This window comes from Brevibacillus schisleri (assembly GCF_055685845.1).
The window spans coordinates 3,519,979-3,635,321 of record NZ_JBVNDM010000001.1 but is presented as its reverse complement, the minus strand read 5'-3'; the positions used below and the strand labels follow the sequence as shown (position 1 = coordinate 3,635,321).

At 46.0% G+C, this 115,343-nt stretch carries 109 protein-coding genes, 1 tRNA gene, 6 pseudogenes and 3 riboswitches; of the genes and pseudogenes, 95 read left to right on the top strand and 21 right to left on the bottom strand.

What is annotated here, in order from left to right; translation table 11 throughout:
* Nucleotides 1–3 precede the first annotated feature (3 nt).
* From edeA to ACUUHJ_RS17005, 6 genes and pseudogenes are all read left to right on the top strand, one after another.
* Entirely contained in the window at nt 4–3,063 is a 3,060-nt protein-coding gene (edeA, locus tag ACUUHJ_RS17030; protein ID WP_472299448.1) for a cyclic peptide edeine export ABC transporter EdeA, read from the top strand.
* Between the two features lie 152 nt (nt 3,064–3,215).
* Nucleotides 3,216–3,289 (top strand) — tRNA-Gly (locus tag ACUUHJ_RS17025).
* A gap of 131 nt (nt 3,290–3,420) precedes the next feature.
* Complete coding sequence (locus ACUUHJ_RS17020) at nt 3,421–4,407, top strand: phosphotransferase (protein ID WP_472299447.1); 987 nt, start codon at nt 3,421–3,423, stop codon at nt 4,405–4,407.
* A 467-nt stretch (nt 4,408–4,874) separates the two neighbouring features.
* The gene (locus ACUUHJ_RS17015) at nt 4,875–5,342 is read left to right on the top strand and encodes a MarR family winged helix-turn-helix transcriptional regulator (protein ID WP_289673160.1); all 468 of its coding nucleotides are present in this window, start codon (nt 4,875–4,877) and stop codon (nt 5,340–5,342) included.
* 16 nt (nt 5,343–5,358) lie between these two features.
* The gene (locus ACUUHJ_RS17010) at nt 5,359–6,330 is read left to right on the top strand and encodes an acetyl-CoA carboxylase carboxyltransferase subunit alpha (RefSeq protein WP_472299446.1); all 972 of its coding nucleotides are present in this window, start codon (nt 5,359–5,361) and stop codon (nt 6,328–6,330) included.
* A gap of 288 nt (nt 6,331–6,618) precedes the next feature.
* A pseudogene (locus ACUUHJ_RS17005) lies at nt 6,619–7,535 on the top strand (aldo/keto reductase).
* Nucleotides 7,536–7,657: 122 nt separating this feature from the next.
* On the opposite strand, the gene ACUUHJ_RS17000 reads toward ACUUHJ_RS17005, so the two are convergent.
* The 4 genes from ACUUHJ_RS17000 to ACUUHJ_RS16985 form a co-directional block, all read right to left on the bottom strand.
* On the bottom strand, nt 7,658–8,050 hold the full coding sequence (locus ACUUHJ_RS17000) for a YkvA family protein (protein WP_289673156.1): 393 nt from the start codon (nt 8,048–8,050) through the stop codon (nt 7,658–7,660).
* Nucleotides 8,051–8,181: 131 nt separating this feature from the next.
* Complete coding sequence (locus ACUUHJ_RS16995) at nt 8,182–9,165, bottom strand: zinc-dependent alcohol dehydrogenase family protein (RefSeq protein ID WP_472299445.1); 984 nt, start codon at nt 9,163–9,165, stop codon at nt 8,182–8,184.
* A 250-nt stretch (nt 9,166–9,415) separates the two neighbouring features.
* Nucleotides 9,416–9,625 (bottom strand): CDGSH iron-sulfur domain-containing protein, encoded by a 210-nt coding sequence (locus tag ACUUHJ_RS16990; RefSeq protein ID WP_017249053.1) that lies wholly within the window; start codon nt 9,623–9,625, stop codon nt 9,416–9,418.
* A gap of 325 nt (nt 9,626–9,950) precedes the next feature.
* A complete protein-coding gene (locus ACUUHJ_RS16985) occupies nt 9,951–10,310 on the bottom strand; it encodes a DoxX family protein (RefSeq protein ID WP_472299444.1) in 360 nt (119 codons plus the stop codon).
* A gap of 233 nt (nt 10,311–10,543) precedes the next feature.
* Here ACUUHJ_RS16985 and ACUUHJ_RS16980 point away from each other — a divergent pair, with 233 nt between their 5' ends.
* The gene (locus ACUUHJ_RS16980) at nt 10,544–10,873 is read left to right on the top strand and encodes a winged helix-turn-helix transcriptional regulator (protein ID WP_015891469.1); all 330 of its coding nucleotides are present in this window, start codon (nt 10,544–10,546) and stop codon (nt 10,871–10,873) included.
* Between the two features lie 84 nt (nt 10,874–10,957).
* Here the strand turns inward: ACUUHJ_RS16980 and ACUUHJ_RS16975 are convergent, their stop codons facing one another.
* A complete protein-coding gene (locus tag ACUUHJ_RS16975; RefSeq protein WP_472299443.1) occupies nt 10,958–11,485 on the bottom strand; it encodes an isochorismatase family protein in 528 nt (175 codons plus the stop codon).
* A gap of 380 nt (nt 11,486–11,865) precedes the next feature.
* Here ACUUHJ_RS16975 and ACUUHJ_RS16970 point away from each other — a divergent pair, with 380 nt between their 5' ends.
* The 16 genes from ACUUHJ_RS16970 (at nt 11,866) to ACUUHJ_RS16895 (ending at nt 27,315) form a co-directional block, all read left to right on the top strand.
* Complete coding sequence (locus ACUUHJ_RS16970; protein WP_289673149.1) at nt 11,866–12,567, top strand: YjjG family noncanonical pyrimidine nucleotidase; 702 nt, start codon at nt 11,866–11,868, stop codon at nt 12,565–12,567.
* A gap of 73 nt (nt 12,568–12,640) precedes the next feature.
* On the top strand, nt 12,641–14,470 hold the full coding sequence (locus ACUUHJ_RS16965; protein WP_472299442.1) for a UbiD family decarboxylase: 1,830 nt from the start codon (nt 12,641–12,643) through the stop codon (nt 14,468–14,470).
* Between the two features lie 604 nt (nt 14,471–15,074).
* Complete coding sequence (ltrA, locus tag ACUUHJ_RS16960) at nt 15,075–16,337, top strand: group II intron reverse transcriptase/maturase (RefSeq protein WP_106834678.1); 1,263 nt, start codon at nt 15,075–15,077, stop codon at nt 16,335–16,337.
* 174 nt (nt 16,338–16,511) lie between these two features.
* Nucleotides 16,512–17,561, top strand: coding sequence for a hypothetical protein (locus tag ACUUHJ_RS16955; RefSeq protein WP_472299441.1), 1,050 nt, complete (start codon nt 16,512–16,514; stop codon nt 17,559–17,561).
* A gap of 184 nt (nt 17,562–17,745) precedes the next feature.
* Entirely contained in the window at nt 17,746–19,701 is a 1,956-nt protein-coding gene (locus ACUUHJ_RS16950; RefSeq protein WP_289673141.1) for a BglG family transcription antiterminator, read from the top strand.
* Nucleotides 19,676–20,821 carry an amidohydrolase/deacetylase family metallohydrolase gene (locus ACUUHJ_RS16945; RefSeq protein WP_472299440.1) on the top strand — a complete coding sequence of 382 codons (1,146 nt, stop codon included), beginning with the start codon at nt 19,676–19,678 and terminating at the stop codon, nt 20,819–20,821. Before ACUUHJ_RS16950 ends, ACUUHJ_RS16945 begins: the two co-directional genes overlap by 26 nt.
* Nucleotides 20,812–21,183: a hypothetical protein gene (locus tag ACUUHJ_RS16940; protein WP_289673137.1), complete on the top strand. Its 372-nt coding sequence runs from the start codon at nt 20,812–20,814 to the stop codon at nt 21,181–21,183. The genes ACUUHJ_RS16945 and ACUUHJ_RS16940 overlap by 10 nt, the downstream gene beginning before the upstream one ends.
* A gap of 32 nt (nt 21,184–21,215) precedes the next feature.
* Complete coding sequence (locus ACUUHJ_RS16935; RefSeq protein ID WP_016743569.1) at nt 21,216–21,578, top strand: glycine-rich SFCGS family protein; 363 nt, start codon at nt 21,216–21,218, stop codon at nt 21,576–21,578.
* A gap of 3 nt (nt 21,579–21,581) precedes the next feature.
* On the top strand, nt 21,582–21,920 hold the full coding sequence (locus ACUUHJ_RS16930) for a DUF4312 family protein (RefSeq protein ID WP_472299439.1): 339 nt from the start codon (nt 21,582–21,584) through the stop codon (nt 21,918–21,920).
* A 21-nt stretch (nt 21,921–21,941) separates the two neighbouring features.
* A complete protein-coding gene (locus ACUUHJ_RS16925; protein WP_472299438.1) occupies nt 21,942–22,730 on the top strand; it encodes a DUF4311 domain-containing protein in 789 nt (262 codons plus the stop codon).
* A complete protein-coding gene (locus tag ACUUHJ_RS16920) occupies nt 22,730–23,380 on the top strand; it encodes a DUF4310 family protein (RefSeq protein ID WP_172142457.1) in 651 nt (216 codons plus the stop codon). Before ACUUHJ_RS16925 ends, ACUUHJ_RS16920 begins: the two co-directional genes overlap by 1 nt.
* A 47-nt stretch (nt 23,381–23,427) precedes the next feature.
* The gene (locus ACUUHJ_RS16915; RefSeq protein ID WP_289673129.1) at nt 23,428–24,543 is read left to right on the top strand and encodes a DgaE family pyridoxal phosphate-dependent ammonia lyase; all 1,116 of its coding nucleotides are present in this window, start codon (nt 23,428–23,430) and stop codon (nt 24,541–24,543) included.
* Nucleotides 24,544–24,548: 5 nt separating this feature from the next.
* The gene (locus ACUUHJ_RS16910) at nt 24,549–25,271 is read left to right on the top strand and encodes a KDGP aldolase (protein WP_472299437.1); all 723 of its coding nucleotides are present in this window, start codon (nt 24,549–24,551) and stop codon (nt 25,269–25,271) included.
* Nucleotides 25,272–25,304: 33 nt separating this feature from the next.
* Entirely contained in the window at nt 25,305–25,562 is a 258-nt protein-coding gene (locus ACUUHJ_RS16905) for an HPr family phosphocarrier protein (RefSeq protein WP_472299436.1), read from the top strand.
* 314 nt (nt 25,563–25,876) lie between these two features.
* Nucleotides 25,877–26,881 (top strand): aldo/keto reductase, encoded by a 1,005-nt coding sequence (locus ACUUHJ_RS16900; protein WP_472299435.1) that lies wholly within the window; start codon nt 25,877–25,879, stop codon nt 26,879–26,881.
* Nucleotides 26,882–26,901: 20 nt separating this feature from the next.
* Entirely contained in the window at nt 26,902–27,315 is a 414-nt protein-coding gene (locus ACUUHJ_RS16895) for an SRPBCC family protein (protein WP_015891452.1), read from the top strand.
* A 123-nt stretch (nt 27,316–27,438) separates the two neighbouring features.
* On the opposite strand, the gene ACUUHJ_RS16890 is transcribed toward ACUUHJ_RS16895, so the two are convergent.
* From ACUUHJ_RS16890 to ACUUHJ_RS16870, 5 genes and pseudogenes are all read right to left on the bottom strand, one after another.
* Nucleotides 27,439–28,143, bottom strand: coding sequence for a DUF4386 domain-containing protein (locus tag ACUUHJ_RS16890; RefSeq protein ID WP_472299434.1), 705 nt, complete (start codon nt 28,141–28,143; stop codon nt 27,439–27,441).
* 163 nt (nt 28,144–28,306) lie between these two features.
* Complete coding sequence (locus tag ACUUHJ_RS16885) at nt 28,307–28,651, bottom strand: YkgJ family cysteine cluster protein (RefSeq protein WP_289673119.1); 345 nt, start codon at nt 28,649–28,651, stop codon at nt 28,307–28,309.
* A gap of 288 nt (nt 28,652–28,939) precedes the next feature.
* A pseudogene (locus ACUUHJ_RS16880) lies at nt 28,940–29,176 on the bottom strand (GNAT family N-acetyltransferase); the annotation flags it as partial.
* A 196-nt stretch (nt 29,177–29,372) separates the two neighbouring features.
* The gene (locus ACUUHJ_RS16875; protein WP_472299433.1) at nt 29,373–29,864 is read right to left on the bottom strand and encodes a GNAT family N-acetyltransferase; all 492 of its coding nucleotides are present in this window, start codon (nt 29,862–29,864) and stop codon (nt 29,373–29,375) included.
* A 173-nt stretch (nt 29,865–30,037) separates the two neighbouring features.
* Complete coding sequence (locus ACUUHJ_RS16870) at nt 30,038–30,712, bottom strand: O-methyltransferase (protein ID WP_472299432.1); 675 nt, start codon at nt 30,710–30,712, stop codon at nt 30,038–30,040.
* Nucleotides 30,713–31,322: 610 nt separating this feature from the next.
* On the opposite strand from ACUUHJ_RS16870, the gene ACUUHJ_RS16865 reads away from it, so the two are divergent.
* A complete protein-coding gene (locus ACUUHJ_RS16865) occupies nt 31,323–31,796 on the top strand; it encodes a YhcN/YlaJ family sporulation lipoprotein (protein WP_472299431.1) in 474 nt (157 codons plus the stop codon).
* A gap of 136 nt (nt 31,797–31,932) precedes the next feature.
* On the opposite strand, the gene ACUUHJ_RS16860 is transcribed toward ACUUHJ_RS16865, so the two are convergent.
* On the bottom strand, nt 31,933–32,169 hold the full coding sequence (locus ACUUHJ_RS16860) for a hypothetical protein (RefSeq protein WP_472299430.1): 237 nt from the start codon (nt 32,167–32,169) through the stop codon (nt 31,933–31,935).
* 179 nt (nt 32,170–32,348) lie between these two features.
* On the opposite strand from ACUUHJ_RS16860, the gene ACUUHJ_RS16855 reads away from it, so the two are divergent.
* On the top strand, nt 32,349–33,323 hold the full coding sequence (locus tag ACUUHJ_RS16855) for a bile acid:sodium symporter family protein (RefSeq protein WP_472299429.1): 975 nt from the start codon (nt 32,349–32,351) through the stop codon (nt 33,321–33,323).
* A gap of 198 nt (nt 33,324–33,521) precedes the next feature.
* Nucleotides 33,522–33,773 (top strand): YolD-like family protein, encoded by a 252-nt coding sequence (locus ACUUHJ_RS16850; RefSeq protein ID WP_472299428.1) that lies wholly within the window; start codon nt 33,522–33,524, stop codon nt 33,771–33,773.
* Nucleotides 33,774–33,857: 84 nt separating this feature from the next.
* Here the strand turns inward: ACUUHJ_RS16850 and ACUUHJ_RS16845 are convergent, their stop codons facing one another.
* Nucleotides 33,858–34,091: a hypothetical protein gene (locus ACUUHJ_RS16845; RefSeq protein WP_289673107.1), complete on the bottom strand. Its 234-nt coding sequence runs from the start codon at nt 34,089–34,091 to the stop codon at nt 33,858–33,860.
* Nucleotides 34,092–34,267: 176 nt separating this feature from the next.
* Here ACUUHJ_RS16845 and ACUUHJ_RS16840 point away from each other — a divergent pair, with 176 nt between their 5' ends.
* On the top strand, nt 34,268–34,828 hold the full coding sequence (locus tag ACUUHJ_RS16840; protein ID WP_472301208.1) for a GNAT family N-acetyltransferase: 561 nt from the start codon (nt 34,268–34,270) through the stop codon (nt 34,826–34,828).
* Between the two features lie 62 nt (nt 34,829–34,890).
* Here the strand turns inward: ACUUHJ_RS16840 and ACUUHJ_RS16835 are convergent, their stop codons facing one another.
* Entirely contained in the window at nt 34,891–35,076 is a 186-nt protein-coding gene (locus tag ACUUHJ_RS16835; RefSeq protein WP_472299427.1) for a hypothetical protein, read from the bottom strand.
* 72 nt (nt 35,077–35,148) lie between these two features.
* The gene (locus tag ACUUHJ_RS16830) at nt 35,149–36,156 is read right to left on the bottom strand and encodes a glycerophosphodiester phosphodiesterase family protein (RefSeq protein ID WP_472299426.1); all 1,008 of its coding nucleotides are present in this window, start codon (nt 36,154–36,156) and stop codon (nt 35,149–35,151) included.
* 163 nt (nt 36,157–36,319) lie between these two features.
* Here ACUUHJ_RS16830 and ACUUHJ_RS16825 point away from each other — a divergent pair, with 163 nt between their 5' ends.
* Together ACUUHJ_RS16825 and ACUUHJ_RS16820 are read left to right on the top strand one after the other, a co-directional pair.
* A complete protein-coding gene (locus tag ACUUHJ_RS16825) occupies nt 36,320–36,565 on the top strand; it encodes a hypothetical protein (protein ID WP_289673101.1) in 246 nt (81 codons plus the stop codon).
* 19 nt (nt 36,566–36,584) lie between these two features.
* Nucleotides 36,585–36,935, top strand: a complete 351-nt coding sequence (locus ACUUHJ_RS16820; protein ID WP_289673099.1) for a DUF952 domain-containing protein — start codon at nt 36,585–36,587, stop codon at nt 36,933–36,935.
* 3 nt (nt 36,936–36,938) lie between these two features.
* Here the strand turns inward: ACUUHJ_RS16820 and ACUUHJ_RS16815 are convergent, their stop codons facing one another.
* Nucleotides 36,939–37,154 carry a hypothetical protein gene (locus ACUUHJ_RS16815; protein ID WP_016743595.1) on the bottom strand — a complete coding sequence of 72 codons (216 nt, stop codon included), beginning with the start codon at nt 37,152–37,154 and terminating at the stop codon, nt 36,939–36,941.
* 124 nt (nt 37,155–37,278) lie between these two features.
* On the opposite strand from ACUUHJ_RS16815, the gene tlp reads away from it, so the two are divergent.
* The 4 genes from tlp (at nt 37,279) to ACUUHJ_RS16795 (ending at nt 39,652) form a co-directional block, all read left to right on the top strand.
* The gene (tlp, locus tag ACUUHJ_RS16810; protein ID WP_142496798.1) at nt 37,279–37,497 is read left to right on the top strand and encodes a small acid-soluble spore protein Tlp; all 219 of its coding nucleotides are present in this window, start codon (nt 37,279–37,281) and stop codon (nt 37,495–37,497) included.
* 139 nt (nt 37,498–37,636) lie between these two features.
* Nucleotides 37,637–38,749 carry a tRNA 2-thiouridine(34) synthase MnmA gene (gene mnmA, locus ACUUHJ_RS16805; RefSeq protein ID WP_472299425.1) on the top strand — a complete coding sequence of 371 codons (1,113 nt, stop codon included), beginning with the start codon at nt 37,637–37,639 and terminating at the stop codon, nt 38,747–38,749.
* Nucleotides 38,750–38,770: 21 nt separating this feature from the next.
* On the top strand, nt 38,771–39,100 hold the full coding sequence (locus tag ACUUHJ_RS16800) for a hypothetical protein (protein ID WP_289673097.1): 330 nt from the start codon (nt 38,771–38,773) through the stop codon (nt 39,098–39,100).
* Nucleotides 39,101–39,139: 39 nt separating this feature from the next.
* Nucleotides 39,140–39,652, top strand: coding sequence for an ACT domain-containing protein (locus ACUUHJ_RS16795; protein WP_188068474.1), 513 nt, complete (start codon nt 39,140–39,142; stop codon nt 39,650–39,652).
* 31 nt (nt 39,653–39,683) lie between these two features.
* Here the strand turns inward: ACUUHJ_RS16795 and ACUUHJ_RS16790 are convergent, their stop codons facing one another.
* Nucleotides 39,684–40,508: an alpha/beta hydrolase gene (locus ACUUHJ_RS16790; protein ID WP_289673096.1), complete on the bottom strand. Its 825-nt coding sequence runs from the start codon at nt 40,506–40,508 to the stop codon at nt 39,684–39,686.
* Nucleotides 40,509–40,678: 170 nt separating this feature from the next.
* Nucleotides 40,679–40,878, top strand: a riboswitch (cobalamin riboswitch).
* A gap of 162 nt (nt 40,879–41,040) precedes the next feature.
* On the opposite strand from ACUUHJ_RS16790, the gene nrdI reads away from it, so the two are divergent.
* From nrdI to ACUUHJ_RS16740, 10 genes and pseudogenes are all read left to right on the top strand, one after another.
* Nucleotides 41,041–41,400 carry a class Ib ribonucleoside-diphosphate reductase assembly flavoprotein NrdI gene (gene nrdI / locus ACUUHJ_RS16785; RefSeq protein WP_015891428.1) on the top strand — a complete coding sequence of 120 codons (360 nt, stop codon included), beginning with the start codon at nt 41,041–41,043 and terminating at the stop codon, nt 41,398–41,400.
* A complete protein-coding gene (gene nrdE, locus ACUUHJ_RS16780) occupies nt 41,387–43,471 on the top strand; it encodes a class 1b ribonucleoside-diphosphate reductase subunit alpha (protein ID WP_472299424.1) in 2,085 nt (694 codons plus the stop codon). Before nrdI ends, nrdE begins: the two co-directional genes overlap by 14 nt.
* A gap of 55 nt (nt 43,472–43,526) precedes the next feature.
* On the top strand, nt 43,527–44,477 hold the full coding sequence (gene nrdF, locus ACUUHJ_RS16775; RefSeq protein ID WP_087350004.1) for a class 1b ribonucleoside-diphosphate reductase subunit beta: 951 nt from the start codon (nt 43,527–43,529) through the stop codon (nt 44,475–44,477).
* An 86-nt stretch (nt 44,478–44,563) separates the two neighbouring features.
* A riboswitch (cobalamin riboswitch) is annotated at nt 44,564–44,762 on the top strand.
* Nucleotides 44,763–44,907: 145 nt separating this feature from the next.
* Nucleotides 44,908–47,199: a 5-methyltetrahydropteroyltriglutamate--homocysteine S-methyltransferase gene (gene metE, locus ACUUHJ_RS16770; RefSeq protein WP_472299423.1), complete on the top strand. Its 2,292-nt coding sequence runs from the start codon at nt 44,908–44,910 to the stop codon at nt 47,197–47,199.
* Between the two features lie 9 nt (nt 47,200–47,208).
* Nucleotides 47,209–47,703, top strand: a complete 495-nt coding sequence (locus ACUUHJ_RS16765) for an acyl-CoA thioesterase (protein ID WP_041749461.1) — start codon at nt 47,209–47,211, stop codon at nt 47,701–47,703.
* A gap of 349 nt (nt 47,704–48,052) precedes the next feature.
* Complete coding sequence (locus tag ACUUHJ_RS16760; RefSeq protein WP_472299422.1) at nt 48,053–48,646, top strand: heparan-alpha-glucosaminide N-acetyltransferase domain-containing protein; 594 nt, start codon at nt 48,053–48,055, stop codon at nt 48,644–48,646.
* Between the two features lie 19 nt (nt 48,647–48,665).
* A complete protein-coding gene (locus ACUUHJ_RS16755) occupies nt 48,666–48,956 on the top strand; it encodes a DUF418 domain-containing protein (RefSeq protein WP_472299421.1) in 291 nt (96 codons plus the stop codon).
* Nucleotides 48,932–49,051: pseudogene (locus ACUUHJ_RS16750) on the top strand (DUF418 domain-containing protein); the annotation flags it as partial. The gene ACUUHJ_RS16755 and the pseudogene ACUUHJ_RS16750, both read left to right, overlap by 25 nt.
* Nucleotides 49,052–49,121: 70 nt before the next feature.
* A complete protein-coding gene (locus ACUUHJ_RS16745; RefSeq protein ID WP_472299420.1) occupies nt 49,122–49,241 on the top strand; it encodes an SH3 domain-containing protein in 120 nt (39 codons plus the stop codon).
* Between the two features lie 158 nt (nt 49,242–49,399).
* Nucleotides 49,400–50,764, top strand: coding sequence for an IS1182 family transposase (locus ACUUHJ_RS16740; protein ID WP_472298067.1), 1,365 nt, complete (start codon nt 49,400–49,402; stop codon nt 50,762–50,764).
* A 114-nt stretch (nt 50,765–50,878) separates the two neighbouring features.
* Here the strand turns inward: ACUUHJ_RS16740 and ACUUHJ_RS16735 are convergent, their stop codons facing one another.
* Complete coding sequence (locus ACUUHJ_RS16735; RefSeq protein ID WP_472299419.1) at nt 50,879–52,078, bottom strand: MFS transporter; 1,200 nt, start codon at nt 52,076–52,078, stop codon at nt 50,879–50,881.
* A 335-nt stretch (nt 52,079–52,413) separates the two neighbouring features.
* Between ACUUHJ_RS16735 and ACUUHJ_RS16730 the strand changes: the two genes are divergently transcribed.
* The 20 genes from ACUUHJ_RS16730 to ACUUHJ_RS16635 all read left to right on the top strand — a co-directional run bounded on the left by ACUUHJ_RS16730 (nt 52,414) and on the right by ACUUHJ_RS16635 (nt 74,669).
* Nucleotides 52,414–53,271, top strand: coding sequence for a histidine racemase CntK family protein (locus ACUUHJ_RS16730; protein WP_472299418.1), 858 nt, complete (start codon nt 52,414–52,416; stop codon nt 53,269–53,271).
* On the top strand, nt 53,268–54,074 hold the full coding sequence (locus ACUUHJ_RS16725) for an SAM-dependent methyltransferase (protein WP_472299417.1): 807 nt from the start codon (nt 53,268–53,270) through the stop codon (nt 54,072–54,074). Before ACUUHJ_RS16730 ends, ACUUHJ_RS16725 begins: the two co-directional genes overlap by 4 nt.
* Nucleotides 54,075–54,092: 18 nt before the next feature.
* Entirely contained in the window at nt 54,093–55,409 is a 1,317-nt protein-coding gene (locus ACUUHJ_RS16720; RefSeq protein ID WP_472299416.1) for an opine metallophore biosynthesis dehydrogenase, read from the top strand.
* 24 nt (nt 55,410–55,433) lie between these two features.
* Nucleotides 55,434–57,041, top strand: a complete 1,608-nt coding sequence (gene cntA, locus ACUUHJ_RS16715; protein WP_472299415.1) for a staphylopine-dependent metal ABC transporter substrate-binding lipoprotein — start codon at nt 55,434–55,436, stop codon at nt 57,039–57,041.
* Between the two features lie 21 nt (nt 57,042–57,062).
* Nucleotides 57,063–57,995, top strand: coding sequence for a nickel/cobalt ABC transporter permease (opp1B, locus tag ACUUHJ_RS16710; RefSeq protein ID WP_289677959.1), 933 nt, complete (start codon nt 57,063–57,065; stop codon nt 57,993–57,995).
* On the top strand, nt 57,996–58,889 hold the full coding sequence (cntC, locus tag ACUUHJ_RS16705; RefSeq protein ID WP_472299414.1) for a staphylopine uptake ABC transporter permease subunit CntC: 894 nt from the start codon (nt 57,996–57,998) through the stop codon (nt 58,887–58,889). It abuts the gene before it with no gap.
* Nucleotides 58,890–58,896: 7 nt separating this feature from the next.
* On the top strand, nt 58,897–59,718 hold the full coding sequence (cntD, locus tag ACUUHJ_RS16700) for a staphylopine uptake ABC transporter ATP-binding protein CntD (RefSeq protein WP_472299413.1): 822 nt from the start codon (nt 58,897–58,899) through the stop codon (nt 59,716–59,718).
* Nucleotides 59,705–60,448, top strand: coding sequence for an ABC transporter ATP-binding protein (locus tag ACUUHJ_RS16695; RefSeq protein WP_289677962.1), 744 nt, complete (start codon nt 59,705–59,707; stop codon nt 60,446–60,448). Before cntD ends, ACUUHJ_RS16695 begins: the two co-directional genes overlap by 14 nt.
* A gap of 50 nt (nt 60,449–60,498) precedes the next feature.
* Nucleotides 60,499–61,689 (top strand): staphylopine family metallophore export MFS transporter CntE, encoded by a 1,191-nt coding sequence (gene cntE / locus ACUUHJ_RS16690; RefSeq protein ID WP_472299412.1) that lies wholly within the window; start codon nt 60,499–60,501, stop codon nt 61,687–61,689.
* A 300-nt stretch (nt 61,690–61,989) separates the two neighbouring features.
* Nucleotides 61,990–63,063, top strand: a complete 1,074-nt coding sequence (locus ACUUHJ_RS16685) for a PAS domain-containing sensor histidine kinase (protein WP_472299411.1) — start codon at nt 61,990–61,992, stop codon at nt 63,061–63,063.
* The gene (locus ACUUHJ_RS16680; RefSeq protein WP_472299410.1) at nt 63,060–63,704 is read left to right on the top strand and encodes a response regulator; all 645 of its coding nucleotides are present in this window, start codon (nt 63,060–63,062) and stop codon (nt 63,702–63,704) included. Before ACUUHJ_RS16685 ends, ACUUHJ_RS16680 begins: the two co-directional genes overlap by 4 nt.
* Before the next feature lie 124 nt (nt 63,705–63,828).
* Complete coding sequence (locus ACUUHJ_RS16675; protein ID WP_289677964.1) at nt 63,829–65,028, top strand: FAD/NAD(P)-binding oxidoreductase; 1,200 nt, start codon at nt 63,829–63,831, stop codon at nt 65,026–65,028.
* A gap of 118 nt (nt 65,029–65,146) precedes the next feature.
* Nucleotides 65,147–66,565 (top strand): MBL fold metallo-hydrolase, encoded by a 1,419-nt coding sequence (locus ACUUHJ_RS16670; RefSeq protein WP_472299409.1) that lies wholly within the window; start codon nt 65,147–65,149, stop codon nt 66,563–66,565.
* Nucleotides 66,566–66,602: 37 nt separating this feature from the next.
* Entirely contained in the window at nt 66,603–67,397 is a 795-nt protein-coding gene (locus tag ACUUHJ_RS16665; RefSeq protein ID WP_472299408.1) for a sulfite exporter TauE/SafE family protein, read from the top strand.
* Between the two features lie 121 nt (nt 67,398–67,518).
* Nucleotides 67,519–67,623: riboswitch (SAM riboswitch) on the top strand.
* Between the two features lie 109 nt (nt 67,624–67,732).
* Nucleotides 67,733–68,665, top strand: coding sequence for an ABC transporter permease (locus ACUUHJ_RS16660; protein ID WP_472299407.1), 933 nt, complete (start codon nt 67,733–67,735; stop codon nt 68,663–68,665).
* A gap of 4 nt (nt 68,666–68,669) precedes the next feature.
* Nucleotides 68,670–69,617 carry an ABC transporter permease gene (locus ACUUHJ_RS16655; RefSeq protein ID WP_472299406.1) on the top strand — a complete coding sequence of 316 codons (948 nt, stop codon included), beginning with the start codon at nt 68,670–68,672 and terminating at the stop codon, nt 69,615–69,617.
* Nucleotides 69,618–69,631: 14 nt separating this feature from the next.
* Complete coding sequence (locus ACUUHJ_RS16650; protein ID WP_472299405.1) at nt 69,632–70,654, top strand: ABC transporter ATP-binding protein; 1,023 nt, start codon at nt 69,632–69,634, stop codon at nt 70,652–70,654.
* A complete protein-coding gene (locus ACUUHJ_RS16645) occupies nt 70,647–71,603 on the top strand; it encodes an ABC transporter ATP-binding protein (RefSeq protein ID WP_472299404.1) in 957 nt (318 codons plus the stop codon). Before ACUUHJ_RS16650 ends, ACUUHJ_RS16645 begins: the two co-directional genes overlap by 8 nt.
* A 27-nt stretch (nt 71,604–71,630) precedes the next feature.
* Nucleotides 71,631–73,262, top strand: a complete 1,632-nt coding sequence (locus ACUUHJ_RS16640; protein WP_472299403.1) for a peptide ABC transporter substrate-binding protein — start codon at nt 71,631–71,633, stop codon at nt 73,260–73,262.
* Between the two features lie 144 nt (nt 73,263–73,406).
* Nucleotides 73,407–74,669 (top strand): aminopeptidase P family protein, encoded by a 1,263-nt coding sequence (locus ACUUHJ_RS16635; RefSeq protein WP_472299402.1) that lies wholly within the window; start codon nt 73,407–73,409, stop codon nt 74,667–74,669.
* An 84-nt stretch (nt 74,670–74,753) separates the two neighbouring features.
* Here ACUUHJ_RS16635 and ACUUHJ_RS16630 read toward each other — a convergent pair whose 3' ends face one another.
* Nucleotides 74,754–75,185, bottom strand: coding sequence for a VOC family protein (locus ACUUHJ_RS16630; RefSeq protein ID WP_289677973.1), 432 nt, complete (start codon nt 75,183–75,185; stop codon nt 74,754–74,756).
* A 114-nt stretch (nt 75,186–75,299) separates the two neighbouring features.
* Here ACUUHJ_RS16630 and ACUUHJ_RS16625 point away from each other — a divergent pair, with 114 nt between their 5' ends.
* The 5 genes from ACUUHJ_RS16625 to ACUUHJ_RS16605 all read left to right on the top strand — a co-directional run bounded on the left by ACUUHJ_RS16625 (nt 75,300) and on the right by ACUUHJ_RS16605 (nt 81,367).
* Complete coding sequence (locus ACUUHJ_RS16625) at nt 75,300–76,247, top strand: helix-turn-helix transcriptional regulator (protein WP_472299401.1); 948 nt, start codon at nt 75,300–75,302, stop codon at nt 76,245–76,247.
* 542 nt (nt 76,248–76,789) lie between these two features.
* Nucleotides 76,790–78,172 (top strand): helix-turn-helix domain-containing protein, encoded by a 1,383-nt coding sequence (locus tag ACUUHJ_RS16620; RefSeq protein WP_289677975.1) that lies wholly within the window; start codon nt 76,790–76,792, stop codon nt 78,170–78,172.
* 365 nt (nt 78,173–78,537) lie between these two features.
* Nucleotides 78,538–78,768, top strand: coding sequence for an aspartyl-phosphate phosphatase Spo0E family protein (locus tag ACUUHJ_RS16615; protein WP_289677976.1), 231 nt, complete (start codon nt 78,538–78,540; stop codon nt 78,766–78,768).
* 129 nt (nt 78,769–78,897) lie between these two features.
* Complete coding sequence (locus tag ACUUHJ_RS16610) at nt 78,898–80,388, top strand: aminotransferase-like domain-containing protein (protein ID WP_472299400.1); 1,491 nt, start codon at nt 78,898–78,900, stop codon at nt 80,386–80,388.
* 46 nt (nt 80,389–80,434) lie between these two features.
* A complete protein-coding gene (locus ACUUHJ_RS16605) occupies nt 80,435–81,367 on the top strand; it encodes a D-alanine--D-alanine ligase (protein WP_472299399.1) in 933 nt (310 codons plus the stop codon).
* Between the two features lie 60 nt (nt 81,368–81,427).
* On the opposite strand, the gene ACUUHJ_RS16600 is transcribed toward ACUUHJ_RS16605, so the two are convergent.
* Complete coding sequence (locus ACUUHJ_RS16600; protein ID WP_289677979.1) at nt 81,428–81,985, bottom strand: helix-turn-helix domain-containing protein; 558 nt, start codon at nt 81,983–81,985, stop codon at nt 81,428–81,430.
* A gap of 289 nt (nt 81,986–82,274) precedes the next feature.
* Between ACUUHJ_RS16600 and ACUUHJ_RS16595 the strand changes: the two genes are divergently transcribed.
* The 20 genes and pseudogenes from ACUUHJ_RS16595 (at nt 82,275) to ACUUHJ_RS16500 (ending at nt 106,287) form a co-directional block, all read left to right on the top strand.
* Nucleotides 82,275–83,297: a MerR family transcriptional regulator gene (locus ACUUHJ_RS16595; RefSeq protein ID WP_472299398.1), complete on the top strand. Its 1,023-nt coding sequence runs from the start codon at nt 82,275–82,277 to the stop codon at nt 83,295–83,297.
* 97 nt (nt 83,298–83,394) lie between these two features.
* Nucleotides 83,395–85,014 carry an ABC transporter substrate-binding protein gene (locus ACUUHJ_RS16590; RefSeq protein WP_472299397.1) on the top strand — a complete coding sequence of 540 codons (1,620 nt, stop codon included), beginning with the start codon at nt 83,395–83,397 and terminating at the stop codon, nt 85,012–85,014.
* A gap of 27 nt (nt 85,015–85,041) precedes the next feature.
* Nucleotides 85,042–86,490, top strand: coding sequence for a serine hydrolase (locus ACUUHJ_RS16585; protein ID WP_472299396.1), 1,449 nt, complete (start codon nt 85,042–85,044; stop codon nt 86,488–86,490).
* Nucleotides 86,487–87,572, top strand: a complete 1,086-nt coding sequence (locus ACUUHJ_RS16580) for a serine hydrolase domain-containing protein (RefSeq protein ID WP_472299395.1) — start codon at nt 86,487–86,489, stop codon at nt 87,570–87,572. The genes ACUUHJ_RS16585 and ACUUHJ_RS16580 overlap by 4 nt, the downstream gene beginning before the upstream one ends.
* Before the next feature lie 330 nt (nt 87,573–87,902).
* The gene (locus ACUUHJ_RS16575; RefSeq protein WP_472299394.1) at nt 87,903–90,158 is read left to right on the top strand and encodes an ATP-binding cassette domain-containing protein; all 2,256 of its coding nucleotides are present in this window, start codon (nt 87,903–87,905) and stop codon (nt 90,156–90,158) included.
* A 253-nt stretch (nt 90,159–90,411) separates the two neighbouring features.
* The gene (locus ACUUHJ_RS16570) at nt 90,412–91,074 is read left to right on the top strand and encodes a TetR/AcrR family transcriptional regulator (RefSeq protein ID WP_472299393.1); all 663 of its coding nucleotides are present in this window, start codon (nt 90,412–90,414) and stop codon (nt 91,072–91,074) included.
* Nucleotides 91,061–91,945 carry an amidohydrolase family protein gene (locus tag ACUUHJ_RS16565; protein ID WP_472299392.1) on the top strand — a complete coding sequence of 295 codons (885 nt, stop codon included), beginning with the start codon at nt 91,061–91,063 and terminating at the stop codon, nt 91,943–91,945. Before ACUUHJ_RS16570 ends, ACUUHJ_RS16565 begins: the two co-directional genes overlap by 14 nt.
* Entirely contained in the window at nt 91,932–92,702 is a 771-nt protein-coding gene (locus ACUUHJ_RS16560; RefSeq protein WP_472299391.1) for an enoyl-CoA hydratase/isomerase family protein, read from the top strand. Before ACUUHJ_RS16565 ends, ACUUHJ_RS16560 begins: the two co-directional genes overlap by 14 nt.
* Nucleotides 92,703–92,728: 26 nt before the next feature.
* Nucleotides 92,729–94,294, top strand: a complete 1,566-nt coding sequence (locus tag ACUUHJ_RS16555) for an AMP-binding protein (protein ID WP_472301207.1) — start codon at nt 92,729–92,731, stop codon at nt 94,292–94,294.
* Nucleotides 94,295–94,319: 25 nt separating this feature from the next.
* Nucleotides 94,320–95,399, top strand: a complete 1,080-nt coding sequence (locus tag ACUUHJ_RS16550; RefSeq protein WP_472299390.1) for a M42 family metallopeptidase — start codon at nt 94,320–94,322, stop codon at nt 95,397–95,399.
* 40 nt (nt 95,400–95,439) lie between these two features.
* Nucleotides 95,440–97,083 carry an ABC transporter substrate-binding protein gene (locus ACUUHJ_RS16545; protein WP_472299389.1) on the top strand — a complete coding sequence of 548 codons (1,644 nt, stop codon included), beginning with the start codon at nt 95,440–95,442 and terminating at the stop codon, nt 97,081–97,083.
* A gap of 31 nt (nt 97,084–97,114) precedes the next feature.
* Complete coding sequence (locus ACUUHJ_RS16540; RefSeq protein WP_472299388.1) at nt 97,115–98,416, top strand: serine hydrolase domain-containing protein; 1,302 nt, start codon at nt 97,115–97,117, stop codon at nt 98,414–98,416.
* Nucleotides 98,417–98,451: 35 nt separating this feature from the next.
* The gene (gene nikB, locus ACUUHJ_RS16535) at nt 98,452–99,390 is read left to right on the top strand and encodes a nickel ABC transporter permease (protein ID WP_289677992.1); all 939 of its coding nucleotides are present in this window, start codon (nt 98,452–98,454) and stop codon (nt 99,388–99,390) included.
* Between the two features lies 1 nt (nt 99,391).
* On the top strand, nt 99,392–100,285 hold the full coding sequence (locus tag ACUUHJ_RS16530) for an ABC transporter permease (protein WP_289677993.1): 894 nt from the start codon (nt 99,392–99,394) through the stop codon (nt 100,283–100,285).
* A 35-nt stretch (nt 100,286–100,320) separates the two neighbouring features.
* Nucleotides 100,321–101,316, top strand: a complete 996-nt coding sequence (locus ACUUHJ_RS16525; protein WP_472299387.1) for an ABC transporter ATP-binding protein — start codon at nt 100,321–100,323, stop codon at nt 101,314–101,316.
* The gene (locus ACUUHJ_RS16520; protein ID WP_472299386.1) at nt 101,313–102,284 is read left to right on the top strand and encodes an ABC transporter ATP-binding protein; all 972 of its coding nucleotides are present in this window, start codon (nt 101,313–101,315) and stop codon (nt 102,282–102,284) included. The genes ACUUHJ_RS16525 and ACUUHJ_RS16520 overlap by 4 nt, the downstream gene beginning before the upstream one ends.
* A gap of 81 nt (nt 102,285–102,365) precedes the next feature.
* Nucleotides 102,366–103,208, top strand: a complete 843-nt coding sequence (gene dapF, locus ACUUHJ_RS16515) for a diaminopimelate epimerase (RefSeq protein WP_472299385.1) — start codon at nt 102,366–102,368, stop codon at nt 103,206–103,208.
* Between the two features lie 144 nt (nt 103,209–103,352).
* Nucleotides 103,353–103,913 (top strand): dihydrofolate reductase family protein, encoded by a 561-nt coding sequence (locus ACUUHJ_RS16510; RefSeq protein ID WP_472299384.1) that lies wholly within the window; start codon nt 103,353–103,355, stop codon nt 103,911–103,913.
* Between the two features lie 91 nt (nt 103,914–104,004).
* A complete protein-coding gene (gene pepT / locus ACUUHJ_RS16505) occupies nt 104,005–105,237 on the top strand; it encodes a peptidase T (RefSeq protein WP_472299383.1) in 1,233 nt (410 codons plus the stop codon).
* A 42-nt stretch (nt 105,238–105,279) separates the two neighbouring features.
* A pseudogene (locus ACUUHJ_RS16500) lies at nt 105,280–106,287 on the top strand (NAD(P)/FAD-dependent oxidoreductase).
* Nucleotides 106,288–106,365: 78 nt separating this feature from the next.
* Here ACUUHJ_RS16500 and ACUUHJ_RS16495 read toward each other — a convergent pair.
* Nucleotides 106,366–106,857, bottom strand: a complete 492-nt coding sequence (locus tag ACUUHJ_RS16495) for a GNAT family N-acetyltransferase (protein WP_472301206.1) — start codon at nt 106,855–106,857, stop codon at nt 106,366–106,368.
* Nucleotides 106,858–106,990: 133 nt separating this feature from the next.
* Between ACUUHJ_RS16495 and ACUUHJ_RS16490 the strand changes: the two genes are divergently transcribed.
* The 7 genes and pseudogenes from ACUUHJ_RS16490 (at nt 106,991) to ACUUHJ_RS16460 (ending at nt 114,189) form a co-directional block, all read left to right on the top strand.
* Entirely contained in the window at nt 106,991–107,596 is a 606-nt protein-coding gene (locus ACUUHJ_RS16490) for a GNAT family N-acetyltransferase (protein ID WP_472299382.1), read from the top strand.
* Between the two features lie 397 nt (nt 107,597–107,993).
* Entirely contained in the window at nt 107,994–110,177 is a 2,184-nt protein-coding gene (gene katG / locus ACUUHJ_RS16485) for a catalase/peroxidase HPI (RefSeq protein ID WP_472299381.1), read from the top strand.
* A 261-nt stretch (nt 110,178–110,438) separates the two neighbouring features.
* Nucleotides 110,439–111,208: pseudogene (locus ACUUHJ_RS16480) on the top strand (hypothetical protein).
* Nucleotides 111,180–111,590: pseudogene (locus ACUUHJ_RS16475) on the top strand (sensor histidine kinase); the annotation flags it as partial. The pseudogenes ACUUHJ_RS16480 and ACUUHJ_RS16475, both read left to right, overlap by 29 nt.
* 153 nt (nt 111,591–111,743) lie before the next feature.
* Complete coding sequence (locus tag ACUUHJ_RS16470) at nt 111,744–112,958, top strand: IS256 family transposase (RefSeq protein ID WP_289673754.1); 1,215 nt, start codon at nt 111,744–111,746, stop codon at nt 112,956–112,958.
* Between the two features lie 230 nt (nt 112,959–113,188).
* Nucleotides 113,189–113,533: a ribosomal maturation YjgA family protein gene (locus ACUUHJ_RS16465; protein ID WP_472301205.1), complete on the top strand. Its 345-nt coding sequence runs from the start codon at nt 113,189–113,191 to the stop codon at nt 113,531–113,533.
* A 47-nt stretch (nt 113,534–113,580) separates the two neighbouring features.
* Nucleotides 113,581–114,189 (top strand): DUF4304 domain-containing protein, encoded by a 609-nt coding sequence (locus tag ACUUHJ_RS16460; protein WP_472299380.1) that lies wholly within the window; start codon nt 113,581–113,583, stop codon nt 114,187–114,189.
* A 288-nt stretch (nt 114,190–114,477) separates the two neighbouring features.
* Here the strand turns inward: ACUUHJ_RS16460 and ACUUHJ_RS16455 are convergent, their stop codons facing one another.
* Nucleotides 114,478–115,134, bottom strand: coding sequence for a TetR/AcrR family transcriptional regulator (locus ACUUHJ_RS16455; protein WP_289678004.1), 657 nt, complete (start codon nt 115,132–115,134; stop codon nt 114,478–114,480).
* Nucleotides 115,135–115,343 lie beyond the last annotated feature (209 nt).

Here is a 115,343-nt window from a genome sequence, read left to right as displayed (position 1 = left end):
TTCTTGCTGATGGGTTTGGTTCTCGTACTATCTGGCAGTATACCCGTGTATGCCGAAACAAGCGTTCGACAGGATACGGAAATCGGAACGGCAATCGAACAGCTGGTCAATCAGACCATGGAGTCGGAAAAAATCCCAGGAGCAGCCGTTGTGGTCGTCAAAGAGGGGAAAACCATTTACAAGCAATCGTTTGGTTTCTCTGACACCGAAAAGCAAGAGCCGGTTACTTCTGACACATTGTTTGAAATCGGATCGAACTCCAAAGCATTTACAGCGCTAGCCGTACACCAGCTTGTCGAGCAAAAACGACTTTCGCTGGACGACCCGGTTCAGAACTATATTCCATGGTTTCGCGTTACATATAAAGGACAACAGGAAACAATCCTGATTAAGCATTTGCTGTACCATAATAGCGGGATTCCGTTTGAAAGCATTGGTTCCATCCCTATTTCTTCTAGTGAAAATGCGATCGAAGAAACTGTGCGAGCCATCAATCATTTTGAACTGGTACGCAAACCGGGGACCGAGTATGAATACGCCACCATTAACTACGATATCCTGGGCTATATTGTTGAGAAAGTCACCGGAGAAACGTATGAGCAATATGTACAGCAACAGGTCATTGCCAAATTAGGACTAACCCAAACCTTTTTGAAGGCACAAGCACCCGTGGAGGGGATGGCAAGAGGGCATAAAATCGAGTTCTTTTCCCCAAAAGTGTATGATGCGCCTGATTATCGTGGAAATACGCCAGCGGGCTATGTCGTTTCCAATTTAAACGATATGGAACGATGGTTGCAGATTCAGCTAGGGTTGGAGGCATCTTCGTTTCCTCCCGAGTTGGTGCGTGCTTCCCATCTTCCTGATCGTTCGGTAGCTCCTGCTGCAGACGGTTTCTCGTATGCGTCAGGCTGGATGATTTATCAGGATGGTGGAGGGCAAATTTCGCACGGCGGCAATAACCCTGCCTTTTCTTCGTACATGGTATTTCGTCCAGAAGAAAAGCTGGGCGCCGTCGTTTTGACCAATCTCAATTCGTTGAACGCATCTGTTATCGCAGAAGGGGCCGTCAATCTTGTACTAGGCAAAGAAGCTCCCGTAATCGTGTCCGACACCAATCTTCAAGCGGATCGCCTGGCAAGCATTTCTCTTGTGATCCTTGGCATCCTTTTGTTGCTACTTGTTGGGGGGATCGTGCAGATTTTCGTGCAAGTTTATCGAGGCGAAAGAAAACTCGCCGCGAATGCGGGGCGAATCTGTTTTGCATCCTTTGTTGCATTTGTTGTCATGGGCAGTGTTTTGACAGCCGCCTTATACTATTTGCCCGACGTTTTTTTTATGGGCTTACCGTGGCCATTCATTGAGGTCTGGCTCCCCATCACCATTTTTTACGCCATGTACGCATTGGTGACAGGACTCGCTCTGTTTAATGTCTACATCACACTCATCCGCTTGTTCCCGAAATCGCAAGAAACATCCATGACGTCTATTGTCATACAGGGGCTTATCAGCGGATTTGGAAATGCGTTGATTATTTTTATGATCAATCTGGCACTTACTTCTACGAACAAGTTTCACGCATCCATTTTCCTGTATTTTCTCCTGGGTATCTTGTTGTATATCGTTGGGGAGAAAATGATGCGTAGCCGGCTGATTGTCATCACAAATGAAATCGTATACGAAAAAAGAATGGAACTGATCCGCAGAATTTTTCGGACCCCCTATCAAAAGTACGAGACACTTGATAACGGTGAAATATATGCGGGGTTAAATAACGATACGGAAACGATTAGTACGTTCGCTAATAGTGTCGTCGTGGCACTGACGAGTGCGGTTACACTCGTGTTTTGCTTCATTTATCTGGGCTCGCTGGATCTATACGGATTTTTGTTTTGTTTGGCGGTCATTTTTGTGGCAGTAGGCTTGTATACGCTGGCAGGTCGCTTTGCAAACAAAGTATGGGAGGAAACCCGAGACATCCAAAATGTGTTTTTCTCCTATATTACCGATATGATCGGAGGCTTCAAGGAGCTATATCTGACGCAGGCGCAACGAAAAGAATTCGAAGAAGATATGGAAAAAAGCTGCTCTGACTATCGACATAAGAAATCAGCGGGCCAATTTAAATTTGTGAACGTGTATTTGATTGGGGAATTGCTTTTCGTTGTGGTAATCGGCACGGTTGCCTTTTTATTCCCGGTCCTATTCCCTTCGCTTCAAAAAGAGATGCTGATTAGTTATGTGTTTGTCTTTCTGTATATGACAGGGCCTGTTCACGGTATTTTGAATGCAGTACCGGAGCTGATTCGGATCAAGATCAGCTGGCAGCGACTGAATGCGTTGCTTGATTCCTTATCAGTGGAAACGAGAAGAGAAGAGGAGAGCTTAGCTGAGCGGAACGCGCAAGATTTTGAGTCGTTTTCAACGGAACAGGTGCGTTTTCGATACAAAAACAAGGAGGGAGAAGAGTTTTCCGTAGGACCGCTGGACTTCTCCTGCCAAAAAGGGGAAATCGTCTTCATTGTTGGTGGTAACGGCAGCGGGAAGTCAACATTTGCCAAGCTAATCACCGGATTGTATGAGCAGGATGAGGGCGAGTTTTTCATGAATGGCCAAAAAGTGAATGCTGATCAACGCTGCGAATTCTTCTCTGCGATTTTCAGTGATTTCTACCTATTTGAGAAGATGTACGGAATCGATTACCAAGCGAAGCAAGAGGAAGTGAACAAATATTTAGAGGTGCTTCGCATCGCTGACAAAGTAGAAGTGGATGAAACGGGAACGTTTAGCACAACAAAGCTGTCTACGGGTCAGCGTAAACGCCTTGCCTTAATGCTCAGTCTGGTAAGAAACCGACCTATTTTCCTCTTTGACGAGTGGGCAGCAGACCAAGATCCTGAGTATCGCCAATTCTTTTACGAATCCTTGCTGCCAGAAATGAAAAGACAGGGGAAATGTGTCATCGCGATCACACACGACGATCGCTATTTCCATCTTGCTGACCAGGTAGTAAAAATGGAGAGTGGACGAATTATTTCGCAGCAAACGTTTGCGCATGCCTGATGGAAAAGCAAGCAGAGAAGACCGAACGGGGACGATGCCCGACGGTCTTTTCTTGTAGGACTGGCACCGCTCCCTTCGATTGGAGATACTAGACAAATAATTCAGATAGCTATATAATTGGAAGCAGTTGGAATAGAATGAGGTAACATCATGCGGGTGTAGTTCAATGGTAGAACTCCGGCTTCCCAAGCCTGTGGCGTGGGTTAGATTCCCATCACCCGCTCCATACGAAATGGTAGAAAAGCCTTTGATATCAAGGGCTTTTCTTGTTTTTGCAGCAATGTTTGCAGAAAAACACGATTGGAAGCGAAACTTTTAAGTAGTTCATACAATTAAACTGTAAGTAGAGGTGGTCAAATGGAGTCAATATTAACAGAGGAATCGATATTGGAAGACTTAATTAGAGCTTCACATCATTTTTTTGGATTGGAAGTAATTGAATCCAGTCCAATAAAACGTGGTTGGTTAAACCTGAAATGGAGAGTCACGACTGAATCAGGGCAATTCTTACTTAAACAATACAATAAAGAACGATTTAAGCTGTATAATCCTGAGGATCTAAAGTTTGCATTCTCTCAACAGGTTAGATTAAATAATCAAGGCCTTGCATGTCCTAATCTTTTATCACACGATGAAAGTATACTGCTTAAATCAGATAAAGGAGAACTCTTTATTGTCATGGAATATTGCCAGGGAAAACTAATCTCGCCAGGTAAAGCTAATGCACATCAAGTATACAATCTAGGTCGAGCAACTGGAAAAATGCATCGATTGTTAAACGACGGGACACTTGGTTCTAAAGATACTCCCCAATTTGTTCCTCCAAGCCGTGAAGAGCGTTTAGCACATTGGAAATCAGTTATGAAAAAGGCAAGGGAAGCTGGGAAGATCGAATTGCTTGATGATATAGAGACACAACTTAAAGCAACTGAAGAAATGAATATTGAAAACCTTGAAATACTTTCTACTGGGTGGGCACATCGTGACCTTTGGGTCGATAATATTTTATTTGATCATAATCGATTAACTGCAATACTAGATTTTGATCGACTGAAATATGATTATCCTCAACTTGATGTTGCACGGGCAGTTATGTCATGTGCCTTAGATGATTATTTTGACGTTTCCTTGGCTTCAGCGTTTATTGAGGGATACAGTGAGGAACGCACCGTTATGGATGGTTACTTAACAAATTCATTGCAGTTGTTGTGGTATATGGAAAGCCCATGGTGGATTAATTCTAACATGGACCAACATAGTGTACCTCCGGCTCGTTTTGCAAAGGAAATGATTTGGCTCGCTAACAATCATAAAAATATGTCCACACTTTTAGGGAATATCTAGCTAAAGAAAGTGATCATGAAAAACGAACCGACTTTTTGCCGTTTTTAGCAAATTAGCCGGGTAAATGGTTCAATAAACACAACAGTTAGCATTAATAATCTGTTGTGTTTATTTATTATCAAATACCCTACCAGTCTTTCATAAGTCAATAATGACCGCATATTATTTAGTTTTTGGATTTATTCAACTAACAGGCAGGATAATACAACAGCCGTGTTTATTGCAGGGGTTTTTCCAATGTCTACATTAATGGGTGCACTTCAACCGAAACACACTGGCTGCTTAGGCTTTTTTAGTTGCGTCTACTTGACAGGGGTAAGAGACGGTCGACTGGTAATCCAAAATGGTTTTCTTTGGATGTGAAATAAGGCGGTAACTTGTTATTACATCAATTTCATGTATAATGCAATTAATGCATTATACATATTATGCGCAAGACACTAGTTGATGGGAGTGATTAATTTCTTATGAATAGAGAAGAAGCCTTGAAACTAAGAACAGATATTAAAAAATTTATTAGAATGACTGGAATTCTCGAACCAGAAAGAATTCCAAAAGATCTGTTTGAAAAACCTTTGTCGGTTTCCCAAATGATGGCGTTAGAAGAACTAGAGCTCAAGAAATTAACTATTTGGGAATTAGCTAACAAGCTTAAATTGGAACAATCATCGGTAAGTAGATTAGTAGACAAGTTGGTAAAAAATGAGCTTATTTGCCGTGAAGTAAATGAAAATAACAGAAGGGAGGTTTATCTATATCTCACAGAAAAAGGTAAAATAACGGTTGCTTCTTTACGGGAACAATCGATTCATTTTTATCAAGGAATTCTCAATGATTTATCAGAAGCTGAACGGAAAACAGTTGTCAATGGCTTTGAACTCTTAATCAACTCGATAGCTAAATCCGCTTCCTTAAAAAGGAATGGAAAATCGTAATAGAAGGAGGCCGTGAATGAGTTTAGACTTTGAAGGGCCAATTATAGAATTAAAAGAAAAAATCGATGAATTACAGAAGTATATGGAAAAAAATGATCTCGATTTATCTTCAGAAATTCATGCATTAAAAGAACGATTAAAAGTAATGCAATCTGAAATTTATACGAATATTTCACCATTTCAACGAGTTCAAATTGCTCGGCTTCGTAACCGGCCTACAACATTGGACTATATTCCGTTATTGTTTACAGATTTTATCGAACTTCATGGCGATCGACTATATGGAGATGATAAAGCAATAATCGGTGGAATTGCGAAATATAAAGGCATGCCTGTTACGATTATTGGTCACCAAAGAGGTAGGAACACAAAGGAAAGCATAGAAAGAAATTTTGGAATGGCACACCCAGAAGGTTATAGAAAAGCTTTACGCCTTATGAAGCAAGCTGAAAAGTTTAATCGCCCTATTATTACATTCATTGATACTTCAGGTGCTTATCCGGGGAGAGAATCTGAAGAACGTGGAATTTCTGAGGCAATAGCTCGTAATTTATTTGAAATGGTAACACTTAGAGTACCGATTGTTTGTATTGTAATAGGAGAAGCATCAAGTGGTGGAGCCCTTGGGATTAGTATCGGTAATCATATTCATATGCTAGATAACTCGTGGTACTCGGTTATTTCTCCGGAAGGAGCGGCATCGATATTATGGAAAGATGCTAAGTATGCTCCAAAAGCGGCTGAATACATGAAAATTACAGCAAAAGAATTGAAGGACTTAGGAATTATTGATCAAATCATTCCTGAAGTGAAAGGTGGAGCACAAAATGATATAAAATGGCAGGCGGAAATGGTTGAATCTGCAATCGAATCATCTCTAAAAGAATTGGTACGAATGTCTCCAGAAGAGCTTACACAACAGCGATATGAAAAGTATAGAGAGATGGGGAAAATTGGAATCATAGACGGAACTGATGAGGAAAAATAGAGAAGAATGAAAGGAAAGGTAAATGCGCTTTCTGTGAGGTGAAATACTATATATTCTCTGAACAGAAGAAACAAGGGTGTACAGGGAAGTTACACCAAACAAAGTCCTTCCATGGTAATTTGGGAAGGACTTTTTATTTGTACATTCACCTTATCCATCCCGATTTCCATTCCCGCAGGATTCTCAGTCTTGTGAGTAGAATAAACCAATGAGCTCGCATGATAATCCGCTTTAACAAGCCGTCCTTTCTTGGTGATACCAGTTGAAAAATAGAATCGGAGGATTGAAATGAGAACCATACCACTCGGCACGAGCAAGTTAGAAGTCCCTGTTATCGCAATCGGTTGCATGAGAATAGGCTCACTAGACAAGCTGCAAGCGGAGCGCTTCGTACAAACGGCGCTTGAAGAAGGGCGAACTTCTTCGACCATGCAGATATTTATGGAAAAGGCAGTTGTGAGGAAGTATTTGCAGAAGCGATTCAGATGAGCCCTAGCGTTCGCGAGCGTATCCTGTTGCAATCGAAATGTGGTATTCGGCCCGGTATGTTCGACTTTTCCAAAGAGCATATTTTGAATGCAGTAGATGGTATTCTAAAGCGTCTAAAAACTGAATATTTGGATGTTTTGCTGTTGCACCGTCCTGACACGCTTGTCGAACCAGAAGAAGTAGCGGAAGCATTCGATCTTCTGGAAAGCACGGGTAAAGTACGCCACTTTGGTGTCTCCAATCAAAATCCGATGCAGATCCAGCTGTTACACAAATATGTGAAGCAACCAATCGTCGTTAACCAGTTGCAGCTCAGTATTATGAACGCGACGATGATCTCACAAGGCTTCAACGTCAATATGGTGAGCAACTCGGCTGTGAACCGCGATGGTAGTGTACTCGACTTCTGTAGGCTGCATGATATTACCATTCAGCCTTGGTCGCCGTTCCAGTATGGATTTTTCGAGGGGTCTTTTCTTGGGAACGAGAAATTTCCTGAATTGAACAAGAAAATCGATGAAATTGCAGCTAGATATGAAGTCTCCAACACGACAATCGCCATCGCTTGGCTACTACGGCACCCGGCGAACGTGCAACCTGTCATTGGCACGACGAATATCGACCGAATGAAAGCATGCGTGAAAGCTGCCCATATTCGTTTGACGCGAGAAGAGTGGTATGACATCTATCGCGCTGCCGGAAATGTCTTGCCTTAACGGATTCTAATATCCCAGCAATAAAACAATGATGGTCTAAGCATTAACGTTGGAAATGTATAGTGTAAATACTCGTGAAACGTCATCAAAGCACCCCCTCGCTCTACTAGATTGGATTTTACCTATTCCTGTAAAAATTCTTTTTGTTTCCACTCTTTGTATAGAGTAAGGTCGCTGCTCACTTGTCGAAACACCAATCCAATGATTGTCGCGTCATCTAGTAAACCAACAACGGGAATAAAATCTGTGATGGCGTCTACGGGTGAAACAAAGTACAAAATCCCGCCAATAATCATCAAGATGGATTTAACAGGGATTGTTCGGTATTTACCACTCGTCCAATCACCGAAAATACTAAAGAGAAGCTGTAAATTCTCCCAAACATCACCGATCGCTTTTTTATCAGCTTTTTTCATTGCTTTTTTTAGGAGATGAGAAGCTTTTTCTTTATCATTCAGATATTCCGAGGCTTTGGATTCATAATTTTTAAGAAATCTCTTTTCATGTTTAGCCATAAGTCCCCCTATGTTTCGTTGAAGCCAAAAAGGGCGAGAAAACGCTCATTTTTGGCTTCGGTGTTATTGACACCACTTTTAGTCCATGAGGTGCTGCATGATAGATCTTCCCCAGCGTCTTTTTCTGGTGTTTACACCAAGATGACTTTACCCGTACGATGACGGCTCTCCGCAAATTGCACGGCCTCTTTTACATTCTGCAAAGCAAATTTTTCTCCAGGCGCAGCTATAAGGAGCTTCCCATTCTGAACGAGCTCGATGACTTTCTCAAACGTCTCGTGCCAGGTAGAAACGGAAACCCGTTGATTCCAGTGGCGCAACAAAAACAATTGTGGGAGAACGCCAAGCTCTTTCGAGATGATCGACCAATCCACTTGAACTCCCGATAAAAGGCCTAATGATAAGAAAATCCCGCCAGCACGTGTAGACTTCGCCAGATTTAAACCGTCTGGCCCGCCAATGGAATCAATAGACGCATGTGCACCTTGTCCATTCGTGACACTCATGATGGCATCATAGATAGACACATGTGAACTGTCGATGACATGCCATGCCCCAAGCTGCATCAACTCCTCGGTATATCTTGCGTTTCGGACAATGGCGATTACCCGAAAACCAAAAAGAGCGGATAGCTGAATAAACAAGCGGCCAATGGCTGAGTTGGCTGCATTGATTAACAAAACCTGCTGAGAAGACAGTTGAAGGGTCTCCTTGCAGATGATCCACGCAGTAATGGGGTTGATGTACAACCGACTGGCGATATCATCTGGGATCGAATCAGGAACCTCAATGGCTAGCTCGGCTGTCGTTTTGACGTAATCTTGCCATGTACCCTCACCGCGCAAAGGCAGGACACGTTTCCCGATAAGAGAGCGGGGAGCAGAAGGACCTGTATCAATAACGGTACCAACCCCCTCATACCCAGGAATAGCGGGGAGGTTGATGCGATGCTTGTAAGCACCACGAATCGGGATGATGTCCGAAGGGTTAATAGGACGTGCGCTCATTTTCACCAAAATTTCATCTTGCTTCAGCGGTTCAATCAGCCGTTGTTCAACCTTCAATACTTTATGAGGCTCGCCAAATTGATCGTAACGTATAACTTGTGCATACATGGTTGTGTACTCCTAACTTTGTCAGCGATCAGTGACGAAGGAAAGTTCTTCCGTCGTTACGTATGGATCGGATTGTCTTTATCATAGTGATAAAAAATAAACGCCGTCATCAAAACGAGAATTTGGCATGCTGCTAAACAAAATCTTTCCAGGAATGCTTTTCAAAATTATACCAATTGTTTGGCGGGGAAACAAATTGACATAAAGTGAGATTGAAAAGAGAAAAAGAGCGCATCTGCGCTCTTTCGGATCATGCTTTTGCTCGTGGTGCACTTTCAAAGCCTACTTTTTTATGCGTGCCATCACAGAACGGTTTTTTCTCGGATTGACCGCATCGACAGAGCGAAAAAGATGAACCGATTTCATACTTGTCGCCTGCTCCATCCAGTAACTCAACTGCACCAGTAACACGAATTGATCCATTGTCGTTAATCTTGATGGTTACTTTTTCTTGATCCACATGTCATCCCTCCTTTTTTACTATCTTTACCTACTATGATTTCGGGCAGAAGGGTATGTGGTAAATAATTATTCTCTACATGGGAAGAGCCTGTCACAGCGATATTGAACTTGCTGGTGGAACAATGCAAATTCGTGTTAAAATCAAGACAAGGTACGGTTATTTTTAGGAGGGAAAGGGTTTTGTCTCATGACGATTTCAATGGATGACTTAGAGTCAGACCCTCCTACACTTTATAAAGAAGCATTTGTAAACGAGTGAGCTTGAAAAAAAGCGGGAGGCCGTCAGCTCCTCACCTGGTTACGGGTGGGAACTGGCGGCCTTTTTAGCGAGCAGCAGAAGGATCAAATCGGCGTAGACCGATCAGCAAGAAAACAAAGAGTAAGACAAGCGGAATCACTACAATAGATGTGTCACCATGTAAAAGCAGAGTGACTGTAGCACCAAGCATAATGACTGCGAGTGTATAGGCGGCGTAACGCGCATACTTTTTCATCAATAAACCCAGTCCGCCGAGCACTTCTCCCAACCCGATTACAACTTGGAACCAAGGGGGAAACCCGAATCCTTGGAAGGCGAGTGTGGCCTCTTGATGACCAATCAGCTTGTAAATACCAGAGAAAACGAACATCAAGCACAATCCTACAATGATTACCCATTTTGCAAACGTACGCAGACTTTTCACACTGAAATCCTCCAATCGTTTCGTTGTTGGATTCAGTATAAGCCGTCCATCATGACATCTTTTGTCATATAGCAATGACTGAACGTTTTGGATCGTAGGTAGGATTGTTGTTGAAGGTAATTCCTCCATTTCGGAAGCTGATTTGAGTATAATAGGATGGGGTAATAGCCGAAAAGTAGATAATTTCCGGGAACCAGGTGTGCAAAAGGCACCAAACCAATCGGGAAAAAAGCATGGAGGAATGCGATATCCAAACAAAACAATATAACGTACCCGTTGAAGCGACATTGGAAGTAATTGGTGGGAAGTGGAAGGTTGTTATTCTTTGTTTGTTAAAAGAAGGTACGAAAAGATTCGGTGAGCTGCATCGATATATGCCAAGCGCATCGAAAAAGATGCTGACCCAACAGCTACGTGAGCTCGAAGAAGATGGATTGGTCAACCGATCCGTCTATCATCAGGTTCCTTTAAAAGTGGAATATTCACTTACGGAGCAAGGAGAGAGCTTGCGGACGATCTTGAATCTGATGTGCGAGTGGGGCGAAGCGCGTATTCATAAATAAAATGATGCATAGGAAAAGCCTACCATTTCATCCGCAATGGAATATCGATGGTAAGCCCTTGTATAACAGATTATGCGCTACTCATCACTTGTATTTTTCGACGTACTCGGCGTAGTTTACTACTTCGATGACACTCGACCAACGAAGAACGGTTCCTACAAACCGTTTAATGTCTAAACCTTGCATGTCGTATGATTCGGCGGTATTTGTTGTTCCAGTTGCGTCCTTAATGAACGTCACCTTATATCCGCGATCATAGGCAGCAATGGCCGTAAACATACAACAAAATTCCGTCTCAAAACCGATTATAAAAAGATGTTCGACCCCTAAGTTTTCTAAAGTTTGTGTGAGCTCCGTTTGGAAGAAGGAACTAGGGGTTTGGTTCTCGATCAAGTAATCAGAATAGTCTTTAAATGGAGGGTGTATTTCAGAACCGATAGAGCTTCTATTCAGTGGACTTTCTTCTGCAGCATCGATATGTCTGATAAAAATGACAGGACGATTGCTCTCTTTAAAATCCTTAATTACTTGTTCCATCAAAAAAAGTTCCTCTTTGTAATCCCCACCATTCACAATTCCGCTTTGCACATCAATGACTAAGAGTGCGCTCATTGCTTCACCTTCCTTCTATCATGTAGATAGATCATTCGGTAGGAAAGCGTGTACTTCCTGCAAAGTAACTACCATAAGATAATGAAGGAAATTCAAGTACTTCATCCGTGTTTCCCAATTTAGCCACACAAGGCTCTTCTTCCACGAGTGAAATACCGGAAATGGGAACGGTTTCCGTCTTACATGTCGTCAATGAAGTGCGAATTAAGCTAGGGTATTATGGATTTTCATTGGAAACAAGCTGTTGACCAGCTCGCCTCCACGGCCTCGACTAGTACAGTTCGAGGCTTTTTGTATGCAGTTTAGCCTTCTGTTTTTGATATGATAGAAAGGTCTAGTTTGCACGAATACTTGATCAATAAAGATTTCTGGAGGTTGCCATGCGCTATCAAGTCATATTATTCGATGTAGATGATACACTTCTTGATTTCAAAAAAACAGAAGCAAATGCTTTGCAAAAGACGTTTTCCCAGTTTGGACTTGCTACGGGATCGTCTGATTATGGAGCGACCTACAAAGAGATCAGTAAAGGATTGTGGGAGGATTTAGAAAAGGGGCGGATCACTCTAGCAGAGCTGGGCGTAGAAAGATTTCGAAGACTTTTCAAAGCTGTTCAGCTAGACGTCGATGCAGAGGCGTTCGGCAGCGCCTATCTCGAATCCTTGGGCAAAGAAGTGCATTTGGTACCGGGAGCGGTTGAGTTGTGCAACAGTTTGGAGGGTTGCCGTTTGGCGATCATTACGAATGGGTTCGCCTCTGTGCAAACGGCAAGAATCGCCGCTTCACCGCTTTGCAACTCTTTTGAGCATCTGATTATTTCCGAAGAGGTCGGCTACAAAAAGCCCGATCGGGAAATTTTTGACTACGCGTTTTCCAAATTGCAATGGACGGAGAAGGCGAACGTATTGATGGTGGGAGATTCCCTGACATCTGACATACAAGGGGGAGCCCATTACGGGATTGATACGTGCTGGTTCAATCCTCAGGGCAAGGAAAATCAGACGAGCATTCAGCCGACGTACGAAATCAGAGAATGGAGCGAGCTTCAAGAAATTGTGCGGAAGGGTATCGTGAATTTGTAGGATCTTTCCTGTATGATGAGAAGGTATTGATCTACAGGTAAATCTAGAATCTAGTGATTGGAGCCCTATAGATATGTATCAGAATTTAGAAGAGTGCATCCTTGACTTGGAAAGGCACGGACATTTGGTCCGTATTCGGGAAGAAGTAGATCCCTATCTAGAAATGGCCGCGATTCACTTGAAGGTGTACGAAGCGGGCGGACCAGCATTGCTGTTTGAAAATGTAAAAGGCTCAAAATTTCGCGCGGTATCCAATCTATTTGGCACAATCGAGCGCAGCAAGTTTATTTTCAGAAGCACCTGGCAAGCCGCTGAAAATATCATCGCTATGCGCAATGATCCGATGAAAGCGCTAAAGCAGCCATTTAAAAATATCCAGAACGGCTTTGCTGCTCTGAAAGCATTGCCTGCAAAAAAGTCCACTAGCATGCCGGTAACTGCACAGGAAATCAGCATAACCGACTTGCCACTCATCCAAAGCTGGCCGATGGATGGCGGAGCTTTTGTTACGCTGCCCCAAATCTATTCGGAAGATCCGGACAAGCCTGGAATCATGAATTCCAATTTGGGTATGTACCGTGTGCAGTTGACTGGTAATGAGTATGAAGTAAACAAAGAAATTGGCTTGCACTATCAAATCCATCGTGGGATCGGTGTCCACCAAGCCAAAGCGACCAAAATGGGTATGCCGCTGAAAGTAAGTTGTTTCGTTGGCGGGCCGCCTGCACATACTTTATCGGCTGTTATGCCGTTGCCAGAAGGCTTGAGCGAAATTACTTTTGCGGGTTTGCTTTCTGGGCGCCGTTTTCACTACAGCTATATCGATGGTTACTGCATAAGCAATGATGCGGATTTTGTCATCACAGGAGATATTTATCCTGGCGATACGAAACCAGAAGGACCGTTCGGTGACCATCTGGGTTATTACAGTCTGATCCATCCATTCCCTGTGATGAAGGTAAGGAAAGTGTACGCCAAGCCGAATGCCATTTGGCCATTCACGGTTGTAGGCCGTCCGCCACAAGAAGATACATCGTTCGGTCAGTTGATTCACGAGTTAACGGGTGATGCGATCAAACAAGAAATCCCCGGTGTTAAAGAAGTTCACGCGGTAGATGCAGCCGGTGTACATCCGCTGCTGTTTGCCATCGGAAGCGAGCGCTATACGCCATATCAACAAGCCAAACAGCCGACGGAGATGCTCACCATTGCCAACCGCATTTTAGGGACGGGACAATTGAGCTTAGCCAAGTATTTATTCATTACCGCCGAAGAAAACCGACCGTTGACCACACATGATGAAGTTGATTTTATGACCTATATTTTGGAAAGAATTGATCTGCATCGCGATGTTCATTTTTATACGAACACGACCATTGACACGCTGGATTATTCGGGAACGGGCTTAAACAGCGGCAGTAAGGTTGTCCTCGCAGCTTACGGCGATCAAAAACGAGAGCTGTGCAAAGAGGTGCCGGATGAGCTGAAGGATTTGCGAGAGTTTGAGAATGCCCGCCTGATTATGCCAGGAGTGGTGTCGATCCAGGGGCCTGCTTTTACCGATTATGCAAACGCTCAGCAGCAATTACAGAATCTGTGTGACGCGATTCAAGCAAGAGGGCCGATCCCGTCTTGCCCGATGATTATCCTTTGTGACGACAGTACCTTTATGAGCGCGTCGCTACAAAACTTCCTGTGGGCAACCTTCACACGAAGCAATCCATCCCACGACATTTATGGCGTGAACAGCTACTACGAGAATAAGCATTGGGGTTGCGATAATTTGATTATTGATGCCCGAACCAAGCCCCATCAAGCACCGCCATTGGTACCAGATCCAACTGTCGAGAAAAATATCGAACGACTGTTTGTCAAAGGTGCGAGCTTGGGAGGAATCCTGTAAGCATCGCCTAAAAGTAGAGGTCCGTAACCTTTCGTTGCGGACCTTTTTCAGTGCGCCCAGCATGGGCGATAACTCTAGGGTGTAAGTCCCGAACGGGGGTTGGCTGTACCAACCGTTAGCTCAAGGCAAGGGTGTCTACCGTGAGGTGGAATCTGGAGGAAGCCAGCGGCAAAGTCCCGACCTGAGGTACACGAATCCAATTTGAGGCTGTTGTATTCGGGCGAGTCTGCTGAACAAGACGAAGCCCTATACAGCCAAGGAATACAGCAGTAAACTTGGGCAGGTACATGGGATGAAAGTTATCGCTCTTACCTGGGGAGGTCTGCATGAAGTGCCTTCAAATGTTGGTAACCGTCTCCGTAAGGAGTCGCTGAACATGCAGAAGTCAGCAGAAGCCATAGTACCCAAGTAAAGGACGCTTGAACGGGGAAGGGCTGAACATTAAGTCAACACATCCGCTAATCACTTTCGTGATCAAACTGTGAAGCAGAATTCCGTAAGGAACTACTCTTGGAGAATAAGGGTGAAGCCCTGAGGGTACAAGAGAGGGCTGAGTATTGACCGACAAGACTAGAAGGATGCGTGCGAAGGAAAGGGTATCGTCATGGAGTTGTTGGAGAAAGTCCTATCACGGGAAAATCTATTAGTGGCGCTCGAAAGAGTGGAAAGAAACAAAGGATCGGCGGGAATCGACAGTGTTTCAACCGAACAACTGCGCGATTATATCCGTGAACACTGGTTAACCATTAAAGAACAGATTATGAAAGGAACCTATAAACCTTCCCCTGTCCGCAGAGTCGAAATCCCGAAAACTGACGGAGGGGTAAGGTTATTAGGTATTCCTACCGTGATAGATCGCTTAATCCAACAAGCCATTCTCCAAGTTCTTACTCCCATATTCGATCCCCACTTTTCAGAATCCAGTTTCGGATTCCGACCGAATCGCAGTGCGCATGACGCTATGAGACAAGCACAATCTTATATTTCCGAAGGATATCGCTTTGTCGTAGATATGGACTTAGAGAAATTCTTCGACCGGGTAAATCACGATATTTTAATGAGTCGGGTTGCCCGAAAAGTAAAAGACAAAGCTTTGTTGAAACTTATTCGCGCATACTTACAAGCAGGCATCATGATCAATGGAGTCTGCCTCTCGGCAGTAGAAGGCACACCACAAGGTGGCCCGCTTAGTCCGTTATTGGCGAACATCCTGCTTGACGACTTGGATAAAGAGCTGGAAAAGAGAGGACATCGCTTTTGTAGATACGCAGACGATAGCAACATCTACGTGAAAACAAAGCGGGCGGGAGAACGGGTAAAAGAGAGTATCCAAAACTACTTGGAGAAGGTACTTAAGCTAAAAGTAAATGAGCAGAAAAGTGCAGTGGATCGACCTTGGAAACGTAAGTTCCTCGGTTTCAGTTTCACTAACGCAAAGCAAGCAAGGATTCGGCTTCATCCAAAATCACTTCTGAAGTTGAAAGAGAAAATCCGCTTCATCACAAATCCGGTATGGAGCATCTCTATGGATGAAAGGATTCGGAAGCTAAACCAGTATCTCATGGGATGGGTTGGATATTTCGCCCTTGCAGATGCAAAGAAAATTCTACAATCCATCGAAGAATGGATACGGCGCAGACTCCGACTTTGCTTGTGGTCTCAGTGGAAGCGAATAAAAACCCGATATCGAGAACTTCGTTCTCTGGGTTTATCACACGTCCAAGCAATAGAAATTGCAAACACCCGAAAGGGTGCGTGGCGTTCCACAAAGACTCCTCAAATACACAAAGCCCTCGGAGTTGCATACTGGCAACAACAAGGGCTGAAAAGTTTAGTACAACGATATTCTGTTCTTCGTCAAGCTTGATGAACCGCCGTATACCGGACGGTACGTACGGTGGTGTGAGAGGACGGGAGTTAGTCACTCCCTCCTACTCGATTGTAATGGTACGATTTGGATGGAGGTTTCACCAAAAAATGGTTAGAGGGGTACGGAATGTTTTTCATGAAGCGAAAGCAGTCTTCGAGGATTTATTTCCTCATGAGTTGGATTATTGCAGTAGCCTTGCTTGTCACATGGTCACCCGCAGTCACCTTGGCATCCGAAGAAATAGAAGAGTCGATACCGGTTGAACTAAAAATAAGTCCAGAAAAAGACAGGTATTCTCCCGGAACGAAGATACAGATGGAGGCAGTTACGAAAAAAGAGGGAAAATCATTCGAAGCGAAAATCGTGATTAAGGCAAAAATGGATAAAGAGCAGACCATAACCATTGAGCCCGAGACGAAAATAAAAGGAAAGAATTATGTGTCAAAGGCAACATTTACACCGGAGGACATCATCGGCGACAAAACGGGAAGTTTGAGTATCGAGTTTGAGATCATGATGAGCGATACGGATAAAGTATGGGTTGGAAGAGCAAATAAGGGGATCCGTGTAGACAACATGCCAGGAACGGTGCCTGTTGTAGATTCAGAATTTTTTATTTATCCTGAACAAACACTTAAAGTTGGTGAAAAAATAAAGTTCACTGTACATACTCCGTATAAGGGAATGATTCGCGAAGAAGCGAAGTTTTTATTTTTCTCGTTTAATTCAGTAGATTCGACTCAAAAGGTAGAAAAAGTAAGAACCACACTTGATCGCAAGAAGGGGATGTACGTGTACGTAACAACAGGTTACTTTACCCCACGTAAAGAGGGAACCTATACCCCTTTCTTTTTCTTGGAAATGTATGATAAAGAAAAAGATGAGGAGATAAGTGGAAGTGGAGTGGTAAAGTTTGACGTGATCGCGAATCCCAAAATCGAAGCTTCTCTTAGCCCAGAAACCGCAACAATCAAATTTGGTGATGAAATTTACTTGCTGCTAACCTATCAAGCAACCGGAATGGATTCAGCAAAATTTAGCAGAGAGTATAATTATGCTGTGGCCGAAATCACTGAAGAATATGACGAAGAAAATAAAACGTACAAAGTACTGCTAAAGTTCAAGCCGGAGCAAAAAAAGACACATAAGTTTGAGGCAACTGTGAAAAACATCGAAACGGATACAAAGGCAACTGCAAAAACGACAATCTATGTCAAATAGGTTATAAAGAGAGGATGGCTCCCAGTTTTAACCGGGGTCATCTTTTTCATTGCAGTCGAATCGAACTGATAATTGCAAAAATTGCACGATTGATGGGGAAAGGAATCGTTCTTTACCACCGAGAAAGCGTTTTCTATAATGAATCTCAAGCAAGGACACAGCTTTTTATGGAAAGGAGAAAGGAATGGTCTTTTTAACCACACGTTCCCATGCATTACTGAAGGTGATACTCGACAGCTACTATCCGCTGAAAATTAAGGACGTCGCGCGCGATTTCCAGGTAAGCGAACGCACCGTCAAGTACGATCTGGATAACGTTAGGCAATGGTTAAAGGAACGAAATGTCATCCTCCATTCTCAACCGAATAAAGGGCTGTGGATCACGGAAGAACAAGAGCATCGAAATGTTTTGAAGGAAAATTTGCAAAGGGATGACAGCAAAACACTCATTCTGCCGCAAAAGGATCGGGTCAAGCATTTTTTGTTCATTCTTCTGCTGTCGGAAGGGTATCAGCGAATGAACGATTTGGCGGACCATATGGGTGTTAGTCGCAATACCGTCGTTGCCGATGTGAAGGACGCGGAAAAGCTGCTCGATGGCTGGCGTCTCGAGCTCGTCACGAAACAAAGGTATGGTGTGCGCGTAGACGGGAGTGAGCGGCACAAGCGGTATGCCCTCGAAAACTTGATTCACGATCTGTTGGACGGAATCGACATGTATCGGATGGTACAGGGGATGTTTTTAGAAAATGGACAAGAAGCGAGAACGGGTCCGTTATTGGAGAAGTGGCTGATCAGCCGTGCAGAATTAGGGGAGATTATTTACAGTATCAAAGCATGGATGAATGCTACTGCGGAGACGCTGGCAGACCGAGCACTGATTAGTTTACTGATTCGCTTATGCATTGTCGTCCATCGTGTACAGCGGGGCCAATTGGTCACGGCAGATGATGCCGAGCTGGGGGAAGCGAGGCATTGGAGTGGGTACGAGCTGTTCTCACACGAGGTTCGAGCATTATGTCAGCGATTGCACGTCGATATTCCCGAACACGAGATTGCGTATGCGTGCCTTCCGCTGTTAGGGACCGAACAGGTGCCAAGAGAGGCGCGGGCAGGGAGGATTGTTTTGGACGTTTTCCAGGCAACCAAAGAACTGACGGAAGCGGTTAGTAACCGGATGCTGGCACCGTTGCACGAGGATCAGGAGCTGATGAGACTGCTTTTTGCTCACCTGGATGACAGTTTGAACCGTTATCGCCAGGGAGTTCTTTTTGCGAATCCACTGACAGAGGAAATTCGCCGTTCATACGCACGCATGTTTGATGCAGTCAAACGCTCCTGCGAAGAAGTGTTTTGGCAGCGCGGGGTCTATTGGCTCGATGCAGACATTGCTTACTTTGTCCTGCATTTCCAAGCGGGATATGATCGCTGGCTGGAGCAGAAAAAGGCAGATGCGCTCGTCGTTTGCGGAACAGGCAGAGGGACTTCTCGGTTTTTGAAAACGTACCTCGAAAGCGAATTGCGTTCACTTCGGGTCGTAGGCCTGTGTTCCAGCACAGAGGTAGAGAAGTATTTGGCGAGTCGTCGCGTGGATGTCATCATCAGTGTTCTGCCGATCAAAGCCGAGGTGCCTGTTGTGATTGTCAGTCCCCTTCCAACGCGCCAAGATATCAACCAGATTCAGAATTGTCTGGAAGCCTTGCAAGTGGAGGGAGGAAATCGACAACAGACTGTGAATGCTCGCAAGGAAGCTTGGTTTCCCACGATGACTGCTGATCTCAATCCGTCAGATTTGCCAGTGGTGGAGAGGTTGTCTCAGGATGTCATCTGCAAAGGGTATGAGATCAGTCAAAAAATCGTGACTGCTTTTCGTGAGTACGTAACGGAACAGACGGCAAGCGGACTGACGCTGCATCTACTGCTGATGGTGAATCGATTAGCTTTTGGCTCACCCTATCAGGAGGAGTGGGAATCGTTGGCTGAGGCAGAATCAAAAGAATGGAAGGCATGGCGTGAAAAGCTGAACCAATTGATGGCTGAGGCAAACCTCCAAGTTCCGTCTAGTGAAGTGACAGCCATCATGCGCTATTTTTCAGGAAAGGGGACGGTAGAGAGTGAAAGTGGATCTACTCATACGTAACGGACGGGTCATTGATCCTTCCCAGAACCTGAACGGGCACTACGATCTTGCCATTCGGGAAGGGCGAATCGTTGGGTTGTATGAGAAAGGGAAGACAACCGACGATCAAGGGGTGTATCTGGAAAGCAAGGAGACGATCGAGGCCGAGGGATATGTAGTAACGCCCGGTTTGATCGATCTACACGCTCACGTTTTTCCGACAAAGACGAGTTTGGGCGTAGCCGCGGATCGGGTCGGGGTCGAGCAAGGAGTGACAACCGTAGTAGATGCTGGCAGTGTCGGGCTATGGTCGTTTGATGCTTTTCTTGAAGAAGCAGTGCACCCTTCCGTTACTCGTGTTCTGGCATTTCTGAACATTTCAGGGGATGGCTTGTGTACAGGTGGTGGGGAGCTCGCAGACATGTCGCGGTTAACCCCGAGAGAAGCGGTAGCCCTTATCAGAAAACAGCCGATAATACGAGGAATAAAAGCCCGCATGAGCAGTTCTGTCGTCAAGCAAAACGGGCTTCAACCCTTGCTCGTAGCCAAGGAAGCGGCGAGGGAAGCGGGCGTACCCTTGATGGTGCACATTGGAAACGCTCCGCCAAAACTCACGGAAATATTGCCTCTGCTAGACCGAGGAGATGTGGTGACACATGCGTTTCATGGGAAAAAAGGAGGGATGTTCGACGAACGAGGCGAGTTGATTCCAGAGGCACAAGACGCATTGGAGCGGGGAGTCTTACTCGACATCGGGCACGGCGAAGCGAGCTTTAGCTTCCAAACATTGCGTCATGCGCAGGCCCAGGGTATTACGCCACATGTCATTAGCACGGATGTTCACCAGCGCAATATCGATGGTCCTGTGCACAGCTTGACGCACACACTCACGAAGTTTCTCGCAATGGGCTACGCGCTCGATGAGGTGATAGAGGAGAGTACGTATGCGCCCGCACGAATTCTCGGACTGGAAAACGAGATCGGGACGTTGAAAGTAGGGGCATGCGCGGACGTATCCATTTTGCAGCTCAAAAAAGAGCGGACAATTTTGACGGACAGTGAACAAGAAACGATGGAGACAATGCAAAGAGTGGTGGCTTATCAAGCAATTACTACAGGAAAGGTACTGACATGCAAATGATTGATGACATTCTCAAGGAACTGGCTGAGACAAAACCGGAAAATATATCTGAAATTTCTGAATGTAAACGAATTCTCCAGAAAATTGAGGAGGAGTTTCGCTTCATGGAGATTCATATACCGCGAGATCGCTGGTTGGCCATCGGTGCTCATGTACTGGCATTTGTGCGTCGGATGGCAAACGGTGAAAGGCTACCCGTAATTGAAGCGGAGTTATTCGCTGAAATTCATCCTGATATGGTTATGCTCTCGCACAAAGTCCTCGCGGAAGAAAAGGGTCCGTGGCAGGTAGATGATACAGAAGCGTTTCTATTAGCAGTTCATTTTGAAGCGATCCGTGCTATGCAGATGGGGCCAACTTAAAACATTGCTGTGAATATAGGGAGGTTTTGCATATGTCTAAGGTAAAAATCGTGATTGGTGATCGTCTCGGAAAAGGACAGAACATCGCAAAAGGAATCGAAGCTGCTGGTGGAACCGCGATCGTCATTCCAGGTGTTGGTGCGGATATGAAGGTAGGAGATGTCATGGTCAGTGAGAGTGCAGATCTCGGGCTGTCCTTTTGCGGAAGTGGTGGGGCTGGGGCACTGACTGCCAAGACAAAGTATGGTTTTCCGGTCGAGTACGGCTTGCGCTCAGTAGACGCTGGTATTACTGCCTTGCGTAGCGGCAACAAAGTGATTGGCTTTGGCTTCATGGATACAGAAGAGCTGGGCAGACGCATGGTAGAAGAATACATCAAGCTGGGAGGGAAGTAATCCATGTACACGGAGACGACGCAGACCTTGCGATTATCCGGTAGTGGCGATACGAAAGAAGGAGCCTTCAACAAGATTTTTTCCCAAATCAAGCATGTAGTGGCCAGACAAACGAATGATTTGGTCGTGCGAATCGAACCTGTAGGGGTTTCCATTGTGTCTGCGACAGAAACAGTGAGGTATGATCGATTTTTGGGTTTGTTTTTCCCCCGCAAACGGACGCGGTATGACATCACCGTAGACATTCAAGTGAGGCTGGGTCTGGTCCAGGTAGAAAAAATAACGTTTCAGCAACAGACCGAGCCAACTGCAGGTATGGGGCAGTTGGTTCGTCAGCGATAGAAGCAGACAGGGGGTAGGTTCATGGTTACTTTGATGATTGTATTGAAGTCGATCGTCATCGGGGCATTGGTCGGCTTCGGTGTTGGTGCGGGGGCAGCGAGGATGTTCCATGCACCCAATGTTCAGGGGATGGGAGCATTCCGGACTTTTGGAGAGCTGAACGCATGTGCGGGCGATCCCATTTCCCACTTTTCATTTGGTCTTGGCTTTTTGTTTAACGCATGGGCGTCTGTTGTTGGTGCTGGTGCATTGACGCAAGATGTCGATCATCGCGTCATCCCGAACTGGGCGGCGGCATTGTTGCTCTGGCGCAACAAGAATGTCGCAGAAACGTTGCACAATCCGAAACAAATGGCGATTGCCGGAGCAGCAGTCGGTGTCGTTGTGGTCACCGTGTTGAACTCCACTGCAACGGCAATTCCCGAATCGATGCAGCTCGTAGCGACGAAGGTACTGGTCCCGGCTGCGAACTGGTTGATCAACCCGATTATGCCGATTGTGTTCTGGATGGCGGCGATGGATGCAGGCAAACGGACGGGGATTTGGGGAACGGTCTTAGGTGGTTTGTCGCACTTGGTCATGGGGAATGCAGTGCCTGGAATCGTCTTGGGTATTTTGATCGGTAAAGGTTTGGATGACAGTGGTTGGAACAAAATTACCAAATTCATGTTTATTGCAGTCATTCTCTTGTTTGTATTCAGTGGCTTCTTCCGCGGTTTTGATGTCGCGCTCTTGAAGAGTATGTACGTGGAAATTCCACAGTGGTTGATAGGGCTACACGAAACATTCGGATCGGTGGTGAAAAAGTAATGGGTGAATTGCAGGCAAAAGGGTTTTGGTATTCAGAATGGGCATTTCCCCTCTTTGTGGCGTGCTTGGCTTCAGGAATCTTTGCGGGTACTCATCTTTACTATGTGTATCATGTCGGGGCCTTTAACGATATCGCCATCGTTGCGATGCTCGAGGCGGGGATCAAGGGTGGCGGATATGGTGCGGCTGCCGCGTTTGGTGCGAGCTTTTTGTTTGCTCGTATTTTGGAGGGACCGTTGGTTGGGATTCTCGATATTGGAGGCTCGTTGCAAACAGGTATTGGGATTGGCGTTCCAGCGTTGATGCTGGGAGCGGGCTTTACAGCTCCGTTGACTTCTTTTCCTTTGGCGCTCGCGACAGGTGCGCTCTTGGGCTTTATCATTGGTACCGTGATTATTTTGATTCGGAAGTATACGATCAACGCATCGAACTCCACCTTTGGTGCTGATGTCATGATGGGAGCCGGAAACGCAGCAGGTCGTTACTTAGGTCCATTGATCATCATTTCTGCGATTATGGCTTCGATTCCAGTTGGACTCGGTGCAACAGTTGGAGCAGCGATTTTCTACTATTACAACAAACCAATTGCGGGTGGTGCGATTATCGGGGCCATGATCCTCGGCGCCATTTTCCCGATCCCGACACAATGAGGGAAGAGGGAAGAGCGAAGCGTTTTTACAGGAGGGATGGGCAAACCATGGGATTCTATCAGCAGCTAGGGTTGAAGCAAGTCATTAACGCAAGCGGTAAGATGACGGCGTTGGGTGCGAGTGCCGTCCATCCTTCTATCGCACAGGCCATGGGAGAGGCCGCCATGGATTATGTGGAAATCAGCGAGCTGATGATTGTGGCAGGTCGTCATATCGCTGAGGCGACCGGGGCAGAAGACGGTTGTCCTACCTCTGGAGCAGCTGCGGGCATTGCCATTAGTGTAGCGGCAGTCATAGCTGGTTGCCATCTGAGCTTGATCGAGCGGCTTCCTTTTTCCGAAGGGATGAATAACAAGATCATCATCCAAAAAGGACACGCGGTGCATTTCGGTGCTTCTGTTCAACAGATGATTGCACTGGGCGGAGGGAAAGTCGTAGAGGTCGGGCATGCCAATCACGTAGAAGCAGACCATTTGCGAGAAGCCATTGATGATCAGACCGCAGCACTGCTCTATGTCAAATCTCACCATGCGATTCAAAAAGGGATGCAGTCGTTAGACACGATGATTCAACTCGGTCGGGAGTTTGGACTTCCTGTCATTGTAGACGCAGCGGCGGAGGAGGATTTGCGGCGCTACGTGGCGATGGGGGCCGATCTCGTCATCTACAGTGGCGGAAAAGCCATCGGCGGACCCACGTCTGGGTTTATCGCAGGTCGTGCCGATCTGGTTGCCGCATGTCGCGCGCAATACAAAGGCGTTGGTCGTGCGATGAAGGTAGGAAAGGAAGCCATTGCAGGTTTACTTGCAGCGCTTGGACAGTACGATCCCGAAAAGCAAAATGTTACCGAGCAGCGCAGGCGAGTGGAGTGGCTGGCAGGAGAACTGAACAGCTTGCCCGGTGTGAAAGCAGGGATCGCACAGGATGAGGCAGGCAGGGAGATCTATCGTGTGCAAGTTCAGCTTGACGAACGAGTGACGGGAATGACGGCTCGCGAGCTTACACGACAACTGGAGCAAGGAAATCCAGCTATTTTTACCCGTAACCATTATGTCAATACGGGTGTGATCGCCTTTGATCCACGACCGTTTCATGAAGGGCAAGAACACATCATTGCAGAACGAATGAAGGAACTGCTGCAAAAACAGGGAGAAGGAGAATAACAAAAGTGGGCACACAAAAAATTCGTTTAAACGTTTTGGCACGGGATGTAGAAAACGCAAAACAAATATGTGCCGTGGCTGATGGCTGCGCTCTGATCGGGATACTGGTCAAAGGATTTGCGTCCGTAGAAGCAGCAATAACCGCTGTTGAACAATACCAGCAAGCAGGTGTACCCGTATCTATAGGACTGGGTGCAGGTGATCCTACGCAATGGAAAAAGGTCGCTGAAGTCGCGGTGCAGACTCAACCGGATCATGTCAATCAGGTATTTCCGGCAGCAGGCTATACGCTCGGGGGGCTACAGGCAGTCGGCAACTCACATACCATCGTGAATGCATTGATTGCCCCCGGTGGGCAACTAGGAAAGGTTCAAGTCACAACGGGACCAATGAGCAACAAAGTGGCAGAATTGCTCTCTTGCGATGCAGCCGCCGCGATGCTGGCGGAGATTGGCGTACACTCGGTCAAATTTTATCCAGTCGACGGATTGGAAAGGCTGAATGAAATCAAGGCGATGGCAGAAGCAGCCGTACGTTACGGGATTCCCGTTTTTGAGCCGACTGGCGGGATCGATGCTGCTTCGATTCGGCCGATTGTGGAGGTATGCCTCGCAGCTGGTGCCAAGCAGGTCATTCCACACATTTATACATCGATCGTTGACAAGGAAACGGGATTGACTCGTTTGGATCAGGTAGAAGAACTGCTAACGGCTATAGAAGGCCTGTAGGTATTTTACGAGAAAGGGATAGGAGTGAATCAGATGAGAGAGAGACAGGTCATCGTCCAGTTGGCACAGGGATTACACGCGCGTCCGGCTAGTTTGTTTGTGAAAGTAGCAGCATCTTTTTTCAGTGAAATCGGATTGAACAAGGAGGAGAAGAAGGTGAATGCCAAGAGTATCATCGGCGTCATGTCCCTCGCTGTTTCGAAAGGACAATCGGTCGTCTTGACTGCGGATGGTGCCGATGCAGAACAGGCGTTGGATGCTTTGGAGCGCGTTTTGGTAAGTGTGGAGTAAAGGGGAACGACAATAGGTAATGCAATCAGCGTCAGTGTAAGACTTTATTAGGTCTTACACTGACGCTTTTTCTTTAATTGGATCAGACTAAAACATTGTTATCATCAGGGATTTCGTCTCACTCTAACCTCAACCACCGTAGAAAATGGTTACTTCTAGGTTCCTACTGTACTAAAAAGTGCGTTCTTTTCTTTGGTGAGGCTATACCACATAATGAGTCTCAAGATGATCATCACCTTTGAAGAAGACGATTGTATCGTTCAAAGGATGTCGTCGATACGAAATATACTCACTTCTTTAGGAGGAATTCATATATGAAGAACATTTTGCAAAAGAAACAACTCGGTTTTGGTACGGCTCCGCTGGGCAATATGTTCCGCAACATCCCGGAAGAAGAAGCACTGGCTACCGTCGATGCTGCTTGGGAGAATGGCGTCCGTTACTTAGATTCTGCCCCATTCTATGGAGCAGGCTTGGCTGAGCTTCGCCTGGGGGAAGCCCTCGCGAAACGTCCGCGTGACGAGTATGTGTTAAGTACGAAAGTTGGGCGTATCATCCTGGATGAACTGGAAGATCCAACCTTGCGTGACTTGGGTGAAAAAGGCGGACTGTTTGAATATGGTCGCAAAAATAAAATCCACGTGGACTACAGTGAAGACGGTACGCTTCGCTCGATCGAGGACAGCCTGAAACGGTTGCAGACCGATCGCCTGGACATCGTCTACGTGCATGATATCGCACAGGACTTCTATGGCGACGAGTGGCTCTCTCACTTTGAAAGTGCGCGAAAAGGTGCCTTTCGTGCCCTGACTCGTTTGCGTGAGGAAGGTGTGATTACATCGTGGGGCCTCGGGGTAAACCGTGTAGAGCCAATCGAGATCGCGATGGCATTGGATGAAGTACAGCCGGATGCCTTCTTGATGGCTGGTCGCTACTCCCTGTTGGATCATGACCGAGCTTTGCAACGCGTGATGCCAAACGCCGCAAAAATGAATGCCAAGATTATTGCTGGAGGGCCGTACAGCTCAGGTGTATTGGCCGGAGGTACCCACTTCGAGTATCAGAAAGCATCGCCTGAAATCATGGCAAAAGTCGATCGCATCAAAGCGATTGCCAATCGTCACAACATTAGCGTCAAGGCTGCTGCGCTGCAATTTGTGCTTGCGAATCCAGCGGTTGCTGCCGTCATCCCTGGTGCGAGTCGCCCGGATCGAATCACGGAGGACGTAGCTGCGATGAACGAAGTGATTCCTGCAGCCTTCTGGCAAGAAATGCGTGAACAGAAACTGGTGGCGCAAGACGCTCCACTTCCAATCTAACGATAAAAGGGGTAATCAACATGGCAAACACAATGGCAACGATTGAAATCTCTGCTTCTCCTGATCAAGTATGGAAATTGATCGGTGGATTTAACTCACTACCGGACTGGCTTCCTTATATCCCAAGCAGTGAAATGAGCGAAGGGGGACGGGTGCGTCGGTTGGAAAACCCGGATGGTGATGTGATTATTGAGCGCCTGGTAGGCTTTAATGAAAAAGAGCGCCATTACACCTACTCCATTATGCAAGCACCCTTTCCAGTTACCAATTATGAATCGACGATCCACGTTCGTGAGAATGGTGACAAAGGAACGCTGGTGGAATGGTCTGGCGAATTTACACCGGTAGGAGTTAGCGACGATGAGGCTATCAAGCTGTTCCACGGAATCTATTCAGATGGTCTGGAAGCATTGAAAAAAGCATTTCAAGCTTAATCAGTTGACCAAAAACAGATAAGGCAGCCGCGGTGTAGAACATAGTAACCTGTTCTATGCTGCGGTTGCCTTTTATGTGTATTGAGGCCTTGGATCAACGTAGGTTGATGAATCTAGCGCTTTTCATTTTAATAGAGATACAGGATCTTGTTCGATTGGGTTGAATCCTTTCATGATAAGCCATATAGCCAAAACCAATTGTTGAAAGGCTATTGGAATGTTCAACATCATATAGGTTGCATCCAGACCGATGAAGCGAATCATAAATAATAAGCTAGCCAATATGGACAATGTAGATCCGATAAGACCCCAAACTGACAACCAACGTGGAACTAATTGTGTTTGATAAAATACGCAGGTGAACAAGAGCGTGGCCAACGCGAATGCCAGTGTCGTTGCCACATGGTTCACCAAATCACGTCCTTCCCGCAACAATCCACCCAGAGTCTGAAAATACGATACATGCAAAGTTCCGATTTTTGCAAACTCGTGGCTTACTGTCAATAGCAACAGAAGAATGATTACACCAAGGATAATAAACACACCCGCAATGATGCCAAAAGCAACAGATCCTAGAGCTAACCCTTTATGGTGCTTACTTAACAACGGATACATCAAAAGAGGAATACCAACATAGGTAACAATCATTAACAATTGGAAAAGCGCTCCTAGTAGTACCTGGTTCTCATTTGGAGAAGCCATGACAAGGTAGTCTGCTCCATCTATTACAGGTACAACACTATATATACCCGTAATCAATCCGGCTATTAATAACACCCCAGTCACTATTGCAGACCTTCTACCTGCATTTGTTCTCTTCCTCAACATAATTAGCCTCCTTCTCATACACTACCTCTGGCGGATGAAGGGATGCTGCCTTCCTCGGCATTTTTTATCGCGTATCAAGTGTAGAGGGTAAAGAGGAATATAGTTCAATGAGGCAGTCTATAACATTATTATTCAGTTGAGATCCATGATTTGCTCCATATCTTTAAAAATGCTTCCAAGTAAAATCAATACTCAAGTACCCAATCGGTTTCTCCTTGAAGGTCAGTGCTGCTTTCGTCGCCAATTCCGGTTTGCGAAAACAGACAAGGTCTTTGTGATATCCAAAAGCGCGACACACTTCCGGTCGAACGCTATGAATGCCACACTGATCTTTTTGCATGTCGTAGAAGATACAAGTCCCAAACATTCTCGGTTGATTTTTTAGATCGTCACGGAGTTTATTTGGAAGCGCTTTCAATTTCTTGTGTATCATTTTCAATTCCTTTTCTGTTAGGGGAACAGGCCCACAGCACAATCCTTTACAGCCTTGACAAGGCAAAGTATTCATATCATCTACAACCTTTCGTCATGTGATGTTTGCTAGAAAAAACAAAAAAGATGATCCTCATTAATTCAGGAGATCATCTTAGGAACTACCGCATTCAATTGTGTGGATGATTCAAAAATTCGGTAAGAAAAAAACTGTACTTCTATTATAGCACATGTAGGAAGATTTTGACGAATGCTTTTCGAAACAGTCGAGTTGGTTTCGAACTGTACGATGCTCCGGACGGGTCCATCACCGCTCATCCAAGTTCGGGGAAGTCATTGACGGAACAAGCCCCATTTTTCTTGTTTATTTCGTCAAAACATACAACCACTCACCATTGCACTCTTCATCGTCCCCAGTCAAGCCTTCTAAGACGCGTTCAAACGAGAAACCGAGCCTCTCGATGATGCGAACCGATGCTTTATTGTCTGGGTGTGCTTTTGCGTACAATCGATCCAATCCGATTACATCAAATGCGTACGTAGTAAGAGCGGAGGCAGCTTCAAAAGCGTAGCCGTTCCCCCAATAATCCCGTCCGATTAAATAATAGAGTTCTTTTTACGGAGCCAGAAAATCGAGAACGCCAACACCACACCATCCAATGAACCTGCCAGTAGCCTTTTCGTGTATGGCCACAGAATATTTAAAAGGCTGGTCAAAAGGGTAGGATGTCCCTTTCGATTTTGAAATGATCGCTGGATAGAAAGAGGGGAAGCGCTCACGGGAAGCGCTTCGGACCTCATGTGTGTTTGATCAGAATGAGTTCTTCCACTTCTTCGCTTCGTGCTTCCGAAAATGCCCGATCGACACCGAAAGGCTGAAAACCGTTTTTTTCTAACACACGAATGGATCCGATGTTGTCATGGGCGACACGCGCATATACAGGAGGTAGTCCGAGGTCCTCTAAAAAGAGAGTAAGTGCATTTGTCGCGATTCCTTTGCCCCAAAAGCTTTTGTCTATCCAGTATCCAATCGTAGGTAAGCCAAACAGCTCAAAGCACGAAATATTACCAACAATCTGCTCATTCACGACAATGGTTCTTTTCACAATCGAATCATTGTTCAAAATCCTCGTCCAATGAGCAATGAATCCGTCTCTATCTTCAGGGTCCTTGACAGTAAAAGCAGCCATCTCATGTGCGGATTTGTCCAATTGCTGGGTGAAAAATATAGGGAGATCTGCCTCTGTTACTTCTCGCAAAGTAAGTGACTGATCACATAATGGCTCCAAGGAAAAGCACCTCCGAAAAATATTATCTATTCTCGCTTCACCAACACTTTGATAATCAACGACAGTACCGTGAGAACCAAAATGACATTAGCGATGAGCATAATGCTAGGTAAATCAAGCCTAAACAAGATGTACACACTCCTACTCATTACAACCTTTGAAAGTGAAAAAGACTAGTTCTCCTCAGTGACAATCATGATCGCAAAGCCATCATAGCCCTTGCTGCCAACTGTCTGTACAACGGTTCCACTGACACGCTTTTCTTCAGCTACCAAATCGGTGAATTGACGTACGCCGACAATATTGGGATCCGTGCTTGTTTCGTCCAAGACTTGACCACTTCGTACAACGTTATCCGTGATAATCACAGTACCTTTGCGAGAGAGCTTTAATGCCCATTGAAAATAGTCGGGGTTTCCTTTTTTATCTGCATCGATAAAAATAAGATCAAAAGGTCCCTGATTTTCTTTGTGTAGTTCGATGAGAGAATCAAGGGCAAGTCCGACCTTCACTTCTACGATCTGATCCACTCCTGCGCGGGTAATGTTCGCTTGTGCAACTTCTGCATGCTTTGGATCATATTCAAGAGTAATGAGACGACCGTCCGCAGGCAGTGCGCGGGCTAGCCAGATGGTACTGTATCCACCGAGAGTGCCAATTTCCAAAATCGAACGAGCGCCTTGAATCCGTGCTAACAGATGAAGGAATTTACCTTGATTGGGTGCTACATCAATAGCTGGAAGACCTGCAGCTGCGTTCTCTTGAAGAACTGTGTCTAGAACGGAATCGGCTTCCAGTAGTTTATCCGTAAAATAGTGATCGACCGCTGTCCATTGCTCTTTATTCATGATCTCAACTCCTCAAGAATTTACAGGGATATCATAACACGATTAGCAACTTCTGGTTGGTTTTTTTGTAACAATGAACACATTTCAGCGGAGGGATTCTATGGTCGATCAAGCTTTATAGGTAAGATTTTCACCTGTTACCATTATTTTCGCATAGCGTGAACGCTGAATTTTCATGATAATAGAAAAGTAATCCAAGCTAGCTAGTATAATCCAACCTTGGGGATTCTTTTTACGCGTCCGACTAATTGAGGCAGTCTAAGTCGGCGCCATTTTTTTGTTCCATCTATAGGTAAATGTACCTATTATTTCTCGTTGTCAACCGAAAACAAGTCCTATATGATTATATCATTCACGTATGACATACGCGTACTACCCCGTACGCCCCAACCACTTTTTGATGGTTGGGATTTTTTTTGCCCCGTTTCATATCCAGTTATCTCCTATCGCGTTTCGATGCGATTTTTAATATCCTTGTACATAGGACTTGAAATGTTCTTGGGGTCCGCGGTGACTCAAATTATGCAGAGGAGTCACCGCTTTTTTTTACATACTTCCTCCGTTCAAGGTCAAGCTAGTAACAGGTGATCTTGGTCAGGAGGTGTTTTGTGTGCGCGCAACTTTCGTGGTGCTGACACTGGCTTTTGCTTTAACCGTAACGGGATGTACAAAGCAATCTGGTACGGAAACGAAGAAATCTGGTACAGAAACGAAGCAAAAAGCGGAAGTGGAGCCGTTGTGCATGCCTGTTCCCGTCAGACATTATCAATGGGAAGAGCGAGCGAGATCGATTACGGCTAGCGTGAAAGGCATAGACAAAATCGTGGTTGTCCAAATCGATAAAGAGCTCGATGTGGCTATTCAAGTAACGAATTTTAATCGGTTCAAGATGGAATCGATTCAAAAAGAAGTCGGAAAGAAATTAAAAGAGGCTTTCCCAGATGCCAATATTCATGTGACAGCTGACAAGCGATTGTTAAAAGATTTGCAAAGGCTGAGTGACGAACGGTGGCCAACCGATGTAAAAGAGGCATGCCAGAAGAAGAAATCCTTAAAAGAAATGGAAAAGAAAATGAAGGGCTAGCCGATTTCCCAAACCTCACACACTGCATGGGTAGAGTGAGGTTTTTGTCGTTTGATTTGACAGAATGATGAATAGAAAATGAAGGTTCTGTGATCAATGAACAAAGAAGGACTCCCTGACTGGGAGTCTATATCAGCTAGTAGTGATCACGATCGTAATGAGGAGCGCGCTCTCGATCTCGATGGAGATCGATGCCGCGTAATTCACCCTTGGCTTTTTCCACGAGGACTTGATAATCTCTTACCACTTCCGTCAAGGTCGTAATGGATTCCTTATAGTCGGGATCATTACAGATTCCATCTATCGCTCGATGGAGGTGATACATCTTATCTTCGGTTTTTCGGATAAATTCTACCCAATCCATTCCGTTCATAAAATACCTCCTTTCCGTCATAGGCTTTACTCCCATGCGTGAAAGTATGCAAGGTGAAAATGCGAATAAAATGATGCGTATGCAATCTAATAATGAACTTTGGTCTTGTAACGATAATCTGTTCATGATAACATACCTCACATCACTAGCATCAAAGGACGAGACTTGAGGTGTATCAAATGAATGGGTTAGCCATACTGAATCGATTTCTTGAGAAAATCATGCCAATACTAACGCCGAGTAGTGTTGCTATTGGCGTAATAGCCGGGACACATTTGCAACCGTTTGCTTTTTTGTCTCCTTGGGTGTTTGCCTTCATGACATTTACCGGCAGTCTGGGTTCAGGATTTAAAGAATTTGCAAAGGTACTGACCAGACCACTCCCTTTAATTGTCAACTTGTTGATTCTTCATGCACTTATGCCGCTTGTTGCCTGGTCAATGGCTCGGTTGTTTTATCCAGATGATATCCATGTCATCACGGGCTTTTTGCTGGCGGCCTTAATTCCCACAGGGATCACGAGCTTTTTGTGGTCATCGATTTATTTCGGGAACATCGCCCTGACGCTATCCATTATATTGTTGGATACGATGCTCTCTCCATTGATTGTTCCGTTGGGAATGTCCTTGTTTTTAGGGGCAACCGTCGAGATGGATTTGGCAGAACTGATGAAGGGTTTATTTTATATGATCGTGTTGCCGTCGCTAGTTGGTATGCTGCTCAATCATTTGTCAAAAGGGAACGTCAAAAAAACGTTGGCACCAAAACTAGCGCCATTTTCGAAGATGGGAATGGGTGTAGTCGTCGCGATCAACAGCTCGATGGTTTCGTCTTACTTTCATAGGATGGACGCTAAACTGGTGGGAATGGCAGTCCTTGTACTGGTAGTAGCCATTTTGGGTTATTTGATGGGGTGGGGGATTGCAAAGCTGTTCGGGTGGGAACGTGATGTGATTGTCACGTTAACCTTTAACAGTGGAATGCGAAACATTAGTGCAGGGGCAGTGATGGCGATCACGTACTTTCCGGCGCCTGTTGCTCTTCCGGTTGTTCTCGGTATGCTTTTTCAGCAAATACTCGCTTCTACCTTCGGAAAGTTTTTGGAGCTGGTCGAGAAAAGACCGCAACCTCAACCACAGGAACTATCAAGCTAAAAGGAAGAGCCGTTTTCCAAAAACAATGGGAAAACGGCTTTTTTCTTGGGTATAACCTGAGCTACCTACTTACATGGCGATAGGAGTGGCTAAAAAAAGAGTTGCGAACTTATGTTCGCACTCACTATAATGTAAGTACAATTTCCCACACAAGATGAGGATTTGGATAAATGTTCGTAAGTAGGCGGGTGGAAAAGCGTGGCTAACAACAATCTTGAAGTAACACACGAAGAAAGAGAGGCATTTATGTACATGCTGCGAGATTCGGGTAGAGAGAATTATCCCTTACATGTGAGCTGGTGTGTGTCCTTTGAGGGGGAGCGGGGGAATACATGCAGCATGTGGGGTGTGGTCAAATGGGTAGACCCGAAGGCGAGACGTGTTCAATTAGTGAACCAAACGGGTAGTCAATGGATCAAGATGGAGAAAATTATCAATGTACATGCATAGGTGTGCGTACGGAGACCTTTCATGAAAATCGACTGCATTCTCTCCACTTCCTTTTTTGACCCAATGATTGGGTCTTTTTTTTGCTTATGTACCTTTCTTCGGATATGGCTTCCCATCCGCTTGAAACAACTTGCTCACCATTCCATAAAGACGACCTGACATGTTAGGAAAAACAAAGGAGTATTCATTCGCTCCTTGATTCAGCAAAACGATTGGTGCTTCCACGATGTAGGGGATTTTCATTAGATCGAGCATCTTCTTATATTCTTCTACCTTGGAATGGTTGACCGTATAATAAAATGATTTAGAAAAATTCATGCGAGCACGCTCCTTTTCCTTATTGTAGCATATCCACAGTTTGACGTATAAATGAACATAATAAATGTTATGTAAACACAAAGCACTTTCCTTTCTCTTTAGGAAGAGAGAAGATTCACAAAGACTTCTACCTGTGATAAAATAAAAGACCAAAATTTTACCAGTAGGAGAAAATGATGATAATCAGTCAGCAACTACTTTCTGTGAACGGGTTATCCTACACGATTCGCTCTGCAATGGAAACAGATGCACAACAGTTGTCGGACCTTCGACTGCAAATCGATGGGGAGACTGAAAATTTGGACAGAGAAAGAGGAGAGGCTTTCATCGATGTGCAAGGATTCGAAGACATCATCAAAACGGATGCAGAGAGTCCAAGAAACTTGTTTTTAGTGGCTGTTGTTCAAGATCGAATTGTCGGGTTTTCCAGATGTGCAGGTGTTTACTTAAACAGATTTGCGCACAAAGTAGAGTTTGGTGTATGCGTATCACAAGATTTCTGGGGTTATGGCATCGGGAAGAATCTCTTGCAAGAATCGGTTGCCTGGGCAGATGCCAATCACATTACCAAAATGACGTTGAATGTAATGGAGACGAATGAGAAGGCAATCGAGCTATACAAACGGTTTGGTTTTGAAATCGAAGGGGTACTCAAAAACGACAAAGTTCTTTCCGATGGCAATTACTACAACATCATTATTATGGGAAGATTCAAAAATGACAGGAAAGCAACATGAAAAAAACTCCGCTAGCGTTAACGGAGTGAGTTTTGCTGTCTACTCATTTGGTAAACAGTTGTTTAACTGCTGAAGAAGCTACGGCTGGAGCGCTTTCTTTTATAATGAGAGCTGCCGTAATGGGAATGTCCGTACCGATTGCTGGAGCTGTACTTTCTGCGATGTTTGTAATCGCTGCTGCTGTATTTCCGGTACTTATGCGAAGATGAGTGATTACCGAGTAAATTTTTTAAAAGCTTTTTGAGCATATCAATCACTCCTAGTTAGGTTGGAAGTCTACTCCGTATAAGTATATACGAATATGTCAAAGAACCGTTTCATTATTTTTCTACGTTCTCGTGAAAAGCTGGGCCGATCAGATCGATCCGGTTCGTCCATATTCCCCCTGTAAAGTTTTCAGGCACTCGTTTTAAATCATTCGGGACATCAAAGCCTTGTGACACATCTCCACTGCCTGCGACTAGGATTACGCGGGTGTCTTTTGCTTCCATTCTTGCCATGAACCGATTCGGCCAACCCCAGAGCCATGGGGCAATCTGATCAGGAATCTGTAATTGGGTTTGTGCACAGGCTTGTGGTACATATCCGGACCAACCTGCTGCAATGTACGGGATCAGGCAGCTTTTCATTGTCGCCATAGACATCACACGCAGTTGGGGCAGTTGTTGTTTCAATGTCTCGATTGGCTCGTCACCGCCATAAACAGAGAGCTGCGCCAGTCGTTTTGCAGGCAATGTCGCCAAAACATCCGCCAACGCTTTCCCCTCGAGTGGGTCATTGCTTTTGATATGGATAAGCAGCGAGCGATTAGGGAATGTTTGTAGCACATCATCGAGAGCGGGCATCATGCCAATCCCTTTTCCACGGAAGGGAAAGGTTTTCCCTTCATCCGCTGTATAATGGTAGCCAATGTCGAGCTGTTGTAATTCGGCCAAGGTATAATCTCTCGTGACACCAGTACCATTTGTCCGACAGTCAAGCGTCCAGTCATGAAACACGGCGAATCGATTGTCTTTGGTCCATTGTACATCGAGCTCAACAACGTCCGCGCCTGCATCAAAAGCCGCCTGCATGGACGGAATCGTATTTTCCAGATACGGATGCTCCGGTGGATAAATCCGTTCCGCCGTACAGGTTTCGTTGGTGATGTTCTCCATATGAAAGGTTTGCGCCATTCCCCGGTGAGCAAGTAAAAAAGGCTCGCCTTCTGGCTCTTTTGCAAGATAAGAGCTGTTACCCAGAAACAGGAAAGCGATGAAAAGAAGAGGAATCCAGATGCGTTTTCGCTGGAACCATTTCTTTCGTGGTTGATTTCGTTGTTTTGACATGATGGAATACCACCCCTTCCTTAAAATGCTCTGTTCATTGTAGCAAAACGCAAGGGAGGAAGGTACATGCTTTGGGAGTAGGGCTAGGGGCTTGGCATCATTCGAAAAGACTGGCACAATAGACGGAAGATAAGAAGTATCCTTGAAGAGCAGGGGAGGTTCCATGAAAATAGCTTTACATCAAATCGCTTATCAGATCGGCATGCACCCAACTGAGATGGCGAAGCTTGTCTACGATGGTGAAATAACGGGAGAGGTACCTGACCGCAATCCGCAAGCGAAGGATGCCTGGGTGGATTTGCACTCTCTGCGTAACTTCGTTCAATGGCGATACGATCAGGGGCAAATGGAGAAGATGTTCTATGATAAAGCTATGCGTCACCTGAACAAAGCAATGCCAAAAAAATAATCGAATGTGGGGGAGAAGCATGCAAGACTCTATCATTTACTGCTTGGTACCAAAAACATACTGGGAAAAGTGGATGGACAAAGATCACTACTTACCGCGCGATTACGAGCAAGAAGGTTTTATTCACGCGACAAAAGGGGACGAGCTGCTTGAAAAGGTAGCAAACCGCGTCTACGCACAGTTTGACGATGAGTTGTATGTACTCGTTGTCGATGAAACGAAAACGACTTCGGAAGTCAAATACGAGGCTGCGAAGGATGGATTGCTGTATCCACACATCTATGGACCGCTGAATCAAGATGCGATCGTGGATAGAAAGCAAATGAATCGGATAGACGGCCAGTGGCGTCTGGGAGCGTCCATCCGCTAATCTCTACCATTTAAACCATTTGAGTAGCGCAAGCACTTCTTGACGCTTGGCCTCAGGTAGCTTGTCGAGTCTGCGTAAGAGAAGATCAATTCGCATGCGCTGTTCCACTTCGGATTCAGGTACCTTTTGTCCCTTCACCCATTGTCGCTTCAGGCGGACGGGATCGGTATCAGAGATGATCCGAAGTAGCTTTCTTTCCAACAAATCTAAGGAAGCCATAGGTGAAACCCTCTTTTTCGTTTAATCCGTTTCTTCTATTATAACACGGGTACATAAAGAAACCATGATTGGCGCACAATGGTAAAGGTGTTGAATATAACCCTTTGTAGGAGGCGTATCGATTATGGCGAAGCCGGATGACCGTTCTGACAATGCAGAAAAGCTTCAACAGATGATTTCCAATACGGAAGAGAACATTCGTGAGTCCGAAGATTATCTGACGGCTCATGCTGGAGAGATTTCTGCAGAGGAAAAAGCAAACCTCGAAGCGAAGAATCAGCGTCGTGAAGAAAGCATCGAGGGATATCGCGCGGAAATCAAGGATGAATCTACGCAGGCATAACCTTGCTACCAAACGTCTGGCGCCAACTATGCGTCAGGCGTTTTTTCATTCTATCGGGCAAAAGTGCAACAAAACATGATTTGTTTTGCGAAACATGGTAATCTGTAATGGTACAAATTGAATAAGAGGAGAAAGACTTATGAAGCGACCAGAAGATACACGCGTCGTTGTCGGCATGTCCGGCGGAGTCGACTCCTCCGTGACGGCTTACCTGCTTAAGCAACAGGGATATGACGTCATCGGCATCTTCATGAAAAACTGGGATGATACCGATGAATTCGGCCACTGCACGGCGGAAGAAGACTTCCAGGATGTCCGGCGCGTCTGTGAACAGATCGGCATTCCATATTACACGGTAAACTTTGAAAAAGAATACATGGACAAGGTATTCCAGTATTTTTTGGATGAATATAAACGGGGACGTACACCGAATCCGGATGTCATGTGCAACCGTGAAATCAAGTTCGGTGAGCTTCTCGCCAAGGTGATGGATCTGGGGGCGGATTATATTGCTACCGGCCATTACGCGCAGGTCAAGTACATCGATGGCGAGTACAAGCTGATTCGCGGCGTTGACAACAACAAGGACCAGACTTACTTCTTGAATGTATTGGGCCAAGAACAGCTTTCCAAAACGATGTTCCCGATTGGTCATCTCCCGAAGCCGCAAGTAAGGGAGATCGCGGAAAAAGCGGGACTCTATACAGCGAAAAAGAAGGACAGTACAGGGATCTGCTTTATTGGGGAGCGCAACTTCCGCGAGTTCCTGCAAAACTATTTGCCAGCCAAACCAGGAAATATCGAGACCGTAGATGGAGCAGTCATCGGTACGCACGACGGACTGATGTACTATACATTGGGTCAACGACAAGGATTAGGGATTGGCGGAGGTCATGGTACAAGCGGACAGCCTTGGTTTGTTGTAGACAAGGATCTGGAACGGAATGCCCTGATCGTTGGCGAAGGCTCTGATCATATCCGTCTGTACTCGAAGAGTCTCTTGGCGACCAACGTGAGCTGGGTGAGTGATAAGAAACCATCCGAAACGTTTACTTGTACAGCCAAATTCCGTTATCGCCAGCCAGATCAGGGAGTAACCGTTCACCTGCTGGAGGATGGCAACGTGGAAGTTGTATTTGATCAGCCGCAAAAAGCAGTGACACCTGGTCAGGCTGTCGTCTTCTACGATGGGGAAGTGTGCTTGGGTGGGGGTACGATTGATAAGGTACGCTTAGTCGATAAAGAGAACTAAGATAGACGGGGGAAGCACTCGGTGGATGCTACGAAAAAATCAAAAGTGATTATCGTTTCATTTTTGGCGGGAGCAGTTCTCTTGGCGATCATCTCTTATTTCGGGATGGCCTCCATGGGTAAAGAGCATATGGTGACGATCCAAAACGTCATCAAGGAGAACGGCGGGGTTGTAAACGCGGGTGGAGTGACAGCTGTTCCGCTGGAGGAAAGTCCTTTTACCAACGGCGGAAAAGGCAATACCATCTACCGTATCTACTATACGAAAGATGGGCAAACGTTGACGGCTTGGTATCGTGCTGATAACGAATCCTCCATCAAGAAAGAGCCGGAAGCATGGATTCTGCCGTAAAAACAAGGATAAACCTGACTGGGAGAGTGAAGGCATCACATGACCCAATATGCTGGATTGCGTGAACTGGCTGAACTGATTCGAAGACTCGAGCCAGAGTTAGCGAGTGCACAATTAAGTATTCTTGCTCATGAAAATAAAGAGGAAATCGCAACATTGCTAGTGGAAGGACTCGGGACAAAGATTCCTGTCCAACACAGCTCTGGCGAATATGCGAATCATTTGGCGATTTTGCGTGTAGGAGCGAACAAGTACACCTTTGCGCAAGATTGGAGAGAAGTGTACATCAGTGAAATCAATTACTGCGCTTGTCGCATACCTCCAGGGGCCCACGGATTGTTGGTTCGCCATATCGATTATCCAGGCGTGATTTATGATGTCTCACGAAAACTGGCCGAGTATCAAATCAATGTTTCCAAGTTGAATGTATCCCGCGAGCAAAAAGGGAAGAATGCCCTGCTTATCTCTGTGACTGATGAAGAGATTACACCAACGATTGTATCTGCCATCGAAGAGCTGCCCCAAATCACCAAAGTGTTATCTCTACAGTAAGCGAATCATGATAAACAAAAACTGCCCGTTGCTAGTAGCGGGCAGTTTTTTTCGTGGCGAATTTGAGTCCTTGACTAATGAAGACTGGCAAAACAGACGAGTGATTTTCGTTGGCAAATTCGTTAAAGGAAGCCTTGATTTGGCCCTTACCCATGGAGGACAATCGTTCGATCATCGCCAGTGATTTTTCTTTGACCAAGAATCGCCCATCGTTTTCCAACTCGCCGATCGTCAGGAGTGCATGGACGTCGAGGTCATCTGTCAGCAGGCTCGGCAATTGACTTTCCTTTGCAAGCAGCACGCTCTCATTCCAGTGGATAGAGGGACTACCGGCAATATACCGCTGGAACGCGTGTGGTCTCGACAGAAGCACATGCAAGACAAATAAGCCGCCTAGCGAATGTCCCAAAATCGCTTGCTGCGTCCGATCGATGGGGAAGTCGTTTTCGATGCTAGGCTTGAGCTCCTCCTCTAAAAAGGTGAGGAACTGCTCCGCTCCCCCCATCTGTGGCCACTCGGCTCCTTTTGGGCTGCCAGGAAGCTCTGAGGCGGGAACTTCATACGTGTAATCATAGAAACGAGCAGGATGATATGGGTCGTCTGTTGGATAGCCAATCCCGACGACGATAGCAGGATACACGCCAGTTCGTTCAGGGCCACGTGATTGTATCCGTATCGCTTCGGTCATAGTGGCAAAAACAGAGTTGCCATCTAGCAAATATATGACGGGAAAGCCTGATTCCGGAGGGGGATCGGCAGGTATACTTACGAAAATGTGATAGTCACGCTCTTGATAAGTCATGATTCTACGGTATGAACGAGGTATGACGACAGGTTGATAGTCGGTGCTTTTCATGAGGGCGACTCTCCAATCTCTCCAAGGCTAACCAACACACACAAAATCTATTATATGAACGAGAACCAGAGATTGGAAATAGCCGAAAAAGGAGAATAGTTAGTTTTCGAAAAGAGCCCATACTGAGCTTGACTCCTACGATATATTGAGGTAAAGTAAGTTTTACCAACTACATATTGATGCGGTAAGGTGTTTACCAGCCAGATTTGGTAGACTTAATAGGGAAGTCGGTGAGAATCCGACGCGGTCCCGCCACTGTAATGAGAGAGTTCCATTTGCGAAAGAAGGCCACTGATCATGAAGGATCGGGAAGGTGAAAATGGAGCGATGATCCAAAAGCCAGGAGACCTGCCTAACCGCTTGCACTGTTTACCCTACGGGAGATAGGGAAGTGTTCGAGCGCTCAATTCGCATTGGCGAATTGCTAGATGGAAGTCATCACGCGCATTCGGCATGTAAACGTCGGATGCGCTTTTACTTTGGCTAAATAACGTACATACAGAGTAAAAATAGCAAGGATAGGATGAGGGACATGCTAATCGCTTATGATTCAAAAACAGGAAACGTCCGACGATTCGTCAACAAAATTAATTTGCCACATGTGGAAATTGATCAAGATATGGTGTTGGACGAGCCATTCATTTTGATCACATACACGACGGGATTCGGACAAGTGCCGGAGAAGGTGGCGACGTTCCTGAAGCGAAATCATGTCCATCTGCGAGGGGTATCTGCCAGCGGCAACCGCAACTGGGGAACCAGCTTTGCCAAAAGCGCGGATACGATCGCGAGCCAATATGGCGTTCCGGTGATTTCAAAATTCGAACTGTCCGGTACCGGCCGTGACGTGGAACAATTTACGAGTGGGGTGGCAGCAATTGCGGCATATTGAATTGAACAACGAACTGATGCAGCGTGGCAACGACGGATTTTATCAACTGGAAAAGGATCGGGAGGCGGTTGCGGTCTTCATGGAAGAAGTGCAGTCCAACACGATGACTTTTGGCAGTGTGAAAGAACGCATGGACTATTTGATCGAGAATGACTTCTATGAAAACGTCTATGAAACATACACTGTTGAGCAGGTCGATGAAGTTTTCCGTTTGGCCTATGACGCCGATTTTCAATTTGCTTCGTATATGGCTATCTCCAAATTTTATAAAGATTACGCTTTGAAAACGAACGATAAATCGATGTACTTGGAGCAGTATCCAGACAGGGTGGCCGTTGTGGCACTGTCCCTTGGACAAGGTGACTTTGAGCTCGCTAAGCGTTTAACAGTATCCATGATGGACCAACGCTTGCAACCAGCGACACCAACTTTCCTGAACGCAGGAAAAAGCCGCCGGGGAGAAATGGTTTCCTGCTTCTTGCTCGAAATGGATGATTCACTGAATTCCATCAACTTTATTTTGGGAACTTGTATGCAGCTATCCAAAATTGGCGGCGGTGTAGCCGTAAACCTGTCCAAGCTTCGCGGACGAGGAGAGCCGATCAAAGGCGTCGAGGGCGCGGCAAAAGGTGTCATGCCGGTTCTCAAGCTGTTGGAAGATGCGTTTTCCTACGCGGATCAAATGGGGCAACGGAAAGGCTCAGGTGCAGCGTACTACAACATCTTCGGCTGGGATATCAACGAGTTTCTCGATTGCAAAAAGATCAATGCGGATGAAAAAGCCCGCATCAAAACGTTGTCCATCGGCCTGATCGTACCAAACGTGTTCTACAAGCTGGCTGAGGAAAACAAGCCACTGACTGTGTTTGCTCCATACTCCGTGTACAAAGAATACGGTGTGCATCTGGATGATATGGACCTCGATGAGATGTACGACGAGCTCTTTGCTAACGATCGCATCAAGAAAAAGACCGTGATGAGCGCACGCGAGATGTTGACCAAAATCGCGATGATCCAAATGGAATCGGGCTATCCGTACATCATGAACAAAACGAATGCGAACAACAACCATGCACTGAAAGATCTCGGTTCGGTAAAAATGTCCAACCTGTGCACGGAAATCTTCCAACTACAGGAGACTTCGACGATTACCAATTACGGCGAGATGGATATCATTCGTCGCGATATTAGCTGCAATCTGGCATCGCTCAATATTGTCAACGTGATGGAACGCAAAATGATCCGTGAATCCGTCCACGAAGGAATCGAAGCCATTACAGCCGTGAGTGACATGACGCGCGTAGAAAACGCTCCAGGCGTTCAAAAGGCAAACCGCGAGCTGCACTCCGTAGGTCTCGGTGCAATGAACCTGAACGGTTATCTGGCAAAGAACAGAATCGCTTACGAAAGTGAAGAAGCGAAAGATTTCGCCCGTACGTTCTTCATGATGATGAACTTCTACTCCTTGGAAAAAAGTATGGAAATTGCCAAGGTAACAGGCAAGACCTTCTTGGGCTTTGAACAATCGGAATATGCAAAAGGCACTTATTTTAACAAGTACGTGACGAACGATTACAGCCCGCGGACGGAAAAAGCTAAGCTTCTCTTTGAAGGAATGCACATTCCGACGCCAGCGGATTGGGCGGATCTACAGCAAAAGGTGCAAAAGCATGGCGTTTATCATGCGTACCGTTTGGCGATTGCACCGACACAGAGCATTTCCTACATTCAGAATGCGACTTCTAGTGTGATGCCAATTGTTGAGCATATCGAAACGAGAACGTATGCCAACTCTACGACGTATTACCCGATGCCATACTTGTCGCAGGAAAACTATTTTTACTACAAATCGGCGTATGTCATCGACCAATTCAAAGTGATTGATCTGATTGCCGAAATTCAAGAGCACATCGACCAAGGAATTTCGACTGTGCTGCACGTGAACAGCAACATTTCAACCAGAGAGCTAGCTCGCTATTACATTTACGCAGCGAAAAAAGGTCTGAAGTCGCTCTACTATACGCGTACGAAGCATTTGACTGTAGAAGAGTGCATTAGCTGCGCAGTTTAGTGAACGAGATTCATAAAAGGAAAAGCATCAAGCAAAAAGAGAAGAGGAACGCCATATGAAAGCAGTCAATTGGAACAGGCCGGACGACGATTTTACGATGACGTTTTGGAATCAAAACATCATGCAGTTCTGGACGGATGATGAGATTCCGTTGTCAGATGACAAGATGGCCTGGATGGAGCTCAGTGCGACTGAACGGGATACGTATAAAAAAGTATTGGGCGGTCTCACCTTACTGGATACGGTTCAGGGTGGAGTAGGGATGCCGAAGATCATGGAGCATGTCGATGGACTGCAAAGAAAAGCGGTTCTCGCCTTTATGGGCATGATGGAGCAAATCCATGCCAAATCGTACAGCAGCATTTTTACAACGCTGGCATCGACAGAGGAGATTGACGGTATTTTTTCGTGGGTAGAAAACAATCCACACCTGCAAAAGAAAGCGGCCCTCATCTCCAAACGCTATCAGGAAATTGAGAAACCGAAAGACTTGTACATGGCGATGGTAGCGTCCGTCTTCCTGGAAAGCTATCTGTTTTACAGCGGCTTCTTCTATCCGCTATATTTGGCGGGGCAAGGAAAGATGACAAGCAGTGGGGAAATTATCGACCTGATTGTTCGTGACGAGAGCATCCACGGTCTCTATGTCGGCGTTCTCGCGCAAGAAGTCTATCAAGGCCTGAGTGTGGTCGAGCAGACCGCAGCAAAAGAGGAGCTGTATGCCCTTTTGCATGAGCTGCAAGAAAATGAAGAGGCCTATACGACTTCGTTGTATACCGAAATAGGCTTGGCTGACGAGGTTCATGCCTACGTGCGCTACAACGCGAACAAGGCATTGATGAATCTGGGGCTGGACCCGCTATTCCCGGAGGAAGAAGTGAACCCGATCGTGCTGAACGGCATTCGCACGCAGACGAAGCAGCATGACTTCTTCTCGAAAAAAGGAAATGGTTATGTCCGTACACTAAACGTAGAGCCGTTGACGGACGATGATTTTAGATTTTAGTATGACAAAAAATGGATTCTGTGTTACTGTATGAACAGTATGCTGCCCTGCTCGTTTTCTGGGGCACTTCACAGAACCATGATAATTTCATAGGAGTGGGAACAGGTTCTTTGGTTATCAAGTTCGACCAAGGATGAAAAGGGAAGTCGGTGAGAATCCGACACGGTCCCGCCACTGTATGAGGGGAGTCGGCACATTTATTAGCCACTGATCCAAACGGATTGGGAAGGCATGTGCAGATGATGATCCCAAAGTCAGGAGACCTGCCTGTTTCGACGACACTGCTTAACCTACGGGAGATAGGGAGGTGTTAGGATGCTGTGATCTCAGTGCTTATTTGGCATTTCTAACGTTCTTTTTGATCGTTGGAGATGCCTTTTTTATTGGGCGGATTCAAGTCAAGATCGAATGAAGAATGGAGAGGAAGCTCATGAAAAGCAGCAATTTGGGATATCCACGGATCGGGAAAAACCGCGAGTGGAAAAAGGCATTGGAAGCATTTTGGGCAGGCAGCATCGATGAGGCAAGCCTGATCCAGCAAATGGAGCAAATCCGTCACCAAAACCTGTTACGTCAGCAGGAAAAAGGGGTCGAGCTGATCCCTGTGGGTGATTTTACGTACTACGATCAAATGCTAGACATGGCTGTGATGTTTGGAATGGTCCCCAAGCGTTATGAATACGAGGGAGGCCCGGTTTCATTAGCCACATATTTCGCCATGGCTCGCGGTTCGAAGGAAGCTGTCGCCAGCGAAATGACGAAATGGTTTAACACGAACTACCATTACATCGTCCCGGAGTTCGGTGAAAGACAACCGGCCATAACCGAGAACAAACCTCTCCAGGCCTATTTGGAGGCCAAAGAAAAGTATGGCTTCATCGGAAAGCCTGTTATTGTAGGCCCGTATACTTTTGTCAAATTGTCTAAAGGATATGAGAAAAACGAATTTGAGATCGTCGTGGATCAACTCGTTCCGCTCTACATAGACGTTCTCCGGGAGTTAGAGCTGCACGGCGTGGAATGGGTGCAAATCGATGAGCCTGCATTTGTACTGGATGTTTCTGAGCAAGAACGCGCCATCATCAAGCGTATCTATACGCAAATCGGTCAAGCACTCCCGCATCTACAATGCATGCTGCAAACCTATTTTGAAGCGGTGGATTGGTACAAGGAGCTAGTTTCCTTACCGGTAAAAGGAATCGGTCTTGATTTTGTACACGGAGCGAAGCGCAATTTGACTCATCTAAAAACACACGGGTTTCCAGCAGACAAGATTCTCGCAGCGGGAATCATCGACGGTCGAAACATATGGCGTGCGTCCATTGAGGAGAAATGGGAGCTGGTCAATGAAATTTCCGAGATCGTTCCACTCGAAAAGCTGTGGCTGCAGCCATCTAGCAGTTTGTTGCACGTTCCTGTAACAGTTGAAGCAGAGAGCGAATTTCCAGAGGAAGTCGTGTCTGTATTGGCGTTTTCCGACGAAAAACTAGGGGAAGTACAGCTTTTAGTCCAAGGATTCCGATATGGTAAGTACGTCATTTCAAAAGAGATCGCTCAAAATGAAGCGGACTTGCTGAAGCTGGCATTATCTCCAGCAAGGAATCGTCAAGATGTGAAGAATGCTTTACGTCAAATCGCTGCTGCCAAACTTGAAAGAAGTGTTCCTTTTCTTGAACGTCGAGAGATTCAACAAAATACGTGGAAGCTGCCGCTGTTGCCAACGACCACAATCGGAAGCTTCCCGCAGACGGCAGAGGTTCGCCAAGCACGACAGCAGTTTAAAAAAGGGAACTGGACAGTGGAGCAATACGACGCTTTCATTCAGGCGCAAATCAAGGAATGGGTCAAAATACAAGAAGAGCTCGGTCTGGATGTCCTCGTCCATGGTGAGTTCGAACGAACCGATATGGTTGAGTATTTTGGCGAAAAGCTCGATGGCTTTTTGTTCACGAAAAACGGCTGGGTGCAGTCATATGGATCCCGCTGCGTGAAGCCACCTGTTATTTACGGAGATGTGGAGTTTGTGGCACCAATGACGGTCAAAGAAAGTGTGTATGCAAAATCATTGACCGCCAAACCAATGAAGGGTATGTTAACGGGCCCAGCAACTATTCTGAATTGGTCGTTTGCTCGAGACGATGTCTCCAGACAAGAAGTGTGCGAGCAAATCGCGTTGGCATTGCGAAAAGAAGTAGAAGCCTTGGAAGAAGCGGGGATTCTCATGATTCAAGTCGATGAACCAGCGCTGCGCGAAGGACTTCCGCTCAAAAAAGAAGAGCAAGCAGCTTATCTCGAGTGGGCTGTCAGAGCGTTTCGTCTAGCGACTTCCACTGTTGCGCCGAGCACCCAGATTCATACACATATGTGCTATTGCGAATTCCATGATTTCATGGATGTCATCAGCGAACTCGATGCCGATGTGATCTCGATTGAAACCTCACGCAGCCACGGAGAGCTCGTGTCTGTGTTCGAAACAGGTACGTATGATAAAAGCATCGGGCTCGGCGTATATGATATCCATAGCCCCCGAGTTCCAGCTGTTTCAGAAATGGAAGATATGGTATCACGAGGCGTACAAGTACTTCCACCGGACCAATTTTGGATAAACCCGGATTGCGGGCTGAAGACGAGAGGAAGAGAAGAAACCGTTCAGTCATTACGAAACATGGTTGCGGCAACGAAGGCGATTCGGAATCGTTTGACAGCTCAGTCGGGAAGGTGAACGCGATGTATGAGAGGAGCCACACAAATGATGACAGAAGCACGACCGATCCAACAATCGAGAACCTTTTTGACTGATCTCGTCTTTCCGCCGGATACCAATCACCACCATACCATTTTCGGTGGAAAAGTCATGGCCTATGTAGATAAAATTGCCTGCATCGCAGCTATGCGACATTGCCGTAAGCCTGTTGTCACTGCGTCCAGCGATTCATTTGATTTTCTCGCGCCAATCAAGACAGGGGAAGCGATCAACCTGGAGGCATATGTCACTTGGACCCATAAGACATCGATGGAAGTATTCGTGAGAGTGGAAGCGGAGAACTTGTTGACCGGGGAAAAGCGCATGACAGCACGCGCGTATCTGACGATGATTGCCCTCGATGATCAAGGAAAGCCGACGATCGTGCCTGGTGTCATTCCTGATACTGAGGAAGAGCGCATTCAGTATGAAAAAGCGAAGGAACGTCATGTATTGAGAAGGAAGCGGAAGGTAGAGATGTAAGGGGGAACACTTTCACCCCTATAACGAATAGATGCCTCTGATGACCTTGGTTGCAACAGGTCACCGGAGGCATTTTTGTTATGACTATTTAGAAAGTCGTTTTCTACCACTGGATTAATTCCCGCTTCCGTACGATTTACCTTTTCGTCTATGGCTAACTCCTTTAAATGGGGTGCTCTGGTAATTTTACGATTTAGTAAGATTGTATTCTGTATTGTAAGACAGCAGTCATTCAATTATTTAAAGATAACGTGTATGTTTAAGTCATGAAACCGACTTGGGGAGTTGAAAAGATAAAGGTAGGTAAGGTATTTAATCTAAATAAATATTTTCAATGAGGAGATTCTGCATGAATAAAATAAATTCGTATACAAGAATAGACATTATGGATTACTTACGAGGATTTGCCTTGATTGGGGTACTTCTTGTGAATAGTTTTCAGGTCATGAATAATGTGTCGAATTATAATGAATTACATGCTGGACTGAATTATATTTTTAACAGTAAATTTTATCCAATTCTATTTTTCTTATTTGGACTTGGAAGCTACTTTTTTATGAATCGATCCCAACAACAAATAAAGAACCGTTACCATCTGTTTTTCCGCAGAATCTGCTTCTTATTTATACTAGGACTGATCCATACATTTTATGCACCGTCAGGTATTCATGATGTGCTGATGCAGTACGCTGTACTTGGCCTATTTATAGCTCTGTTTTTTAAAACAAATCAATGGACGAACTTAGTTGTAACGATAATCCTAATCATTTTGTCTATCGTAACTGCCTTTTGTCAACCGTATTATGGGGAGAGAATTGCATGGCTAGAACTTTTCTCAGCAATTAGTAAATGGTTATCTCTGATGATGATAGGTTTTACCATGGGCCAATTTAAAATAATTGAAAATATCTATGGGAAAGTAAAGCATGTTTTGATTTTTTAAATTGGGATCATTTGTGCTTATGTCATTTTTATATTTTGTAAATATCTCAGTAGAGATTACTCCAGCAGGCATTGAAATACTAGATGATTATTTAGTTTCCTCGATGATGGTAAGCATCCTTATTATTTCTCTGCAATGGAATCAGATAAAAGCTATATTGTCTCCATTAAAATTATATGGACAAATGTCCTTAACAAATTATCTTGCACAAAGTGCCTTACTAATTGTTTTTAGCTCCATGATTAGTATTCATTCTTTGCTTACTTTCTTAATCATTCATTTCTACTCACTGGTAGCTCCATATGGTTAAAGTATTTTAAGATGGGACCGGTTGAACTGTTATTACGATCTTTCACTTATTGGAGTAAAGTTCAAATAAAAAAGACTAGGCAAGTTGAGAAATAAGCGAAATACGATATAGCTTGAGGGCTGGGTACCTGAGCAAATCATTGAAAAAGATGGGGATATTGGGATTTTGACCACCGCTTATACGGCAAAAGAGCTAAATGTGGACGCTGGTGATCGCGTAGTCTGTATGCATGAGTTGAATGGCTGGAGCTGGTGTGAATTAGAGAGTACAGGGGAATGCGGCTGAGTTCCAAATGAATGTCTCAGTACGGAATGAAAAGAGAAGAGAAGAGAAGGGGCCTTCCAACTGTGGGGCTGTTGACAAATTGCCGTAGAGATAGGGGTTTCTGGGAATCGTGTAGAAATCATTTCTATACGGTTCTTTTTATTTTGGAGGGCTATCTCATGATGGGAATCGATGGAGACAAACAGCACCAGTTTATGTTCTTAAATTTGGATGATCTTGTACCCGAGAATCATTTTTTACGTGTTGTTCGTAATAAGATTGATTTTTCTTTTATCTATGAGAAAGTGCAACACTTATACTCGCCTGTAGGTCGTCGCTCAGTTGATCCAGTTTTGTTAATGAAAATGATCCTTATCGGGTATCTTTATGGCATCCCTTCCGAAAGGAAGTTGGAACAAGAAATCCAAGTGAATTTGGCCTATCGATGGTTTTTAGGATTGGACTTAACTGACACTGTTCCCGATCATTCCACACTGAGCCAGAACCGCCGTCGTAGATTTAAAGAAAGTCATATTTTTCAGGAGATCTTCGATCACATCGTCTCGGAATGTATTCGAACTGGTTTAGTTACTGGGGAAATAATTGTTGTTGATTCTACTCACATCAAAGCGAATGCATCGATTAATAGGTCAGAAAAAGTTTTAGTGGAGAAAAAGCCTACTGAGTACCTTGAAGAGCTAGAAAAGGAAGCACGGAGAATTAAAAAAGACAGAGATAACGATCCCACTAGGAAAAAACGAGGAAGAAAACCTAAAACCTCTCCTCCTGAGAAGGAAGTAAAACAGAGCACAACAGACCCGGAGTCAGGTTTATTGAACCGTCCTAATAAACCCAAGGGATTTCACTATTTAGCGCATACCAGTGTGGACGTTAAGCATGGAATCATAACTGATATACACGTTACGGCTGCTAATGTGAATGACCACGAACCATTTATAAAGCGATTACAGATACAAAAAGAGAAATTTGGTTTACATATTGGCAAAGTAGGCGCAGATAAAGGGTATGATCGCTCTGGAGTACACCATGAATTAGAAAATTTAAAGATAACCGGTTATATCTCTCCGATAAAAGGTGTTATTGATCAGACCGAAAGGTCAGTACAATTTACATTTGATGAAATGAACGATGCCTATTATTGCTCGAATGGCAAGGCACTTCAATTTACTCATGTTAAGTGGCACAGTTGGAAACAAAGTTATAGCAAAATTTATGCTGCCCAAACAAAGGACTGTAAGTCCTGTGAGTTACGCCAACAATGTTTTGGACAAACCGCATCTCGCAAAACAATAGAAAGACCATTATTCCAAGAGGCTAAAGAACGCAACCAAGCAAGGAAGCAAAGCCAAGAGTACAGTGTTATCCAAAGGCAAAGAAGAATATGGTGCGAGGGTACCTTCGGTACAATGAAAAGGCAGCATAACTTAAAAGAAACATACAAAAGAGGCATTCGAAATGTATCCGAACACTGCCTCTTTTCTGCAATGGCAATTAACATTAAACGAATGATAAAAGCAAACTAATCACAGGTTACGAAACAAAACAATCCGACGACGTATAAGTGAAAAAACGGCAAAAGGGTTAGGGCATTGGGTCCCTAACCCTTTTTGTCAACAGCCCCATATTGAGTACCCTTTTCAACTTTTTTGCAGCTTGCGTTCAGCCATATAGGATGCGATTCCCAAAATCAGACCCAGTGCTACGAGCACGGCACCCACCCATGGCAGGGAGGTTATATCAAGATGTGTAATAACCCATCCGCCAATGAAGGCACCCGCAGCATTTCCTAGATTTCCGGCAGAATGACTGGAAGTAGAAGCAAGCGCTGGCGCATTCTGAGCGAGGTTCATCACGCGTACTTGCAGCCCTGGAAATACAGCGAAAGAAGCAGCTCCCCAAAGAAATATAGTCAATACGGCAGCGATTGGACTGTACATGGTAAACGTAAACAGCGTCAAAATGATGCATATCGTGAAGTAAAGTCCGAGAATGGAAGGCATCAGCTTCCAATCCGCAAGCTTTCCGCCCACGATATTACCGATCGTCACACCACAGCCGAAGAGGACAAGAATCCACGTTACATGATACTCAGCAAAACCGGTAATTTGCGTCAGCAGCGGCGTAATATACGTAAATACGGTGAATAGACCAGCGTTGCCTAGCGCTCCGATCAACAGGTATAGAAGAAGCTTGGGCTTGAGTAGAGCAGTAATTTGCCCAGTGATACTCCCGGTGTTTTCTTGCCGCATGTTTGGGACGAAAACGAGTATTCCGACAAGTGCTATGATTCCCATGATCGCAATCGTACCAAATGAGGCTCTCCATCCCATGTGTTGACCGATGAAAGTCCCCAGAGGCACACCAATAATATTAGCAATCGTCAGACCTGCCATCATAATAGAAACGGCCGCGGCACGTTTGTCAGGACTTACTAGACTGGAGGCTACAACCGCTCCCACCCCAAAGAATGTCCCGTGCGTCAAAGCGGTGATCAGGCGTGCTCCCATCAATATATCGTAGTTGGGAGCAAAAACAGAGATTCCGTTCCCGAGAATAAATAGAATCATAAGGAGACAGAGTAGCTTCTTTTGGGGAATCCGGTGGGTGAGGACTGTCAGTATCGGTGCACCGACAGCTACCCCTAGCGCATACATGGTAATGAGTTGTCCCGCAGATGAGATACTAACATGCAAATCCTCTGCAACATTCGGCAGTAGACCCATGATGACAAATTCCGTCATCCCAATGGCAAAGGAACCCACGGTAAGAGAGAGCAAAGAGATCGAAGACTTTTCCTTGTTGACCTGTTTCTTGGTAGTAGTTTGAGATAACGCCATGAAGTCAATACAACCTTTCTGTACGATAAAATCCGTTTGTGGTGCGGGTAAAGATTACCTGTTCCACTTTGTTAAGTCAAGGTATTCTTCTTGTATAGATGAAAAAATCCTACTAGAAAATACTAGAGCGCATATCTGGAAGTGTGATTGACTTCGAGAAAAGGAATAAAGAACGACAAGTCTACCGTTGACAGACACCCAAATTGTGGTTATGATTTACTCGATAATAATCGTAATCATTACGGTTTATTTTTTTAAGCCTTAAATCGTAATGATTACGTTTAACCTAAGATCATTCGCTTTTCATCAAAAATATGGTAAGAGGGTAGGTTGAGATGAAACGGGAAATCGATTTTATAAAGTTTAATCCCACACAAAATATGACCATTCTTGTGAAAAACAATCATCCAGCTGAAGAGTATACGCACATCGCCTCAAAAATTATGTCCTACGCTAGTGTCCATGCTGAACAAGTGGGTTTTATCGAAAAACCGAATAATTATGGAGCAGCAGCACATCTGCAAATGGCTGGGGGTGAGTTTTGCGGCAACGCATGCATGGCATTAGCGTCGCTAATCGCTCATGAAAATGGTCTACAGCATAATGATTTCACCGAAATTGTTTTGGAAGCTTCGGGAACAGATCATTTCGTTGTTTGTCAAGTAAAAAAAATTAAAGACGAATATTACTGCCAAGTTTCGATGCCTCTTCCCAAAAAGATCGAGCAGCAGTCAATCAACTATGATGGCGACGAAATAAACCTGGTGATTGTGAGGTATCAAGATTTCTTTCACATCGTGATTGAAGTAGAACAGTTCTGTGAGGCGGTAAGAAAACGTGCGCAATCTTTAGCCAAGCTGCTTGGAGTAACTGTAGGGGTGAGTTTAATCGGGGTGCTATTGTATCAGCCAGTTTTGAATGAATTGGCTCCCCTTATCTTTGTTCCGTCTTTAGATAGCATGATCTGGGAAAGCGGCTGTGGGTCAGGTACTGCTTCACTTGGGGCCTATCTGGCTTGGAAAAAGCAAGGCGATATCGCTGCTCACATCAGGCAACCGGGAGGCACGATTCATGTAACGGCCGATTGGCAAAAAGAAGAAGTAACCAGTCTCAAAATTGAGGGGGCAGTCAGAATCGTGGCACAAGGCAAAGCATTCATCGAGATTCAAGATAGCAAGGGGAGAGCGGAATGAATAGAGACGAACAATTGCATCAACAGTTGACTGCATTTCTAGAAAGTTTCACCCATTTAGCAGATCGATATGACAGTACCATCCATCACAGCTCGGAGTTAGAGAAGATCATCGATGAGTATTCTACTTTCATAACGGATGAAAGAAACAAAGAAGCCTGGGAGCAGATAGAACAGCCAATCGGAAACCAATTGAACCAGCTTGTGGAGAATGTAAGGAAATCGTCGGCGATTTGCGTTGCGATTATGGAGAAATATCGTGCGTTGAAGCTGCTAAAAGGGATTGACGATAAGACCGACTACTTTCAAAACATAGAATCTTGTATTGAAGAAGAATTTGGGAGTTTTCAAGTTACTGTTGATTCAAAGGTGTTGATGGTAGGCTCAGGTTCCTTTCCCATGACACCATTATTGATTGCGAAGCGGACTGGAGCAGAAGTAGTTGGTATCGACATTGATGAGGAGGCCATCGAACTAGGGCGGAGTGTTGTAGAAAGGCTGGGAAGTGGATTGTCTATCCGCTTGGAGAAAGAGTTTGTGGAACGACTTGATGTGACGAAGGATGCAACCCATATCATCTTTAGTTCAACGGTTGCAAATAAGTATGATCTGCTGGAACAATTACATCCATTGACAAACGACCAAGTGATCGTGGCGATGCGATATGGCAATCAAATGAAATCCCTTTTTAACTATCCCATGAGAGAGGTAGATGAGCGGAAATGGAGACTAATTGAAACCATCTTGCGTCCCGACCATGTATTTGATATCGCGTTGTACAAAAAAGCATCGGCTGCATGCTGATCTTAAAAGGAGGTTTCTATGGGTGATATGAAACGAATCTTGCTATTGGGAACAGGTCCTGCTTCCATTCAAATGGCTGTCATGTTTAAAAAACATTGGAAGTGTTGCGTCGGGGTCGTTGGACGTGAGTCTGTTCGTTCCACATCATTCTTTACTTCACTTAAGCAAAGCAGTCAGCAAATTCGCGCAGATATTCAAAATGAAAAGCATCAAAAGATGGAAGGCGAATGCCAAATCGATCATGTATTCCATGGATACGGGAGCGTTACAGGGGAATGGGATACCTTCATATTATCTGTCACAACAGATGCATATACAGAGGTTTTACAACAAATAAATGATCAGGTTTTACAACAAATAAAGTGCATGGTTTTGGTTTCCCCGACCCTTGGTTCCAACAGTTTACTACGCCATTATTTAAACAGGATTGGTTCGAATGCGGAGATTATCAGTTTTTCTACATACCTTGGCGATACACGCTGGTTCCATGATCAGCCATCAAATCGAGTGATTACGACAGGGGTTAAGAAAAAGCTTTACATCGGCTCGACGCGCGCACCCTCCCCGAGTGTAAAAAGACTTTGTGAGTTATTTGAGCAAGTAGGTATTCATTTGGAAGTCATGGACTCTCCGATCGAAGCGGAAACGCGAAACATATCACTATACGTTCATCCGCCACTGTTTATGAATGCTTTCTCCCTTCGTGTGATATTTGGAGAGGAACCAATCAAAAAGTACGTATACAAAATGTTTCCGGAGGGCCCCATCACGCAATATCTCATACGCGATATGCTGGCTCAATGGAAAGAGATTACCAAAGTGGTGGAAAAGCTCAATATAAAAGGGCTCAATTTGCTAAAGTTCATGACGGATGACAATTATCCGGTGAGGCTGGAAAGTCTATCACGTGATGATATCGAAAACTTCGTTCATTATGAAACGATTCATCAAGAGTATTTATTGTTCATTCGATATACCTCACTGTTGATTGATCCTTTTTCGGAGCCAGATTCAGATGGAAGATACTTCGATTTTTCTGCTGTCCCCATCCGGAAAATATTTATCAATAGAGAAGGGTATTGGGATATCCCGCGCATGCCAAAGGAAGATTACTATCGGATAAAAATGATTCAGGGCATTGCAAGATACATAGATATCAGTTGCCCGACGATCGATACATTCATTGAAACGTACGAGAGTAAAATTTCAGAAGCTGCGCAAACACGTAAGGGTGAACAGTTATCGGATGCGTTCGTTGTGCAAAGCTTTGCGGAAGATTTGAAAATGATATGTAGTGAGATCGAAAAGGGTGTCGGATTAAAGAAGCCACACTAACACGTATTTTCTGGAGGAAATGGTATGACAAGAAGAATGGGATCTTTATTAAGGACGTTCATGGTCTCCGTCGTTCTGCTGGTTGGCTGCAGTAACGGTGATACGGAAAAAACGGAGTCAACCAATAAAGGGAAAGAGATCGTGTATGCCACTTCGAAAGATATTAACGATATGAACCCGCATTTTTATTCCGGCTCCATGCCAGCTCAAGGGATGGTGTACGAATCGTTGGTGGAAAATACAGAAGATGGGATCAAACCTTCGTTGGCTGAATCTTGGGAAGTTTCCGAAGACGGGAAAGTGTACACGTTTCATTTGAGAAAAAACGTGACGTTTCATGATGGAGAACTGTTTAATGCGGAAGTAGTGAAAAAGAATATCGAAGCGGTGCAAAGCAATGCAAGCAAGCATTCCTGGATCAAGTTATCAACAAAGATCGTGGCCTGCAATGTACTCGATGAGTCTACGGTTGAACTGGTCTTATCCGAACCTTACTACCCGACGCTGGTCGAATTGTCGATGACAAGACCTTATGTATTCATCTCGCCAAAAAATTTTGTGAACGGGGGAACCAAAGATGGTGTTAGTGGTTATAACGGAACTGGTCCCTATAAGCTCACTGAGCATAAAGTTGATCAGTATGCCGTATTTGAAGCGAATGAAAATTATTGGGGTGGCGCGCCTAAAGTGAAGAAAATCACAGCCAAAGTACTTCCCGCAGGAGAAACTACTTTTTTGGCACTGCAAAAGGGAGAAGTCAACTTTGTATTTACGGATGATCGAGGGGCTAATAGTCTCGATGTGGCAGCCATGAATCAATTTGTTGAATCAGGAGAACACCAAATCATTCGCAGTCAACCAATGAACACAGGCATAATTGTCGCCAATAGCAGCAAAACAGAGAGCCCTGTATATGAACAGGCTGTACGCGAAGCGTTTTGGCATGCGATTGACAGAGAGACCATCAGCAAACAAATATTTGAAGGCACTGAACAACCAGCTAATACCCTTTTCTCTTCGAATGTTCATTACGCCAACGTGAAATTAGAGAAGCGGGGATACGATTTGGAAAAAGCGATGAAGATTTTGGAGGAGGCGGGCTGGGGTATCGGGAATACGGGCGAATTCAGATCGAAAAACGGAAAGCCATTAGCCATGAAGCTTTATTATGATGTAAATTCGTCCACGCAAAAAATGCAGGCTGAATTGATTCAACATACGGTAAAAAGGATTGGGGTCCAACTGGAGATTATTGGCGAGGAGTCTTCTTCGATTGCGAACAGAAGATCTACAGGTGACTATGACCTGCTTTTTAATCAAACGTGGGGACTCGCGTATGATCCGCAGAGCACAATCGCTGCTTTTACTTCCAAGTCTTCCTATTACCATACGACAAGAGGCATCGCGCAAGCTGATGAGCTCTATAAAAAATTGGAAGAAGTCATGGTGTCGACGAATGAGGAACATAGAAAATCGCTGTATGCTGATATTTTGACTATTGTCCATGAGGAAGCCGTATTTATTCCGATTACGAATGGAAGAGTCACGATCCTGGCTCCCAAAAACCTGCAGGGTATCTCGTATAAGCAAACGCAATTCGAGCTTCCATTTGAGCGGATGTACTTTGAATAAATACGGAAAAAGGAGCGTGCTATGGGTAGCTATATCATCAAAAGGTTCATGCTATCGATTCCTTTGGTCCTGATCGTATCGTTTGTAACGTTTTCTTTCATTCATCTATCTCCTATGGATCCTGCCGAAGTGGTGCTGCATTCGCAAGGCATCCCCACAATAACGGATGAGTTACTTGTTCAAACCAGAGCGAAACTTGGGATGGACCAACCCTTTTTGACCCGGTACCTAAACTGGGTTGCTTCATGCTTGCAGCTTGATTTTGGAGATTCATACATAACGGGAAAACCCGTGTGGTCTATGCTAGGACCAGCCTTTTTCCATACATTAAATCTGACGTTGGTTTCGACATTTGCCATCGTTTCGCTGTCCATCGTTTTGGGAGTGGCATGCGCATTGAACGCAGGCAAATGGGTGGACAAATCAGTCAGAGGCGTTTCATTTTTCCTGACATCGATGCCGTCCTATTGGCTCGCCGCTCTGCTGATCTGGTATTTCTCCGTCAAGTTGGATTTGCTTCCGACAAGCGGAATGCAGTCGTACAAAAGCTATGTATTGCCCGTTGTTGTGATTACAATCAGCTATGCTGGCATCTATTTTCGAATCATCAGAAGTTCCATGTTAAGCAACATGAATGAAGACTATGTGCTCTATGCAAGGGCATGCGGCTTACCGGAGAAAAAGATCACGATGCACATTCTCAGAAATTCATTGCAGGTGGCCATTTCCGTATTTTGCATGGCAATCCCCATCATTTTGGGAAGCACAGTCGTCGTGGAAAACATCTTTGCTTGGCCGGGACTCGGTACGCTAAGCGTCAAATCCATTTTAAGCAGGGATTTTCCGATCATTCAAGCCTATGTCCTTGTGTTGGCAGTCGCTTTTATTCTGTTCAACACCGTTTCCGACATCATCAATGCGGCATTGAAACCCAAAATAAGGGATGGTCTCTAGATGAATCGATTCCAACATGTGTGGAAAGACAAGGTTGCTGTCCTATCCTTATCCATTATCTCGCTTACAACTATGGCTGGAATATTTGCACCTTTCGTTGCACCGCATGATCCAGCAGAAGTACATATGGAGCTTCGATTTGCATCCGCATCATGGGAGTATCTCTTGGGCAACGACCACTTAGGGCGATGCGTTTTATCCAGACTCATTTACGCTATTCGTCCCAGCATGCTATGGGTCTTCGCTGCGCTGCTCCTATCTGTATTGATTGGGTCAATTGTAGGGGTTCTTGCGGGTTACTTTCGTGGAAAAACCGATTCCTTCTTGATGCGTGTTTGCGATGTGATCCTTTGTTTTCCGGGATATGTCATGACCCTGGCGATTATCGGCATTTTGGGAGTAGGTTTTGAAAATGTAATCATCGCCTTTGTATTGATGAAATGGGCGTGGTTTGCTCGAATCATCAGAGCGTCAGTCATGCAATATGCGGAATCCGACTATGTAAAATTCTCAAAGGCAATCGGCGCAAGCAATTTGGGAATCATGATCAGGCACATTATTCCGGTTGCATTGCCCGACATTGCTGTCATTTCAAGCAGCTCCTTCGGTTCGATGATTTTGCAAATATCAGGATTCTCTTTCCTCGGTTTAGGCATTCAAGCACCTGAAGCAGAGTGGGGCATGATGTTGAATGAAGCGAGAGAGGTCATGTTTTCCCGTCCGGAATTCATGCTAGCTCCCGGTTTGACCATCGTGATCGTCGTATCGGCCATTAACTATTTGTCTGATACGCTTCAAGTGGCTTTCGATCCCAAATTGATGACTTCTACATATAAGCAGCAAGGGTTAGTAAGAGCCTCTGCCGTGAAGCTCGAAGGAAAAGGGGTGGCATAACCGGAAGATGAACATTTTGGAGGTAAATAACCTGAAAATCTGGGACAGCCGCAATAATCGAGTGATCGTTCCAAACAGTTCATTTCATGTGAAGCAGGGAAGCTGTCTGGCCATTGTTGGAGAAAGCGGAAGCGGGAAGTCGGTTACGTGCAAGGCCATCATGAGATTGAATAAATCCGGGATTCACCAATCGGGAGACATTCTATTACGAGGAGAAAACCTCATGGAGCTCTCAGAACAGGAGATGAGGAAAAAGAGGGGAAAGCAGCTTTGCATGATTTTACAGTATGGCATGCGTGCCTTTGATCCCTCTTGCGTGGTGGGCGTTCATTTAAAGGAGACGCTAGTGGAGCATTATGGATGGAGCCGTGACGAAATCACAACCAAAATGAAAAATGCCATGGAAAGCGTCATGCTGAAAGACCCGAAAGAGGTAATGAATAAGTATCCCCACCAGCTGTCAGGTGGAACGCTGCAGCGGGTCATGATTGCGCTGGCTATCGTATTGGAGCCTGACATTCTGATTGCTGATGAACCCACGACAGCACTCGATACCATCTCGCAGTTCGAAGTGGTTGAACAGTTCCTGCAATTGCGCGATCGAATAGGCTGCTCCATGATCTTCATCTCTCACGATTTAAGGATTGTCAAATTAATGGCAGATGAGGTTCTCGTCATGAAAGAAGGAGAAATTGTTGAAAACGGGACGACCCAAGCCATCTTCTCTGAACCGCAGCATACCTATACCCGTTACTTGCTCTCCACGAAGCTGGCGATGAATCAACATTTTAAGCGGGTCATGGGAGGAGTTAGTATTGCTGAGCGTTGAGTGTGTAGAGAAATCATACAGAAAAGGCGGATTGTTCTCAAGGGAAAGAGAGCAAGTGTTGAGTAGCATTAGCTTCGAATGCAAGTCTGGGGAGTGTTTCGGCATCATCGGAGAAAGCGGAAGTGGTAAATCGACATTAGGAAGATTGCTCCTGGGGATAGAAAAGCCTGATCGAGGTACCATCTTGTTTGAGGGCAAAAAAGTAGAGGATCGAAAAGTAAGAACAGGGAATATCAGCGCTGTATTTCAAGATTACACTTCTTCGATCAATCCATTATATACGGTTGAGGACGCCATTCGGGAGCCTTTGCAAATGAAAAGACGGGGACGAAAAGATGTTCGAAGCGAGATTGATCATTTATTAAGTCAAGTAGGGTTGGATCCTTCCTATCGAAAGAAATATCCTCATGAGCTATCAGGGGGGGAGGCTCAGAGGGTATGCATAGCGAGAGCCATTTCAACGGAACCGAGATGCATTCTATTCGATGAAGCAATCAGTTCATTGGATGGGGCTGTGCAAATGCAAGTGCTTGATTTACTAAAAGACTTGAGAAAACGTTACAAGATTAGCTATATCTTCATCACCCATGATATACAGGCTGCCGCCTATATTTGCGACAGAGTCATGGTCATACGAAATGGTGAGATCGAAGAGATTGTGAGGGTTGAAGAATTAAAAGATGTTCAATCCGCCTATACGAAGAAACTGCTGCAAATGACTATTGCTTAAAGGAATTGGCAATGAGAGTGAGCAGAGGAACAGAGGAAGGAGCAAGAGCTATGAGAGGGGCTCTGTCTTGGCCATTTTTACGATTATACATATTGACTCTTTTGTATTTTAGTGCTAACTCTATTCTGAATGTCATTATTCCGTTAAAGGGTGCAGAGTTGGGTGCAACCAATACAACAATTGGAGTCGTTATGGGAGCGTATCTGTTTACAACCATGTTTTTTCGGCCGTGGGCAGGCCATATCATCCAAAAACATAGACCAATCAAAGTGCTCCGCACGATTCTTATTTTCAATGGAGCGGCTCTCATTTTATATACGTTTACTGAATTAGAGGGTTTTATTGTTGCCCGTATTCTGCAAGGGATGTGTACCGCTTTTTTCTCCATGGCCTTACAGCTAGGGATTATTGATGCGTTGCCGGACAAGGATCGTTCACAAGGGATCTCCCTGTATTCCTTATGTGCTTATTTGCCTGGTATTTTTGGCCCTCTACTCGCTTTAGGCATCTGGCAAGCGGGGGATAGCTCTTATTTTACAGTTGCCATGGTCACCATTGCGATCCTTACAGGAGTGGTGGGTTATAGCGCCAGCATCGACAAAAAAGTAGCTGAGCCTGCTCCGGATCAGACAGAACAGGGAGCAATCATGTTTGGTTCCGTGAGCCAATTAGTCAAAAACCCGTATTTATGTAAATGCAGCGTCCTGATGCTGGCGGCATCCATTATATTTGGAGCTGTGACAACCTTTATACCGCTGTACGCTGTACAAATCAACTACGGGAATGCGGGAATTTTCCTGATGCTTCAAGCGGGTACCGTCGTATTATCGCGGTTTGTGTTGAGAAAGAAAATTCCGTCAGACGGTAAGTGGCGTTCCTCTTTTATGATGGGAATTATGCTCATTCTTGCAGTAGCGGTATTAAGTGTAAGCTTTTCTAGCGTGGGTGGAGCAGCCTTTCTCTACGTAGGGGCCATATTAATGGGAATTGCTCAAGCTCTTCTCTATCCTACGTTAACGACGTATTTGACATTTGTTCTGCCAAAGAGGGATCGCAATGTGTTAATCGGGTTATTCATAGCTATGGCCGATTTGGGTGTTTCTCTGGGAGGAGTCATCATGGGGCCAGTCGCTGATCATTTCTCTTATTCCTTTATGTATATGATTTGTGCAATCTTAGGCGTAACGATGATCATTTTTGCCTATGAACGAAGCAAAAAAAGTTCTGTTGGATTACGATAAGACCGATGATGTTCATTGCTAAAGCTCAATCGTGGAAGGAAGAAAACAGTTATCCGTAGCTCGTCGTTGGACACGGAGGAAAATATTCAGGTGGCAAGCCGAGTATATGTTAGGAGATGATACCTAGCGTTTACTCGGCTTTTTCATACGCAGATGCGAATCAAAACACAGTATCTATTTGACCATCATTTAGCGTCACAAAAGATAGGGGAAGGTACCTATTTGAAAGGTGCTCCCCGTCTTTTACGATTGGGTCATAGGGGAAATGATCTCAATATCTTTCAGTATGGAGGACCTAAGATGGATCAAAGTCCGACTTATTTTGAATGCATTGGTGAAGAAGGAAAAGCGATGGATAACGGGTATCTGAAGCAAATCTTCGATCACTTGCAGGACGGGATTATTCTCATGGATCAGGAACGAAAAATTATGGTGATGAACCCATCCGCAGAGAAAATGACCGGTTGGAAACGAGGAGAAAAGGTCCCGTTCTGCTCCTACTGCCAAAACAGAGAGTTGGAACCGGGAGAAGAACGATGTTATTTGCTCGCCAAACGGGAGGTTCCCTATTTTCTCTCAGCGATGCCTACCTATGAAGGGCGGTACGTAGACATGGAGATGAGCACGGCTGTCATCTATGAAAATGGTGAACAAAACATGCAGGATGTCCTATTAGTTTTAAAAGATATGACAGTAAAGAAAAAAGAAGAGGAGGTCAGAATCTCCAAGCAGGTGCTGCAAAAAACGCTAGAAGCTCAAGAAAATGAACACAAGCGCCTGGCCCGGGAGCTGCACGACGGCGTAGGTCAATCCTTGTATTCTGTTTCAGTAGGTATTCAGGCCATTCAAGCACGCCTCAACGAGAGGGGACAATTCCGGGAATTCATGCAAGAGATTATAAATGAGCTGGAAAAAGCAATACAGGACGTCAAGCTGTATTCGCTACAGCTGCGTCCGCATAGTCTCGATCAGCTGGGGCTGATTCCTACCGTACAGCATCTTGTTTCTAGCTTGAACAAAGCACATCAGGATGTTTCCATTACCTTTTCTTACAGCAATGTCAGTGATCATTTTCAGCCAATCATGGAAATCAATCTGTACCGTGTCATCCAAGAAGCCTTACATAACGCCCTGAAATACGCGAAGGCGACACTGATTGAAGTCATCTTGTATAAGGAAGACGAACTACTGACTCTGCTGATTCAGGATAACGGAATCGGATTTGTGCGCGATCAGGTTCAGGTTGGTCTGGGCCTCAAACATATGGAAGAACGAGTGGATCAGATGGAGGGGACTCTTCAGATTCAATCCGTGCTGCACGAAGGTACATCGATCAAGGTAACGGTAGCAGGAAAAGGAGGGAGAGTAGAGTGATACGAGTGCTTTTGGTTGATGATCACACGATGATTCGGAAGGGATTGCGTGTGCTTCTCGAAAGTTACTCTCAAATTAAAATTGTCGGAGAGAGTCATACGGGCAATGATGCCATCCTGAAAGCCAATCAGCTTAAACCCGATGTGGTGCTGATGGATTTGTCATTGCCGAACGGGCTGGATGGGTTTACCGCGAGCAATGAGATTCGCAAATCGAATCCTTTGGTGAAAATCGTCATATTGACCATGCATGACGAGGAGATTTTCGTCCAGAAGGCCATCACCGTCGGAGCCCATGGGTACATTTTAAAAAACAGCCATGGAGAACTGCTGTTTCAAGCCATTATGGAGGTTTACAGAGGCAAGTGCTTTTACAAGACTTCTGTATCGCAAGAAATCATCAATCTATGGCTCAGATCGGATGCCAAGACGTTGCCTTCTGTTTTAACGCTGCGTGAAAAGGAGCTTGTCAGACTCATTGTGCTCGGCTATTCCAATAAGGAAATGGCGGATAAGCTGTTGATCAGCGTCAAAACCGTGGAGAACCACAAAACGAATATCATGCAGAAACTAGGATTGGATTCCAAGCATCAATTGATCCAATACGCCATAAAAAATAGATATCTCGATCTGGCGTTTTAATGGTTTGAATCCAAAAGTAGGGGACTTCCCCTATATGGAAAAAATGTCAGCGGAATAAACTGAATAGAGAGACTGCATCGGTCATCGTATGATTGGAAACCAAATGGTCGTCGAAGGAGGAGCTATGGCAAAACAAGTTCATTATACGGTTGTGATCGTGGGAGCAGGCTCAGCAGGTATCTCTGTTGCTGCCCGTCTCGTCCGTGCTTCCAAAAGGCTCTTGGGACAAGTCGCCATCATCGATCCTGCATCCAAGCATTATTATCAGCCTTTGTGGACATTAGTCGGAGGTGGTGCCGCGAAAAAGGAGGAATCCGAGCGTGACCTCTCCTCTCTGATTCCCACAGGCGTCGACTGGATTTGCGATGCGGTCACCATGTTTCAACCGGAACAACACATGCTTAGTACGAGGCAGGGAGCCGTCTTTTCCTATGATTACCTCGTTGTTGCTGCTGGTCTGCAACTTGATTGGGAGGGAGTAAAGGGTTTAAAGGATGCCGTTGGAAAGAACGGCGTTTGCAGCAACTACGCATACCAAACGGTAGAAAGTACATGGGAAGCCATCCGAAGTTTTAAAGGCGGGACTGCCATTTTTACCCATCCGAATTCACCTGTAAAATGCGGCGGAGCCCCTCAGAAAATCATGTATTTGGCCGATGATTACTTTCGCAAGTTAAAGGTTCGCAACGACTCAGCGATCATTTTTGCATCAGCGAAAGGAAGTATTTTTGACGTTCCCACGTATGCCAATACCCTCAATAACGTCATTCGTCGCAAGAACATCGAAACGAGATACAAGTATAACCTACTAGAGGTGCGGGCGGATACCAAAGAAGCCGTCTTCGAGAATCTGGACACCAAAGAGCAGGTAGTATGGAAGTATGACATGCTTCATGTGACCCCTCCCATGAAAGCGCCCGATTTCATTGCAAACAGCGCATTGGCAGACACAGGAGGCTGGGTCGATGTCGATCCATTTACGCTTGTGCACAAGAGATTTCCCACTATTTTCGGCATTGGCGATTGCACGAATCTTCCCACGTCCAAAACCGGAGCTGCTATTCGCAAACAGGCGCCTGTGGTCGAGAAAAACCTGCTCGCGCTGATCAATGGTGATCCATTGGCTGCCAAGTATGACGGTTATACATCCTGCCCACTCGTAACGGGGTACAACAAGCTAGTACTCGCCGAATTTGATTACAACCTGAAGCCGTGCGAAACCTTTCCTTTTGACCAATCTAAAGAAAGATTCAGTATGTACCTGATGAAAAAAGAACTGCTTCCCATCCTTTATTGGAATGGCATGCTAAAAGGATTGATGTGAGGCAGTTTTCTAGAGAAGGGACATCCATTTTGCACGATCTGGAATCATTCCGGTTTCTGCTTGAGTTACTCGCGGAAAAATCAAACAAATAATTGACAGGTTAAGGGAGGAATACACGATGTTATTGCGTTACTTTTATGATGAGAAATTGGCCCATGCATCTTATCTAGTCGGCTGCCAAAAAAACGGGGAGGCGATTGTGATCGATCCCGCCCGTAATCTGGCTCCTTATTTTCAAGTCGTCAAAGCAGAGGGAGTAACCATTGTAGCCGCCACCGAAACCCATATTCATGCTGATTTTGTATCTGGTGCCAGGGAACTGGGCGCGGTTCATCAAGCGAAGCTGTTTTTATCCAATGAGGGCGATGAAGATTGGAAATATCAATACGTGAAAGGCTTGAACCATCAGCTTGTGCACGATGGGGATCGTTTTTTTATCGGAAACTTGCTTTTTGAAGTCATGCATACCCCTGGCCATACGCCTGAGAGTATCTCCTTCCTTTTGACAGACCTTGGAGGGAATGCAGATCGTCCTATTGGGATCTTCACGGGAGATTTCGTCTTTGTCGGCGATATCGGCAGACCGGACTTGCTCGAGAAAGCGGCGGGAATGAAGGGGACGTCCGAGTTAGGTGCAAGAGCCATGTTCCAGTCCCTCCAAAAATTCAAGCAACTGCCGGATTATATGCAGGTATGGCCAGCTCATGGCGCAGGAAGTGCTTGCGGGAAAGCACTGGGGGCCGTGCCGTCTTCTACCGTCGGCTATGAAAAGCTCTTTAACTGGGCGATGTCACACACGAGTGAAGAGGAATTCGTTCAGGCACTCCTGGATGGACAACCAGAGCCTCCAACGTATTTTGCTGTGATGAAACGGGTGAATAAGGAAGGCCCTGCCTTGCTCAAGGAACTTCCTGTTGTTCAAGAGTTCAACTCGCTAGAAGCACTAAAGGAATCACTGGAAAACGGACAGATAATCGATACGCGTCCTTTCCACAAATTTGCGAAGGGGCATCTGGCGGGAACACTTCATATTCCCTTTAACAAGTCATTTGCCAACTGGGCAGGCTGGATTGTCGATTACGATCGCCCCGTTCAGATTCTGACTACCCCAGATGAGCTGGACGAGATTTTGCAAGCCTTGCGTGCTGTAGGGATTGATCATGTCACAGGCTTTATCGACAGCACCAAACTAATGGAAAGTGAAGGGTCTTCGCTCGAGACAATCGAAGAGGTAACACCGCTGGAGATTGCAGACCGGGTGGAAAAGGGAGAGGTTCACGTAGTAGATGTACGTAATTTGGCCGAGTGGAAGGAAGGACATATTCCGGATGCACAGCACATCATGCTCGGTACACTCGCCATGCGGCAAGATGAGATTCCTCACGATAAACCGCTTCTCGTACAGTGCCGTTCCGGTGCCCGATCCGCCATTGGCGCAAGCATTCTTAAAGCAAACGGATTCAAGGATGTAATGAATTTGAGCGGCGGAATCTTACAATGGCAAATAGACCGGTTGCCAGTGGTAGAACGAGGATAAAACGAGATCAAAGCGAGTTGCTGCAAAGGGTGAGCCTATGACTATCGACCTAGTGATCACACTGTTTGTTATCGGTTTCGTGGGATCGTTCATCTCTGGTCTCGTTGGAATCGGGGGCTCCATCATCAAGTATCCGATGCTTCTGTACATTCCGCCTGCCCTTGGATTCGTTGCTTACACAGCTCACGAAGTATCCGGAATAAGTGCCGTCCAAGTATTTTTTGCCACCCTAGCTGCTGTTTGGACTCTGCGCAAAGATAAGCTTATTCATTACCAGCTCGTTGTGTACATGGGAAGTGCCATTATTGTCGGGAGCTTGCTTGGAGGATATGGAGGAAAATTCCTTTCGGCAAATGCCGTCAATATCGTTTACGCCATCCTGGCCACGATTGCTGTAATCTTGATGTTCCTGCCAAAAAAGCGAGTGGACGAACGTGAACAGACAACTGAGGTTCTCTTTCATAAACCAACAGCTGTCTTATCTGCTTTGATGGTCGGAGGTGCCTCCGGAATTGTCGGGGCAGCGGGCGCTTTTATTTTGGTTCCCATCATGTTGATCATCCTCAAGATACCGACAAGAGTTGCGATTGCGTCCTCTCTTGCCATCACTTTTCTATCTTCCATTGGATCGACGATAGGGAAATGGATGGCAGGGGACATATTGCTGTGGCCATCCGTGATCATGGTAATCGCCAGCATCATGGCAGCGCCGCTCGGTACGAAGGTCAGTAAACGTTTGGGCACGCGGATTCTCCAATCCATTCTTGCCTTGTTGATCCTAGCCACCACGATTAAGATTTGGGCTGACATCCTCCTATTCATACGTGTATGAAGATTTACTTTTTTCACAAATAATATAAAGAAAAATCAATTGTCATGGAACAGCATTGACATATCCGAGTAAAATGATAAGATAAAAAGAATTTTACAATAAAATTAAATTTCATAGAACATTCTTATCGAGAGTGGTGGAGGGACTGGCCCGATGAAACCCGGCAACCTTGGTCTGATTGACCTTACGGTGCTAATTCCTGCGGAGTTATTCTGCGAGATGAGAAGGTGGGAAACGTGCAATCGCCCCTCTTCTTTTCGGAGAGGGGTTTTCTATATTTATAATCCGTAGTATTTACATCGTTTTACTTTGTATTATTTGAAGGAGGAAACAACGTGCTTTATTATGCAGTCAAGCGTGGCTTTCTCATGATCGTTACGCTGTGGATGATCGTCACGGTAACGTTCGTGACCATGCACCTGATTCCAGGTGATCCATTCGCATCAGATGCCAAAATGCTTCCAGAAGAAGTGGTGAAGAACATGCGAGCGGAGTACAACCTCGATCAGCCAATCACGGTACAATACCTGCTCTATCTAAAAGGATTGCTGCAATTTGACTTGGGGCCCTCTATCCAGTCCAAGACGAGGGATGTGAACACACTGATTGCAGAGGGATTTCCCGCATCGGCTGTTCTGGGACTCCAGTCGTTTACGGTAGCGTTGATTGGTGGAATCACACTGGGAATCGTAGCGGCACTCTATCACAATCGGACCTTGGATTTCTTGTCTATGTTTGCTGCCATCATCGGGATCTCCATCCCCAGTTTTATTCTCGCGCCACTGTTGATCAAGTATTTAGCCGTTAAATGGGAGCTTTTACCCGTCGCTGCATGGGGGAGCTGGGAGCACTCGATTCTTCCAACACTTGCTCTCGCTATCGGTCCGCTCGCCATCATCGCCCGCTTTGTACGAGCCAGCATGCTTGAGGTTTGGCAACAGGAATACATAAGCACGGCAGAGGCCAAAGGGCTTGGCACCTTTTCCATTGTCGTTAGACACGGGATGCGCAATGCCATCCTGCCTGTTCTTACCTTTATCGGTCCGCTGTTTGCCAACCTGATGACCGGAACCTTTGTGGTGGAAAAGATTTTCGCGATTCCCGGGCTCGGCAAATACTTCGTGGAAAGCATTTTTAACCGCGATTATCCCGTTATTTTAGGAACGACTGTGTTTTACAGCTTTGTGCTCATTTTTACTTTGTACATCATCGACCTGTTGTATCGGGTGATTGACCCGCGCATCAGATTAACGAGTGGAGGGAAGTAGCGTTATGGCCAATCAGGCAACACAACTGGATTCCCTGTTTCGACCAGTCGACCGAAGCCGGCTTTTAGAGGAAATTCGGGAGCGCCCGAGTCTTGGGTATTGGCAGGAGGTTTTGCAGCGGGTATCCAGTAACAAGCTGGCAATGCTCGGGTTCTTCCTGCTCGCAGCAGTGGTGACCCTCTCAATCATCGGTCCGCTGCTCGTTCCCCACAGCCCACATGAACAGTCTTTGACCAAAGGAAATCTGCCACTGTCTGGCGAGCACTGGTTTGGAACCGATGACTTGGGGCGGGACATGTGGGCACGTACCTGGGCAGGCGGACAAATTTCTTTGTTTATTGGTGTGGCGGCAGCAGCCATCGATCTCGTGATTGGTGTATGCATCGGCGGGATATCCGGTTACATGGCAGGGAGGAACAAGCTGGGCGACCGTGTAGACAACATCCTGATGCGGTTGGCCGAAATTCTTTACAGCATTCCGTATCTGCTGGTGGTAATCCTGCTGATGGTGGTTCTGGAGCCTGGACTCGCAACAATCATTATTGCCCTATCTCTGACCGGCTGGGTGGGGATGGCGCGTCTGGTCAGAGGGCAAATCATGCAGATCAAGCGGCAGGAGTTTGTGCTGGCCGCAGAAAAGCTGGGCACCTCACATACCAAAATCATCATCAAACATCTGCTGCCGAATACGATCGGCGTCATCATCGTCAACCTGACCTTTACGATCCCGCACGCGATTTTCGCCGAATCATTTCTCAGCTTTCTTGGGCTGGGTGTGCAAGCGCCAACAGCCAGCTGGGGAACCATGGCCAACGACGCGCTGGCGGTTATGCTGAGCGGACAGTGGTGGCGTCTGTTTTTTCCGGGATTCATGATTTCGCTTACGATGTTCGCTTGCAATGCACTTGGGGACGGTTTGCAGGATGCACTGGACCCACGGATCAGGAAATGAGGGGGGAGTACATTATGAAGCCTTTATTGGAAGTAGATCAGCTACGCGTCTCCTTTCGCACGTACGGTGGAGAGGTGCGGGCAGTAAGAGGGGTTTCCTTTTCTGTGAAGGAGGGAGAGACGCTGGCGATTGTGGGGGAAAGCGGCTGCGGAAAAAGTGTGACGGCTCGGGCATTGATGGGGATGATTCCACCGCGAACAGGTCAGGTAAAAGGCGGCAGCATTCGGTTTCGCGGGCGTGAACTGACTGGGCTGAGGAAGCTGGAATGGCAGCAGGTTCGCGGCTCGCAGATCGGTATGATCTTTCAGGACCCGATGACCTCGCTGAACCCCACGATGAAAATTGGTCAACAGATTGCGGAAGGGCTGATCAAACATCGAAAGCAAACGAAGACGGAAGCAAACGAAGAGACGCTGAAACTGCTGGAGAGGGTAGGTATTCCTGAGGCGGCGAGGCGATTTGAACAATATCCGCACGAGCTAAGTGGAGGAATGCGGCAGCGTGTCGGAATCGCTATGGCGCTAGCCTGCCAACCGCAGTTGGTTATCGCAGATGAACCGACGACGGCGCTCGACGTGACCATTCAGGCGCAGATCCTTCGTCTGATGAAGGAATTGCAGGAGCAGTTGCACACCTCGATCATTTTGATCACCCACGATCTGGGCGTAGTCGCAGAGGTGGCCGATCATGTAGCGGTCATGTACGCAGGTGTAGTGGTGGAGAGCGGCCCGGTGGGAGAGATTTTTGATAATCCGCGCCATCCATACACACAAGGGCTGTTGCAGTCTGTGCCACGTCTCGATGCAGGTAAAAAAGAACGATTGATTCCCATCGAAGGGACACCGCCGGATCTATTTCGTCCACCTGCCGGGTGCCCATTCGCTGACCGTTGCCGGTTTGCCATGGAAATTTGCCTGGAGCATATGCCGCAATCAAATTCGTTTTTCAATCAGCATGAGGCGAGCTGCTGGCTGAACGACCCGCGTGCCCGGGGAGCAGAAGCGTGGATGGTAGCAGGGAGGGAGACATATGGGTGACAACCTAGTAGAAGTGGAGAATCTCGCTAAATCGTTTGAGATTGGCAAAGGCCAACGGGTTAGAGCTGTTGACCGCGTCTCTTTTGAAATCAGGCGAGGGGAGACGCTCGGAATCGTTGGGGAAAGCGGCTGCGGCAAGTCTACGCTGGGCAGGACGATCGTAGGCCTGTACCCGGCTACTGCAGGGCGCATCCTGTTTCAAGGCAAAGACATCGCCAGGATGGATCGACGTGAGCGACGGGAAGCAAACCGCCACATGCAGCTGATCTTCCAGGATCCGCAGGCCTCACTCAATCCGCGGTTGCGGGTAGGCGACATCATCGCCGAAGGAATCGACTCCTATGGATTGGCAAAAGGAAAAGAACGAGAAGAACGCATCTATCGGCTGCTGGAGCTCGTAGGATTGCACCCAAGCCACGCAAAACGCTTTCCGCATGAGTTTAGCGGCGGACAGCGACAGCGTATCGGAATTGCTCGTGCGCTTGCGGTGGAGCCCAGCTTTATCGTGGCAGACGAGTCCATCTCCGCACTGGATGTGTCCATTCAGGCGCAAATCGTCAATCTTTTAGCTGATCTTCAGGCAGAGCGGTCTATCACCTATCTGTTTATCGCCCATGACCTGTCGATGGTGAAGCATATCAGCGACCGGATCGGCGTGATGTACCTGGGGCAGATGATGGAGCTGGCACCGAGCGAGGAGTTGTTTGCCACTCCGCTACATCCTTACACGCAAGCCTTGATCTCGGCTATTCCCGTCTCTCATCCAGCCCAGCGTGAAGAGCGGGAGCAGATCGTACTGACTGGAGAACCACCCAGCCCGATTCATCCGCCAAGCGGTTGTCCGTTTCGCACCAGATGTCCGGTTGCCCAAAGCGTTTGCGCTGAAACAGCACCGGATTGGAAGGAGGTGAGGCGCGGACACTGGATCGCTTGCCGTCTTGTACAGTAGACAGAGGAGAACAAGGAGGAAATCATCATGAAAAAGGGATTGCTTACTTTTGTTGCATTGCTGGCGCTCGCTGTGCCTGCGCTTTCTGCGTGCGGCAGCGATAAATCAGCTGCATCTTCCGAGCAACAGACGGGGACAGCCATTAAACAAGTCATGACCACTAATCTGCGGGGCGAACCGTACACATTAGACCCGGCATTCGCTTCCGATACCACATCGTACTGGGTGATCGATCATCTATATGAAGGATTGTACCGATATAGCCAAAATGGGGACATCAGCGAAGGTGCAGCCGAAAAGGTGGAAGTCTCCCCCGACGGCAAAACCTACACGTTTACTCTGCGCCCCGAGATGAAATGGTCGAACGGCGATCCGGTGACGGCGCATGACTACGAATACTCTTGGAAGCGTGTGTTGAATCCACAGACTGCCGCCTATGAACCATCCGCACTCTACTACATACAAGGCGCGGAGGCGTACAACACAGGCAAAGGCAGCGTGGATGACGTTCAGATCAAGGCAAAGGATGACCGAAGACTCATCGTTGGACTGAAAGACCCGATCACCTATTTCCCGAAAATCATGATGAGTCGCGCCTATCTGCCAGTGAACAAAAAAGTCGTGGATGCAGACAAAAACTGGGCGGCCGAAGCGAAAGGCATCGTGACCAATGGCCCGTACACCGTGGGGAGCTGGGACCACAATAGCCAACTGACGATTGCCAAAAGCCAGCGCTATTGGGAGAAAGAAAAAGTAACGATGGACACCGTCCACTTCAAGATGGTAAACGAAGCGACCACCTACTACCAGATGTTCAAAACAGGAGCGCTTGATCTAATTGATTCCCTGCCGATCGACGTGATTGAGCAGGAAAAAGAGAAAGAAGAGTACAAATCATTCCCGGACTACAGCATTTATACGTACACGTTTAACGTAGAGGAAAAGCCGTTTACGAATGCGAAAATTCGTCAGGCCTTTTCCTACGCGATCGACCGGGACATCCTGACGAAAAACGTGACCAAGGGAGGCCAGCTTCCAGCGTACGGCTATACGCCATTTGGGATGAAAACTCCTTCGGGTAAGGACTTCCGCGAAGAAGTAGCGCCTTACTATCAGTTTGATCCCGCCAAGGCGAAGCAGCTCCTGGCAGAAGGCTTGAAGGAGGAAGGCTGGACAGAGCTGCCGCCGATTACACTGAAATACAGCACCGCGGAAAACCACAAGAAGATCGCCGAAGCCCTGCAAGAAATGTTCAAGCAAAATTTGGGCGTGTCAGTGAAGCTGGAGAATCAGGAGTGGAAAACATACATCGATACGTTCAAGCAGAAAAACTTCCAGATTGCCCGCATGGGTTGGGGCGGCGATTACCTTGATCCGCTCGCGATGCTGGAGCTGTATACAGGGAAAAGCTCCCGCAACTTCACCAACTGGGCCAATCCGAAGTTTGACGAGCTGATCGAAAAAGCAAAGGTCGAGCAAAACGAGGAAGCACGGATGAAGCTTTTGCACGACGCTGAAACCATTTTGATGCAGGATATGCCAGTCATCCCGGTTTATTTCAATAACGAAAACTACCTCAATAGCAAAAAAATCGAAGGCATCCGTTTCAGTGTAACCGGGACACCGGACCTGCGTTGGGCGAAAAGAGTGGCAGAGTAACGTTTCATAAAATGAGGTCGTAGCCTACGATAACAAGGAGCAGTTTGCCTAGAGGAGCAACTGCTCTTTGTTGAAACTCGTTTCCCAAATGATGAAAGTATCCTACAATAAGAAGAAACTCACGAACGAGGGGGTATAAAACAAATGACAGTAACCTTACATTCAATAGAGTTCATCAATCGCCGTCAAAAACTCGCGGAAAAAATGCCTGACCACAGCGCAATTGTCCTATTTTCGGGCGTTGTCAAGACACGCAGCAATGACGATAAATACCTGTTTTCACCGAACCGCAACTTCTATTATTTAACCGGCATTGCGCGCAGCAACCTCATTCTCATGATCACGAAACGTGCTGGCATCGTGAGCGAAACGCTATTTCTTCAGCGCCCAAATGAACTGGAAGCGAAATGGACAGGGACCGTCTTATCGGATCAAGAGGCGAAAGAGCAGTCTGGTATCGAACACTTCGACTATCTCGACGAGTGGCTGGAGTCATTTGGAACCTTTATGAGACGCTGCGAAGGCAATTGTTCGCTCTATCTCGACTTGTATCGCTATCAGTGGAGCGACGAGCTGAACCCTGCAGAGACTTTTGCCGAAGACGCGCAGAAGAAATATAGGACCCTGCAGATTCACGATGCGGGCCCATGGCTAAAAGAACTGCGTATGTTGAAAAGTCCAGCAGAGATCGGAGAAATCAGACGTGCGATTGCGATCACGGATGAAGCAATCCGTCGCATGTGGTCGCATGCACGTCCTGGAATCATGGAATACGAGCTAGAGGCGTACTATGATTTCACGTTGAAATCGCATGGTGTTCGCGAGCTTCCTTATTTACCTATCATTGGAAGCGGTATCAATGCCACGATCTTGCACTATGAAGCGAATAATCAGCGTGCAGAAGATGGTGATTTGGTCCTCCTCGACCTCGGAGCAGTATCGAATTACTATGCCGCTGATATTTCACGAACGTTTCCCGTGAACGGTCGCTTTACAGAACGTCAGAAAGCGATCTATCAGCTCGTGCTCGAAGCAGAAATCAAAACTATAGAAGCAGTCAAGCCTGGTGTCACACTTACACAACTCAATGATGTGACGAAACAAGTCCTGACAGAAGGCCTGCTACGTCTCGGTCTCATCCAGGACAGCAGTGAGCTGTCTAAATACTACTATCATTCCGTGTCCCATCACCTTGGACTGGATACGCATGATGTCTCGGATTACAGTGCTGCTTTGCAACCCGGTATGGTGATCACGATTGAACCAGGTCTGTACATAGAGGAAGAAGCGATTGGCATTCGGATTGAAGATAATGTGTTAGTAACAGCAGACGGCTACGAGGTGCTCTCATCGCAGATCCCGAAGGAAATTGAGGAAGTGGAATTGTTGATTGGGAAAAAGGAGTAGCGAACGTTTAAAAGAATGGGTACGATGAACGCTATAAAGCTCCGGGGTTCCTCTCGGAGCTTTATAGCGTTCATTTTGGTATTTTCAGCTCCAACTGCTTGTTGTATCATTCATGTAGAATTGGAACGTAATGTTATATCGGTCTTTCACCATTCCAAAGCAGGGACTGAATTCAGTTTTTTGCAACGGGAACAACACTTGCCCTTTTTCGCTCAATTTCTTAAACATTTCTTCAATCTCGTTTTGTTGCGTCGCTGTTATACAAATATTCACCTGATTTCCGATCACATAAGGTTGCCCCGGAAAAAGATCAGCAACCATCATATCATTTTCTCCAGTTTGCAACACGGCATGGGCAATACGCGTTTTCCCTTCTTCAGGCAAACTATCGGCATTCTTGCCTTCCCCGTATGTAGTTTTGAACAGTAATTTCGAGTTCAACGCTTCTTGGTAAAACTCAATCGCTTCCGCAGCTTTTCTATCCAGCATAATGAACGACGTTGTGCGCATTGACATGTAATCAATCTCCTTTTTAATGAAATGGTCCAAATTTTGCTGTTTTGGACTTCATTAGCATCGTAACGTACAATAGTGACAATATTTGTCGTAATAAATAAAAAGGAGTTTATCATGGCAAAATCCAAAAGACTGATCGAGATTATGATGGCCGTCAACAAAAAGAAGTCTTTCAACGCCAAACAGCTTGCCAGTGAATTTGGAGTTTCTACGCGGACGATTATGCGGGATATGCAGGAGTTGAGCGCGCTAGGGGTTCCTTTTTATTCGGAAGTCGGACCGAATGGGGGATATAAGATGCTGAACGAGAGAATGCTGCCCCCGGTCGCTTTTACGGAAGGCGAAGCGCTTGCTGTATTTTTTGCCAGTCATGCATTGAGGCACTACGCGAATCTTCCGTTTGAGGCGGAAACAGATTCAGTGTTGCGCAAATTTTACTCTTATATGTCAGAAGATATTCGGGACCGTATCGACCGGATGCGGGAACGATTTGATCTAGTTACGCCGATGAGACATGCAAGCACGCCTTATTTGAGCTTGTTGCTGGATGCTGCGATCGATCAAAAAGTGGTGCGCATGGAGTACGAATCGAAACAGGATAAGCGGTTAAGAGATGTTCAGCCGATCGGAATATATGCCAGCAACGGGTTTTGGTATTGTCCGGCCTATTGCTTTCACCGCCGCGATTTTCGCTTGTTTCGCTGTGACCGGGTTAAATCTGTTGAACTGATCGAACGGAAAGCGGTCGATTTGACGCAAGTGCATACAGGAAACTGGGACTCTTACCTTGAAGAGGAGAGTCCCGCTATGGAACTTTATGTTGAGCTTACTGCAACAGGGGTGCAGAGATGTGAATCCGAACTGTGGCCGGCCCACAAAATGCAAATTCATGTTCGAGAAGACGGCACAGGATGGCTGGGCAATCGAATCCCCACGAGCAGCCTTCCATTTTTTGGCCATTTTTTTATTGGTTTGGGTACGGATGCAAAGGTAAAAGCGCCAGACGAGTTGATTCATGTTATGAGAGAAATGCTGGACAAACTAATGGCGCAATATCGGTAAAGACTGTCCAAGACGAAGGCTGCTTGATTGGTCACGTTTTGGGGTGATGCGGCCCGAAAGTTCCCGTTAGCGCGACAGTAAAGATTGATAGTTGAGTCTAAAACTAACTACCTTTTTTATCAAGGTCATTTATTTCTCTTTCAATCAGAAACACTGAAATTTCGAATGCAACTATCCGCCTTTTCGCTAAGGTAATTTGAGGTTTATATTTATTGGGATTTTCTTTCGCTTCGAAAGTTTTTACTGTTTGTCTTAGTTTGTGTAAAGTTGAATCAATTTGACGTTTTGCTTCAACTAATTCGGATATATGCACTTCGTCTAGCGGGCAAAATAATGTACCAGAATACTGAGGGGATTGTCAAAAATACAGCGGAAGTCTAGGACTTTATTTTCTGGTCCATGGCTATCGCTGTTTTGATTGGGAGGGTCAGTCTAAAATTTTATTATCTTCGAACAGTAAAATGATAAAGATATGTCTTAAGTATCTTCCAAAAAAACCCATTTGATTGTAAAATAAAGCAAAACTAAAAGGGTGATCCATTATGGGGGGACTGCTAGGGACATTGCACCAGTCGCTGCGGTCAGAAATCGAACAACATCGGAGAGCACGCGGTTATACATTGAGCAAACTAGGGGATTTAACTGGTATTAATCCGGGGACATTGAGCGAGATTCTAAATGGGAAGCCGCCTCGGGCTATTACGATAAGTCAATTAGACGCACTCGCTGAAGTGTTTGGCTACGAGCCAGGCTGGATGTATGAACTTTATCCCGACGAATGTTTATATGAAGGGAAAATTTCGCGCCCCCGATTGATACCTTACTTGATTCGAAGCGCTGAGAATGGGCGAAAGGATTGCATCGAAGCTGTTACCTCCCAATTACTGGAGAATCCCAAAAATATCTCCATCCTTTTTACTGTGGCTGAGCAATTATATGAGGATGGAAAACTGGGAAAGGCGGTGCCATTCTATGAGTACGTAATTGAGAACGAGAAAGATAGCTACTCTACCCAGTTTGTGATGAGTCACTACCGGTTATTTCAGGCAATTCTCGGGACAAATGCTGATGAAAATGAGAAGGCTGTTATTCGCTTTTCACCATATCGAAAGCGATTACCCGAAACGGATCAATTAGATGCTTTGTTAAATTTGTCGAAGGTTTGTTTCACGTTGCAAAAATGGAGTGAAGCAGAAACCTACGCAGATGAGCTTCGAGGGCTTTCCAAAATCATTTATCAAGATAAGCTGCAAAAATGCAGAAAAAATCGAACGACAGAGTTGATAAAAACAGAACGTCCGCTTGTCTACTACTACGGAATGGGTTATTTATATAAAGGATTAGTCCTACAGATGCAAGGCGCTTATTCCCAATCCAAAGAATATGTACAAGCATACGCCGATTTACATTGGTTTGAACTTCTGGACGATGAAGGGATTAGAATCGTTGAGCGGTTTACTGTCTTTGCGAGAGCGAATTTTTACACACTGGAAGTATTAATGGGGAATGAAAAAATTATTAAGGAATATACCGACTATCTTGCGGAGCAACCTGTTGAAATACTTCCGGGCCTCGTTACGATTATGGAAGCAGCTAATAAATATCATTTTTGTGTGGATGAGGTTTTATTACGCCTCTCTAAAGATATTGCTAGATTCCATGAACGAACAATGTTGGTGAATATGGTTCAGCACCTCCAATATCGATATCAGAAAGCAAAATATGATTTTACAAAGGGACGCATTGAAAGTGGAATCAATGAAACCCTGCACTGTTTCGTTCTATCGGATTTGATGAATCGACATTATGATGCTCTGCAATGTGTACAGTTGTTTGAAAAATATCGCCATCTTGCCTCGCCATCACAAATCCTCCAATATCAAGCCATTGTAATTGGAGAGAAGAAGGCAGAAGCTACACTATAGACGAGTTGTAGGACGATGTATCAACAATCACGAAAAAGATGATAAGAAGAGAGGATGAAAAAGAATGAAACATGTATTCCTAGCACTTCTTCTAACGTTTGGGTTTAGCAGTGGTATTGTGTACGAACCACAAAAGTCTGACACAGCACGCGTAATTAATTATCAGCATGGTGCAGATTTTTAGAAAATAGTTAATAAGACACACAAAAAAACATCCTTTCGATAGGATGTTTTTTTCTATTCCATTTTTCCTTAGTTGGTGATTTCTTGCATATTCATTTATAGTTATTAATGTCATATTTTGTAAATCATAGGAGGTGCTTAACATAAAAGCTATTTTAAGTTCATTAGAAAGGGACGTCTCTGTGCACCGAGGAACATCCCCGAAAAGCAAGTGCACGATCTGGGGCGCGGGAATAGAAGCAGGTCGCCACCACTTGGATCTAGAAACAAGCATCGAACAACTTCGACAGCAAATGATTGAATTGGCCGGAAAACATGGCCTTACAAGTGACGTAGTTTTGGGGGTAAGCCAGCAATTGGACAAATATATTGTGATGGCGCAGAACAACCATAAAACGGATAGCATCTGGTAAAAGGATTCACTAGCGGTCTATTAAAAAATGATTGCGAAAGAGGAACCACCGAAGGATGAAAAATCCAATGCGGTGGTTCTTTTTTTCTCTCGTCTATCATGCCATCATTATAGACGGGGGCGATGAAGGATGTTCCAGGATTTCAGACTTGTTGGTGACCGTCCAGTCGCGATACAAGTGAAAGAATACGTCAAACGCTTAATAATCAAGGGTGTGCTTCAAGCAGATCAAAAGCTGCCCTCCACAAGAGAAATGAGCAGTCTGCTAAAGGTGAGCCGCAATACAGTCATTGCTGCCTACGAGGGCCTAGAGGATGACGGATTTACGTATGCGATTCCAGGAAAAGGCAGCTATGTAAGCGCTATGGTGGGCCATTTGGCTGCAAATAACGGAGGTACGGAAGGCTCTGCCGCATGGCAAATCGACTGGAAGGCACGAATGAACGAATATGCTGTATCCGCTACAGAACTAGACATGATGAAACAGGGCATACGCGCCAAAAAAGCAACCATTTCATTCACAAGCATCGCGCCGGATGAGCAGTTGTTTGATCTGGGGGATGTAAGGCGGGCCTTTATGGATCGAATGGCAATCGAAGGGCAGGTGCTGCTCAACTACGGCTATGCTAAGGGCTACAAGCCACTGATCGATTACTTGATGGGCTATATGGAGAATAAGGGCGTCGATGTAAGCGGTAAGGATATGCTGATTACAAGCGGGTTTACAGAAGGTTTCGACATCGTGTTGTCGGCACTTCGTCCTTCTTCGCGCCGTGGAGCAGCCATTTGTGAAAATCCGACCCATCATACAGCGATCAAGAACTTGAAGCTGCAAGGATTTCAGATAACAGGCATTCCGATGGAGAGAGATGGTATTGATGTAGAGCAGCTTGAAGCGGTATTGCAGAAGCAGACAACCAGCTTCGATTTGGCCTATTTGACTCCTTCCTATCACAATCCGACAGGCATAGTCATGTCGCCGGCGAAGCGCAGTGCTGTTATGAAATTACTGATGCACTATCAGATTCCGGTGATTGAGGATGGATTCAATGAGGAGCTACGCTACTCGGGAGCGCATGTTGCGCCATTAATCGCAACAGCAGGGCAAGGGAACGGAGTCATCTATATTGGTAGCTTCTCCAAGGTACTGTTCCCTGGATTGCGAGTGGGCTGGGTGCTCGGTGACAAGGCATTGCTCGACCATCTGGAAAGCATGAAGCGTGCACGCACCATTCATACCTCAACCATCGATCAATCGATACTGTATCAATATTTGCTGAATGGAAATTTCGATAAATATATCAAAAAAGCACGTATGGAATATAAGCGAAAATATGAACTGACGAAGGCCTGCTGTGAAGCACATCTCCCTGAGGCGCAGCTATCTGGCGACGGGGGCTTGCATTTGTTTCTTACCTTTCCGTCAGTCGTAAATACACACCAGCTGCTAGAAGCTTGCACAGAACAGGGTGTCATTTTTACACCGGGAGACAAATTTTTTATTCAAGAAGGAACAGGGACGAATACGTTGCGACTCGGTTTTTCACGAGTAACGGATGAAAATATCGAGCGGGGTATTCAGATAATCGGCAAACAGGCGCGTCGCTTACTTGAGACATAACGATTACAGACCGCACAACCATTTGGAAGAAAAATGAGGTGTCATCATGAAGATAGGCGTTATTATGGGTGGTATTTCTTCGGAGCGTGAGGTTTCTCTGAAGACTGGTCAAGAGATGATCAATCATTTGGATCGCAGTCGCTATGAGGCAGTTCCCATTGTCGTTACGCAGCGAGCGGATTTAATCACGCAGGTTCAGCAAGCAGGCATCGATTTCGCGCTGTTGGCGTTGCATGGCCAATATGGTGAGGATGGCACAGTGCAGGGAGCGCTGGAGACACTCGGTATACCCTATACAGGAAGCGGTGTCCTGGCAAGCAGCCTATGTATGAATAAGCAACTGTCCAAGATGCTGCTGAAGACGGCAGGTATTCGAACGCCTGCAGGTCTTTACTGGAAGGACGTTTATAATCCACAGGCGGTGGAGCAATTGGGCTACCCGGTGATTGTGAAGCCAAATTTGGGGGGATCCAGCATTGGTGTCCAGCTCGTGCAAAATGAGAAGGAGCTGCTGTCGGCTGTTCAGGAAGCCAGTTATTTGGATCAGGGGATCTTGATTGAGCCCTATTTGAAAGGGATGGAGCTAACTTGCGCGATTCTGGATGGCGAGGTACTCCCGATTATCGGCATTCGTTCGGCGCATTCAGAGTGGTTCGACTACCGAGCGAAATATGAGGATGGCGGCGCGGAGGAGAAGGTGATCGAGCTTTCTCCCGTTATCCAGCAGCGAGTGCGAGAGGCGGCGCTCGCCAGCTACCAACTACTGCAGTGCAAAGTCTATGCAAGGGTCGATATGATTTTGTGTCAGGATATGCCTTACGTACTAGAAGTGAACACCTTACCGGGGATGACCGCCAACAGTCTGTTTCCAAAGAGTGCAGCAGCAGCAGGTATGACCTTTACACAGGTACTGGACCGAATTATTGCGAGCTCGCTACATGAGCGGAAGCGGGAATGGGGGAGCCCTGCAAACAGATAGCATCTATCTAGTGATCTAACGGAAGAGAAACCCTACATGTAGTGGGGTTTCTCTTTGCTTTCATTGACTGGAGTAGTGAATGATTACCGAACACTTTACGATACGATCTCCGTTGTTTTGATAAATGTGTGGCCTGTCCGCTTTAAAAATGAGCGTATCTTCTGGCTCAACGACATAAATTTGTTCATTGACAACAACCTCTAGCGTGCCTTCGTTTACGAGAATAAATTCCTCAACCCCAGTTGTATGCGGTTCTGCGATATGCTCGCATCCTGGTTCAAGGGTTACTGAAAAGATCTCAAACTGTTGTTCAGGATTATAGGGGACAAGTGGATACACACGATATTGACCGTCATTTTCAATAATGGGGTTTACTTCTTTCTTTTTTACAATCGTAACATTCGGCTTGTATTGACTAATGAGTGAAGAAAAGGATAAGCGCAACCCACTAGCTATTTTCCAAAGAGTTGTGATGGTTGGAGCAGATTTACCTCTCTCAATTTGTCCTAACATCGTTTTGCTAACCCCTGTTATTTCAGAAGTTTTATCCAAGCTCAAGTTTCTTTCCTTCCGGATACGCTTTATGTTCTCTCCAACATTTGTGTGAAACTCTTCCATAAATGCCCTCCATTGAATTCGGACGTTATCTTACACGTATATACGTTTGATTTCATGAAATAAACTGTATATGGTTCAGAACAGACACTATATAGTCCAAAATATACGAAAAGAGATGCTATGTCTACGCAAAACACGATTTTATCAGGTACATAAAACGATTGGTAATACTCCCATGGATTCAGCAACTACCTGGCTTTTTCATGTTCAAATGACACTCCTTTTTTATATTGTCTCTTGAATCTCAAGTTACATGAGGTTTTATAATTGGGTAAGGGGGTGTTGTAACGTGCACGCAAAGGCGAGGAACAGATTAGACACCACACAAAATCAACAGAATGATCTAACAACAGTGGAAGTGAAGTTCTCCATAGGACAAGTGTCGAAAATGACAGGATCTTCTGTACCCACTGTTCGTTATTATGACGAGATTGGCCTGCTTTCACCTGCCGAGATAACTCCTGGAGGTCATCGTGTGTATACGGCAGAGGAAATATGGCGGTTAAAACTGATCCTAACCCTTCGCTATTTAAACTTTGGAATTGATGAGATTAAGAGAATGTTAGCTGGGGATATTCCTGTTGATAGGGCGATAGAGTGGCAAATCGAAGCTTTGGACATCCAAATGCGTACGCTTGCCAGCATGAAGTCTATTTTGGAACAAACAAAGCAGAGTGAGGATGGCAATGATTCTCTGAGCTATATGCACGAGCTAATTGAATCCATTTCCGCAGATGCATTGGAACGAGAAAAGTTTATTTTAGAAAAAATGTTTTCGTCCGTTTTTCCTGAACAATTTCCGGTTGAATGGCGAGAGATATTTTTACTAGGGGTTAACGTTTCTTCGTTGCTGGAAGGCAATCTTTCGGCAGCGCAAACGGCTGCATTAGATGAGTTGGAGGCAATGTTTAATGATCCACAGATTGTCCGGGAAATGAAGCAGGATGTTATGTCCTTCCTGGAAGTAGTTCACCTGCCTAAAATCAGTGTGGAGATGTGGACTGCCAGAATGCTTAAAAACCATAAACAGCTGTTGAAAGCAGCTGAGCAACATGCAACTCCAGACAGCCCTGTCGTACAGGCGAATATTCAAGAGTATGTGTTGCTCTTTGCGGATGTCGACGAGCTCCCTGTCTCGCAATCGTTTTTCCGTCGATTTGCTGAATGGTTGCTTTCAAGCCAAACCGAAAATCTCGAACGCTTTAGAAGAATTTGTTTAATCCTATACCCAGGTCTTCAAACGTATATGAAAACAAATGAATTATTCTACCAAGGAGTACAGTGGAAGCTTCAACAACTGGATAACGAGTAAATGTACGCTTTGTTACAGCTTGTGAAGGAGGTGGAATCATCTGTCATCATCGGAAGTTCTTTCTAAAAGAAAAGGGTAGGGGGTGGCATGCTGACACATGAAAAAAAACAACCGAAAAGCGTACAGTGTCTTTTTAGGGGGATTTGTCACGCTATGTCTGTTCCTGGTGGTTGGTTGTAGCACGCAAACAACTGTGCCAGCCGAGCAACAGGAGAGTGCCAAACCAAAATCGGGCGGAACCATTACAGTAGCGTACCCTTATGAACCGGATACGTTAGATGCTCACATGTCTGCTGGATCCGCTGGGGTCTATACTTGGTTGCTCGGTGGGTCGCTACTATATAAGGATCCTGCCTCAAACGAATACAAGCCCTCTCTTGCTAGTGACTATAAAATTTCTGAGGATGGCAAAACGTGGACCTTTACCATTCGTTCCGGGATTACCTTTCACGATGGGACAGCGCTGACTGCAAAAAGTTTTAAGGAAACCTTTGATCGTGCTCTTAATCCGCAGACAAAAGCAAAAACAGCCGCTGAAGTAATGGCTCCAATAAAAAGTGTGAAAGCGCCAGACGATCAGACCCTCGTTCTCGAACTACACGAACCCAATACTGCCTTCCTCGATTCACTAGGGAATTATATAACACAGCCGTTATCATGGAAAGCAATTGAAAAGGCTGGGGAGGATTACGGCAGGAGTCCTGTGGGAGTAGGGCCGTGGAAGTTTGAGAGCTGGAATACGGGCGCAGGTGTCACCTATGTTAGAAATGAAGCTTTTCAGTGGGGAGAACCATATTATGAAAATCAAGGTCCTCCAAGAGCCGACAAACTTGTCATAAAAGCGATTGCTGACAGCCAACTCAGGTTGTCAGCGCTAGAGAGCGGTGCTATCGATGTAGCAACGGAAATACCTATGAAAGACGTGACTTATTATCGGAATAATTCGAAATATCAAGTGATCGAACGCTTACGTCCTGGACTAGGCTTATTGATGGAAATGAATTTGAAGAGACCACCGTTTCAAGATATTCAAGTACGCAAAGCATTTCATATGCTCGTCAATAAAGAAGCCATTGTCCAAGCTGTTACGCAGGAAGAAGGCGAAGTGGCGCATATGCCGTTATCTCCATCGACGCTAGGGTATGACAAATCCTTAGAAGGGTACGGGTACGCGTATAATGTGGCCGAAGCAAAGAAATTGTTGGACGATGCTGGTTGGAAAGTAAACGGAAGTGGTGTGAGAGAAAAGGACGGAAAACCACTGAGTCTGAATTTACTCAGTACCGCAGATTTTGACAAAGAAGCCCAATTGCTCCAAGCCATGCTGGGAGAGGCTGGTATCCACATAATGATACAGAATCTAGAAATAGGAGGGTACATGCAGGAAGTCATCAAAGGAAATTTTGATGTAACGTTGATATCGGGCGCCTATGATGATCCTGATATTTTATACTTTTATTTCCATTCAAACGGTGCCTACAACCTGTCTGGTGTAAAAGATGACAAGCTGGACGCACTCCTTTTGAAAGGGCGTGCAACCTTACAGACGAATGCCAGAAAGCAAGTGTATATGGATGTACAAAAGCAACTCATTGAGCAAGCGTATGTTGTCCCTCTCTATTACGATAAGGCCTTTACTGTCATAAATTCTCGGATAAAGGGAGTAAAGTGGACATCTGTCATGCCGACATATAATGACAGCTGGATCGAGAACTAACTACATGTCAACAAAGGAGAGAAACATATGCAAAATAACGGATGGATTGATTCTTTTGAACAATATGCCCAAAATTGGATAACCAAAAGTCAGGTTCCTGGTGTTTGTATGGGATTAGCAAAAGATGGTCAAATCTTCTATAGTAACGGATTTGGCTTCCGTGATGTGGAACGGCAGTTAGGAGTTACAATCGATACAGTATTTGGAATTGGATCGATAACAAAATCCTTTACCTGTGTGGCGGTCATGCAATTACAAGAGGCGGGTAAGTTATCCGTACATGACCCTGTTGTCAAATACTTGCCAGAATTCCGTCTGAAAAATCTTGATGTGGGGCAAATCACGATTCATCATTTTATGACGAATACGAGTGGAATTCCCCCCTTGCCCACATTTTTGGCAAGTGTGATGCGAAGCTTGGGCGCGAACGAGGTAGAAGACCTTCCATTGATGCAAAACCAGACAGATGAAACGGTCCCAATCGATACGTACGAAGACCTGATGAGTGTAATCTCTACATTAGATTTAGAGCTTCTAGGCCCACCAGGCACGGAGTTCAGTTATTCCAATGACTGTTTCGCCTTGCTGGGAGCGATCATTGAACGCGTCAGCGGGAAGTCGTATGAGGCTTATGTCAAGGAGCATATCATCGATCCAATCGGGATGGAGCACACGAGCTTTTTTCTGGAAGAGCTAAATGGCTATGAGAATATTACAAAGCTGTATATCATGCGAGACAGAGGCGTTCACAAGGAAGTGCTCTCATCTCCGAACTGGTGGGATTCTCCCGCTTCTCGGGCGGCAGGATTTATAAAATCAACGGTGCGGGATATGTTGAAATATACGGACATGTTCTGCAAAGGTGGGCTTACCGCAGGGGGCAATCGTATCCTGACCCCGGAAAGTGTACAACAAATGATGACCCCTTATTTTCCTACTGATATGGCACCTGGTCAATTTTACGGGTACGGCTTGGTCATAACAACTGACTACTACGGAAGAACGCTTGTGGAACATAGTGGTGGTATTAAAGGGGTAACGGCTCAAATGTGCTTCTTTCCCGAGACAGGACTGGCCGGAGTGGCACTGTCCAATCTAGAATTGTCGCCTGTTGTGGCGGTTATGGTGGGTGCGTTAAATAGTCTGGAAAACCGCCCCCCGGAATCCTCTCATCTGGTTAGCAAGATTGATTTCCTAACCGAGGAAGCTATGGATCAATACGCAGGGGATTATCAATCGAGTGAGTTTGGGACATTGCCGGTCCGATTGGAAAATGGTCAACTGGTGCTCTCCTTTTTGGGAGAAAACTACGTAATGAGGCCATTTGGGGAAGATATCTTTGTAGTCCGGGCTTTTGGAACCGATTTCTCCACACGGTTTATCAGGGATGGAAATAATGAGATTGTTCGAATGGCTTTTGCTGGAAGGCAATTTACGATTCAAGATAAAAAAACGAGTGGGGGAAACGAAAAATGACCCAGCGCGCCAACGTAAGTGATGCGAGATGTCGCCAGCTTGATGAGCTTTTTTCTACGATTGCCGAAAAAAACAATTGGAGCGGAAACATCTTGATTTTGGAAGAAGGGAAACCTTTTTATCAAAATTCCATAGGAATCGCCAATCTGGAAACGGCTGAGAGACTGTCACCGCATACGGTATTTGAACTCGCATCAGTTTCCAAAGCATTTACAGCCATGGGCATCATGATCTTGCAAGAGCAAGGGAAGCTCGACTATACAGATAAAGTGGATAGCTTCTTTCCAGATTTCCCGTATGCCGATATTACCGTAGAGAACCTACTTGTGCACACATCTGGTTTGCCAGATTACATGGAATTGTTTTCGAAATCTTGGGACAAAAAACAAATTGCTACAAATCAAGACATACTCGAACAGCTGATCAAGCATCGACCCGACGTGTTGTTTCAACCCAATGAAAGGTATGAGTACAGTAATACTGGCTACGCTTTATTGGCGTCTATTGTAGAACACGTAGCTGAAATACGATTTGCCGATTTCTTGCAGCAACACATTTTTCAACCACTAGGTATGCAGCACACGAAGGTGTACAACCGAAGATATTCTCCTGAGTTGACTCAGCAATACGCCTGTGGATACGTGTATTCTCCTCAATCTGAAGCAATCGTGTTACCGGATGAATCAAGTGAGCACGATTTTGTCATTTATCTGGATGGCATTCAGGGAGACGGTGCGGTCAGTTCAACACTGGATGACTTGCGTAAGTGGGACAGAGCTCTCTACACAGAAAAGCTGGTCAAAAAAGCGACACTAGAGAGAGCGTTTTCCCCAGTGCAGCTTACGGACAATAGTCTATCAAACTATGGATATGGCTGGCGGCTGTGTGAAGATCAGGTGACAGGAAAAGTCGTGCATCACGGCGGAAGCTGGCCGGGGTATCGAAGCTGGCTAAGACGATACATCCAAAAAGATAAAACAATGATTTATCTCACGAACGTGGATCAGGAACGTGAGTGGACAGAAAAAGTAATAGAGGCAGTCGAGAATATTGTTTTCGAACAACCGTATGTCTTGCCGTAACCATTTAAAAAGAGGAGCCGCCATCTGCGGTTCCTCTTTCGATTATTTTTATGTGAGCATGCGGCGCTGAACGATGTCAGCTTTTTCATGTGAACCAAAAAGTCGGATTTCCATATAAATCAAGTGATAGAAGCTTGCTGTAGCAGATGATCATTGATGGTCCTGATTACACTCATAAGTACGTTGAGACGGATCACGAGTATCATTGGATGGTGGGCAGTTTGGTGAAAGTGACGGCTGTAAATTGGGAATAATAGGTAGGGAAGATCTCCTTCTGAATGGTACAATGAAAATATAAGTAGAAATGAATCTATCGGAAGGATGATAGGCATGGGCGAATCTAATCAGGAGTATATCGTAATCTCCGGTGCGAGGGAAAACAATCTCAAAAACGTATCCTTGCGTATCCCCAAGCGAAAGATTACGATCTTCACCGGTGTATCTGGATCGGGCAAGTCTTCAATCGTCTTCGATACGATCGCCGCAGAATCCACACGTTTGCTAAATGAGAACTTCAGCATGTTCGTGCGCAATTTCCTGCCCCGCTATCCGCAGCCGGATACAGACGCGATCGAGAACCTGAGCATGGCGGTTATCGTGGATCAGAAGCGACTGGGCGGTGGTTCTCATTCCACGATGGGCACGATTACTGATATTTCTTCCATTCTCCGCTTGCTCTTCTCCCGAGTAGGTCAGCCAAATGTTGGACAAGCGAACATGTTCTCTTTTAACGATCCACAAGGTATGTGTCCCGAATGCAACGGGATCGGTCGCAAATTAGGCGTCGACCTCAGCAAGGCAGTGGACATGTCCAAGTCGTTGAAGGAAGGGGCAATCTTGCTGCCGGACTATAAGGTGGACGGCATGGAATGGAATATGCTCGTGCAGACGGGCTTCGATCCTGACAAGAAGCTGAGCGATTATTCGGATGAGGAGCTTGAGCAGCTATTGTATGCCAAGGCGAGGAAAGTAGAGATGCAATTCGCCGGGAAAGCCGTGAATATTACTGTGGAAGGCGTCCTTGAGAAGTTCACCAACAAATACATCAAGCAGGATGTAAAGACGAAGTCTGAGCGTACACAAAAAGCTGTTGCGCCATTCATCTCCGAAGGTCCTTGTTCCAGCTGTCATGGTGCGAGACTCAATCAAGCTGCACTCAACTGCAAAATCAATGGCCTCAACATTGCAGAGATGTCTTCTATGGAGGTCGGTCGGCTCATACGCATCATTGCTGAGATTGACGATTCGGTTGCCGCACCGATGGTCAAGTCGCTGACGGAACGGTTGCAGCATCTAGTCGATATCGGACTGGACTACTTGACGCTGGATCGTGAAACGGATACCTTGTCCGGCGGCGAATCACAGCGCGTCAAGATGGTGAAGCACCTGAGCGGCAGTCTGGTGGATGTCACTTACATTTTCGATGAACCCAGCGTTGGCTTGCACCCTCGTGATGTACATCGATTAAATGAATTGCTTCAAAAGCTGCGTGATAAGGGCAATACCGTCATTGTCGTCGAGCATGATCCCGATGTGATCAAGGTGGCAGATCATATCGTCGACGTCGGTCCTCACGCCGGTAACCACGGTGGCACTATCGTGTATGAAGGCAGCTTTGAAGGACTGCTGGAATCAGGGACACTGACAGGCACCCATATGAAGCGGCCGCTCCAACTGAAGCAAGATTCCAGGAAGCCTTCGGGCAAGCTGACCATCGAGGATGCAACACTGCATAATCTGCAAAACGTAACGGTTGATATACCAACTGGAGTGCTGACAGTCGTTACGGGTGTTGCAGGCTCAGGTAAGAGTACACTGATTAACGAAATATTCCTCAGCAAGCATCCGGATGCGATCGTCATCGACCAATCGGCGGTAGGTGTGTCAACACGCTCGAATCCTGCGACCTACACAGGGATTATGGATGATGTGCGCAAGGCGTTTGCTTCCGCGAACAAGGTCAACCAAGGCTTGTTCAGCTTCAACTCCAAGGGGGCTTGCGAGAACTGCCAAGGTCTTGGTGTTGTGTATACAGACCTTGCATTCCTTGAAAGTGTAAAGCTACCGTGCGAAGCATGTGGAGGGAGACGGTTCAAGGAAGAGGTACTCGCTTACAAGCTGAACGGCAAGTCCATTGCCGAAGTGCTGGAGATGACTGTGGAGCAGGCATTGGAATTTTTTGAGCAAAAAGAGGTTGTGCGCAAGCTTCAGGCGATGAGTGATGTGGGACTGAATTATATTACACTCGGACAACCGCTCAGCACGCTCTCGGGCGGGGAATGTCAGCGCATCAAGCTGGCCAGCGAGTTGCACAAGAAAGGGAGTATTTACGTGATGGACGAGCCGACAACCGGCCTGCATATGTCAGATATCGGCCACCTTCTTGAGATCATGAACCGCCTCGTGGATGCCGGCAATACGGTAATCGTCATCGAGCACAACCTCGATGTGATTAGCCAAGCAGATTGGATTATCGATATGGGACCAGATGGGGGCAGCAACGGCGGTCAAGTGATCTTCGAGGGCACACCTCCGCAGATCATTCATGCAGTGCAGTCGATCACGGGAAGATACTTGAAGCAGTAAGCTCCTATGTCATAACGGATACAGATCTCCTCATGGGAAACCGGAGGAGATTTTTGTTATGTTGATATAAGTGTCAGAAAATAAAAAATAATCTTGACATTAAATCAGGCGATTAGTAAAGTGGTGATTACAGGCAGCCTATCGATCGATCGATCGACAAAACCCAAAAAAGCAGATGATGTAACCGCGACAAGTAACTGAACATGAGAGGCTCTCGTTTCCAGCAATCTTCAGTAGAAAGGAGCGCGCTTTTTTGACGAAAGAAAAAATATTTCAAGCTGCATTACGGCTATTCGCAAGAAAAGGTTTTGAAGCAACCAGCATACGCGATATCGCTCTAGAAGCAGAGGTAACTTCCTCCACCCTTTATCATTACATGAAAACAAAAGAGGATCTGCTGGTTGCTATCATGCAAGAAGGGTTACAGACCCTTCTCGGAAATGCAAAGGAAGTACTCGCTGAGCTTGAAGCACCCGAACAACAATTGGCAGCGTTTGTCCAGCTTCATGTTACCAGCCATGCCATTGACAAGCTAACAGCGCTAGTAGTAGATACCGAGTTCCGTGCGCTGACAGGAAATACGCGCGAAGAAATAGTCGGGCTGCGCAGTGAATATGAGATGCTCTGGCTGCGTATTTTAACGAGCGGATTGGAGAGGGGCGTATTTACGATAGAAAATACCAAGCTTGCCGTCCTGGCTTTGCTTCAAATGTGCACGGGTGTCGCCCATTGGTACTCGCCCGATGGCCCAAATTCATTGGAAGAAATCAGCTTGAATTTTTCCGATATGGCGCTTGCACTCGTTCAGGCAAAGCGAAACGGTCAGCAACTGACTGTCTCCGATTTGGATCTACCTAGAACCGCTCGTTTTTTTATGAAACCATGGCTAGGGGCTGCTGCGCATGAACATTCTTGATGCCCGTGTCCGCTTGCCACAGCAGTTCCGTGAGGCACGCCTAGGTGAAATGGGAAATGAGTACGTCGCTCAATATGACGCGGTGTTACAAGTAAGATCGACAATGGCGAAAACGCTCGATGATTTGATACAAGAAATGAAAGAAGCAGGAGTCGACCACGCCATTATGCATGCAGAATACGAATTCGGCGAGGATGGGGATGCGCTGAATGAAGCATTGGCAAAAGTCATATCCGCTCACACCGAGCTCTTCTCAGGATTCGGTACGATTTCAATGGAGCATTTCAGACCGATGCGCGCTGCCCAACAAGTGAGTCGCATCAGAGAGCTTGGCTTTCTGGGAGTAAACATCCAGCCTGCATTTTTTGAGATGCCAATCGATGATCGCAAATTATATCCCGTATACGCAAAGGCTGCCGAGTTAGGCTTGGCAGTTGCCATTCATACGGGAATTAATTATTCAAGAATTCATCCCATCCGAAATGAACACCCGCTGCTGCTGGATCAAGTCGCCTGTGATTTTCCGGAATTAACATTGATCGCATGTCATGGAGGGTGGCCCTGGGTACCTGAAATGGTTGCCGTAGCGCGCAAGCACCCCAATGTTCTGATGGATTTGGGCGGGCTTTCTCCAAGATATTTGGGGGTGCAAGGAGCAGGGTGGGAGATGATGTACAGGTTGGCAAACAACCTCTTGCAAGATCAAATTCTCTTTGCAACAGACTGGCCTGTTTTTCCTCTGAAACGCGCGATTGCAGAATGGAAGGAATTAAGCATAAAGCCCGAGGTACTTGAGAAGGTGCTCGGTTCGAATGCGAGAGCATTGTTTTCCAAAATAAAGGCGGAGGTAAAAAAGAATGATAACACGTAAGGCGGTGGTAGAGTGTGAGATCCGTCAAGAGATAGGCTGGATTCACCTGAATCGTCCCGAGCGGCTAAATGCGGTGATTCCTCAATTGGTAGAGGAGCTGTATGGATCGCTCGATAAATTGGAACGGGAAGGAGTAAGGGCAGCAATACTGGCTGGCCGCGGGAATGCTTTTTGTGCAGGACATGATTTGCGTCATGAAGAAAAGCTTGAAAATGAGGCTGAGCTCCGCCTCAATTTGCAGAAGATTCAGGATATAACACGAAAGATCCAGCGTGTTCCTTTTCCAGTGATCGCTGCGGTCCACGGGTATGCATTAGGAGCAGGGTGTGAGTTTGCGCTCGGATGCGATTTGATCATCGCCGCTCAAGATGCCGAATTCGGCTTTCCGGAAGTGAGTGTGGGACTTAGTGTTACCGGAGGGATCTCGCATATCCTTCCCATCACGATCGGACTGGTCCGGGCGAAAGAATTGCTGTTCTCGGGCGAAAGGTTCGGTGCATCGCAAGCACTGCATCTAGGACTCATCAACAAGGTAGTACATCATACAGTGTTAGCTGAAGAAGCTGACAAGTGGGCGAAACGGTTAGCTGAGCTCCCGCAAGTAGCACTGGCAAAAGCCAAATTTGCGCTTAATCGCGGGGCGCAATGCGATCTGGAGGCTGCTTTTGAATTGGAGATCGAGCATGCGCTGGCAACCGTGCAAACAATCGAATCCAAGCAGGCTGCCGAAGAGTTCCGAAAAAAAGGATCGGTATAGAGAAGGAGGGCTGAAACCTTTTGGACATGCAAGAAATCAAGTCTTTGACGGCACGGGCAGCCAAACGATGGGGAGAAAAAATCGGGCTTGTCTTTGATGAATGGAATGAACAACTGTCCTTTCAGGAGATTGAAGACCGTTCCAACCAGATCGCTAACATGCTCCAAGTGCTGGGCGTAGGCTATGGGGATCGGGTAGCCGTCATGCTGAGGAACCAGCCAGAATTCCCCCTTACCTGGCTGGCGTTGGCAAAACTGGGCGCGACGATCGTGCCGATCAATGTAAATTACAAAGAGTACGATGCACAGTATATCCTCCACCACTCCGAAGCAATCGTTATCGTAACTTCACAAGAGTTTTTATCCCTGCTACAAAAGATCAGACCTTCCTTACAAACCCTCAAAACAATCCTCTCAATAGACCAATCGGACGATCCCAACGTTGTCGATTTCAGAGCGATGTGTGAAACAGCGCCCACGACTCCAACAACGCTTCCCGTTTTTCCTGAAACTTTAGTCAACATCCAATATACTTCCGGCACGACAGGCTTACCCAAGGGGTGTATGCTTTCACATGAATATTGGCTCACCATAGCAAAAAAGGTGGTGGAGCAGCATCCCCATTTGACCCATTCAGATGTACTGTTAACGGCGCAGCCCTTTTACTATATGGACCCCCAATGGAATTTGCTGGGTGCGATTGCTGTGGGGGCAAAGCTTGTGGTTCTCGATCGATTTCATCCCTCTACATTTTGGGAGAAAGTACGGCAATATGACGTTACCTTTTTCTACTGCCTGGGGATCATGCCCACGCTAATGGTCAAAGCACCACGCTCGCCATTAGACAGGGAAAATAACGTTCGCACCATCCTTTGTTCGGCCATTCCCCCGCATCTGCACCGCGAATTGGAAGAGCGATGGGGTGCGCCATGGTATGAGGTTTTTGGCATGACAGAGACTGGTGGAGATATTTCGGTAAAACCACAGGATCATGACCGATTGCTCGGAACAGGCTGCATCGGGAAACCGGATAAAGACCGGACCGTCCGTGTTGTTGATATTCACAACCGCCCCGTTTCGAGGGGCGAGGTTGGCGAGCTCCTCCTGCGGGGCTTGGGGATGATGGATGGCTATTTTAAAGATCCTGATGCGACTTGCGCTGCTTTTCAGGGCGGCTGGTTCCACACTGGAGATTTGGTGCGAATGGACGAAGACGGATACATCTACTATGTCGGCAGAAAAAAGGAGATGATTCGTCGGAGTGGGGAAAATATTTCGGCTGCTGAGGTTGAGGAAGTTATGAAAATGCATCCGGCCGTGCAATATGCTGCCTGTCTTCCAGTGAAAGACGAATTACGCGGGGAAGAAATCAAGGCATACGTGGTAGTAAAAGAAGGCCATGTGGTGCCACCTCATGAGTTGATTGCGTATTGCACCGAGCATCTTGCTTACTACAAGGTTCCACGATATTGGGAATACCGCAGTGAATTGCCTCGTACCCCATCTGAGCGTATAGCCAAGCATGTACTGGCGAACGAAAAAGCAGATCTTCGCATCGGTTCCTACGATCGCATTGACGATAGCTGGAGATAACCTGCAAATGGAGAGGAAGAGATGGATGAATAGTTGGGTAAAGATACTGAAAGAGCTGACAGAGGCTTCCGGAGTTCCCGGACAAGAACAGGAAGTGCGAGAATTAATGCACACGTATTTGGAACCGCTTACAGAAGAAGTGTTCACAGATAATCTGGGAAGCATAATCGGTCGGAAAACAGGCATGGCCAATGGCCCCAAAATCATGATGATGGGCCATATGGATGAAGTGGGTTTCATGGTAACGCGTGTCATGAAGGATGGGTTCATCGCCTTCCAGCCGCTTGGTGGCTGGTGGTCGCAGGTGATGCTGGCACAGCGTGTGAACATTAAAACACGCAAAGGGGATATTGTCGGCGTAATCGGGTCAAAACCGCCACATCTGCTGTCTTCGGAAGAACGAAAGAAAGTGGTTGAAATCGAACGGATGTACATCGATATCGGAGCATCAAATGCAGAACAGGCAAAGGAGCTGGGTATTCGCCCAGGTGATCCGGTTGTGCCGATCTGCCCTTTCACGGTGATGGCGAATGACAAGATGTATATGGCAAAAGCGCTCGATAATCGCGGCGGTTGCCTGACAGCCATTGAAGTAATGAAACAGTTGCAGGAAACGGATCACCCCAACATCGTATATAGCGGCGCTACTGCACAAGAAGAAGTGGGATGTCGCGGCGCATTCACGAGCACGTATATGGTGCAGCCAGATTTATTTATTGCATTGGAGACGGGGATAACGTTTGACACGCCGGGAAGCGCCGACTCTCCTAATTTGCCTGATATCAAGCTTGGTGGTGGGCCTACGATTGGTCTATTCGACGGCTCGCTCGTGCCTAATCGGAAATTGCGTGATCTATTATTTGATACGGCTGAAGAGGAAGGCATCCCGTATCAATATGCTGCTCTTGCAGGTGCGGGTACGGACGCAGGAGCTGCTCATATGGTTGGCAAAGGGGCTCCATCCATCGTCATTGCAATTCCTGCGCGTTACATTCACAGTCACGCTTCGATTCTCCATCATGATGATGTGGAAAATACGGTGAAATTGCTGACGGCTCTCGTCAAAAAGCTGGATCAAAAAACGGTTGATTGGCTCAAATCGTAGGAGGCGAGGATATTTCCCAAACAAGGGAGTGGTGTCATTGATGGGGATTAGAAAGCGGGAAATCGCCACGTTTGTGAGCATTGTCCTTTCCTGTTTCGTACTGCTGGCTATCGTGTCCGGCTGCGATGCGCCTGCAACGAAATCAGGTACGGATGATGGAAATAAAGATGTCAATATATCCGAGAAAAAGGGCGGAACGATCACCGTTGCGATTAGTAGTGAACCAGATACACTAGATGCCCACAAATCGACCGCGTTAAGCACAGAGGGGGTAGCGCTCAATCTAGGGGGGGCTCTCCTTTACAGAGATCCCCAAACAAATGAGGTCAAGCCCTATCTGGCCGAATCGTACTCCATTTCGGAAGATGGGAAGACATGGACATTTCGCATTCGCCAAGGCGTTACCTTTCATGATGGGACACCGCTCACTGCCCAGGCGTACAAGCGAACATTTGAGCGGGCCATGTCTCCGGAAATCGCTCCGAAAGGCGTAGGCATGGTTCTTGGCATCATCCAATCAATCAAAACACCAGATGATCAGACCCTGATTTTGGAGTTGAATGAACCGTCTGCCACGCTCCTCACCTATTTCACTTCCGCTAGCTGGATGCAGCCGCTCTCGGTGGACGCGGTGCAAAAGTTTGGGGATCAATACGGAAGGAATCCGGTCGGTGTCGGTCCATGGAAGATGGAGAGCTGGAAATCAGGAGATTCGATCACGTTAGTCCAAAATGATGCCTATCGCTGGGCACCGCCCTCCTTTCAAAATCAAGGACCAGTGAGGCCGGACAAATTAGTTCTGAAATTGATTCGAAATCCGCAAACGGCTGTCGCTGCTTTGGAAAGTGGCACCATCGACATCGCTGATCTGCCTGCGAAAGACGCGAAGAAATTCAAGAACAACAACCGTTTTACCGTACTTGAGCAGACAAAGCGCGGCTTGGGGCTGTTTGTCGAGCTGAACTTGAATAACGAGATTTTACAAGATAAAAACGTACGCAAAGCGTTGCAAATGGCAGTTAAGAAAGAGGCTATCGTGCAGTCGCATCTCCAAGGCGAAGGAATTGTTGCAGATGGTCCGCTGCCTGCCAATTTGTTCGGATACGATCCATTCATTGCTCACTATGCATACAAATACAACCCCGAGGAAGCGGTGAAGCTCCTGGAAGAAGCCGGATGGAAACTGAATGCACAAGGGATAAGGGAGAAAGCAGGAAAACCGCTTCATCTCGAATTGTTGAGTATGGAACTGTGGTCTCAACTTGCCCAATTGATGCAAGGAATGTTCAAAGCGATTGGTGTAGACGTAAAAATCATTACGCTGGAAGGCAGCGCAGTCGACCAGCTAACGGCAGCTGGCACATTTGACTTGGCGCTTGACGGATACGTCGCTGATGACCCTGATATCTTGTTTCCGTTCATGCATTCAAGTCAGATCGGTGGGATGAATCGTTCAGCAATCCATGACAAAACGATCGATTCCTTGCTGGAAAAGGGACAGGTGACGATGAAGAGCGACGATAGAGCAAAAATCTACGAAGAACTTCAGAAGCGCTCTGTGGAGGAGGCTTTTTGGATTCCCATTTACACGGAAAAACGGTTTGTCGTGGTAAACAACCGTGTTCAAGGACTCATGCTTGATCCATCCGGACTGAAATTGTATCAGGACGTGTGGGTTAAGTAAGCGCGGAAACAAAAAACAAGGAGAACAGGTCATGAACAGTCAGGAATGGATCGCGAGTTATGAGGAGTTTGTCCGAGAAACCATGATGGAAAGGAAGGTGCCTGGAGCTGCAATTGGAGTGGCCAAAGACGGACAGCTCGTTTATGCCAAAGGCTTCGGCTATCGTGATGCCGAGCAAGGTCAGGTAGCGACAGTTGATACTTTGTTCGGAATCGCTTCGATTACGAAATCGTTTACCGCTATTGCGATCATGCAGCTACAGGAAGCCGGAAAACTGACGGTTGCCGATCCTGTTTCCCGCTTTTTGCCAGAGTTTCATGTAAAAACGGGAAGTGGAACGGAGGCAATTACCATTCACAACTTTCTAACCCATTCCTCCGGTTTGCCGCCATTATCTTGCGTCGATGAAGCACTCAAGCTTGGGATGAACACCTATGAGGAATTGATGACCTATATGGCACAACTGGAATTTCCTTTATTGGGCGCACCAGGTACGGAGTTCAGCTATTCCAATGATTGCTATACGCTACTGGGAGCAATTGTTGAACGGGTAAGCGGCAAGCCATACTCGACGTATGTGAAGGAGCATATTCTCCAACCAGCGGGAATGCAGCGTAGTTGCTTTTCTTTGGCGGAGTTGGAAGGGTACGAGGATAGAACACCACTATTTGAGACACCGCCGTTTCAATCATCCGGCGGATTAAAATCAACACTCACCGACATGATGAGATACACCGAGCTGTTTCGAACGAAAGGTTTGATTGGCAAGGAGCGAATTCTTCGCACGGAAAGTGTGCAGCAGATGACCACCCCTTATTTCCGATGTGAACACAACCAATATTACGGGTATGGTATAGCGATTACACCCAATTTCTACGGTGCTGTGATGCTGGGCCATAGCGGCAGCGAGAAAGGGATCCAAGCCTACATGAGCATCATCCCCGAGAACGGATTGGCTGCTGTAGCCCTAACCAATCTCAGCGGTTCGCCAGCTGTCGCATTGGCACATGGAACGTTTCACTGCATCGAGAATCGTCCGGCGAAATCAACGCATGTCACCTATAAGGAATATGACCTCCCGCCAGATCGTCTGCTTGAATATGCGGGCGAGTACAGCTCTATGGAAGGAATTCATCTTCAGGTAAGCGTGGATGCAGGCACGCTGATTGTAACGGTCGATCATTCGGACTCATTCTCTTTAAAAGCTATTGACGAAGACGTTTTTCTCTCGAACGTTGAAGGGTCGGATCAAACCGTACGCTTTATACGAGACGGGAGTCAAACGGTTATTCGCATGATGGGCTCCTATCGCCAAATTCCCAAGCGAGTTTAGCCATACGCATTCTAGAAGAGAGGAGTGAACAAATCATGAAACAGTATTTGTTGAATCGGATGCTATCAGGAGTGATTGTCCTCCTCGGCATTTCCATCTTTTCGTTTGCGCTCGTTCATTTTATTCCTGGAGATCCGGTACGGATCATGTTAGGGGAAAAGGCTACAAAAGCACAAGTGGAACAGTTACGTGAACAAATGGGGCTAAATCAGCCCCTTCCGCATCAGTACCTGACCTACATGGAAAAAGTCATCCAAGGGGATTTCGGAAATTCCTTACAAACAGAAAGACCTGTCATCGTGGAAATATTGGAACGGTTTCCAGCAACGGTCAAGCTAGCCTTCGCTGGAATTGGCATCGCGGTCGTCATTGGCTTAACGATGGGAATGATCGCTGCGAAATACAAGAATACGCTCTTGGACTTTATGCTGATGGCGGCAGCATCGATCGGATTATCGCTGCCGAGCTTCTGGCTGGGCTTAATCGTCATCATGTTCTTTTCCGTTCAATTAGGCTGGTTTCCAATCGCGGGTGGTACGGGATGGAAGGATCTTGTTTTGCCTGCTTGTACCTTGGGCGTATTGTCTTCCGCGATGATCAGCCGACTGACTCGTTCAGGTATGGTCGAAGTGCTTTCCCACGATTACATTCGAACGGCACGGGCCAAGGGATTGAGGGAGTCGATCATCTTATTCCGACACGCTTTGTGCAATGTCATGATTCCTGTTGTTACGGTGGTAGGCTTGCAAATCGCGACTCTGCTGGGCGGAGCAGTTATCATCGAACAAGTGTTCAACTGGCCTGGAATCGGCACATTAGCTATCCGTGCGATTTCAGCCCGTGATTTTCCGATGATTCAGGGCATTGTGTTGCTGATGGGCTTTGTCTATGTGGTGGTAAATATGATGGTCGACCTCCTTTATGGTTTGATTGATCCGCGTGTCGACCTCATTACAGAGAAGGAGGGGCGGTAACTTGAATGAGGGGAGCAAAACCGTCGTAGATGGGGTGACGCATGCCAAATTCCCGATTTTCCCCAAGCTTGCCTTTTGGGGAAAAATGAAGAAACAGCGAGCAGCAAAAATAAGCTTGATGGTGCTTTTACTCATTTCTGCGATCGGAATTGTCGGGCCTTGGATTGCTCCTTATGACCCTACTGAAAGTAATTACGAAGCCTTTCTGCAAGGCCCGTCTGCCAAGCATGTTCTCGGAACGGATGCGATCGGCCGCGATTTGTTTTCCCGTATTTTATACGGAACGCGCGTTACACTTGTGGTTGCTGTCATGGCGGTCGGCATCACAGTAGTGGCAGGAACGATGATTGGGGTCATCAGTGCATATGTGGGTGGATTCATTGATCATCTGCTCATGCGGATCATGGATATTTTGCTCGCATTGCCGGGGATCATTTTGGCCTTGGCCATTGTCGCGGCGCTTGGACCGAGTCAAACCAATGCGATGATCGCAATCGGCATTTCTTCGATTCCCAGCTTTGCACGTCTGATCAGGGCAGCGACGCTCGTGATCATGTCGTCTGGATATGTGGAAGCCAGCAGATCGATCGGGACACCGAGCTGGTGGATCATTCTTTTCCAGGTTCTCCCCAATATTACGAATGTATTGTTCGTTTACATGACATTGTTCGTCGGGGGAGCGATTCTCGATACGGCTGCATTGGGCTTTATCGGCTTGGGCGCGCAGCCGCCGACTCCCGAATGGGGGACCATGTTGAATGAAGGAAAAGATTATTTGTCCGATGCCTGGTGGCTTGCGATATACCCAGGATTGGCTATCACGATTGTCGTGTTGGCAGTAAACCGGCTGGGAGATGCCTTGCGCGATATTTTTGATCCCCGTACGCAAAAGTAAAAGGACAATAAGAGGATTGGAGGGGGATTCCGTTTATGGACAATGTATTGGAAGTGACAGGGCTGACAACCCGGTTCACGAAGGAGTCGGGAACGATTACGGTGGTTGATCAGCTTGATTTACATGTAAAAAAAGGGGAGACGCTGGGAATCGTTGGAGAGTCGGGGTGTGGCAAGAGCGCCACTTCGCTCTCGCTCATGCGACTGTTGGACAATAATGCCACTTTGACTGGAAGCATTCGATTTAATGGGAAAGAAGTGCTTGCGCTGAGTGAAGCCGAGATGCGCAGTCTCAGAGGCAAGGAAATGGCGATGATTTTTCAGGAACCGATGCATTCGTTAAATCCGGTGTTGACGATCGGCCGGCAAATCAGTGAGGTACTGCACGAGCATGAGGGTGAAAGCAAGGCGGTGGTAAAGCAACGGGTACTGGATTTGCTTACCGTGGTGGGCATCTCCCGAGCAGAAGAGATTTACAGGGATTACCCGCATCGTTTGTCAGGAGGAATGAGGCAGCGGGTGATGATTGCCATGGCGATCGCATGCAATCCGTCGTTACTGATCGCTGATGAACCGACGACCGCATTGGATGTGACCATTCAAGCGCAAATCTTGAATCTGATCAAAAAAATCAGAAGGGATATCGGCATGTCAGTGATCATGATTACGCATGATTTAGGGGTGATCGCTGAAGTGTGCGACCGCGTCATGGTGATGTATGCGGGACAAGCGATTGAAACAGCGGACGTACGGTCGTTGTTGCGCAATCCGAAGCACCCGTACACCATAGGTTTGCTCCAATCGACACCAAGGCAACGCGCAAAGAGGCTTCATTGCATAAAAGGCAGTGTGCCGACACCGGAAAACAAACCCAATGGGTGCAGGTTTGCCCCACGATGCGATCGAGCGATGGCGATATGTTGGGAGCAGAATCCCGTGCTCCGTCCAGTGGATCCGTATTCTTCTTGTCGATGCTGGTTATTTACCCAAGACAAGGGTCATGTACAGGAAAGCTCGGTGGTAGGTAGATGACAACTCCAATCCTGGAAGTGAAAGGACTACGCAAGCTGTTTCGCATGAAAAGAGGGTGGCTTCAACAACCCCATTATGTTCATGCGCTAAACGGGATTGATGTGAGCGTCTATGAAGGAGAAACGCTGGGGATTGTCGGGGAGTCAGGCTGCGGAAAGTCTACATTGGGAAAATGTATTCTGCGTTTGCTGGAGCCCGTCCAAGGCGAAATTCGTTTCCAAGGGAACGAAATAGGAAAAATGAACAAACATGAAATGCGTGCAGTTAGGCGAAATATGCAAATGGTTTTTCAAAATCCATTTGAAACATTGAACCCGAAACTAACGATTGGGCACATCTTGACGGAGCCGCTGATTTCGCACCGTATTCCCCGGGAGCAGCGACAAGGGCTATTGGAAGAAACGATTGAGATTGTCGGTATGAGCAAGCAGCATCTATCTCGCTATCCTCATGAATTTTCCGGAGGGCAAAGACAACGAATTGGCATCGCCCGTGCTCTGATTCTTCGGCCAAAGCTGATTATCGCGGATGAGCCTGTCTCCGCACTAGATGTGTCGATTCAATCGCAAATCCTAAATTTGCTACAGGATTTGCAAGAACAATTTTCCTTGACGTATGTCTTCATTTCGCATGATTTGAGCGTAGTAGAGCACATTGCCGATAAAGTGGCGGTCATGTATTTAGGTGAAATCATCGAGTATGCCGAGAAAGAAAAGCTGTTCGGACGACCGCTGCATCCCTATACACAAGCATTGCTTTCAGCCAAACCCATTACTGATCCTGATGATACGCGAGAGCAAATTGTGTTATCGGGAGAACTCCCGTCCCCGTCTAATCCACCAGAGGGATGTAAATTCCATCCGCGCTGTCGTTCCAGCATGGAAATATGCAAGGTCGAGTTGCCAAAGCTGCATGAAATAGAAGGGCAATCGGTCGCTTGTCATCTCTATCAATCATGTCTTTCTTAAATCAGGGCGACTGCTCCCAGTCCATCCTGTGGAGCAGTTGCTTGGATGAAAACACTACATCGGATAATAAGGGGGAGAGTAATGTTTGAAGGTGGGATCCCGTTTAAAAAAATGAATGGCTGTGGCAACGACTTTATTGTAGTAGACAATCGCGATGGCCTGTTGAACGAGGTTTCGCTTTCAGCCTTTGTCCAAAATGTATGCAGGCGAGGCATTTCAATCGGTGCGGATGGGTTCATGCTGCTGGAGAACTCCAACATCGCAGATTTTAAGATGAGGTATTTTAACGCAGATGGCAGTGAAGGAGAAATGTGCGGCAACGGTGCAAGGTGCATGTCGCGCTTTGCCTATGAGATCGGAGCAGCCGAGACGAAGATGAGCTTCGAAACGATGGCTGGCATCTATCAGGCAGAGCTCAATCAGAACAGCGTGAAGGTCAAGTTTCCGGACATTCCATTGCATGCGCTGAAGCTGAATCAACTATATGAGTGGGACGGACCGAGCGGCATCTACCACTATGGTGTTGTCGGCGTTCCCCACACGGTCTGGTTTGTCGAAAATGTTATCGCGATAGCGGACGACCAGCTTAGAGAATGGGGACGGATGGTCAGAAATGATCTGGTGCAGTTTCCCAATGGTACCAACGTAAATTTTGTGGAACGGATTGATAGGGAAACGCTTAGCATCAGAACCTATGAGCGCGGTGTAGAGGCAGAGACCTACGCGTGCGGTTCCGGATCGACTGCTGCGGCAATCATCGCCGGTATTTTAGGACATGTAGACACCCCTGTGAACCTGCTTACTCGAGGGGGATCACTTGAAATTTCTTACCATCTCACAGATGATGCTGCCGAATCCGTTTACTTGGAAGGCAACTCAAAGCTGGTTGCAGAAGGATATTTGTTGCCCGATGCATGGACATGAGAACGCCCCACATCCGATTCCCTTTTCGATAGCTTGAGTGTGTACGCATTGATACCTATCATCAATAAAACTACGAATAAGACATAAGATGACATATTTAAAGGTCTAAAATGGGTGGAGATTAACGAAAGGGGTTAACCACTCATGGCACGAAGAATCATATTAGATTTAGCTGTCACTTTAGATGGGTTTATTGAAGGGAAAAATGGAGAAGTTGATTGGTGCATAATGGACGCTGAAATGGAGTTTGTTCATTTCTTACATCAAATCGATACGATTCTTTATGGAAGAAAAAGTTATGATCTATGGGGGCAATATACGCCGGAAAATGAACATACGGATACGGAAAAAGAGATTTGGGCATTGGTTCATCGTAAAGAAAAATATGTGTTTTCCAAGACACAGAAAGGGACTGATCATAAAGCAATATTCATCAACGATAATATCCTTGAAGAAGTCAATCTATTAAAGAATAAGCCCGGCAAAGACATCTGGCTATATGGTGGAGCCAGTCTAATTACAACATTTATCAATTTAGAGCTTGTAGATGAATTTCGATTATCTGTTCATCCTGTTATTTTGGGAGAAGGAAAACCGTTGTTTATGGATATAAAACAGAGGTTGAATTTGAGTCTGGTGAATACCAAAACGCTCTCCTCTGGCGTTGTGCAACTCATCTATCAAAGCATTAGGCCAATCGATTGAAGAATCGATGGGGATCGTGGTAGAATTTGTCACGAGATTACCTCTTTTTAGAAGAGGTGTGACTAATTGTACTGGAGTTGAGATAAGATCAATGAAAACGGAAATCATAAATAGATTCATCTCTTACGCACAAGTTGATACACAATCCGATGAAAATAGCGAAACGTGCCCTTCAACGCCAGGACAACTAGTACTGGCCCAAATGCTTGTAGACGAGCTGAAAGCCATAGGTATGCAGGAAGTTACGATGGATTCGAACGGCTATGTAATGGCAACCCTACCGTCCAATACAGACAAAGATATTCCCACAATCGGTTTTCTCGCTCATATGGATACGGCCACTGATTTTACAGGCGCTGACGTGAAACCGCAAGTCTTTGAAAATTATAACGGACAAGACATTGTCTTGAATGAAGCACTGAATATTGTCCTTTCGCCGCAGGAGTTTCCAGAGCTGGCTGGCTACAAAGGCCACACCTTAATCACAACAGACGGTACCACATTGCTTGGCGCTGATGATAAAGCCGGTATTGCCGAGATCATGACCGCCATGGATTATCTGATTCGCCATCCAGAACTGAAACACGGGAAAGTAAGAGTAGCCTTCACCCCGGATGAAGAAATCGGCAGAGGCCCTGATAAATTTGATGTGTCCGCCTTCGACGCCGTATATGCCTATACGATGGATGGCGGTCCTCTTGGCGGGATCGAGTACGAGAGCTTTCATGCTGCATCCGCCACCATAACCTGCAAAGGGACGAACGTTCACCCTGGATCGGCCAAAGGCAAAATGGTCAACGCTGCTAAAATAGCTATGGAGCTGCATGGTAAGCTGCCGGCTAATGAAACGCCTGAGGAGACGGAAGGCTACGAAGGCTTCTATCATCTGTCTTCCATTCAAGGTGACGTCGAGCAAACGCAGCTTCGTTATTTGATCCGGGATCACGATCGTAATCGGTTTCAGGAGAGAAAGTCTGAACTGGCTCGTATCGTAGAAGAGTTACAGAAAAAATACGGAGAGAAGCGAATTGAACTCGACATCATAGATGAGTACTTCAACATGCGGGAAAAGATTGAGCCTGTCATGGAAGTAGTGGACATCGCCACGCAAGCACTAGAAAACCTCGGAATCGTGCCAAATATTCAACCGATTCGCGGTGGTACGGATGGCTCCCAGCTATCCTATATGGGGTTGCCAACTCCGAATATTTTCACAGGCGGGGAAAACTACCACGGCCGATTCGAGTATGTTTCCGTAGATAACATGATGCACGCTGTGCACACCATCATCGAAATCGTAAAGCTGTATGAGCAAAGAGCTTGATGGCGAGGTAGTCTTATGATGTAGTCAGAAGGAGCGCCCACGATGAAGAATCAAAAAATTGTAATAGTTGGTGCAGGCTTTGTTGGTGCAGCTATGGCGTATTCCTTATCAAAGCAGAATCAGAATGTCACTCTTATAGAGACGAATTCGTCTGCTGCATGTGAAGCCACTCAGAAATCTTTCGCTTGGATTCATCCATCGGGCCGGGTATTAGAAAATTTTCGACATTTGTATGATGCATCCATAGCCGAATATCATTGACTTGGGAAGTCCTTACAGACAATGAGGGGATCTCGTAAACAACTAGTAAAACGGCAGCAAATCATAGAATTAGAACCAAATCTAAAGGAATACCCCGAGGCAGCTTATTATGCGAACGAAGAAGGCGCTCTAGATCCAATTTTGACTACAAAGCTTTTCGTAAAAAAAGCAGAAGAAAATGGGGCGAACACCCTGTTTGATACAAAAGTGATGCAAATCGTCACAGAGGCTGCCAAGGTTGTTGGGGTGAACACCTCCAAAGGTTTTATAGAATCAGACGTTCTTGTATTAGCAACTGGCGCAGCTATACCCGAACTCTGTAAGCCATTAGGCTTTGATGTTCCTGTCGCTCCTTCGCCTTCTATACTGATCCGAATGAAATCAAAAGAAAAGTTGATCCGCACCTTAGTTTCAAATGCTTAGTTTGAAGCGAGACAACTAACCGATGATACGTTACTGGCGGCGGAAGATTTTATCGATGAGTCCGAACAAAATGGACCTGAGGCAATTGGAAAGCGGGCGTTTGAGATTCTTCGGCATAATTTAATAGGCGGGGAAAAGCTGGAGCTGGAAAGCATCAAGGTAGGAGTAAGACCCATGCCGGAAGACGGTTACCCCATCGTTGGATTTCATGACCAAATAAAGGGTCTTTATCTGACCGTTATGCATTCAGCTATTACACTAGCTCCCATCATTAGCCGCTTAGCTGCGAATGAGATCATAAACAACGTACAAATGAAAGAATTAGAGAGCTGCCGACTAATCAGATTTTCTTGTGAAGTAGAGTAATAATCAAATTCATGCTTTCCAGTACCATCATGTGAAAGGGCGGATGTCGTGTAGAGACGATTCGCCCTTTGTCATGATTCATTTCAATCTCTTCACCATGTAGCTCCATTTTTTCTCTTTGAATAAAAGATGTGATAAAAAGTTACTTACTCGTAGTTGCGTATGGAACGCTAATCGCTGGTAAAGCTGCTCTGCCCGGGGGTTTCTTCCTGCGACGTACAAGCTTAACTTGTCTAGGCTTGGCTGCGCTTGTGCGAAATCCTGCGCCCACTGCAATAGCAGGTTGCCAATTCCTTTGCCTTGATGATCGGGATGGACAACAACGTCTGTAATGTAACATTCACCTGCCTGTGGTTTATGGTCTAAGAGAGATAAGCCGATAAACATTTTCAGGAGATTCCATTTGCCAAAACCATGGAGGTTCTTCCATGCAGGAAAAATTTGCATGCGATCAGATTCGGTTTTCCACTTGATGGATATCGTCCCGATAACTTCTCCCTCTTGTAGCGCGACCATTCGTTGACTCGTAGGTTCTGTAGGAACATGATCAAATAACTTTTCGAAAAAGATGGCGAGCTCGCCATCATTGAGCTTCGTAAGGGTTTGGAATTTCCCGCGAAACCCTTTGAATGGTGAGGTCCTCTATAGCGATCAATTTTTTACTGTTGCCATAAACCCTGCACTTGACGAGGATAGCCGGGTCATGGTGCTGGAAACTTCCGATGGACGAGTGATGGCGGTCTTAACACCTGGGGTCGCTGAGAAAATAGGTCTCATCCAGCAACAATCCTTGACTGAGTCGATCTTTCGCCAGAAATTGAATGAAGCAGGCGTTACCCTACATGGCGTAGACTATCTTTTTTATTTTTCAAAAGCCGATAAGAACACATTGATGCAAGAAAACCTCGAAGGTGACCTGCGCCGGTTAGCCGAGCAAGATGAGGCGGTTTTCTCCGAGTTTGTATCCTCCGCATCGGAACAAGACTTGGATGACGCTTATGTGGAACTGGATCACTGGGCAGTTTTCGGCTCTTTTGAGCAAAATCGCCTGGTCAGCGCTGCCAGTATGTATCCATGGGAGGAGGATGCGTATATTGCGGATCTGGGCGTGCTGACGCTGACGTCGTTTAGAGGAAAGGGTCACGCCCGCAAAGTGGTTCGCTCCATCTCCCAATATGCTTATGGTCAAGGATATGAACCACAGTACCGATACCAACTCGATAATGATACGTCTGCGGCTTTGGCCAAAGGAGCGGGATTCACGCTGTTTGGAAAATGGGAAGTGATTTCTCCAGACTCTGCTAACTGAAAAATACTCTCTCAACTATTCCATCGTCAGCGACAACAATAAAGTGACTCTGCCGAAGAACGGAACAATGGTATTTGCCAGTACACCAGGCTCGGAATTTCAAATAACAATCAAGTAAATTAGTTACGCACAAAAAGCCCACACATTCCGTTAGGAGGTGAACAGTGGGCTTTTTGTGATGGTTCGAATAGAAGGCGAACAATAGAGCTTGCCAAGATCATAATCTACACGGTCCATGCATACGTTAGAATCAACCATACGGAAATGAAAGAGTTCATATATTTCAATCCTCAAGAGGAAAAAACAAAAAAATGTTGATTTCCCTTATTAACTGCTATATAACTAAATTAGAAGTATTATTATGTAATACTTAATTTAAATGACAGGAGAGGGACAAATGGATTCTATGGCAACCGCTAACACTGGAAAATGTCCGTTTTCGCATGGCAGTACTACGAATCACAACCCTAGTGCTACGTCGAACAAACACTGGTGGCCCAACCAGTTGAACTTGAACATCCTGCATCAGCATGACCGAAAATCTAACCCTATGGGCGAAGACTTCGATTATGCGGAAGAGTTCAAAAAGTTGGACTACCAGGCTCTCAAACAGGATCTTTATGATCTCATGACAAACAGCCAAGATTGGTGGCCTGCCGACTACGGGCATTACGGGCCATTATTTATCCGTATGGCTTGGCACTCAGCTGGTACATATCGTACAGGAGACGGCCGTGGCGGTGCTGGAACCGGCACACAGCGTTTTGCTCCACTTAACAGCTGGCCAGACAATGCCAACCTTGATAAAGCTCGACGCCTTCTATGGCCGATCAAGCAAAAATATGGCAACAAGATCTCTTGGGCAGACTTGTACATTCTTGCCGGCAATGCGGCTATTGAATCCATGGGCGGGAAGACGATCGGTTTTGGAGGAGGACGCGCGGACGTTTGGCATCCAGAAGAAGATATTTACTGGGGTGCTGAAAAGGAATGGCTAGGCGATAACCGTTACACCGGCGATCGTGATCTCGAGAATCCGCTTGCTGCTGTTCAAATGGGTCTAATTTATGTGAACCCCGAAGGTCCAAACGGGAATCCAGATCCGCTTGCCAGTGCTCGTGACATTCGCGAAACCTTCAAACGCATGGGAATGAACGATGAAGAAACCGTTGCTCTCGTAGCAGGCGGTCATACATTTGGGAAGGCTCACGGCGCAGGAGATGCTGCTCTAGTAGGCCCAGAGCCGGAAGCTGCTCCTTTGGAAGCAATGGGCTTAGGATGGCAGAGCGCACACGGTTCCGGTAAAGGTCGCGACGCCATCACCAGCGGTATTGAAGGCGCATGGACTGCAAACCCGACACAATGGGATAATGGTTTCTTTGAACTCTTATTCGGATATGAATGGGAGCTGACCAAGAGCCCAGCAGGTGCACACCAATGGGTTGCTGTAAATCCTGCTGATGAGCATCTTGCACCGGATGCAGAAGATGCGTCCGTTCGTGTTCCAACGATGATGACCACTGCGGATATGGCTTTGCGTATGGATCCAGCATACGAAAAGATTTCTCGTCGTTACTATGAGAATCCAGAAGAGTTTGCAGATGCATTTGCAACTGCATGGTTCAAACTCACACACCGCGACATGGGGCCTCGCTCAAGATATTTAGGCCCAGAAGTTCCAGCAGAAGATTTTATTTGGCAAGATCCTGTACCCACTGCTGAATATGAGTTAACAGATGCCGATGTAGCAGAACTGAAAACACGGATTTTAGACTCGGGCCTTACCGTCAGCGAGCTAGTAACAACGGCTTGGGCTTCCGCATGTACCTTCCGTGGCTCGGATATGCGTGGTGGCGCGAATGGTGCTCGCATCCGTCTTGCTCCACAGAAGGAGTGGGAAGTGAATGAGCCGAAAAAACTTGAAAAGGTGCTTACGATCCTGGGAGTCATTCAAGAGGACTTTGGTAAAAAAGTCAGCATGGCCGATTTGATTGTACTCGGCGGTAGTGCCGCAGTAGAAAAAGCTGCACAAGATGCTGGCTTTGATGTAACGGTTCCTTTTGCTCCCGGGCGTGGTGATGCAACACAAGAGCAAACCGATGCAGAAAGCTTTGCTGTGCTCGAACCAATCGCTGATGGTTTCCGGAACTACCAGAAGAAGCAATATCGTGTCAGTCCTGCGGAACTCCTGATCGACAAGGCACAGCTACTAAACCTTACTGCTCCAGAAATGACTGCACTCGTTGGCGGTATGCGTGTTATCGGCACAAACCACGGTGGCACACAACACGGTGTATTCACGGATCGTGTAGGTACACTCACGAACGACTTCTTTGTTAACTTGGTAGACATGGGCATACAGTGGAAACCTGTAGACGGAGGCGTATTTGAAGGACGTGATCCCAAAACGGGGGAAGTCTTGCGTACAGCAACTGCTGTTGACCTCGTGTTCGGTTCAAACTCTGTTCTGCGTGCCATTGCAGAAGTTTATGCGCAAGACGATAACAAAGAAAAGTTTGTGCGTGACTTCATTGCTGCATGGGTGAAGGTAATGAATGCAGATCGTTTTGATCTTCAATAAGCATAATTTGAAAAAGAAAGCAAAGAACAGTATTTGTTGTTGGATACTGTTCTTTGCTTTATATTTTCTATAGTCAAGTAGAAATCGAATCGGTTACGATGTTCTACTTACCATCTGAAGCAAGCCTCCAGGTGGTTTTTATAGAATTTACAACTTGGAGACAACTGAAAGATACTTTTAACATATGAACGCTATATTCTATGAACTGTAACAAGGGTTTCGTGCCCAAACCAAAAACAAAAAATTTCAGGAGGCATTACCATGAACAAAAAAAATATTCTCGTTTTGTCAATGGCATTAACAATTGTAGGCGGTGCTACAGCAGCGGTATTTGCAAGCGATAACGCGATTCATTCTACGAAAAACAAAGTCGTAACGTTGGCAAGCAAAGAAGGAAATGGCACAACTCAAACCACAACAAATGATGTAGTCAAAGTAGCAAATGGAAAGATTAGCGATGAAGAAGCGGTAAAAATGGCAACGAAAGCTCTAAAAGACTATATGGGGCTTGACGCGAAATCTTTTGGTGAGGCGCATGTAAATCGAACGAACAACCAAGAAGACTTTACGTTCTTTATGGATATCGTTTCAAAAGAAGATGCAGCTGTATTAAAAGAAAACGCAAAAAAAGAAACGGCAGATGTTATCGTGGTACAGTTTGTTCGTGCTGAAGACTTAAACCAGCCAATGGCCGCTTCTAATCGCATTGTCATAAATGAAAAAACAGGTGAAATTGTTTCTTTAACTGCTTTCACGAATGAAGATCGAAGCTCAGAGGCAACAATCGATGATGCGAAAGTTAAATCTGCGGTTATCAGCTTTTTTGATAAACAACAGAAAAATGTGAAGGAAAATACGATAAGGTTAGTAAGAGTGCTAGTTCCGGAACCGTACGTGTTCTTTGCAACCTAGAAGATGGAAGAGATGTAGATATGACAATTAGTCTGAAGAATTATTCAGTATCTAGATTTGAGATTAATTATGACAGACTAATTCCTCTACCTAGATCGCTTGACAAGCATGATCAGTGATAAGCATATAGCGATTGACTGGGATGCGCCGAAGGAAATCGTCGTCGCCCACGATAAACTATGGATGCAGGAAGCATTGTTGAACCTGTTGCAGAATGCGATCGAGCATTCCAAACCCAGCAGTACAATCATGATTCAAGTAAAAGATACGCCGATCTATACAGAGTTGGTGATTCAAGACTTTGGAGAAGGAATCGCACCTGAAGAATTATCCCATATTTTTGATCGATTCTACAAAGCAGCAGGTTCTAGAAAGCAGGATTCGACTGGAATTGGATTGGCGCTAGTCAAAGCCATTATCGAAGCACATCATGCCTTGATGAAAGTGGAGAGTGAGAAAGACAGCTTTACAAGATTTACGATTACTTTCATGAAATTTTAATTATGTATGATGTATGCACAAAGCCGAATGGAAGGACTACCGTATGATACCTATGAGCACTTGTAACAAGCGCTCCGCGGAGTCTGTAAAATATTTTGTGTAAACTCTCAACCTCTAAACTACAATTAGGAGTAGAAAGGTTGGGAGATTTTTATGATGTCAAAAGAGCAGATCAAGCAGTGGATCAAAGAGAAAAACATGAAGTCAGTGGACGACGTGCAGTCAGCGTTAAAGGATCTATTCGCAGACACGATCCAAGAAATGCTGGAAGCTGAAATCGAGTCCTCTCTTGGATACGCCAAGCATGACATGAAAAACAAGCGGACAACCAACAGCCGCAATGGGTATAGCAAGAAAACCGTCCGTTCTGAGTACGGGGATGTTGACATCCAAGTCCCTCGAGATCGAGAGGGTGATTTTGAGCCGAACATTGTAAAGAAACATCAATCCAATGTGACAGGGATCGAAGATCAAATTCTCGCCCTCTATGCCAAAGGCGTATCCACACGCGATATCCAAGACCATCTGCAACAGCTCTATGGCATCGAAGTCTCACCAACGCTCATATCCAATGTAACGAATAAGATTGTACCGATGATCAAAGAGTGGCAAAATCGCCCCTTACAAGCGGTTTATGCTGTTGTTTTCCTTGACGCCATTCACTTTAAGGTAAAACAGGACGGAGCTATCGTCAATAAAGCCGCCTATATGGTCATTGGTATTGACCTTGACGGTCATAAAGATGTGCTCGGGATCTGGATTGGGGAGAATGAATCAGCAAAATTCTGGCTGCATGTACTCAATGAACTGAGAAATCGTGGAGTGCAGGATATTCTCATTACGAGCGTCGATAACCTTCGAGGCTTTACAGAAGCCATTTCAGCATGTTATCCGAAGACGGAGATTCAGAAATGTGTCATCCATCAAATCCGAAACTCCATCAAGTATGTTTCCTATAAGGATCTAAAAAAGATTACGTCCGAACTGAAACCCATCTATAAGGCTCCAACGGAGCAAGCTGCATTGGAAGAACTCGAGCAATTTGAACAAGCCTGGGGCAGTAAATATCCCTTGATGGTTCGTTCCTGGCGAAATAACTGGGATGAGATTGCGACTTTCTTTAAATATCCCCCAGAGATTCGAAAGCTGATCTATACAACCAACGTCATCGAGAGTTATCATCGACAGCTCCGAAAAGTGACAAAGGGAAAAGCCATGTTTCCCACAGACGATGCCCTTCTGAAGATGCTATATCTCGTGACCATGGATGTTCTGCGAAAGTGGACGGGACGCGTCCAGAACTGGGGACAGATTCTCTTGCAGCTATCCGTTTTCTTTGAAGATCGAGTACAGCCGTACATTCGGTAACAAATGAAAGGCTTCATCCCCGAAGGGATTATCTTTCTCTCCACCAATGCGTCAAGGGTTCGCTTCGCCTTACGCCCTTGACTCTATTGGCTTCGAAAAAGAGGTCCCAATTAGGGGGATGAAACCTTTTCATATATCGGTTGATTGAGTTTACACAAAAATCTTGACAGACCCGCTCCGCGTGTCGATGGAGAGACAGGCTCGCCTATATCGTGGCCGTTTTTGTTGTTATGGCTTTGGGCTTAGGGTCCAGAGCGTTCGCCGATGTGTTGCCTGTCTTTGTAGCGGAGCATTTTGGCGATGCATTATGGGCTTGCATAATCTACTTCGGCTTTCGCACTTACTATACTCACAAAAAGATTTCTTTCTCGCTGTGGTGCAGCCTCGCGTTTTGCTTTGCGATCGAGGCCAGCCAATTGTATCAGGCCGATTGGATCAATTCCCTTCGGAAGACAACTCTTGGGGCGTTGGTATTAGGAAAGGGCTTTTTGACGGCGGACCTTGTGCGGTATACGGCGGGAGCTGCCATCGCTGCTTTGCTCGACCTAGCCTGGCCTTGGCGTAAGCGCTCCTGATTTTTGGCGGATGTACGACATACCAAAAAAATCTTCTAGGAGGGATCATGTTGCAGCAGCTCTTTACCGATATGATGAAAAAGGACGTTAAGTCGTTCCTTTCTAAGCGTGGCTTCGCAAAGAAGGGTTTGAATTTCACTAAGAAAACCGAAAGCCTCATCTACATGTTCAACTTCCAAAAATCTGCTGGCAATGCAGCGGACCATGTCATGTTTTATGTGAACTGTGGTATTTATGCAGCGGAGTTGGCACAAATACAATCGAGAGAGATTCTAACAGCACCTGTAGAAGCGGAGTGTCACTTCAGAGCAAGAATGGGGGAGATTGTTGAATCTGTACCAGATCGATTTTCGATCACTCCGGGTACGAATATGGATGATGTAAGAAAAACAATTCTAAGTGGATTAGAAGAGGTGATTCATTTCTATGATACGATGACCAGTGCCAGATCCATTGTGGATTATTACACTTCAGGGCCATTTTTACATCTGAGCGAAGAGAGCTTTCATTTGCTGTTACAATCAAATGATGTAGCAGCGGCTAAACATTATTGGAAGGCTTTGCAGGAAAAGTACGGAACAGAAAAACGATGGACCATATTCGAGAATAAATACACGGCCATCTTCAATAAATATGGAGTGGAATTTGATAAGTGATAGAAACAGCGGTCAATCTAAGACTTTATTTTCAGGTCTTAGGTGGCCGCTATTTCAATTTAGAGGAGTCAGTGTTCCGTAAAAATAAAGTTGTAGACTGAGAAATAAAGTGTTAGACTGGCGCCAGTTATTCAACTAACGGGCAGATTAGTTTAAGATCAAGCGCGGAGAAGCGTATCACAAATAGTGGTAAAGCAAAAAATTGAAGTAGAGATTAGCATTGAAGGTATCCTTGCAGTGTGAAAAAAGACAAGCTCTTCCCCTAAACCGGGAAGAGCTTGTCGTCTTTTAAGCTTTATCCGGCAATAACGAGCTGACAATTAAAGACAACGTTTGCCTGTATACCGCATGCGCCGATTGTACATCTCCTAAGTGTCCTCCCATGTAAAGATGAATGACGCCATGGAGCGAAGCCCAAAATACGCGGATAACTAATTCAGTGTCATACTGGTCAGGGATGAGACCTTGCTTTTGCGCATTGCTGATCACCGTCAATAATTGCCGCATGGCCGTTACGGTACCATTTAGGCTTTCCTCGTCCGGTTTGAAATCCGCGAATGCGCCTCCGAACATCAGTTTATAATAACTGGAGTAACGCTGCCCGAATTGCCAAAAGGCTTCGCCTAAATTCTGCAAATGCTGCGCCGGATCAGCAGCTTGCGGCGTCCCCTCGAATTCGTTAGCGAGAAGCTTACAACCGTCCAGATACAGCTGCTGAGCCAAGCCCTCTTTATTGACAAACAAGTTATAAATGATTTTTGTCGAGCAACCCATTTTCTGCGATACTTTACGCACCGTAACGGCTTCCGGACCCTCTTCTTGCAAGAGCGTTGCCGCAGCGTCAACAACGAGCTTGCGGAGATTTTCAATATTTTGCAAGCGGGCTTCTTGGTAGGTTTTCAACACTCGTGAGTTTGCATTGGAGGAGATATCTTGATCGCTCATAATCATCACCTTCGGATATCAAGTTATCGTCAGGAAACAAAGTTTCTGACGCTCTTGCAAGGAATTTTATACAGTTGTTAAGCGGTTGTCAATGAGACGGTAGATGTTCAAGGATATTCAAAGATCATATTGACTTACTAGAAAAGCCAGGATACAATGAACCCACTCGGAAACACTGTTACCAAATGATATGATCATTATCACATTCC

Bases quoted from the DNA above. Each gene is read 5' to 3' on its own strand.
- ACUUHJ_RS17020 (WP_472299447.1), top strand. From the start codon at position 3,421: ATGGAGTCAATATTAACAGAGGAATCGATATTGGAAGACTTAATTAGA.
- ACUUHJ_RS17015 (WP_289673160.1), top strand. From the start codon at position 4,875: ATGAATAGAGAAGAAGCCTTGAAACTAAGAACAGATATTAAAAAATTT.
- ACUUHJ_RS17010 (WP_472299446.1), top strand. From the start codon at position 5,359: ATGAGTTTAGACTTTGAAGGGCCAATTATAGAATTAAAAGAAAAAATC.
- ACUUHJ_RS17000 (WP_289673156.1), bottom strand. From the start codon at position 8,050: ATGGCTAAACATGAAAAGAGATTTCTTAAAAATTATGAATCCAAAGCC.
- ACUUHJ_RS16995 (WP_472299445.1), bottom strand. From the start codon at position 9,165: ATGTATGCACAAGTTATACGTTACGATCAATTTGGCGAGCCTCATAAA.
- ACUUHJ_RS16980 (WP_015891469.1), top strand. From the start codon at position 10,544: ATGGAGGAATGCGATATCCAAACAAAACAATATAACGTACCCGTTGAA.
- ACUUHJ_RS16975 (WP_472299443.1), bottom strand. From the start codon at position 11,485: ATGAGCGCACTCTTAGTCATTGATGTGCAAAGCGGAATTGTGAATGGT.
- ACUUHJ_RS16970 (WP_289673149.1), top strand. From the start codon at position 11,866: ATGCGCTATCAAGTCATATTATTCGATGTAGATGATACACTTCTTGAT.
- ACUUHJ_RS16965 (WP_472299442.1), top strand. From the start codon at position 12,641: ATGTATCAGAATTTAGAAGAGTGCATCCTTGACTTGGAAAGGCACGGA.
- ltrA (WP_106834678.1), top strand. From the start codon at position 15,075: ATGGAGTTGTTGGAGAAAGTCCTATCACGGGAAAATCTATTAGTGGCG.
- ACUUHJ_RS16955 (WP_472299441.1), top strand. From the start codon at position 16,512: ATGAGTTGGATTATTGCAGTAGCCTTGCTTGTCACATGGTCACCCGCA.
- ACUUHJ_RS16950 (WP_289673141.1), top strand. From the start codon at position 17,746: ATGGTCTTTTTAACCACACGTTCCCATGCATTACTGAAGGTGATACTC.
- ACUUHJ_RS16940 (WP_289673137.1), top strand. From the start codon at position 20,812: ATGCAAATGATTGATGACATTCTCAAGGAACTGGCTGAGACAAAACCG.
- ACUUHJ_RS16935 (WP_016743569.1), top strand. From the start codon at position 21,216: ATGTCTAAGGTAAAAATCGTGATTGGTGATCGTCTCGGAAAAGGACAG.
- ACUUHJ_RS16930 (WP_472299439.1), top strand. From the start codon at position 21,582: ATGTACACGGAGACGACGCAGACCTTGCGATTATCCGGTAGTGGCGAT.
- ACUUHJ_RS16925 (WP_472299438.1), top strand. From the start codon at position 21,942: ATGGTTACTTTGATGATTGTATTGAAGTCGATCGTCATCGGGGCATTG.
- ACUUHJ_RS16920 (WP_172142457.1), top strand. From the start codon at position 22,730: ATGGGTGAATTGCAGGCAAAAGGGTTTTGGTATTCAGAATGGGCATTT.
- ACUUHJ_RS16915 (WP_289673129.1), top strand. From the start codon at position 23,428: ATGGGATTCTATCAGCAGCTAGGGTTGAAGCAAGTCATTAACGCAAGC.
- ACUUHJ_RS16905 (WP_472299436.1), top strand. From the start codon at position 25,305: ATGAGAGAGAGACAGGTCATCGTCCAGTTGGCACAGGGATTACACGCG.
- ACUUHJ_RS16900 (WP_472299435.1), top strand. From the start codon at position 25,877: ATGAAGAACATTTTGCAAAAGAAACAACTCGGTTTTGGTACGGCTCCG.
- ACUUHJ_RS16895 (WP_015891452.1), top strand. From the start codon at position 26,902: ATGGCAAACACAATGGCAACGATTGAAATCTCTGCTTCTCCTGATCAA.
- ACUUHJ_RS16890 (WP_472299434.1), bottom strand. From the start codon at position 28,143: ATGTTGAGGAAGAGAACAAATGCAGGTAGAAGGTCTGCAATAGTGACT.
- ACUUHJ_RS16885 (WP_289673119.1), bottom strand. From the start codon at position 28,651: ATGAATACTTTGCCTTGTCAAGGCTGTAAAGGATTGTGCTGTGGGCCT.
- ACUUHJ_RS16870 (WP_472299432.1), bottom strand. From the start codon at position 30,712: ATGAATAAAGAGCAATGGACAGCGGTCGATCACTATTTTACGGATAAA.
- ACUUHJ_RS16860 (WP_472299430.1), bottom strand. From the start codon at position 32,169: ATGAACGGAATGGATTGGGTAGAATTTATCCGAAAAACCGAAGATAAG.
- ACUUHJ_RS16855 (WP_472299429.1), top strand. From the start codon at position 32,349: ATGAATGGGTTAGCCATACTGAATCGATTTCTTGAGAAAATCATGCCA.
- ACUUHJ_RS16845 (WP_289673107.1), bottom strand. From the start codon at position 34,091: ATGAATTTTTCTAAATCATTTTATTATACGGTCAACCATTCCAAGGTA.
- ACUUHJ_RS16840 (WP_472301208.1), top strand. From the start codon at position 34,268: ATGATAATCAGTCAGCAACTACTTTCTGTGAACGGGTTATCCTACACG.
- ACUUHJ_RS16835 (WP_472299427.1), bottom strand. From the start codon at position 35,076: ATGCTCAAAAAGCTTTTAAAAAATTTACTCGGTAATCACTCATCTTCG.
- ACUUHJ_RS16830 (WP_472299426.1), bottom strand. From the start codon at position 36,156: ATGTCAAAACAACGAAATCAACCACGAAAGAAATGGTTCCAGCGAAAA.
- ACUUHJ_RS16825 (WP_289673101.1), top strand. From the start codon at position 36,320: ATGAAAATAGCTTTACATCAAATCGCTTATCAGATCGGCATGCACCCA.
- ACUUHJ_RS16820 (WP_289673099.1), top strand. From the start codon at position 36,585: ATGCAAGACTCTATCATTTACTGCTTGGTACCAAAAACATACTGGGAA.
- ACUUHJ_RS16815 (WP_016743595.1), bottom strand. From the start codon at position 37,154: ATGGCTTCCTTAGATTTGTTGGAAAGAAAGCTACTTCGGATCATCTCT.
- tlp (WP_142496798.1), top strand. From the start codon at position 37,279: ATGGCGAAGCCGGATGACCGTTCTGACAATGCAGAAAAGCTTCAACAG.
- mnmA (WP_472299425.1), top strand. From the start codon at position 37,637: ATGAAGCGACCAGAAGATACACGCGTCGTTGTCGGCATGTCCGGCGGA.
- ACUUHJ_RS16795 (WP_188068474.1), top strand. From the start codon at position 39,140: ATGACCCAATATGCTGGATTGCGTGAACTGGCTGAACTGATTCGAAGA.
- ACUUHJ_RS16790 (WP_289673096.1), bottom strand. From the start codon at position 40,508: ATGAAAAGCACCGACTATCAACCTGTCGTCATACCTCGTTCATACCGT.
- nrdI (WP_015891428.1), top strand. From the start codon at position 41,041: ATGCTAATCGCTTATGATTCAAAAACAGGAAACGTCCGACGATTCGTC.
- nrdF (WP_087350004.1), top strand. From the start codon at position 43,527: ATGAAAGCAGTCAATTGGAACAGGCCGGACGACGATTTTACGATGACG.
- metE (WP_472299423.1), top strand. From the start codon at position 44,908: ATGAAAAGCAGCAATTTGGGATATCCACGGATCGGGAAAAACCGCGAG.
- ACUUHJ_RS16765 (WP_041749461.1), top strand. From the start codon at position 47,209: ATGAGAGGAGCCACACAAATGATGACAGAAGCACGACCGATCCAACAA.
- ACUUHJ_RS16760 (WP_472299422.1), top strand. From the start codon at position 48,053: ATGAATAAAATAAATTCGTATACAAGAATAGACATTATGGATTACTTA.
- ACUUHJ_RS16755 (WP_472299421.1), top strand. From the start codon at position 48,666: ATGTCATTTTTATATTTTGTAAATATCTCAGTAGAGATTACTCCAGCA.
- ACUUHJ_RS16740 (WP_472298067.1), top strand. From the start codon at position 49,400: ATGATGGGAATCGATGGAGACAAACAGCACCAGTTTATGTTCTTAAAT.
- ACUUHJ_RS16735 (WP_472299419.1), bottom strand. From the start codon at position 52,078: ATGGCGTTATCTCAAACTACTACCAAGAAACAGGTCAACAAGGAAAAG.
- ACUUHJ_RS16730 (WP_472299418.1), top strand. From the start codon at position 52,414: ATGAAACGGGAAATCGATTTTATAAAGTTTAATCCCACACAAAATATG.
- ACUUHJ_RS16725 (WP_472299417.1), top strand. From the start codon at position 53,268: ATGAATAGAGACGAACAATTGCATCAACAGTTGACTGCATTTCTAGAA.
- ACUUHJ_RS16720 (WP_472299416.1), top strand. From the start codon at position 54,093: ATGGGTGATATGAAACGAATCTTGCTATTGGGAACAGGTCCTGCTTCC.
- cntA (WP_472299415.1), top strand. From the start codon at position 55,434: ATGACAAGAAGAATGGGATCTTTATTAAGGACGTTCATGGTCTCCGTC.
- opp1B (WP_289677959.1), top strand. From the start codon at position 57,063: ATGGGTAGCTATATCATCAAAAGGTTCATGCTATCGATTCCTTTGGTC.
- cntC (WP_472299414.1), top strand. From the start codon at position 57,996: ATGAATCGATTCCAACATGTGTGGAAAGACAAGGTTGCTGTCCTATCC.
- cntD (WP_472299413.1), top strand. From the start codon at position 58,897: ATGAACATTTTGGAGGTAAATAACCTGAAAATCTGGGACAGCCGCAAT.
- cntE (WP_472299412.1), top strand. From the start codon at position 60,499: ATGAGAGGGGCTCTGTCTTGGCCATTTTTACGATTATACATATTGACT.
- ACUUHJ_RS16685 (WP_472299411.1), top strand. From the start codon at position 61,990: ATGGATCAAAGTCCGACTTATTTTGAATGCATTGGTGAAGAAGGAAAA.
- ACUUHJ_RS16675 (WP_289677964.1), top strand. From the start codon at position 63,829: ATGGCAAAACAAGTTCATTATACGGTTGTGATCGTGGGAGCAGGCTCA.
- ACUUHJ_RS16670 (WP_472299409.1), top strand. From the start codon at position 65,147: ATGTTATTGCGTTACTTTTATGATGAGAAATTGGCCCATGCATCTTAT.
- ACUUHJ_RS16665 (WP_472299408.1), top strand. From the start codon at position 66,603: ATGACTATCGACCTAGTGATCACACTGTTTGTTATCGGTTTCGTGGGA.
- ACUUHJ_RS16655 (WP_472299406.1), top strand. From the start codon at position 68,670: ATGGCCAATCAGGCAACACAACTGGATTCCCTGTTTCGACCAGTCGAC.
- ACUUHJ_RS16650 (WP_472299405.1), top strand. From the start codon at position 69,632: ATGAAGCCTTTATTGGAAGTAGATCAGCTACGCGTCTCCTTTCGCACG.
- ACUUHJ_RS16645 (WP_472299404.1), top strand. From the start codon at position 70,647: ATGGGTGACAACCTAGTAGAAGTGGAGAATCTCGCTAAATCGTTTGAG.
- ACUUHJ_RS16640 (WP_472299403.1), top strand. From the start codon at position 71,631: ATGAAAAAGGGATTGCTTACTTTTGTTGCATTGCTGGCGCTCGCTGTG.
- ACUUHJ_RS16635 (WP_472299402.1), top strand. From the start codon at position 73,407: ATGACAGTAACCTTACATTCAATAGAGTTCATCAATCGCCGTCAAAAA.
- ACUUHJ_RS16630 (WP_289677973.1), bottom strand. From the start codon at position 75,185: ATGTCAATGCGCACAACGTCGTTCATTATGCTGGATAGAAAAGCTGCG.
- ACUUHJ_RS16625 (WP_472299401.1), top strand. From the start codon at position 75,300: ATGGCAAAATCCAAAAGACTGATCGAGATTATGATGGCCGTCAACAAA.
- ACUUHJ_RS16620 (WP_289677975.1), top strand. From the start codon at position 76,790: ATGGGGGGACTGCTAGGGACATTGCACCAGTCGCTGCGGTCAGAAATC.
- ACUUHJ_RS16610 (WP_472299400.1), top strand. From the start codon at position 78,898: ATGTTCCAGGATTTCAGACTTGTTGGTGACCGTCCAGTCGCGATACAA.
- ACUUHJ_RS16605 (WP_472299399.1), top strand. From the start codon at position 80,435: ATGAAGATAGGCGTTATTATGGGTGGTATTTCTTCGGAGCGTGAGGTT.
- ACUUHJ_RS16600 (WP_289677979.1), bottom strand. From the start codon at position 81,985: ATGGAAGAGTTTCACACAAATGTTGGAGAGAACATAAAGCGTATCCGG.
- ACUUHJ_RS16590 (WP_472299397.1), top strand. From the start codon at position 83,395: ATGAAAAAAAACAACCGAAAAGCGTACAGTGTCTTTTTAGGGGGATTT.
- ACUUHJ_RS16585 (WP_472299396.1), top strand. From the start codon at position 85,042: ATGCAAAATAACGGATGGATTGATTCTTTTGAACAATATGCCCAAAAT.
- ACUUHJ_RS16580 (WP_472299395.1), top strand. From the start codon at position 86,487: ATGACCCAGCGCGCCAACGTAAGTGATGCGAGATGTCGCCAGCTTGAT.
- ACUUHJ_RS16575 (WP_472299394.1), top strand. From the start codon at position 87,903: ATGGGCGAATCTAATCAGGAGTATATCGTAATCTCCGGTGCGAGGGAA.
- ACUUHJ_RS16565 (WP_472299392.1), top strand. From the start codon at position 91,061: ATGAACATTCTTGATGCCCGTGTCCGCTTGCCACAGCAGTTCCGTGAG.
- ACUUHJ_RS16560 (WP_472299391.1), top strand. From the start codon at position 91,932: ATGATAACACGTAAGGCGGTGGTAGAGTGTGAGATCCGTCAAGAGATA.
- ACUUHJ_RS16555 (WP_472301207.1), top strand. From the start codon at position 92,729: ATGCAAGAAATCAAGTCTTTGACGGCACGGGCAGCCAAACGATGGGGA.
- ACUUHJ_RS16550 (WP_472299390.1), top strand. From the start codon at position 94,320: ATGAATAGTTGGGTAAAGATACTGAAAGAGCTGACAGAGGCTTCCGGA.
- ACUUHJ_RS16545 (WP_472299389.1), top strand. From the start codon at position 95,440: ATGGGGATTAGAAAGCGGGAAATCGCCACGTTTGTGAGCATTGTCCTT.
- ACUUHJ_RS16540 (WP_472299388.1), top strand. From the start codon at position 97,115: ATGAACAGTCAGGAATGGATCGCGAGTTATGAGGAGTTTGTCCGAGAA.
- nikB (WP_289677992.1), top strand. From the start codon at position 98,452: ATGAAACAGTATTTGTTGAATCGGATGCTATCAGGAGTGATTGTCCTC.
- ACUUHJ_RS16525 (WP_472299387.1), top strand. From the start codon at position 100,321: ATGGACAATGTATTGGAAGTGACAGGGCTGACAACCCGGTTCACGAAG.
- ACUUHJ_RS16520 (WP_472299386.1), top strand. From the start codon at position 101,313: ATGACAACTCCAATCCTGGAAGTGAAAGGACTACGCAAGCTGTTTCGC.
- dapF (WP_472299385.1), top strand. From the start codon at position 102,366: ATGTTTGAAGGTGGGATCCCGTTTAAAAAAATGAATGGCTGTGGCAAC.
- ACUUHJ_RS16510 (WP_472299384.1), top strand. From the start codon at position 103,353: ATGGCACGAAGAATCATATTAGATTTAGCTGTCACTTTAGATGGGTTT.
- pepT (WP_472299383.1), top strand. From the start codon at position 104,005: ATGAAAACGGAAATCATAAATAGATTCATCTCTTACGCACAAGTTGAT.
- ACUUHJ_RS16490 (WP_472299382.1), top strand. From the start codon at position 106,991: ATGGTGCTGGAAACTTCCGATGGACGAGTGATGGCGGTCTTAACACCT.
- katG (WP_472299381.1), top strand. From the start codon at position 107,994: ATGGATTCTATGGCAACCGCTAACACTGGAAAATGTCCGTTTTCGCAT.
- ACUUHJ_RS16470 (WP_289673754.1), top strand. From the start codon at position 111,744: ATGATGTCAAAAGAGCAGATCAAGCAGTGGATCAAAGAGAAAAACATG.
- ACUUHJ_RS16465 (WP_472301205.1), top strand. From the start codon at position 113,189: ATGGCTTTGGGCTTAGGGTCCAGAGCGTTCGCCGATGTGTTGCCTGTC.
- ACUUHJ_RS16460 (WP_472299380.1), top strand. From the start codon at position 113,581: ATGTTGCAGCAGCTCTTTACCGATATGATGAAAAAGGACGTTAAGTCG.
- ACUUHJ_RS16455 (WP_289678004.1), bottom strand. From the start codon at position 115,134: ATGAGCGATCAAGATATCTCCTCCAATGCAAACTCACGAGTGTTGAAA.